Source organism: Cupriavidus pauculus (genome assembly GCF_003854935.1).
GTDB lineage: Bacteria > Pseudomonadota > Gammaproteobacteria > Burkholderiales > Burkholderiaceae > Cupriavidus > Cupriavidus pauculus_C.
Genome location: NZ_CP033970.1, coordinates 1,704,145 through 1,817,159, shown reverse-complemented (window position 1 = coordinate 1,817,159; position 113,015 = coordinate 1,704,145). Strand labels below are relative to the sequence as shown.

Genomic DNA, 113,015 nt, shown 5'->3' with positions numbered 1-113,015 from the left:
TGGGCCATCTTGAAAGGGACGACGCGGTCGGCTTGCGCCGCTTGCAGGGTGGTCATGTCAGGTCTCCTGATGATGTAGTCGGAACGCCGTCAAAGCAGCACGCGGCGGAAGTCGGCAATCAAGCCGGCCAGGTGGGCAAGGAAGCGGCCGGCCTCGGCACCATCGACGGCGCGATGGTCCCAGGACAGCGACATCGGCAATTGCAGGCGCGGCTGGAATGCGCTGCCATCCCAGCACGGCTGCATGCTTGCTTTGCCGACGCCAAGGATCGCCACCTCGGGGGCGTTGATGATGGGCGTGAAATGCGAGCCGCCAATGCCGCCGAGGGACGAGATCGAGAAGCAGCCGCCCTGCATCTGGTCGGGCTTCAACTTCCCCGCGCGCGCGGTGGCCGCGAGGTCCGCCATTTCGGCGGCGATGGCGAGCACGCCTTTCGTGTCGGCGTCGCGGATCACCGGCACCACAAGGCCGCTGGGCGTGTCGGCCGCGAAGCCGATATGGACGTAGTGCTTGCGTATGACGTCGGTGCCTTCGAGGCTGACGTTGAACTGCGGAAACGTCCGCAGCGCGGCAGCGGCAGCGCGTACCAGGAAGGCGAGCAACGTAACCCGCGCGGCCTCGGGCTTCGCCTTCTCGTTCAGGGCCACGCGGAATGCTTCGAGCGCCGAGATGTCGGCCTGGTCGAAGTTGGTCACGTGCGGGATGCTGACCCAGTTGCGATGCAGGTTTGCGCCCGATATGCGGCGCACGCGGCTCAGCGGCTCCCGTTCGATCGCGCCGAAACGCGCGAAATCGACCTTCGGCCAAGGCAGCAGGTCAAGGTCCCCTCCCCTTGCCGGCGCCGCGGTGTCCGGCCGGGTCAGCAGCGACTTTGCATGGGCCAGCACATCGGCACGCAGCGCACGTCCTTTCGGGCCTGACGGCCGTACGTCAGTGAGCGACACGCCCAGTTCACGCGCGAGCTTGCGCACGGAAGGGCCGGCGTGGCCGGTGTCATCGCGCACAGCCGACGTGAGGGGCGCAGCCGGTGCCACGCGATCTGACGACGGCACCGGCGGTGCCGCCACGCGTGGGACGGCCGGCTTGGCGACTTCCGGCGCGGCGGCTCCGGCGACCGGCACCTCACCGAACTCGATCCGCGCGATGGGGGTGCCCTTCGACACCAGGTCGCCCGGCTTCAGCAACACCTCGCGGATGGTGCCTGCACGGTCGCTGGGCACATCCATCGTGGCCTTGTCGGATTCGAGCGTGACGACGGGCTGCTCGGCCGCCACGGCATCGCCGGCGCGGATCAGCACTTCGATGACGGGGATCTGACTGTAGTCCCCGATGTCGGGGATCGTAATCGTCTGCATGACTATCTCGGTCTATGGAATCAGCAATGCCACGGCGCGGGCTTCGGATCGGTGGCACCGTCGCACGCCAGGGCGGCCCGATGCTTCTCCGCGTCGACGGCGGCCAGCGCCGCCAGCACGATATGGCGCTGGTCCACCTCGAAGAAGCTGCGCAGGGCCGCCCGCGTGTCGCTACGGCCGAATCCATCGGTACCCAGCGCGGTGTACGGCGCCCGGACGTAGGGCGCGATCAGGTTGGCGTAGGCGCGTACGTAGTCGGTGGCGGCCACTACCGGCGTGTCGCCTGCCAGGCAGGTCTCCAGATGGCTGGGTGTCACGGTGCCGGCCGAGAACACGCGCAGACGCTGCGCCTCCTGCGTCGCGCGGGCGAGTTCGGAGAAGCTCGTCACGCTCCAGACTTCGGCGGCAATGCCCCAGTCGTCGGCCAGCGTATGGGCGGCGGCGATGACCTCGCGCAGGATCGCCCCCGAGCCCAGCAGCCGCACTTGGGGCTGGCCGCTGCCCGTTGTCGCATGCAGGCGCATGCCGCGCAGGATGTCGGCGTGCTGCGCCGGATCGATGGGCGCCTGCGCGTAGTTCTCGTTGGTGACGGTCAGGTAGTGAAACTCGTCCTGCTGCTGTTCGAGCATGCGGCGCGCACCGTGATCGATGATGACGGCGGCCTCGCCTGCAAAGGCGGGGTCCCAGGCGCGGCAGTTAGGAATGGTCGACGCAATCAGGTGGCTGGTGCCGTCCTGATGCTGCAGGCCCTCACCCGACAGCGTCGTGCGCCCGGCGGTGGCACCGATCAGGAAGCCGCGCGCACGCTGGTCGGCCGCGGCCCAGATCAGGTCGCCGATGCGCTGGAAGCCGAACATCGAGTAATAGATGTAGAACGGCAGCATCGCCACGCCGTTGACGCTGTACGACGTGGCGGCCGCCGTCCACGATGACACCGCGCCCGCCTCGGTAATGCCTTCCTCCAGCAGTTGCCCGTCGCGGGATTCCTTGTAGTAGAGCATCGAGCCCGCGTCCTCGGGCTCGTAGAGCTGGCCATGCGGCGAATAGATGCCGACCTGCCGGAACAGGTTGGCCATGCCGAACGTGCGCGCCTCGTCCGCAACGATGGGCACGATGCGCGGGCCCAGCGTCTTGTCCTTCAGCAGGTTGGTGAACAGGCGCACTACGGCGGTGGTGGTGGACACCTCGCGGCCATCGGGCTGCAGCGCGAATTGCGCGTAGCTCTCCAGCCCCGGCACCGGCACCGCGGGCGCCGTCGTTACCCGGCGTGGCAGATAGCCGCCAAGCGCTGCGCGGCGCGCCTGCAGGTAGCGCAGTTCCGGGCTGTCGTCGCCCGGCTTCAGGAACTGCATGGTCTCGACGGCCTCGTCGCTCAGCGGCAACTGAAAGCGGTCGCGGTACGCGCGCAGCGCATCCACGTCGAGCTTCTTCTGCTGGTGCGAAGTGTTGCGCGACTCGCCCGCCTGCCCCATGCCGTAGCCCTTCTTGGTCTTGGCCAGGATCACGGTCGGCCGGCCGGCGTGGCGCCGGGCGGCATCGAAGGCTGCGTACAGCTTGCGGAAGTCATGGCCGCCGCGGCGCAGGCCGTCGATCTCCTCTGGCGTCATGTGCGACACCAGCGCCCGCAGTTCCGGATCGAGGTCGAAGAAATGCGCGCGGTTGTAGGCGCCATCGTTGGCACCCAGCGTCTGGTACTGACCGTCGACCGTTTCGGCAAAGCGGCGCAGCAGCGCGTGGTGATGGTCGCGCGCGAACAGCGCGTCCCAGTCCGATCCCCAGACCACCTTGATGACGTTCCAGCCCGCGCCGGCGAACAGCGATTCCAGCTCCTGGATGATCTGGCCATTGCCTCGCACCGGCCCGTCCAGCCGCTGCAGGTTGCAGTTGATGACGAACGTCAGGTTGTCCAGCTTCTCGCGCGCGGCAAGCGACAGCGCGGCGATCGACTCGGGTTCGTCCATCTCGCCATCCCCGAACACGCCCCACACGCGGCGCCCGGCCGTGGGCGCGATGCCACGATGTTCCAGGTAGCGCAGGAACCGCGCCTGGTAGATCGCGCTGATCGGGCCGATGCCCATCGAACCGGTGGGAAACTGCCAGAACTCCGGCATCAGCCACGGGTGCGGGTACGAACACAATCCGCCGCCATTGACCTCTTGCCGATAGCGGCCCAGTTGCGCCTCGTCCAGACGCCCCTCAAGGAAGGCGCGCGCGTAGACGCCGGGCGCGGAATGCGGCTGGAAGTAGACGAGGTCGCCCTTGCCCGCTTCGCTGTCGGCGCGGAAGAAGTGGTTGAAGCCGATCTCGAAGATTTCGGCTGCCGACGCGTAGCTGGCGATATGTCCGCCCAGTTCGCCATACGCCTTGTTGGCGCGCGCGACCATCGCCAGCGCGTTCCATCGCAGGATGGACGTGATGCGCTCCTCCATCGCCAGGTCGCCCGGATAGGCCGGCTGCTCTTCCAGCGCAATCGTGTTCTGGTAGAGCTGGTACGGATGGGCTGATGGTGCCATGCCCAGATGGCTGGCGTGCTCGGCAAGCCGGCGCAGCAGAAAGCCCACGCGTTCGGCGCCGCCCTGGCGGGCCACGCCAGCCAGGGCGTCGAGCCATTCGCCGGTTTCCTGGCGGTCGGCGTCGTCGGGGTGGTGGCCGCTCGAAGGGATCAAGTCGGTCGGATCGATGGGTTGGGCTTGCATGGCGGGATGGGAACGTTGGAATGAATGCGGGTTCAGCAGCAGTCGGCCGCGTCGCGGTGATCGATTACCGGGTGCCGTGTCGGCATGTGGTGGTACCTGCCGCCGTAGAACAGCAGTGGACCGCGCGGCGAGCCGAAGCGGATGTCCTCGACCTGCGCGATGTAGAGCAGGTGGTCGCCGGCCGGGTGCACGTCGACGGTGCGCGCCACCAGGTGCACCAGGCTGCCGTCCAGCAGCGGGGTCCCGTTGCGGTGGATGAATGGCGGCTCGATGCCGTCCACGGGCCGGCCGCCGAAATGGCCACTCAGGTGGCGCTGGTCGTCCGCCAGGAAATTGACGCCGTAGCAGACGCCAGCCTGCATATGCTGGTGGAACCGCGACGCCGCCCGCACCGACACCAGCACCAGCGGCGGCTCCAGCGATACCGACATGAAAGCGTTGGCCGTCATGCCGGCGGGCGCGCCATCGGCCAGGTAGGAAATGACCGTCACGCCGGTGGCGAACTGCGCCATCGTCGCGCGCAGCAGGCGGGCGTCGAGCGTGGCGGCGGATGGATGGGAGCGGGCGGCGTCATGCATGGCTACGTCTCCGTCAGACCAGCCGCGTCACGGTGTTTTCCACACCGAGCAGCGCCTTGCCGTAGACCTCGAAACCCACTGCCGGCAACGCCACCGCGTGGCGGGCGGCCGTGTTGGCGTCGCGCCACCACCGCTGCATCGGGCTGGCCTCGGCAAAGCTGCCAGCGCCATGCGCGGACAGCAGCACGTTCAGCGCATCGGTGACATGGGTGATGACCTGGCCGGTGTGGGCGCGGATGCGCGCCTTGGTCAGGTAGTCGAGCTCGCGGTTCTCTTGCGCGGCACGATCGATCTCGTCGGCGGCCGCGAAGGCCAGCACGTGGGCGGTATCGATCCGCACGGCGGCATCGGCAATCTGCCCCTGGAACAGCGTGGAATGGCTCTGCTTGTCGTACGACGTATAGGCGATGGCGCGCTGCGGGGCCTTCTCGATCACGTACTTGAGCGCGGCGCGGCCCATGCCGAGCTGCGCGCCGGCCAGGATCAGCGCCGCCACCGGCACGAAGGCGGCCCGGTAGGCGGCCTCGTCCTTGAATTCGGTGGGATAGACGCCGTCCACGGCGTCCAGGATGTTCATCAGCCGGTGCTCAGGCACGAAGACGTCATTGCCCACGATGCAGTTGCTGCCCGACGCGCGCATGCCGGCCGTGTACCACGTGTCCTCGATGGTCACGTCCTCCATCGGCACCAGCGCCAGGTGCTGCGCCTTGAACGCGCCATTGGCGTCCGACTCGATCACGCCCACCATGGCCCAGTCCGCATGGAGCGACCCGGACGAGAAGTACCACTTGCCGGAGATCCGCAGGCCGCCTTCCACGCGGCGGCACTGGGTCGACGGCGTGAACACCCCCGAGACACGCGCGTCGGGATTGGCGCCGAACACGTCGTCCTGCGCCTGCCGAGGGAACAGGCCGGTGAACCACGCGCAGACATTGGTCAGCGCCACCACCCACGCGGTGCCGCCACATGCCTCGGCCAGCGCGGCGGTGACTTCCAGATGGGCGCGCGTCGTGCCTTCAAAGCCGCCGTAGCGCTTGGGCACCATCAGGCGGAACAGCCCCGCGTCGGCGATGGCTTCGATGTTCTGCTCGGCGGCGCGGCGGTTCTGCTCGGAGGCGACGGCATTTTCGCGCAGCAGCGGTTGCAACGCTTCGGCGCGGCGCACCAGTTCCTCCAGCGAGGGCGTGGCATGCGAGGGGTAGAACGCTTCGATGACGGCGGCGGATTGGGACATGGCTAATCTCGGCTGTAAATGGGTGTGATGGCTTGGGAAGCAAAAACGCAGGCGTGCGCGTCTCCCCCGGCCCGGGTCACACCGGGCCGAACGTCATAGGCTCAGGGAAGAGGCGCCGGCGGTTAGCGGGCGGTGTGGCGCCGTCGGCGCGGCGGGATGCGGGGCATGTGGTCTCCAGTTCTTGTACGAATATGTCAGAACGACATTGATGTCTAATGTAGATCGGCAGTGGTTGTGGGACAAGATCAATCTCCTCGGGAATTGCCCGCATCCGGGCGCTGACCGCCGTCACTCTGACAATCTGTCAGTGGCGCGAGGGCAGAAAGTGACACAGGCGACTGCGGGACCAGTCGCCTGTGTGCGGATTAAACGGGCTTGCGGACGATCACGGCGGCCGCGACAACTTCGCCTTAGAACACGTGCCGGACGCCGACCATCGCGCCCAGTTGCGATGCGCCCGGCGTGGGGTTGGCCCCGGGCGAGCCGCTGCTGACCGACAGTGCGAGCTGGCCATCGTTGTTGATGTAGCCCGCCGTGGCGTAGATCGCCGTGCGCTTGGAGAAGCTGTACGTCCCGCGCAGCGCGTAGAGCATCGCCTTGTTGTCGCTGCCGTGGTAGCGCAGGTAGTAGAGCTGTCCCGCCACGTTGAACGCGGGCGTCAGGTCGTACGATGCGCCGGCATACCAGAGGTCGCTCAGCCGGGTCAGGCTGCCGTCGTTGTCGCGCCGCAGCCAGCCCGCGCCCAGCTTGGTGCGGTCGAACAGCGCGTAGGCGTTCAGCGACAGCCGGTCGTCGGACTTGCCGCCCGAGTTCAGCCCGGCAAACGCGCCCGGCCCGCCGCGCAGCGAGTCGTAGGCAGCCGCCACGCCAAAGCGCGGTGTTTCGTACTGGATCATGGCCGACCATTCGCGGCAGTCGGACCGCGCGGCGGGGTTCTCGCCGGCGCAGTTCGTGCCGGCCGGGCCAGGGCCTGCGTTGGCCACGTCGCGCCCAAGGCTGTAGGTGGCGCCCAGTGTCAGGCCGCCGAACTTTCCCTTGTAGGCGATCGCGTTATCGGCCCGGGCGTTCGGTATGTAGCTGTCGATCGATGCCGAGCCGAACGTGTTGGGCCCGAGAATGTCGGGGTCGAGCATGGCCCAGAACAGCATCGTGTACTGGCGGCCCAGCGAAACCTGCCCCCAGTTGCCCGAGAGGCCGACCCATGCCTGCCGGCCGAACAGCCGGCCGCCCTGGTTCATGACGCCCGAGTCCGACGCAAAGCCCGATTCGAGCACGAAGTTCGCCTTCGTCCCGCCGCCCAGGTCTTCGGTGCCGCGCAGGCCCCAGCGCGACGGGACCATGCCGGAAAGCGAGTTCATGCGCACCACGCTGTTCCCCGCGGCCCCCACGTGATTGACGTACTCGATGCCGGTATCGACCACCCCATACAGCGTGACCGACGACGGCGATGCCTGCGCGCACGCGAGTGCGGGCATGGCGCTGGCACAGGCCAGCACCAGATTGCGGAACTTCATGGGTCTCCTCCTTCGTCTTTTAGTGTGCCGGCGTCAAGGCCGGGTACCGCTGGAAGTCAGGCGGGGCGCGCACCTCCGGTGGCCTTCGCCAGCACCGCGGCGGCGTCGGTGGCGCCATTGCCGCGCCAGGCGATGTGGTGGTCGGGACGAATCAGCACCGTGGGCGCGCCATAGAGCGCCTGGACGTCGGCATCGCTCACTTGCAGCACGTCGAGCTGGATGCCGAGCGCGTGCGCGGCCTGCCACCACGCCGTGGTGTCGTGGCCATCGAACGACAGCAGCGTGAAGTCGCGCCCGAAGCGGTCGAACAGCGGGATGCCGTCGACCATCGCGTGCGGCGCCCGCGAGCCGGGCCAGCCGCTGGCCACGTAGTGATTGGGATCGTCTGGCGGCGGCGTGCCCGGTTCTTGCGCGACGATGGGGCTGTCGAGGTATCGCACGCCCAGTTGCAGGCCCGGGATATTGATCTCGGTCGCGACATGCACGGCCAGCGCGCGCCCCAGTTCGGCACGCGCCGCGTCGCCCGGCGCGCCTGCCAGTTCCAGGCTCGGGGCAATCGGCACGTTGCCGATGCTGTCGGCCATGCGGCGCGCGAACGCGGTGTTGCGCACCGCCATGGGCCGGCGTTCCAGGTCGTAGCTGTCGAGCAGCGCCGGCGGCGCGCTACCCTGCAGCACAGCAGCCAGCTTCCACCCCAGGTTCACGGCGTCGTCGATCGACGTGTTGTAGCCCATGCCGCCCGTCGGCGTGAACAGGTGCGCGGCATCGCCGGCCAGGAAGCAGCGGCCCGCGCTCAGGCGGGTGGCCACGAGCGTATAGCCGGCCACCCACGGCATCATGCCGATCAGCCTGAAATCGTGCGGCGCGCCCACGACGGCCAGCGCCGTGGCGCGCGGGTCGATATCGCTGGGCTGCTGGCCGTCTTTCAACTGCACGGCCAGCAGGAACGTGTCGACTCCATCGATGGCGATCAGCAAGCCGCGCTGGCTGGCGTTCACGGCCCAGTACTGCCACGCCCGCTCCTTGCCGAGCACGTCGTACAGGTCGCTGGAGCGAAAGTAGATCGACAACATCTGCCCGCCGAAGAAATCGCGCTTCTCGCCGCCCTGCCCTTCGTACTGGATGCCGAGCGTCTTGCGCACCAGGCTGCGCGGGCCGTCGCACCCGACCACGTAGCGGGCCGTCACGCGCCACGGCGCTCCGCCGTCATGCGGGGCGGCGTCCACCTCCACACCCTCTCCCAGGTCGGCCACCCGGACGGCCCGATGTCCGAAGCGCAGGTCGACGCTCGGATACCTGGCGGCCTCGCGGCGCAGGATGGGCTCGATATACATCTGCTGGGCGCGGTGCGGCAGCTCGGGCGTGGGCCAGGCGGACGCGCCATAGTCGCCAAACACCGCGCGGCTGGCCGCCTGCGCCCGGCTGGGCACGCGGAAGCGCGACAACTCGGCATGGGCCAGGCGCGTGCAGTAGACCAGGTCCTGCGGATAGTCGGGCGGCAGGCCCAGCGCGCGCACATCCGCCGAAAAGCCACGGCGGCGGTAGTGTTCCATCGTGCGGGCGGATGTCGCGTTGGCCTTCGGGAAATCCGGCGGATCGACATCCTCTTCCAGCACCAGGCATCGCACGCCGCGACAGCCCAGTTCGATGGCCAGCATCAATCCGGCCGGACCACCCCCGACGATCACGACGTCGGTATCCACGGTGTTTGCAACTGACGTGTTCACAACTGATCTTCCTGTCTGCTTCGGATTAATTGACCGTGGCACCGGTGCGCTTGATCAGCTCTGCATAGCGCTGGCTGTCGCGTGCGACCCACTCGGCAACCTCGTCGCTGCTGCCGGCTGCTGGCGCAAAGCCGAAGGTGGCCAGCTTTGCCTTGACGTCCGGGTCGCCCAGCGCCGTGCGCACGGCCTTGCCGATGGCGTTGACCGTCGCCGGCGGCGTGCCGGCCGGCGCCAGCAGTGCCACCCAGCTCGATGCTTCCAGCCCTGCCGGGCCACCCGCCTCGGCCAGCGTCGGCACATTGGGCAGCACCGGCGACCGCGCGCTGTCGGCCACGGCCAGCACGCGCAGCTTGCCCGCCTGGATCAGCGGGCCCGCCGTGGCATAGGTGCCCAGCGCCCACGTGACTTCGCCGTTGGCCACGGCGGTGTAGAGCTGCGCCGTGTCCTTGTACGGGGCGTGCAGCATCTGCGTGGCCGTGGCCGCCTCAAGCTGCGCCGCGCCCAGATGGCCGGTACTGCCAACCGCCCACGAGCCGTACGTCACCGCATCGGGTGCCTTCCTGGCCGCAGCGATCAGTTCGGGCACCGTGCGAATCGGGCTTTGCTGCGAGACCACGATGAAGAAGGCTGTGCGGTACAGGCCAGTGACCGGCACAAAGTCGCGGCGCGGGTCATAGGGCAGCCGCTTGAACAGGCCGGGATTGATGGCAAGGTGCCCCACATCCGCCACGACCAGTTCGTGCCCGGTAGCCGGCGCACGCTTGCCCGCCTCCATCGCGATGAAGCCGTTGCCGCCCGGGCGGGAATCGACGATGACGGGCTGGTTCCAGACCTTGCCGAGCTGTTCGCCGAGCAGGCGCGATACGGCGTCGGGGCCGCTGCCGGCCGGGAAGGGGCTGATCAGCCGGACCGCGCGGGACGGAAATGCCTGCGCGTGTGCCGACGGCGCCGCCAGCAGCGCTAGCGCCGCGCCAGCGGAGACGGCCGCAAGCGTCAGCAAGGCGCGGGGTAAGTACGTGGTGGGCGCGGGGGCGCCGGCCGGCACGATGCGGCCAGCGTGGGGGCGAGTCATGAATTGTCTCCGTGTGGTTCTTATGTATGTGTACGCCATCGTAGGAAGCCCTACTGACAACCAACAGATGGCAGAATTGCCCCATCGATGCCTGGTTGGCATCAGTCCGCGCGAATCCAAGGCCATCCTATGAAACTGCATCACCTGCGCGACTTTGTTGCGATTGCCGAGACACGGAGCATCCGGGGCGCCTCGCGCCAGCTTGGCCTGACCCAGCCGGCCCTGACGCGCAGCCTGCGCGAACTGGAGACCGAACTGGGCGCGCCGCTGCTGGAGCGGCACGCGCGCGGCGTGGTGCCGACGCCCATCGGGCAGGCGTTCCTGCGCCGCGCCCATGCCGCGATGGAAGAGATTCGGCGCGCACAAGAGGAAGTGGCCCAGATGCGTGGCACGCAGACGGGCACCGTGGCGGTGGGTCTGTCCGGCGCCACCTGGCTGGGGCTGGTGCCCGAGGTGTTTCCGGCCTTCCGCAAATCGCATCCGGCCGTCCGGCTGCGCATGGTGGAAGGCTTCTTCCCGGCGTTGGAAGGCCGCCTGTCGGACGGCACCCTCGATTTCTACATCGGCCCCCGGCCCGAGCGCATCGACGCCGACCGCTACAGCGTGGACCTGCTGTTCCAGAACGATCGGGTGGTCGCCGGGCGTCGCGGCCACCCGCTGCGCCAGGCCCGGCAACTGGCGGAGCTGGTCGACGCGGAATGGATCCTGACGGGCGCGCGCGAGCCGCTGGAGCGTGAGTTTGCCGAGGTGTTCGCCGGCTACGGCCTGAATCCGCCGGTGGCCATGGTGCAGGCCGAATCGATGATCGGCGTGGCGGCGCTGCTGTCGATGACCGACGCGCTGGCGCTGCTGCCCCGCCAGTGGATCGACTCGCCGCTGTTCGCCGGCGTGGTGGAGATGATCGCCATCGAGGAACGGATGGACAGCGCCGATATCGTGCGCATCGCCCGTGCCGGGCTGCCGCTGACGCCGGCGGCATCGCATCTGGCCACGCTGTTCGAGCGCGAGGCCGGCCACTACGCCCGCCAGCGCGCGGCGCGGCACGCCCTGCCCGGCTAGCCGCGACGCTCAGTCCGCGGCTGGCGGATTCGCGGCAATCCGCTCGAAGATCACGCCCTGCGGCGGCTGCGTGTCAGGCAACGGCGCATAGGCAAACGCCGTGGCCTCCGTTTCCGGCAATCCCAGCGCCCGGAGAATGGCCAGGATCACCTGCTCGGGATAGTCGGCGGCCGCGCCGGGCCGCAGCATCGTGCCGATGCCATACACCAGCGCACCCAGCGACAGGTCGCGCGCCACGTCCACCTGCGCGATCGGAAAACGGCCGCTCTCGATGCCGATCTCCAGGTCGCGCGTCATGTAGGCGTCCAGCAGGCGCCCCCGCGAACCCCGCCGCGTGCCCACGCGCGTGATGAACGCGCCCCACAGCGGGTAGCGGATCGCCATATGCATGTAGAGCCGGCAGCCCACTGCCATGCGCATCGCCGGGTCGTCGAACCGCCGCACGACGGGGTCGATGACGGCCAGCACCTCGTCGCTCACCTCGCCCGCCACCGCTGACAGCAACTCGCCCGTGGTACGGAAATAGTTGTAGAACGTGCCACGCGCTACCCCGGCGGCGGCGATGAAGTCGTCGATCATCGCGCCATCGGGGCCCTTTTCGGCAAAGACGGCCAGGGCCGACTCCATCAGCCGGTTGCGGGTGTTCTCCCGCCGGATGGCCGCCACCCGGGTGCGGTGGTCTTCGGTGGGCGACTCGGGTACGTCGATCTCGCTTTTAGCTGACATATCTGTCATTCCATGGATGGCGCTCGATTCTAGCAGCGCGACCGTCGCGGGTTTCCCCTAGTCAATTCCATATTGATGAATTCGTCAACTTGACTAGAATTCTACCTGACAAGTTCGTCAAGATGAAAACCGGAGACTCCAGGATGCGTTTCGTCAGTGTTGAATTTCAGGGCAAGCATGCGGTGGGCGTGCGGGAAGGCGGCAGGATCCGCGTGCTGGGCGACGAATCGCTGGAGTCGCTGCTGGCGCGCGGCGTGGACCTGGTGGCCCATGCCGCGCAGGCCAGTGGCGGGGAATGGCTGGACATTGGCGAGGTCAAGCTGCTGCCGCCGCTGTCGCGCCCGCCCAAGATCATCTGCGTGGGGCTCAACTACGCCGACCACACGAAGGAAAGCCCGTACGAGCAGCCCGATTACCCGACGCTGTTCTTCCGCGTCCACACGAGCCTGGTGGCACACGGGCAGCCGCTGGTGCGGCCCGCCGTGGAAGACTGCGCCGGGCTGGACTTCGAGGGCGAAGTGGCCGTGGTGCTGGGCAAGGGCGGCCGCCATATCCGCAAGCAGGACGCGCTGTCGCACGTGGCGGGCTATTCGCTGTTCAATGATGGCTCGGTGCGCGAGTACCAGTTCAAGGCCCCGCAGTGGACGGTGGGCAAGAACTTCGACGGTACCGGCGCTTTCGGGCCGGACCTCGTGACCGCCGACGAACTGCCGCCCGGTGCGCGCGGCCTGCAGTTGCAGACGAAGCTGAACGGCCAGGTGGTGCAGTCGGCCAGTACCGACGACATGATCTTCGACGTCGAGACGCTGATTTCCATCATCTCGCAAGCCATCACGCTGGAAGCGGGCGACGTGATCGTCTCCGGCACGCCGGCAGGCATTGGCTGGGCCCGCGAGCCCAAGCTGCTGATGAAACAGGGCGACGTGTGCGAGGTGATCGTGGAAAAGATCGGCACGCTGTCGAATCCGATCGTCGACGAAGCAAAGTAACCCGCCGCCAGCGCATGTAGAACAGGCCGCCAGCGTACGCGCCGGCGGCCAATCCCGGAGACAGTCATGCCCGATACACAGGTGGCGGGGGCCCGCGCGGCCGTCCATTCGATCGACCATTTCGCGCTGAACGTGCCCTCCCTTGCCGACGCCGCCCGCTTCTACCGCGCGTTCGGGCTCGACGTCAGGGAGCCCGCCGGTGGCGCCGAGCTGGCCCTGCACGCGGCCGACGGACACCGCTGGGCGCGCATCCTGCCGGCTTCCACCAAGTCCCTCGCCTACCTGAGCTTCAATGGCTACGCGCGCGATATCGACACGCTGGCGCGCCAGGTCCACGCATCCGGCGCCACGCTCGCCAGCCCCCCGCCCGGTGCGGACCCGGAAGGTCTGTGGTTCCACGATCCGGACGGCAATCTGCTGCAGGTGCGGGTGGGTCCCAAGACCAGCCCCAGCGCCAAAGCGCCGCACGTGACCGTGGGCGCTGGCGCCAATGCGCGTGGCGCCGTGGTGCGCTCGCAGGTGCAGACCGTCCATCCGGAGCGGCTGTCACACGTGCTGCTGTTCACGCCCGATGTGCTGCGGGCGGTCGATTTCTACGCACGCGCCATCGGGTTGCGGCTGTCCGATAAGTCGCTGGACATCATCGCATTCACGCACGCCCCGCACGGCAGCGACCATCACCTGGTGGCGTTCGCCAAAAGCACCGCCCGCGGCTGGCACCACGCCGCGTGGGATGTCCGCGACCTCGACATGGTGGGGCAAGGCGCGGCGCAAATGGCGGCCGCCGGGTACACGCGGGGCTGGGGGACGGGCCGCCACGTGCTCGGCTCGAACTATTTCCACTACGTGCAGGACCCGTGGGGATCGTTCAACGAGTACTCGGCCGACATCGATTTCGTCGCCGCCGACCACCCCTGGCCGGCCGGCGATTTCGCGCCCGAGGACTCGCTCTACCAGTGGGGCCCGGACGTGCCGGCGGACTTCATCCGCAACACCGAAGCACCGGACGACGCCGCGCAGTGACTACACCGCCGACAGCGGACGCAACACCGGTGGCCGCTGCAGGTCCGGAGACGCCGCCGCGAGAATGTCGGCACGCACGCCATTGCGGGGCGGATAGATGCGTTCGCGGTTGATGACCTGCTTGGTCTGCTTGGCCTGCTCGCCCACGGCAACCACTTCGCGGTTCCAGCCCTGGGCGTAGACGGCACCAGCCGGGCCGAGGTCGATGATGTTGGTGTACCAGTCGATGTTCAGCGCCAAAAGGTCCTTGCCGAACAGTTCGCACACCGCGTTGTGGCCCGCGTAGCGACCCATCGGCCGGGCATGCTGGCAAGACATGACGGACGGATGCACGCCGTCTATCAGCGCGTGCGCGACGTCGCCCGCCGCGTACACGTCGTCCACGCCCTGCACGCGCATGTAGGCGTCGACCATCAGCCGGCCCTGCGCGTCGCGCTCGGCACCGAAACACGCGGTCAGCTCGCTTGCACGCATGCCGGCGCACCAGACCACGGTGGACGTGTCCAGATGCCGGCCATCGGACAGTGTCAGGCCTTGCGCGTCCAGCGACTTGACCGTTGTGCCCGGCAGCAGTTCGATGCCCAGTTGCCGGCAGGTCTGCTCGATCACGGGCTGGGCGCCGCCAAGGTGGCCGGCGATCCGGGCGCCACTGTCGACCAGGATCACGCGCACTTGCCGGGCCGCATCGGGCTGGCCGGCAGCCACGGCCACGGCCCGCAGGCGCGCCGGCAGCTCGCAGGCCAGTTCCACGCCCGTGGCGCCGGAACCAACCACCACGGCCGTCCACTGGCCGGGAGACGGTGCACGGCCCGTCAGCGCGGCGATGTGGTCCTGCAGGCGGCGGGCCTCCGCGTAGGTGTCGACGTCGAACGAACAGACATCCACGGCCGCGATCTGCGGGCGGACGAGCTTGCTGCCGCTTGCCAGGATCAGCTTGTCATAGTGCTTCAAGATCGTCCGGCCATCGCGCTCGATGGCCACGGACCGCGCCCTGGGATCGATATCGGCCACGATGCCCACCTGCAGCGCCACGCCGATCGGGTCCAGCACGTCGTGCAGCGGCACCAGCGTGGCAGCCAGGTCATCCTCATAGTTGCGCACGCGGATGCTGTGCTGATCGTCCCGATTGACCAGCGTGATCTGGACGGCCTTGTCCAGTTCTTGCGCCATGCGCGCCGCCGCCGCAGCCGCCCACAGCCCGGCAAAGCCCCCACCGATGACTACGATTTCCTTCACGTGAGTTTCCTCGCTGTTTGGGGCCATGCCCCGTGTTTGACTGTGCCGATCGACATGGGAATATATCGCTCTACCAGTACTTTCCCAACAAGGCGTCGCTGCTGGCCGCGCTGCACCAGCGGCACGCCACCGAGATGGCCGAGTCGATCGAAGCCGTGCTGGCCGCGCCCCATGGAGAGGGCCTGCCGGGGGCGGTTGCCAGCCTGATCCGCGCCACCATGGCCGCGCATGAGGTGGAGCCCGAACTGCATCGTCTGCTGGAAAGGGAACGGCCGCTGCTGGAGGCCAACATGGGCGCGGCCGGGGATCGCATCCATCGCCACGTGGTCGAGCTGCTGCACCGGCATCGTGCCGCGTTGCGCCACGACGACCTGGACATGGCAGCCTGGATGACGATCAAGATGACGGAGGCGCTGGTGCACGCCGCCGTGCTGGAAACCGTGGACGGCAAGGACGCCCGAAACGTCGAGGGCGCCATCGTCGACGGCATTCTGGGGTTTCTGTCGGCGGCGCCGGCCCGCCGGAACTGAAGCGGGCTGGCGTCCCTGGGCGCTCAGCGCAGGGCAGCCTGCGGCACGACCGACGCGTCGGCGATCAGCACCGGCCAGTCTGCAACCGGCACGGAGAACGTCACGGTGTTCGGACTGTTGGCGGCGATGCCACCAGCCGGCACTGCATAGACCCTGCCGTCCATCATGTCGACATAGCGCGGCTGGCTGCCGGCAGCGGCCATTTCGGTGAAGCCGATCTTGCTGCAGGTAACCTGCACCACGGCACGCGGCTCCGCGTCGTCGGCCACAGGCAACTTCGTCATCTTCCAGACGCCGATGACCGTGGAGGCCGCGCCGTTCCTGGTCTGCTTCCAGGCGTGGGCGGTATAGCCGGCCGGCGCCACGCAGCCGTGATCCGGTACGGGCTGCATGCGGTTGTCGAACAGGGCCGTGACGTTCTGGAACGCGCCGTAGGCGATCTTCTTGCCGTGGACGCGCTGGTCGCCATTCAGGAACGGCGAATCGTTGTTCGGGTCCCAGACGCCGGTGGTAAGCAGCCCCTTGGTGTTCTTGGCGTCGTTGTAGTGCAGGTCGGTGATCGTGAACATGCTGGTCTCGATGCCGCGGGCCAGGTCGCCCAGCACCCGGCGCAAGTTGTACTTCGCCTGGTTCTTCTCGGTCCAGACCAGCGCGCCCTGGTTGCACATCGCGTAGGTGTTGCACGGGGTGGACGGGGCGCCGTTCTCGTCCATGCGCACGCGGAAGCCGTAGCCCGCCACCAGTGCCAGGAAGTTGTCCATGCTCTGCTTGTCCCAGGCCGAGTGGTCGTAATCCACGGCGGTCGTGTAGGGGTGGAACGCCACGTAGACGTCCCCGCTCGGCACGCTCGGCCCCTTGTTGTCGTAGAAGTACTTCAGCGACGTCAGGATGTAGTTGCGCGCCTCCTGGTTCGCGGCGCTGTCATTGCAGTTTTCCAGGCAGCCCAGCACGTAGTGCACCGTGTACCACGACCCGATCGTCAGCTTGGCCTCGGGCTGGATGCGCTTGATCAGCCTGGCGGTCTCGACGATGAGCGTCTTGTAGGTGTCCAGGTCCTTGGTGGGCTCGTTCCAGATCTGCCAGTCGTTCACCTTGTCCTTGTAGCGCATGACCGTGGCGGCCACGAAGTTCAGGAAGCGCTCCTTGCCTTCGCCGGTCGGAAACGCGCCGCCCAGGCTTGCGGTGCCGCAGTCGGTGCAGCCGGGACGCACGTTGCCATAGCCCAGGAAGACCAGCGGCGCCTGCCCCTGCGCGATGGCGCCGTCGACGATTTCGTCGAGTTTGGCGAAGTTGTAGGTGGCGGGCGTGGTGATGGTTTGTTCGATGTCGTTCCAGCCCGACTGGACGCGCACCTTTGTCGTCCCGAGCGGATTCAGGTACTCGCGCCAGTTCGAGAACACGCTGAAGTCGCGGTCGGTGGTCTCGCCGCCGATCATCAGCGTGCTGCTCAGGCCCTGGGCCTTGAGTTCCATCGTGGTACGCGGCTTGATGCGGCCAAGCTGCGTGTAGCCGCTGGCGGCCACCGGCTGCAAGGCGGCGTAGCTGGCCGGGTCCGCATCGAGAATGGCGCGGGTTTCGGCGCTGACCGGCGGATTGATGGACGGCGTCGGGCCGGGCTGGGTGGGTGAATTGGCCGGCGGTGGCGCCGTGGGGGAACTGGTTGGCGGTGTGCCAGCCGATGCCGGGGAGTCGTCGCCCCCGCAGCCGGCCATGACGGCGGTCAGCGCTGCCACTGCGACAAGGCTGGCGAGTTGGGTCAAGTTTCGTTGGTACATGTGTCTCCTCTTTGGGTTTGTTCAACGTGACCTGCTGCGGCATGAATTTTGGATAATCCATAATTCATGCACGCGTGCCTGGGATAGCTGGGCGATAAAAGCTCCTAGAGAATGGAAAGGCGGGGCGACGGCCGTGCGCCGGTGTGCAGCACGTCCATCAGTTGGAACAGTTGGCCATCTTCGGGACGGATGTCATCGGGCTGCCATTGCGGGCGGACCAGCGATGTCACGAACACCGAGCCGTCCGGCCCCGGGCACGGCATGCTGGGCGCCTGGCATGGCAGCGCCACGGTGAAGCGCCGCGCCCCATCGCCAGGCGCATAGACGTTGAGGCGCCCGGCCGACACGCCTGCCGACCAGTAGTTGCCGGCGTCGTCCACAAAGGCGCCATCGGGCCGCCCTTCCTGCTCGCCGGCCTTGATCCACGGCGCGATGGCGTCGAGCGTCCCCGTATCGGCCTGCCATCGCGCCCGATAGACCACGCCGGCGAGGCTGTCGGAGAAGTAGAACGTTTGCGCGTCGGCCGCCCATGCGAAGCCGTTGGCGATGTATAGGCCATCGTGCACGACATGGCAGCGGCCGGACGCATGCAGCGCATGGATGCGACCCGTGGGCTGGCGCGCCCCGGTGTCGTCCATCGAGCCGAACAGGAACCAGTTGCCACAGGGCGATACCCGCCCCTCGTTCAGGCGGTTGCCCGGCCGGTCCGGCTCGGGATGCGCCACGGTGCGGAGCTTGCCGGTGACCGGGTCCAGCACGGCCAGTTCGTCGCTGAGCGCCAGCACGATGCGGCCGTCAACGCGCCGGCAGTGCGCGCCGACGGGTTTGTCGAGATGCCAGGTGGTCATCAGCCGCGTGCGCGGGTCCAGCACATGGAAGGCTGGCGCGCGCACATCGATCCACGCGAGCTGACCGGCATCCCACACCGGACACTCGCCAACGCGGTTGCCCACGCGGAATTCCCGCAGGTGCAGCCCGTCGGCGGTACGCCGTTCGCGGACTTCAACGAGGCGCGTCGAATGCCGAACGATCACCGTCGTACTCCTCCGCGGCAAAGCTGCCGCCCTGGTAGAACTCCGCCACCGGGTCCTGGGATGTCTTGCCGCGCAGCGCCTCGGCATAGGCATCGGCCGAGTCCTGCGGCGCATAGCCCAGCGCGTAGGCACGCGAGTTGTCCCACCACGTCAGCGAATTGTGGGACGCGCCGTAGACCAGGGCCTCATCGAACGCCGCCGTCAGGCCGACGCGCACCAGTTGCGCCAGATCGCGCGGGCTGATCCAGTGCGACAGCATGCGGGCATCCAGCGGCGCATCGGAGCAATGGCCGATACGCATGCCGAAGGCCCTGATGCCGAATTTCTGCGCATAGAGGCTGGCCACGGCCTCCATGAACACCTTCGACACGCCATAACGCGAGTCCGGACGCGCCGCATCGTTGCTCCCGATGATGACCGAGCGGGGATACATGCCGACCGCATGGTTGGAACTCGCATAGACGATGCGGCGCACGCCGGCCGCGCGGGCCGCTTCCCAAAGGTTCGCCACGCCCGCCACGTTGGCCGGCAGAATTACGTCCCACGCGGCTTCACGCGGATAGCCCGCAAAATGCACGATGGCGTCAGCGCCTTGCAGCATCGGCCCCAAGGCATCGGCGTCTTCCAGCGAGCACTGCCACGCCGTCTCGTTCGGATGCAGCGTGGCAACGGCACGCTGGTCGCACAGCCGCACTTCACCGGCCATTTGCGCCAGCAGCGGCCGCACGTGCTGCGCCAGGCGCCCCGCCGCGCCGGTCAGCACCACGACTGGCAAGGTTTGCTCAGGCATAGCGATGACGCTCCCGCGACTGCCAATCGGCGTATTCGGCCTGCAGCGCCGGGTTCAGCAGCGGATACAGGCCCGGCAGCGCGCTGCCCGCCAGGATCTTCTCGTTGACCCAGTCCTCGTACATCGTCTGGCCGATCGACTCCTGCGCCACTTCCTCGGCCAGGTGCTGCGGGATGCAGACGATGCCTTCCTCGTCCGCCACCATGATGTCGCCGGGATAGACGCTGACGCCCGCACAGGCGATGGGCAGTTGCAGGTCGACCGCATGGTGGCGAATCAGGTTGGTCGGCGCCGACGGGCGCGTGTGCCAGGCCGGGAACGCCATGTCCGCGATTTCAGGGCTGTCGCGGAAGCCGCCGTCCGTGACTACCGCGGCGCCGCCCCGCTTCCACAGGCGGGTCACCAGCAGGTTGCCCGACGACGCCGCGCTGGCGTCGCCCCGGCTGTCCATCACGAGCACGTGGCCGGCCGGGCATTCCTCGATGGCCACGCGCTGCGGGTGGCGCGGGTCCTCGAAGGCGCTCATCGGGTCCAGGTCTTCGCGCGCGGGGATGTAGCGCAGCGTGAACGCCGGCCCCACAAACCGGCACGCCTGCGGGTTCAGCGGCTTCAACCCCTGCAGGAAGACGTTGCGAAAGCCGCGCTTGAACATGATGGTGGTCAGCGTGGCAGTGGAGACCCGCATCAGGATCTCGCGCGATTTTTCGGACAAAGGCATGGTCGTCTCCATGGTTCTGTGATCTTGAGGTTATCAGTCGGTCAGGCGGGCCCGGCTGCGCCGCGCCTGCAGATACGGGATTTCGTGCTCGGTGCCGGGCTCCCAGCCGCCCGCTGGCAGCGCGATGTTGCGCTCGCTGGGATGCGCGGCGACGAAGGCGTGATCGAGCGAGGTGCCAAGGCCCGGTTCGGCGGGCACGTCGATATATCCATCGCTGGCCTGCAACGACCGCGTCACGGCGGCCTGCTTGCCATCCCAGTCCGGCTCCAGCCGCTCCAGGATCAGCCCCGTGGGCGACGCGGCCATCCAGTGGACCGCCGCGAACTCGGCCACCGGCCCGAGCGACCCGGAATGCGGCGCCACCAGCAGCGCCCTGGCCTCGGCCAGCGCCGCGATCTTCTTGAGCTGCGTCGGGCCGCCGGTGCGTCCGGTGTCAGGCTGCACCACATCGACAAGACCGCTGCCGATAAGCTGGTCGAACTCGGCCAGCGTCCCCAGCCGCTCGCCAGATGCCAGCGGCAGCGCCACGCTGTCGCGCACACGGCGCCAGCCGAGCGCATCGTCGGGCGCCACCGGCTCTTCCAGGAACAGCAGGTTCGTCCCTTCCAGCGCGCGGCCCACCGCCACAGCGTCGGCACCCGTGAGCCACGCCGGGCCGTGCAGGTCGACGATGAGGTCGACATCCGGCCCGATGGCTTCCCGAATCGCCCAGGCACGTTCCACGATCTGCCGGGTGCCGCCCACCTTCAGCGCCCGCACGCCGCGTGCCACGGCGGCACGGGCGGTGTCCGCGTCCTTGACGTGCGCGTAGTAGGGAACCCGGTCCCGCACGCGGCCGCCCAGCAAGTCGCAGAGCGGGCGCCCCAGTGCCTGGGCCTTGAGGTCCCACAGCGCAGTGTCGATGGCGGCCAGCGCCCCGCCACCGACGACGCCCAGATGGCCGTGGCCCATCGTCGCCACGCGCAGCTTCTGGTGCAGCCGTTCGGTCTGAAACGCATCTTCGCCCACCAGCAGCGGTGCCAGGTCAGGCAGCGCGGCGGCCACCACGCGTGGCCAGCCGGAGCCTTCGCCCAGGCCGACCAGTCCCTCTTCCGTATGGATCTCCGCGAACAACCAGTTGCGGCCCGATGCCAGTGCGCTTTTGCCCGCCCCGCCCCATGCGGTATGCGTGGGCGCGCCTGCCTGCATCAGATGAACGTTGACCCGAGTGATTTTCATGGTTGCCAATGCGCTTACTGCGGCTTGATGTTGGCCGACCTGATCAGCGCGGACCAGCGGTCCAGTTCGTCGACATAGAGTTTCTGGAAATCGGCCGGGGCCGCGCTGGGCTTGACCTCCATGCCAAGCGCCTGCACCCGCGCGCGAACGGCCGGCTGCTGCAGGGCCTGGTTCAGCGCGTCGTGCAGCCGGGCGATGACCTGCGGCGGCGTGCCGGCCTTGACGGCCAGGCCTTGCCAGCTACGGATAAAGGTCTCCTTGGGCAGCTCGGCCTGCGGTGCCGTGGGCGCGGCAATGCTGGCCACCGGTTCGGCCTGCATGACCGCCAGCGGGCGCACCTTGCCGGCTTCGATATACGACTTGAGGGTGCCGGACCCCAGGTCGAACATCACGTCGACCTCGCCCGACATCAGCCCCTGCAGCGCGGGCGTGCCGCCGCGGTAAGGCACGTGCAGCGCCGGCACGTGTTCCGCCCGCTTGAACAGTTCCAGCGCCAGGTGCGACGACGTGCCGATGCCGCCGCTGCCCACGCGCAGCCCGCCATCGGTGCGGCGCGAAGCCGTGACCACGTCGGCCGCCGTCTTGTACGGCGACGACGCCGCAGCCAGCATCAGCACCGGCACGCTGGTCATCTGGCCCACCATCGCAATATCGGTGCGCGGGTTGTAGGGCACGCCGATCATCGACGGATTGGTGGCCAGGTGGATCGCGGCGAAGATGACCGAATAGCCGTCGGCCGGCGCGGCCAGTGCGGTCTGGGTGGCGATGTTGCCGGACGCGCCGCTGCGGTTGTCGATCACCACGGGCTGCCCGAGCGACTTGGCCATCTGCTCGGCCACGGCACGCGCCACCGTGTCGGCGGCACCGCCGGGCGCGAAGCCCACGATGAGCTGGATGGGGCGGGACGGATAGGGTGCGGGCGCCGCGGCGCCGCTTTCGGCCAGCCCAAGGCTGGCGGTCATCAAAAACGCAAGGCGCAGGACGCCCTTACCGAATGTCATTTCGGCTGTCTCCTTGTTGATTGGAAATTTTCTCGTGGCGCCCGGGCGGGCGCGCACGGCTAGTGCGGCTTGTCGATCATGCGCAGCAGGTCGTCCCGGGCGGACTCGGCGTGTTCCAGGGCAACCTTCGCGGCCAGCGCCGCATCGCCCTTGCGCACGGCGGCTACCAGCTTCCGGTGCTGCGCGATCACGGCGTCCTTGCGCTGCGCGCCGTAGCCCAGCGATCGCCGCAGCGCATCCACCAGGCTAGACCGGGACCCCAGCACGTCCACGGCCGGCTGGTTGCCCGCCACGCCGTTGAAGACGCGGTGGAATTCGCGGTTGGCCGCCACGCACGCGCCGATGTCGGTGCCCGTCACCAGTTCCTCGTGCCGCAGCCGCGCGGCGTCGATGGCCTGCAGGTCCTCGGGCGTCGCCAGCGTGGCTACCTTGGCGGCCAGCATTTGCTCGATGGCGCCGCGCATGTCGTAGATGTTGGCGATGTAGGTGGCGTCGACCGTGGGAATCACGGCGCCACGGTGCATCTGCATGTCGATGATCCCCTCGCCCTGCAAGTGCAGCAGCGCTTCGCGAACCGGATTGAGGCTCACCTCGTACCGGTCGACCATCTGCGCGAGCGTGATATGCGCGCCGAGCGGCCAGACGCCAGCCGCGATATCGGCCCGGATCTGCTCGCGGAGCCGGACGTACGTGGGGGTGTTGATACGTTGCATGGTCGTGGAAACCCGGTTGCGTTTGGTGGAACGTGACCTTACTATACATTGGATTTTCCAAAATCCAAAATCCAATGAGATACGAGAACCTGATCGACGGGCAATGGATCGGCGCCGAGCGGTGGGCGCCGAACATCAATCCTTCGGAAACCACGGAGGTCGTCGGCTACGCGGCCCTGGCCACGCCGGACATGGCCGAACAGGCGATTGCCGCCGCGTCCAGTGCCTTTCCCATGTGGTCCCAGAGCCCCGTCCAGCAGCGCGCCGACGTACTGGAGCGCGTGGGCCTGGAAATCCTCGCCCGCAAGGACGAGCTGGGCCGGCTGCTGGCCCGTGAAGAAGGCAAGACGCTGCGCGAGGCGATTGGCGAAGTCACGCGCGCCGGCCACATCTTCAAGTACTACGCGCAGGAAGCGCTGCGCCCCCATGGTCAGCACCTGCCCTCCACCCGGCCCGGCATCGAGGTAGAAGTCACGGCCGAGCCTGTCGGCGTCATCAGCATCATCACGCCTTGGAACTTCCCGATCGCGATTCCCGCCTGGAAGATCGCCCCTGCCCTCGCCTTCGGCAATTGCGTGGTGTTCAAGCCGGCCGAGCTGGTGCCCGGCTGCGCCTGGGCGTTGGCCGACATCCTGTCGCGCAGCGGCCTGCCGCACGGCGTGTTCAACCTCGTGATGGGCCACGGCGCGGAACTGGGCGCCACGTTGACCACCGATCCGCGCGTGACGGCCATCTCCTTCACGGGATCGGAGGCGACCGGACGACGCATTGCAGTCGCCGCGGCAGCGGCCGGCAAGCGGCTGCAACTGGAGTTGGGGGGCAAGAATCCCCTTGTGGTGCTGGACGATGCCGCGCTGGACGTGGCCGTCGACGCCGCGGTACAGGGCGCCTTCTACTCCACCGGTCAGCGCTGCACGGCAGCGTCCCGGATCATCGTCGCCGACGCCATCCACGACCGCTTTCTTTCCGCCTTCGTGGCAGCGACAAGCCAGTTGCGGGTGGGCCATGCGCTGGAGGACCGCACCGATATCGGCCCCGTCGTCGATGCGGTGCAGCTCGACAAGAACCTGCGGTATGTCTCGATCGGGCAGGTCGAAGGGGCGCGGCTCGTGGTCGGCGGCGAGCGGCTCCGTACCGATACCGAGGGATTCTTCTTCTCGCCAGCCATCTTTGCCGATTGCCACCCGGACATGCGCATCGCGCGGGACGAAATCTTCGGCCCCATCGCGGCCGTGCTGCGCGCCCGCGACGACGACCATGCGCTGGCGCTGGCCAATGACTCCAGCTTCGGCCTGTCGGCCGGGGTGTGCACGCAATCGCTGGCGCGGGCCACGCGCTTTCGCCGCGGGCTTCAGGCCGGGATGGTGATGGTCAACGCGCCCACGGCGGGCGTCGACTACCACGTGCCGTTCGGCGGCACCAAAGGTTCCTCATCGGGCCCCCACGAACAAGGCTGGGCAGCGCGGGAGTTCTTCACAACGAGCAAGACCGCATACATCCGGGCCTGACACCGGCGCGCCAACACACGTTTTCGCAGTCCCACGGTGGCGCGCCGCAATCGGCCGCCGCCTTACATCCATCCAAAAAATCACGGAGACAACATGAGGAAGATCATCCTGCCGCTATGCGTGGCCTGCGGCGGTGCGAGCCCGACACTGGCCCTGGCGCAGTCAAGCGTCACGCTGTACGGCCTGGTCGATACCACCATCCGCTACACCACGCACGAGAATGCGAACGGCAGCGGCAAGGTCCAGATGGGCGACGGCGTGCTGACCGGCACGCGCTGGGGCCTGGCCGGCACGGAAGACCTGGGCGGTGGCTACCAGGCGTTGTTCGTGCTGGAAAACGGCTTCCTGCCCGACACGGGCATGGCCTCGCAGGGCGGGCGCCTGTTCGGCCGCAAGGCTTTCGTCGGCCTGTCAGGCGACTTCGGCACGCTGAAGCTGGGCCGCGACTTTACCGTGATCCACGAAGTCATCGCCAGTTACGACACCATGGCGCTGCCCAACCTGGGCCTGGTCGCCTTCCAGAGCGGCAACTACACCGGCGGCGTGCGGCAGGACAACATGCTGAAGTACGCGGGCACGTTCGGCCCCGTGACGCTGGCCGCGCAACATGCCTTCGGCGAAGTCGCCGGCAGCTTCAAGACATCCTCGTCCACCGGGGCCAGCGTGACGTACGCCAGCGGCCCGCTCAAGCTGGCCGGCGGCTACCAGGTCATGCGCGACACCAGCACCTACTTCGGCACGGTCGTGCCCCGGAGCGACCAGCAGGTCTGGTCCGTCGGCGGCACGTACAAGCTGGGCAGGACGCAGTTCAACGCCGGCTTCACCCGGAGCACGTACAACAACGCGGGCTATCGCGACAACGCGTTCTACGCGGGCGCCAAACACTCGTTCAGCGACGCATGGATGCTGCTGGTCACCGGCACCTACGACCGCATGAAGATCAACGGCGACAGCGGCAACCGCTTCACCGGTGCGGTCATGCTGGACTACAACTTCAGCAAGCGCACCGACGTCTACATCGAAGCCGACTACACGACCCTCAACGGCACATGGCGCACGCTGGCCGCGCAGCCCACCTTCGTCACGCCGTTCTACGGCCATGGCACGCGGATTGGCGTGACGACCGGCATTCGCCACAAGTTCTGAATCGGGGTGCGTGCCAGCCGGGCGGCGGTGAGGGGTCCGGCTGGCACGAGGCTAGAGGAGCCGATTTCGTGCAGAGGCTATTGCAGCCACTGCCCCATCATGCGCAGGATCTCCGCCTTCACCTCTGCGGGATTCATCGACGCCTTGTTCAGCCCCCCTACCCCCCAAAACACTCCGCCCCGATCTTGTAGCCCGCGGCGGATTCCACCGCCTGCGTCACGAACGGCAACGTCATCGGATTGCCGATTTCCTTGTGGAAGGCGACCCAGAGTTCCAGCGCGGGAACGTCCCGATCCGCCAGGCGGCGATAGACCACCCCCTTGATGGGCTGCGCGGCGGCGGACGCCGGCACCAGCGACACCGCGATGCCGGCCGCCACCATGGACATCATCGCGTGATGGCGCGCGGCGTCGTGCATGCGCAGCGGCACCACGTTGTGCTCGGCCAGCCAGGTCATCATCAGGTCGTGCGCGTACTGCCCGAATCGCCGTTCCAGCGTGGCCAGGCTCTGGCCGTCGAGGTCGCGGGCGTGGACCTTGCGCTGCGTGGCCAATGGATGATCGACCGGCACGGCCAGCACGTAGGGCTCTGACATCAGCCGCCGCGCCTGCAGGCGCGGATCGGTAACCGGCGGCCGCAGGATGGCGACGTCGAGTTCGTTGCGCAGCAGGGCCTGCAGCATGGCCTCGGAGCTGATCTCGCGCAGCGAGTACAGGACGCCGGGCACGCGCGCGGAAAACCGGCGCAGGATGTTTGGCACGAGTTCCACAGCGGAGATTGCCGTCAGGCCGATGCTGAGATGGCCGACGTCCTCGCCCCGGTTGGCCTGCGTCACCATCTGGCGGGCGCGATGCTCGATATCGAACAGCTTCTCGGCCTCGGCGCGCAAGACCTGCCCTGCCGGCGTCAGCCGCACGCTGCGCTTGGTGCGCTCGAACAACTGCGCGCCGATCTGGGCTTCGAGCTGTTTGATCTGCAGGCTCAGCGGCGGCTGCGTCATGTTCAGCCGGCGCGCGGCGCGCGTGAAATTCAGTTCGTCGGCCAGCACCAGGAACGAGGTCAGCACACGGAGTTCGAGCGGGTTGTACATATACAGGCGCTGTATAAATGAGATACAGAAGTAATATTGGAAATATAACTCGCCTGGTCGCAGAATGTCTTCACCCGGCCGCCCCATGCGCCGTGACAACGACAAGATGCGAGACATGACCATCCAGCACCCCATCGACGACCGCCTGCCGGCGCTGCTGCGCGGCGACCAGCCCCTGCGCGGCATCTTCACGGCAATGCCCAGCCCGGCCCTCGTGGAAATGTGCGCCTATGCCGGCTTCACATTCGTCATCATCGACAACGAACACGGCGCCGCGGATTTCGAAACCACCGAGCATATGCTGCGCGCGGCGCGGGCCAGCGGCATTATTCCCGTGGTGCGCTGCTTCATGGAAGACATCCCCCGCGTGCTGGACATGGGTGCCAGCGGCGTGCAGGTGCCGATGATCGAGACCGCCGACGATGCGCGCGAGCTGGTACAGCGCGTGCGCTACCCGTCCATCGGCCGGCGCGGCAGCGCTTTCAGCGGGCGGGCCGCCGGCTACGGCGCGTTTCCCGGCGCGGCGCATACGGCGCGCAGCAATGCGGGCGTGGCGCTCATCGCGATGATCGAAACGCCCACGGGCGTGGCCAATGCCGAGGCCATTGCCGCCGTGGATGGCATCGACGCGGTGTTCGTCGGCCCCAACGACCTTGCCCACGCGATGGGCTATGGCAACGACTGGAAGACGCCCGCCGTGGCCGCGGCCATCGAGCAGGCGCTGCGTGCGGTCCAGTCGCAGGGCAAGTGCGCCGGCATCATCGCGCTCAGCCCCGATGACGAGCGACGCTATGGCGCGTTCGGTGCCCGCTACTTCGCCACGGTCGCCACCAGCCTGATCACCCAGGCGTTCCGTCAGGCCGCCCAGGGCGGGCAGGACGTCGTCTCACCCGCGTTGCGCTACTAGCGCGTCGCGCCGGCCCGCGCGCGTTCTGGTGCGCCCGCCGGCATCCAACCATTTCAAGACATCGCAGGATCGCAGCCGCGACCGGGCGCAGTGCGTCCCGGCGTCGTGCGCGCCTGGCACTCATCCAAGGAGATACAGCATGGCCCAATACTTGAAGACGTCGAAGCCGCAGGCAGTGAAGACCGAAATCCAGGCGCAGGTGCGCGACACCGTCGCCGGCATCCTGGCGCAGATCGCCAGCCGGGGCGACGCTGCGGTGCGCGAGTACTCCGCGCAGTTCGACAAGTGGGAACCGAAGCAATTCCGCCTGTCGCAGGCGGAAATCGAAGCGTGCGTGGCGTCGCTGTCGCCCGATGTGCTGGCCGATATCCGCTTCGCGCAGGACCAGATTCGACGCTTCGCGCAGATCCAGAAGGATTCGATGCGCGATGTCGAGGTGGAGACGCTGCCGGGCGTGGTGCTGGGCCACAAGAACCTGCCCGTCAACAGCGTCGGCTGCTACATCCCCGGTGGCAAGTATCCGCTGGTGGCATCGGCCCACATGAGCGTGCTGACCGCAAAGGTGGCCGGCGTGAAGCGGGTGATTGCCGCCGCCCCGCCGTTCGATGGCAAGCCGTCGCCGGCCATCGTGGCCGCCATGCATCTGGCCGGCGCCGACGAGATCTATTGCATGGGTGGCGTGCAGGCCATCGCCGCGATGGCGCTGGGGACGGAACACATCGAACCCGTCGACATGATCGTGGGCCCCGGCAATGCCTATGTGGCCGAAGCCAAGCGCCAACTGTTCGGCCGCGTGGGCATCGACCTGCTGGCCGGCCCGACGGAGACGCTGATCATCGCCGACGATACCTGCGATGCCGAACTCGCCGTGGCCGACCTGCTGGGCCAGGCCGAGCACGGCCCCAACTCTCCCGCCATCCTGCTGACCAACTCGCGCGCGCTTGCCGAAGCCGTGCCGGCCGAGATCGCGCGCCAGCTGGCCATCCTGCCGACGGCGCCGATCGCCCGCGTGGCGTGGGAGGAATACGGCGAGATCATCCTGTGCGATTCGTACGAGGAGATGGTGGCCGAGGCAGACCGCATCGCGTCGGAGCATGTGCAGGTCATGACCCGCGATCCGGACTACTTCCTGCAGCACATGACGAACTACGGCGCGCTGTTCCTGGGCGCCCGCACCAACGTGTCCTACGGCGACAAGGTCATCGGCACCAATCACACGCTGCCGACCACGCGCGCCGCGCGCTACACGGGCGGGCTGTGGGTGGGCAAGTTCATCAAGACCTGCACGTACCAGCGCGTGACGACCGACGAGGCGTCGGCCATGATCGGCGAGTACTGCTCGCGGCTGTGTGCGCTCGAAGGCTTTGCCGGGCACAAGGAACAGGCCGACATTCGCGTGCGCCGCTACGGCAAGCCGCGCCACGCAGCATGAGCAACGCCGCGCGCACGGCCATGAGCGGGCAGATCGATTTCACGGGCAAGGTGGTCGTCGTGACCGGCGCCACCGGCGGACTCGGTTCCGCCATCTGCCGCGCATTCGCCGAGATGGGCGCGTCGGTGGTGGCCGGGTACAACCGCTCGGCCGACGACGCCCTGGCGTTGGCGCGCGCCCTGCCCGTGCCCGGCCCCGGCCAGGTCAGCCAGATCGGCCATGTGGCCGTGCCGTTGCCAGTGACCGACAGCGCCGCGCTGGCGCGCAGCGCCGCCCAAGTAGCCGAAGCGTTCGGCCGTGTGGATGTGCTGGTCAATTGCGCGGGCACCACGCGGTATGTGCGGCACGATGACCTCGACGGGCTCGACGATGCGCTCATCGACATGGTGCTGGCCACCAACGTGCGCGGGCCGATCGCGATGGTGCGGGCATTCCGCACGCTGCTGGAGGCGGCGGACAGCCCGGTCATCATCAACATCTCGTCCGTCGCGGCGCGGACGGCCATGGGCAGCAACATCGCCTACTGTGCGTCCAAGGCGGCGCTGGACAACGTGACGGCGTCGCTGGCCCGCGCACTGGCGCCACGCATCCGCGTGCTGTCGGTCTCGCCCGGGCTCGTCGACACCGATTTCGTGCGGGCGATGGACCCGGCCTGGCGCGACATGCAGGCGCGGCTGACACCGCTCGGCCGGCTTGCCGACCCCGCTGAAGTGGCCACGGCGGTACTCGTGGCCGCTGGCGCGATGCCGTTCACCACTGGCGTGGCAATTCCCGTCGACGGCGGGCGGCCCTTGTACTGACGCCCTGCCTCGCCTTACCTTCCCAGAACAACATGGAGACTGATCATGAAAGCCCTAGCCCACCGTGCCGCGTGCATCGCGCTTGCCATTGCCGGACTGTCGCTAGCCAGTGTCGCCACCGGCGTGCGGGCCGATACGTGGCCTAGCAAGCCGATCAAGCTTGTGGTGCCCTTCTCGCCCGGCGGCGTCACCGATGCCACCGCGCGCATCGTGGCCGAAGGCTTGTCGAAGCGGCTGGGACAGCCGGTCGTCATCGACAACAGGCCCGGCGTCTCGGGCATCCTGGGCACGCAACTGGTGGCGCGTGCCGACGCCGATGGCTACACGATCATGGAAGGGACCATCACGACGCACGCCGTGAACCCGTTCTTCTACAAGAAGCTCAACTACGACCCGTTGAAGGACTTTGTGGCGGTGAACCTCGTGGGCACGGTCAGCAACGTGCTCGTCGTGGCGAATGACAGCCCCTACAAGTCGGTGGACCAGATTGTCGCGGCGCTGAAGGCCAAGCCCGGTTCGCTGACCTTCGGCACGGCCGGGCCCGGCAGTTCGCAGCAGTTGTCGGGGCAGCTGTTCCAGAGCATCACCGGCACGCAGTTGCAGCAGATCTCCTACAAGGGTGGCGCCGCCGCGATGACGGACCTGATCGGCGGGCAGATCGACCTGGTGTTCGAGACGGTGGCGGCGGCCAAGCCGATGCTCGATGGCAAGCGCGTTCGCGCACTGGGGGTGTCGTCCAGCCATGCGCTGGCGAGCCTGCCCGGCGTGCTGCCGCTGGCTGACCAGGGCCTGAAGGGCTTCGAGATGCAGTCGTGGCAAGGCATCTTCGCGCCGGCCGGCACGCCGAAGCCGATCGTCGACCGGCTGTCGAGCGAGATCTCGGCGGTCGTCAATACGCCGGCGGTGCTGCAGCGGCTGCGTGCGCTTGGCGTCGAGCCGCAGCCGATGACGCCCTCCACGTTTGCCGCATTCCAGAAAGCGGAAATTGCAAAGTGGGGCAAGGTCACGCGCGACACGGGCGTGCAGCCTGAGTAACGCGGGGCGGCCGTGGTCGCGGCCGACGCTGGATTCCGGATTCAGCGGAGGGCCGACCAGATCGCATAGATCACGGCCGCCCAGACGCCGGCCACCAGCGCGATCCCCCAGTAGGAGGTCGGCTTGTCGCGCCGAGCTTCGAACCAGCGGTCAGCCTGTGTGCGGCAGTCCGCCAGCACGTGGTCAGGCATCAGTTTGACCGCCAGCCAGATCAGGCCGGGCAGCAGCAGGACGTCGTCGACGTAGCCCAGCACCGGCATGAAATCGGGCACCAGGTCGATCGGGCTGAGCGCGTACGCGACCACGAAGACGCACAGCGCCTTGGCCAGCACGGGCGTCCCCGGATGCCGACAGGCGAACCAGAGCGTCACGCCGTCGCGCTTGATGCGTCGCGCCCAGGCGCGCAGGTTGGTAAGGATGGCCATCTTCAAGGGGGCGTGGGACGCACGGCGCATGCCGTGCCAAGGGTGCCGGAAAGTTGCTTATTTTGCAGGAACGCGGAACAAGCGCAGGTCGAAGGCGCGTTGCCGGGGTAGCGTCAGTCCAGCGGCAGCGCAATCCCGCTTTTGGCAAAGACCTCGCGCACCACGGAGAGCCCGTTCAAGGCGGCAGGAAACCCCGCGTACACCGCCATCTGCATGACGACTTCCACCACCTCGCGCGGCAGACAGCCGACGTGCAAGGCCGCATGCACGTGTACGCGGAGCTGCGGCGAGGCATTGCCGAGCGCGCACAACGCCGCAACGGTCGCCAGTTCGCGCTCGCGCAGGCCCAGTCCATCGCGGGCGTAGATATCGCCAAACGGAAACTCGACGATGTAGCGGGCGAAGTCGGGGAACGACCGGGCGAGGTTCTTGACCACTTCCTGACCGGTGGCGCCATCGACGGCTTCCAGCATGCGCATTCCGCGTGCGTAACGATCGGCGTTCATCGGGCATCTCCCCGGCAATCAAGGGCGACGCTCGCCCGGACAGTACGGTGGAACAGGTGCATGACGTTCTCCAGAGGGTTGATGTGGCCACTCTATGGCACACGCCGGCGGAACGGAATGACCGAGTTCGTGATACCTTTTTGGTATGTCCGAGCGCCTTGATTCCCGATCCCTGACGTTGTTCCTTGCCGTAGCCGATGCGCTGAGCTTCCGGCAGGCGGCAGAGACGTTGCATCTGTCACAGCCGCCCCTGAGCCGGGCGATCCGAGAGCTAGAAGCGCGACTTGGCGTGCGACTGTTCGACCGGAACACGAAAGGCGTGACGCTCACCGCTGCCGGGGAAAAGCTGCTGCCGTATGCGCGAAACATCGCGCGAATGCTGCGCGAAGCGGAGGCAGCGCTGGCCACGAAGGGCCTTCCGTCGAATCTCCGGGTCGGCCTGACCAGCGCGGTGGAACCGGCTTGGTTTCGCGGCCTGGCTCAGCGCATGCAAGCCAGCCATCCCGAAACCATGGTGTCCACCGCTTCCGACACGTCGCCACGGCTGATCAGGCAGCTCCGCGCCGGCAAGCTCGACGCGGCGTTTATCGCACTGCCTACGGAAGTGCACGGGCTGGACGTGCTGGAACTGGACCGCCTGCCAATGATTGCCGCGATCCCGTCGAGCCATGCACTGGCGAAGCGCCGGACCGTCGGCCTTGCGGATCTGGCGCGGCAGCCCGTCTTCTGGTTCGAACGCGCGCGGCAGCCTGCCTTCTACGACCACTGCCAGACAGTCTTCGTCCGTCACGGCTTTGCGCCGTCAAAACTGAAAGAGCCGGCGGACCATCACGTCCTGCTTGCCGACGTTGCGAATGGCCGGGGCATCGCCCTGCTCCCGAAATCGTTCACCGCGTTCCGGCGCGCGGGGGTCGTGTACCGCCCGCTAGCCGAAGGCGAAGAACTTTCGGTCGGCATCGGCCTGGCCTTGCCGAGCGATCGGACAGACATCCGCGATGTCCTCGTCGCAGCGGCCAGGCCGAAGCGGCCCGCCTAGACTGGCGCCACCTATTGGCGTGTCAGCATGAGGTCGAGGTTCTGCACCGCGGCACCGGAAGCGCCTTTGCCCAGGTTGTCGAACACCGCCGAGAGCAGGATGTGGCCGTGCTCGGCGTTGGCCGACACGCGCAACTGCATGTCGTTCGTACCGTTCATCACCTGCGGATCGAGGTACTCGGCACCGTCATTCATCGGCATGACGTGGACGTGCCGGGACTCTGCATAGTGCTGCGCCAGGCAGGCGTGCAGCGTCGCGCCATCCACGCCGTGCGGCAGCAACCGCGCGTCGAACGGCACCGTCAGGACGATGCCCTGCCGGAACGCGCCGTAGGCCGGCACGAAGATGGGACGCTGCGCAAGCCCCGCGTGCTGCTGGATCTCCGGCGGATGCTTGTGCGCAAGCGCCAGGCCGTACACCTGAAACGGCGGCGCGCCCACGGCATCCCCGCCTTCGTACGCCTCCACCCCTGCCCGTCCGCGCCCCGAGTAGCCCGATACGGCATGGATGCTGAGCGGATAGCTGGCGGGCACCAGGCCCGCCTGCACCAGCGGCCTTAGCAAGCCAATTGCGCCAGTCGGATAGCAGCCGGGATTGGTAACCCGCTGCGCGGTGGCGATGTGCGCAGCCTGATCTGGTGCCATCTCCGGAAAGCCATAGGTCCAGTCGGCGTGCGTCCGGTGCGCGGAACTGGCGTCGATCACGCGAACCGCAGGATTGACGATGGCGCCGACTGCGTCGCGCGCGGCTGCGTCGGGCAGGCACAGGATGGCGATGTCGCAGCCGTTGATCGCTTCCGCACGCCGCCGCAGGTCCTTGCGTTCCGTTGCCGCCAGCGTCATCACGCGAAGGTCGGTGCGGCCGCGCAGCCGCTCGTGGATCTGCAACCCGGTCGTACCTTGGTCGCCGTCGATGAAAACAAGGGGAGCGCTCATGCGGAATCTCCAGTGGCTGCTGCAGCATTGAGGTCGAAGGAGTCCTATCTTGCAGTGGCGGCTAGAATAGGAAAAGTTGAATTTCACAACCGTGACATTCATCCTTCCTGAATTCAGCATTGGAGCCGCCATGCGCGAAATCAGCCTGGACCGCCTGCGTACGCTGGTCGCCATTGCCGACCATGGCTCGTTCGCCGAGGCGGCGCGCGCCTTGCATCTGGCGCCGCCCACGGTCAGCCTGCACATCGCCGAACTGGAACAGCGGGTCGGCGCACCACTCCTTTCGCGCAAGCGTGGACAGGTCAGGCCATCTGCCATTGGCGAGGTGCTGGTGGAAAGGGGTCGTCGGCTGCTGGCCGATGCCGAGCAGGCGTTCGACGACATACGGCGCCAGGTGGAAGGGCTTGCCGGCCGCGCGCGCCTGGGTGCGTCGACCGGCGCCATCGCGCATCTGCTGCCGCAGGCGCTGGAGGTACTGCGCCAGCAGCATCCCGCCATCGACGTTCAGATCGCAGTGCTGACCTCGCAGGAAACGTTGTCCCGACTGGCGAACGGCACGCTGGATATCGGGCTGGTCGCCCTGCCGCAACCGCCAGTAGCCGGTCTGGTGATCAAACCATGGCGTCGGGACCCTGTGATGGCCTTCCTCCCGGCGCACTGGCAGTGCCCGGAACGCGTCACGCCCGATTGGCTGGCCACCCAGCCGCTGATCCTGAATGACGCCACCACCCGGCTATCGCGCCAGACCGCGGAGTGGTTTGCTGCAGCGGGACACCAGCCTGTGCCACGCATCCAGCTTAACTACAACGATGCCATCAAGAGCCTGGTCGCTTCCGGCTACGGCGCGGCGCTGCTGCCCCACGAGGCCACGACGCCCGTGCCCGACCCGCGTATCGTCATGCGCCCACTGCGCCCGGCTTTATGGCGACGCCTCGGCATCGCGCATCGCGCCGGCCCCGTCGAACGCGCCACGCAGCACGTGCTGGACGCGCTGTGGGACCTCCGGCTCGCATAGCCAGTAGTGGCAGGTGCACCTGGGTCATTGCCGGCGGATAGCCGCCCTACTTCCGGTCCGTCTCCGAGTACCAGTAGATCCGCTTGCGCTTGCCCACGCCGGTCAGCGTCACCTTCTGCACGCCGAGCGCGGACTTGTCGTCGCCGCCGGCGTTGCCGGTCTGGTTGCCGGCGCCGAACAGCACCGGGACCACGGTGGGCTGGCCGTCCTTGTCGACGTTGATCACGCCGAAGACCGACGATGGCGGGAAGCCGCCGCCGTCGAGGATGATCGAGCGGTCGGCGTTCTGGCCGGCGCTGGTCAGGAAGCTGTACGAATAGCTGCGCGCGATGCCGAGGTTGGGGTAGCAGACGCCGGGCTTGGGCACCGACGGCGTGTTGGTGCCGACGCTGGTGTAGCCGGCCACGGTCAGCGGCGCGTTCACCGCCTTTTCCCCCGGGTTCACCAGCGTGATGAAGAAGCCGGAGCGCGAGCCGTCGTAGGGGGTGCTGGTAGCGTCCACGAGGTTGGCTTCGGTCAGGGGCGTCCATGTGGCCGGCAGGTTCATCGTGTTGACGTCGCGGATCATGTAGAGCCGGTTCACCACGTTGTAGGCCGTGCCCGGTGTGGCCGACGCCGAATACAGCGGATGCTCGCGGTCGCCCGAGCCGATCGACACGGCGTCGTAGCCGCGCGTGGAGATGACGTCGGGCGCGTAGAAGAACTTGCGCGCGTTGTTGGTGTTGGCGGCGCCGCCCAGCGCGGCCAGCCTGGCCATCGCCCAGTTGGCGGGGGCGTTGCCGGCCGTGGTTTCGAAGTCGGCGCGCCAGAGGTTGCCGCCCACGTCGCCCACGTAGATGCGCTCGACGTAGCCGTCGCTGTTGCGGTCCACCGTGGTCACGTCGGACGGGATGGCGCGCGTCATCGCCGGCACCTCGGTGCAGGTGCCGCTTGCGCCGGCGCAAGACGGCTGGGCCGACCACACGACGTTGCCGGTGTACGCGTCCAGCACGATCACGCCGCGGCCCATCGTGTTGACGCCCGGCGACGGGTCGCTGTCCTCGGCGGGGTCGTAGCCGGCGCCCATGATGATGACCGGATTGGCGTAGCCGCGCACGCGGGCGACCTTGGGCTGCGACCACGTCTGGCCCAGCTCCGCGATGTCGTCGCTGGACCGCTTCCAGGCAAAGCGCGGCACGGCCGGGTTGCTGACGTCGAGCGCATAGACCAGCCGCCCGCCGCGCCGGGCGGTCAGGTACAGCATCACGCGCGGATTGGCGGCGTCGCGCATGTCCTGCATGACCGTGGTGCTGCCGTCGAAGAAGTAGTCGCGTGGCTTGGGGGTTGGCGTGATGCCGTCCGGCGTGGTCGACAGCTTGATCTCCGGCGAGTTGGTGTAGAGGCGGCTCAGCTTGCCCAGGAACTCGGGCGCGACAAAGCCCCACATCTCGCCGCCAGGCCGCACGGTGCCCATGCCGGCCTTCTGGTTGCCGTTGACTGCGTGGAACACGCCGTCGTTGGTGCCGTAAAACACCACGACGCCAGTGGTGCCGCCGTAGTTGACCACGGCCGGACGCGAATGCAGCACGTCGGCATGGATCGACGGGCGGACCGTCACCGGCGATCCCGGCCCCGGCTCGCCTTCGGCGCCAGCCATGCTCTTGCTGGTCTTGGTGTCGGCCGCGCTGACGTCCTGGCCGCGCACCCATGCGATCAGCTTGGGCATCTCGGACGCCGGGATCGCGGCCGCGCCGCTGGTGCCGCTATTGGCCGCCGCCACGCCGCTGGTGCCAGTCAGCCACGTGTTGGACGTATCGAAGCTCGGCAGCGCGCCACCTACCGGGCAATTGCCGATGCCGTTGCAGGTGAGCAGCGTGCGCGAGCCCTGGCTGGTCAGCCACTGCGCGCGCATCATCTCCCCAACGCCGCCCTTCTCGACGACTTCGCCATCGGGCGAATCGAGGTTCCAGCCGGCACCGGAGGGGCTGTTCTGCCAGTAGCCCTTGGCCGGCCAGTCCTTGACCGTGGCACCGTACGCCCCGCCCGCATACGACAGCGGTGCCTCGGCCGTCCAGTAGCTGACCGCGTTGGGCGAGATGAAGCCGGTCTGGGCGTTGCTGATGGCCGACTCGCCCACGGCATCCTGCAGCACCAGCTTGCCGGTCTTGTCGTAGCCCACCTTGTACTGCTTGAGGTTGCCCATCCAGCGGGGGCCAGCGGTGGCGTCGGGCCGGAACATGCCGATGTACACCTGGTTCAGGAACTGGCCCTGCGCATTGACCGACGCCGGCAGGCTGACCGACGCGAACACGCTGTTGACCGCCTGCACCTCGTTGAAGATCGACACCAGTGCCGACGCCAGGTCATTCACGGCGCCCAGCTTGACCGTGTACGACTTGCCGCCGCCATTGGTGCCCATGCTGACGGCAAGCTGCACATAGTCGGGGTTCTTGTCGTCGGTAACGGCGATCGTGTACGTGGTGACGTTCTGGCGGTTGTCCATGTTGCCGCGCACGTCGGTCTGGTACAGGAAGCGCGCCCATTCGTCGCCCCAGCTGCTCTGGTACTTGGCGTTCATCGGCAGCACGATCTCCTGCTGCTGCGCCGTGCTGGCGCCGGCCTTGACCAGCGAATCGAACGCGTTCTGCCCCGTGTCCTGCGGCTTGCCGTTGTTCACGGCGTTGCCGATGTAGATGATGAAGTTGCGCTGGCACGGGTTGTCGATCGGCGACGTGTACTTGGTGCCGGACAGCCCCGTGTTGCCCGAGAAGAACGCCCAGGCTTCCTGCATCCCGCCGCCGACCTGCGAGTTGTTGGCGTTGTCGGCCTGGCGGTCGATGGTCTTCAGGTAGGTCAGGAAGCCGTCCACGCCGCTGCCGTCCATCAGCGGCAGCTTGTACGGCGCGGCCGCCGGGTAGCGCATCCGCCCGCCGACGTTGCTGCCGCTGCCGAACATCATCAGGCCCACGTTGATGTTGCCGAACAGCGTCTTGGAATCCCGTATCGAACTGATGGCGTTGTAGAGCGCGCATTGCAGCGCGCCCACGTCCTTGCCGGCGTTGTTGCTGCTGACCACCCCGGCGGTGGAACACGTGAAGTTGGCGTCGGCATCCCACGTGGACGCATTGTCCAGCAGGATCAGCACGTTGGGCTTGCCCGCTTCAGGCTGCAGCCCCGTGTAGAGATCGATGTCCTCGGCCAGGCTGGGAGACGCTGCCGTGGCCATGCAGAGGGCGAACGCGAGGCTGAGAGCGGATGTGCGCATGGGGGCTTTGTTGGGTTGGCGCGAAGGGTTCGGTACGTTTGTCGGGTCAGGACGGACAGGCCGTGCCGTAGGGCACGCGGACCGCAATGCCCTGGTGCAGCGTGGCGCGGGCGGACGTCGTGGCGGTGTCGTTGACCGTGGCGGCCACGTCCCACTGGGTGGCGTTGCACAGCGAATTGCCACCGCCCCCGCTGCCGCCGCCGGCGGCGGGCAGGATGCCAGTGTTGTTGTTGCCGTTGCCGACGAAGCACGACACGTCGTCCGCGTTGGTTTCGTCGAGTTCGACGTTCTTGACAGGCTTGCTGGTCTGGCACACCGGCGCGGACACCTGCGCGATGTAGTCGGCCTTGCCGTCGCCGGTCACGTCGACGCTGACGGCCTGCGCGGCCGGTGCCGCCGTGAAGTCCTGGCTGATGGCCTTTTCGATGCCCTGCTGGGCGGCGTGGCGGGCTTCCACCGAATACTGCTGGTTCGCGGTCACCTTCGTGTTGACCACGCCGGAGCCGACCAATGAAATCGTCAGCATCAGGAAAACGACCAGGAACACCAGCGTGATCAGCAGCGTGGCGCCTTGCTGGCGGCGGCGGAATGGTTTCATTGGGATTCCCGGGAAGCCGCGACGTTGATCACGCGCGCGAGCTGTGCGTAGACATGGCGCTTGTAGCCGTCGCGGAAAGGGCCGCTGGGCTCGGCGCGGCCCAGGTCGTAGCGGCGTTGATCGGTCCAGCCGCCGGTCACGCTGGCGGTGCGGGCCAGCAGCTGGGTACGCACGGCCGTGACGTTGCGCCAGTTCGTCAGCGGCACGGACCAGTCGTAGGTGGGCACGTTCGGACAGGCGGCGGCATTGTTGGCGCCCGGATCGTCGACGTAGCAGTCGGGCGCGCCGTTGCCGTCCAGGTCCACCCCGTAGGCCAGGTGCATGTCCTCGATGCCATTGGCCACCGCGTGCACCTGGAACGCGCCGTTGACCAGTTCGGCCATCTTGAGCGTGGGCCGGCCGTCGCCATTGCCGCTGCACTGGTCGCAGCCGGCCAGATAGAAGATGCGTACCACGGCGGCGCGCAGTTCGGCCGGGGCCGTGCTGTCGCACGCCTTGGTGCGCAGCGTGAAGGCCGGCGCGCTGGCGCCGAACACCACCGGCTGCGCGTCGTCTGCGCAGTACGACGCCTGCAGGTAAGGCGTGCCGACCGTGGCCGCGCCAGCGGCCGTGGTACTGACGCGCCGCACCGCCACGATCTCGGAGCCCGGCAACAGGTTCGGCAGGCAAGGCGCCACGGTGCCCGGCGCAAAGCCCTGCACGCCCAGCGGCACGGTGACCGGCGATGCGGAAAAGCCCAGCGCGGCGGGGTCGGCGGCGCACAGGTCCGGCGATGCGACCACGGCGCCGCGCGCCACGCTGGACGGCCCGAAGAAGCCGGCCAGCTCGATCTCGCGGCTCATGATGTCTAGCGCGTACCGGCCGTTTTCCATCTGCTCGCCGCTTTCCACAAAGGCGTTGCGGGTGCGGCTGGTCTGGAAATACAGCGCCGCCATGGCCGTGAGCAGCAGCAGCGTCAGCGTCATCGCCACCATCAGTTCGACCAGCGACAGCCCGCGCTGGCGGGCGAGCGGCCGGCCGCGTGTCACCCTCTGGCGGGCCATCATGACAGCACCCCGATCCGCACCTGCACGCTGACCACGCGGCGGTGGGCGTCGTTGCCGAAGCGGTTCAGCCCGCACGGCAGTGCTGGCGCGGCGGTCTTGGCAAGGCCCTGCCAGGCCACGGTGACGCGGTAGGTCTGGGTGGCCGCGTCGATGGCCTCGATGCAGCCCACGGCGCCGATCATCGCGCCAACCTTGTTGCTGCCGTCGGTCTCGGCGCTGCCCAGCAGCGCGGCGTTCCATGCAGCCAGGTCCGCCACGGCCATCGCGCGCTGCGCGTCGCTGCCGCCCGTGCAGGCGGCCGGCGGCACCGTGGCCGTGCCCATGACCGTGGCGCTGGCGCCGCTCGCGTAGCAGCCGATGGCCTGGCGATTGGCATTGAGCCGGCTCACCATGTCCTGCAGCAGCGTCAGCGCCTGCCCGCGCTGGTAAGACTCCATCTCCGACTGGCCGGACCGGGCGATCAGCCCGGCGGTGCCCAGCAAGGCCACGAGTACCAGCACGATCGAGATCAGCACCTCGATCAGCGTGCCGCCGCGCTGCGCGGCCAGCCGGCGCCGGCTCCGGTGGAAGCGATGCTGGACGCTCATGAGCAGGCTCCCGCGATGGCCGCGACGCGGCCCGTGCCGCTGATCTGCACGCAGACCGCGTTGGCGGTGCTGCCGTCAGCCATCGCCACCTGGAACGTCTGGCTGCCGTTGCCGGGCCGGCCGTCGTTGCCGACCGACAGCGTGTTGCCGCCGCTGGTGGTAATGGTGATGCCGGCGTACGGGCCGTAGCCGCGCAGCCGCTCGGTGCCGGCGCTGATGACCCAGCCGGCCGACCAGGTGGATCCATCCGGGGCCAGCGTGGTGGACGTGTTGCGCTTGACGGCCTCGCTGCGCATCAGCGTGAAGGCCGACGCAAGGTCGCTGGCCGCACTGCGCACGCGCTGGCTGGCGATGAACTGCGAGAACGAGGGCAGCGCCGCCGTGGCCACGATGGCCAGCACGGACATCGTCACCAGCAGCTCGGTCAGCGTGAAGCCGCCTGCGCGGCGGTGCTGGGCCACGTGGATGCGATGGAGGGCCATGGTCTTACTTCCAGCAGCCGGTCGGCGCGGTACCGCTGGCGGTCTTGGCGCCGGCCTGGTTGAGGGTCAGCGTGCCGCAGCCGGTATCGCGCGACGCCTGGGCGTTGATCGGCGTGGCCGTGATCGTGTAGGCGGGCGGCGTGGCCGTGGCCGCCATCGTGATCTGGTAGTGCGGGGATACGCTGTCCGGCGCGGTGGGCGCGTTCAGCGCGGTCAGGTCGGTGGCATAGGCGCGGCGGTCCACCATGAACCGTTCCTGCAGGCTGGACAGCTCCAGCATGTACGATTCGGCGGCCGTGCGGTTGCTGCGGACGATGTACTGGGTATAGCTGGGCAGCGCAATGGCCGCGATGATGCCAATGATGGCGACCGTCACCATCAGCTCGATGAGCGTGAATCCTGCCCCGGCGCGATGCACTGGCGTGCCGCCCCGGTGTACCCCCTGCTTCCCGAATGACGCGGACGCGCGCGTGCCTGCGCGGCCCACCTGCGCCGTGGGGCGATGCTTGCCCATGTTCTTGCTCCCTTTCTTTCCGGCCGACCCTGTGCCGCAAGGAACTGTTGTGCCGACGAGTCTAGAAGTGGCGCCCCCGTCAGGTCAACGCTCTACACGTATCGGGAATGTACCTGTCGCCAAAACGCAAAAAACCGGCAGGTTGATCCGGCAACACGCAATCCGCCAGCCTTCGTTAATCTGGCATTAAGGCTTTGCCGCTAGCATCGCCCGCCCCCAGGCGGTGGCGCCGGCGACGCCCCGGTCGGGCAGCGGCGGCCAATTCCCGTATATTTCGGGATTCCCTTCTGCGTCCGTGCCCGCGTCGACCCCGACCGATGAAAACCCGCCTCGATTCCACCACGCTGTTGCTTTTGACATTTCCGCCGCTGGCGTGGGCTGGCAATGCCATCGTCGGCCGGCTGGCCGCCGGCACCGTGCCGCCGATCACGCTGAACCTCGTGCGCTGGCTGATCGCCGGCGCCCTGCTGGCGCCCTATGCCTGGCGCGGCATCGTGGCCCACCGGGCGGCAATCAGGCGGCACTTCGGCATGCTGTGCGCCATGGGCGTGCTGTCCATCGCCAGCTACAACGCGTTCCAGTACCTGGCGCTGACCACGTCCACGCCCATCAACGTCACGCTGATCGGCGCGTCGACCCCGCTGTTCCTGCTGATCATCGGCGCCTGCTTCTTCCGGGAGCGGTTCAAGCCGTGGCATATCGGCGGCGCCCTGCTCTGCCTGTTGGGCGTGGGCTTTGTGCTGATGCGCGGCGACCCCGGCCGGCTCGCCCAGCTTGCCTTCGTGCCGGGCGACCTGTACATGCTGGCCGCCACGGTGGCGTGGAGCTTCTATACGTGGCTGCTGCGCAAGAGCCGGCCTGACCTGCCGCTGCCGGTGCTGCTGTTCGCGCAGATCTTCACGGGGGTGGTGGCCAGCCTGCCGATGGCGGCCTGGGAGATCAGCGCGCTGGACGCGCCGCTGCAATGGAGCGGCAAGGTGGGGTGGATTCTGCTCTACGTGGGCACGGTGCCGTCGTTGCTTGCGTACTTTGCGTGGGACCGCGCCATTTCGCGCGCCGGGGCCCAGTTGCCGGTGTTCTTCATCACGCTGACGCCGCTGTTCGCGGCCATGCTGTCGACGGTGCTGCTTGGGGATTCGCCGCACTGGTACCACGGCGTGGGGCTGCTGTGCATCGGCGCTGGCATCTGGCTGGCGCAGCGACGCTAGCGCGGCGCCAAAAAAAACGGCCCAGCCGCGCAGGCTGGGCCCAAGGGCGGGCCGGGGGAGGGACCGGGGCCGCCCTACCGCACCACAAAACGGCACCCCAGGACAATCAGTTCATCGCACGGACTTGAAGGCCGCGCGCATTTCCTCGGCAAAGAGCTGCGGCTGCTCCCAGGCGGCAAAATGCCCGCCCTTGGCCACGGTCCGGTACGAGTACAGCGACGGGTACGCCTGCTTGCTCCAGCTTTCCGGCGCCTGGTAGATCTCGTGCGGGAACACCGTGATGGCCACCGGCACCTTGATGTCGCGCGTCTTCTGGGCGTCAGCGCTGAAGTTGTTGTTGTTGTTCTCCCAGTAGAACCGCGACGACGACGCGCCCGTATTGGTCAGCCAGTACAGCGTGATGTCGTTCAGGATGGCGTCGCGGGACAGCACGCGCTCCGGCTCGCCGTTGCTGTCGCTCCACGCCGCGATCTTCTCGTACGTGAACGACGCCAGCCCGGCCGGCGAATCGGCCAGCGAATAGCCGATGGTCTGCGGCCGCGTGACCATCATCGCGCCATAGGCGGCATTGCGGCCGAAGAACGTGCTCAGCGACTGGTAGGCCTTGCGCTCGGGATCGGTCAGCTCGGCGGGCGGGGCGTCGCCGGCCAGGATCGACTTCATCAGCGGCCCCGGCACCGTGGCCGGCATGTTCAGGTGGATGGCCTTGAGCCCCGGCGGCGCCTGGCGCGCCAGCGCATCGGAGATGACCGAGCCGTGGTCGCCGCCCTGCGACACGTATTGCGTGTAGCCAAGCCGCTTCATCAGCACGTCCCACGCCCGCGCCGTGCGGTCCGGCCCCCAGCCCAGGTCCTTGGGACGCCCCGAGAAGCCATAGCCGGGAATCGACGGGATCACCACGTCGAACGCATCCTCGGCGCGGCCGCCGTAGGCCGTGGGGTCGGTCAGCGGGCCGATCGTCTTGATGAACTCGAAGATCGAGCCCGGCCAGCCATGGGTCAGGATGATCGGCAACGCATTGGGATGGCGCGAACGGACGTGGATGAACTGGATGTCGACGCCGTCGATCTTCGTCACGAACTGCGGCAGCGCGTTGAGCTGCGCCTCGGCCTTGCGCCAGTCGTATTGCGTGCCCCAGTACTTGACCAGCGCCTGCACGCGGGCAAGCTGGATGCCCTGGCTGTCGTCGGCCACGGTTTCCTTGTCGGGCCAGCGCGTGGCCGCGATGCGCTTGCGCAGGTCGTCGAGCTGGGCCTGCGGCACGTGCACGCGGAACGGGCGGATGCTCTCGTCCGCCTTGGCGGGTGCGGCGGCCTGGGCCTTGGGCGCGGCGTCGGCGGCATGGGCGGCCGGGCTATGGCCGGACAGGGCCAGCGCGGCCAGCGCCGAAGCGGCGGCGATGGCGCGGGCGGCGGATGGGAATGGCGAGATGCTGCGGGCGATGCCGAAAGACATGAGAAGGCTCCTGGTTGGCGCTGCTGACGGGCAGAAACGAGCGCGGGCTGAATGGACCCTCGCAGTCTAGGCATCGAGTACGAGCGCCAAGTGTCGGCCCCGGCCCCTTTTTGGATCGGTGTGTATCGCGCATGCGCGCCGATACAAACTCGTACATTTCAGGCCCGCCGAGCCAGGTCTGTAACAGGTTGTACCGGTGAAGCGGGCGGATACATTGCGATACAGAGCCCGGTGGTTGGCCCGGCGAGCGGCTGCTATAACTCTCCGCGAAAGCCCGCCGCGGGCTTTTCGTTTTCCGCAGGCCGATTTAGGTTTCCCCTCGCCATAACAAGAACACCCCGTGATGAAATTCGAGTCCTTTGCCACCCCCGCCTTCTTCGAAAACCCCTACCCGCTTTACGAACAGATCCGCGCCGCCGGGCCGCTGCTGCCGCTGGGCCCCAACGTCTGGGTGACCGGCCGGTTCCACGTGATCGACGCCCTGCTGCGCGACCGCCGCATGGGCAAGACCTACCTGCAGAGCGTGCAGGCCCGCTACGGCGAGGCCGCCACGCAGGCACCGGTGTTCCAAGCGATCAGCCGCACCTTCCTGATGATCAATCCGCCGGCCCACACCCGGCTGCGGGCGCTGCTGATGCAGGCGTTCAACCGCCGGCAGGTGGAAGGGCTGGCGCGCATCGTCGACACCACCACGCGCAGCCTGCTGGACCGGGTGGGCCATCGCACCGAGTTCGACGTCGTCGCCGACTTTGCGCTGCCGCTGCCCGTAGAGATCATCTGCCGCCTGCTCGATATCCCCGTCGAGGACGGCGTGCGGTTGGGCTCCGCCGCCAGCCGGATGGCCACCGCGCTCGATCTGGCGCCGCTGGACGAGCGCCAGCTAGCCGATGCCAACGACGCCGCGCTGACGCTGGAGGCGTACTTCCGCGACGTGGTGGCGCGCCGCCGCACGCAGCCGGGCGACGACCTGATTTCGAGCCTGATCGGCGTGGAACAGGACGGCGCGACGCTGACCGAGGCGGAAATCATCTCGAACGTGATCCTGCTGTTCGTGGCGGGGCACGAGACCACGTCGAACATGATCGGCAATACGCTGATCGGGCTGTTCCGCGCGCCGGAAGCGCTGCAGCAGCTCAAGGCCGGCCTGTCCGACCCGGCGATGGTGTCCCGCGCCGTGGCCGAGTGCCTGCGCCACGACGGCGCGGTGCAGATGGTGGTGCGCACCGCGTTCGAGGACATCGCGCTGGACGACGTGGTGGTGCCGCGCGGCAGCATCGTCTTCATGCTGCTGGGCGCCGCCAACCGCGATCCGGCGGTGTTCCCCCAACCCGACCAGCTCGACCTGTCGCGCGCCGACGCGCCGTCGCTATCGTTCGGCGGCGGCATCCACTATTGCCTGGGTGCCCGGCTGGCCACGCTGGAGCTGGAATCGGCCATCACGGGGCTGCTGACCCGCTTTCCCAACCTGCAACCGGTGGACCTGGCCGGCCTGTCCTGGCACCGGCGCAACAACCTCCGGGGCGTGCAGGCGCTGCCGGTCCGTACCGGCGCCTGAGCGGTCCCGCAGCAGGTCATGCCGCAGGATCGGCATAGCGCCACACGGCGTGCTGCAGATCCGGCGTCGACCGGCGCAATCCGACATTTCCGGCCTGCGGGTGCGGCCTAGAATCGTAGGCACGACAACCGCATCAGGAGACCGGCCATGGGGCGCGCCGAACCGCTGACACCGCTGCAGATCGACGGCGATATCGATCCACTCGAAACCCGCGAATGGCTGGACGCGCTGAGCGGCGTCGTGGACTGCGCGGGCCCGCAGCGCGCCGGCTTCCTGCTGGAGCAGCTGGGCCAGCATGCCGGCCACCTGGGGCTGGACCACCGCGCCCACCCGTACTCCGCCTACCAGAACACGATTCCCGCGCACGCCCAGCCGCCCTACCCCGGCGACCTTGCCATCGAGCAACGGCTGACGGCCATCCTGCGCTGGAACGCGCTGGCGATGGTGGTGCGCGCCAACAAGGCGTATGGCGAACTGGGCGGCCATCTGGCCAGCTACGCGTCGGCCGCCGAGATCTTCGAAGTCGGCTTCCAGCACTTCTTTCGCGCCGATACGGCCGAGCGCCGGGGCGACCTGGTCTTCTTCCAGCCGCACTCGGCGCCGGGCGTGTACGCGCGCGCCTTCCTGGAGGGCCGGCTGTCGGAGGACCAGTTGGCGCGCTACCGGCAGGAGGTGGACGGTGGCGGCCTGTGTTCCTACCCCCATCCGTGGCTGATGCCCGATTTCTGGCAGTTCCCGACCGGCTCGATGGGCATTGGCCCGATCAGCGCGATCTACCAGGCGCGCTTTCTGCGCTACCTGGAGCACCGCGGCATCGCGCCAACGGCCGGACGCCGCGTCTGGGGCGTGTTCGGCGACGGCGAGATGGACGAGCCCGAATCGCTGGCCGCGCTGTCGCTGGCCGCGCGCGAGCGGCTGGACAACCTGACGTTCGTCATCAACTGCAATCTACAGCGGCTGGACGGCCCGGTGCGCGGCAACGGGCAGGTCATCAACGAGCTGGAGGCGCTGTTCAGCGGCGCGGGCTGGAATGTCATCAAGGTGGTCTGGGGTTCCGAATGGGACGCCCTGTTCGCGCGCGATACCCAGCACGCGCTGCTCAAGCGCTTTGCGGCCATGGTCGATGGCGAATACCAGAACCTGGGCGCCAAGGACGGCGACTACAACCTGTCCCACTTCTTCCACCAGGACCCCGAGCTGAAGGCGCTGGTGGCCGGCATGAGCGCCGCCGACATCGACGGCCTGCGGCGCGGCGGCCACGACCTGCGCAAGCTGCACGCGGCCTATGACGCGGCCGTGCGGCATACGGGCCGGCCGACCGTGATCCTGGCCAAGACCAAGAAGGGCTTTGGCATGGGCAACGCCGGGGAGTCGCGCATGACGGCCCACCAGCAGAAGAAGCTCGATACCGACGCGCTGCACGCGTTCCGCCAGCGGTTCCAGCTGCCCATCGACGATGCCGCGCTGGAATCGATGCAGTTCTACAAGCCGGCCGAGAACAGCCCCGAGATGCGCTACCTGCGCGAGCGCCGCGCCGCGCTGGGCGGCTTCCTGCCGCGCCGAAGCACGCAGGCGCCGGCCCTGCCCGTGCCACCGCTGCAAGCCTACGCCGGCTTTGCGCTGGCGCCGGACGGCCGCGAGGTGTCGACCACCACGGGCGTCGTGCGGCTGTTCACGAACCTGATCAAGGACCGCGCCATCGGCCCGCGCGTGGTGCCGATCGTGGCCGACGAGGCGCGCACGTTCGGCATGGCCAACCTGTTCCGCCAGATCGGCATCTATTCGCCGGTGGGCCAGCTCTACGAGCCGGAGGACGCCGGCTCGATGCTCTATTACAAGGAAAGCCGCGACGGCCAGCTTCTGGAGGAAGGCATCACCGAGGCCGGCGCGATGGCGTCGTGGACGGCGGCCGCCACGTCCTACAGCGTCAACGGCGAGCCGATGCTGCCGTTCTACATCTATTACTCGATGTTCGGCTTCCAGCGCGTGGGCGACATGATCTGGGCCGCCGCCGACCAGCGCGCTCGCGGCTTCCTGATCGGCGCCACGGCCGGGCGCACCACGCTGTCCGGCGAGGGGCTGCAGCACCAGGACGGCAGCAGCCAGCTTGTGGCCGCCACGGTGCCCAACTGCCGCGCCTACGACCCGGCCTTCATCGGCGAGGCCGCCGTGATCATCGACCACGGCGCGCGGGCGATGCTCGAACAGCAACGCGACGAGTTCTACTACATCACCGTCAACAACGAGAACTACGCCCATCCGCCGCTGCCCGAATCGGCCCACGCCGATGTGGTGCGCGGCATGTACCGCTTCGGCACGCAGGGCGACGGCGCGCCACGGGTGCGCTTGCTGGGCTCCGGCCCGATCCTGCGCGAGGTGATTGCCGCCGCCGAGCTGCTGGCGCAGGACTGGCAGGTGCCCAGCGAGATATGGAGCGTGACGAGCTTCCCGGAACTGGCCCGCGATGCGCGGGAATGCGAGCGGCAGCAGATGTTCGGCGGCGATGCCGACGCCACCAGCCACGTGGCCCGCTGCCTGGCCGGCTCCACGCCGGTCGTGGCCGCCACCGACTACGTGCGCGCCTACGCGCAGCTCATCGCGCCGTACGTGCCGGCCCGCTACATCGCACTGGGGACTGACGGGTTCGGCCGCAGCGACACACGCGGCGCGCTGCGCCGCTTCTTCGGTATCGACCGCCACCACATCGTGGCTGCCGCGCTGCATGCCGTGGATGCCACGCGCCATGCCGAGGCGGTGGCGCGCTACGGCCTGCAGGCGACGGCCGAGGCACCCTGGGCGCGCTGACGGCCGCTCAGGGCTGGATGGCCCGCTGGGCCGTGCAGCATTCGCGCGGCAGCGTCATGGTGAAGGTGGTGGTGCGCTGCTCGGGCGACGAATCGGCCACCACGGTGCCGCCGTGCAGCATCACCAGCTCGCGCGCGATGTAAAGGCCCAGGCCGAGCCCTTCCGGGGTGCCGCCGCCCGCCGGCGCGTCCGCGCCGGATCGGAACGCCTCGAAGATATGGGGCAGCGCGCGGGCGTCGATCACGCCGCCGTTCGACACCGACATCACCAGCGTATCGGCCGCCGTGCCGTCCAGCGTGACGACCACAGGGCTGGCCGGATCGCCGTGCTGGAGCGCGTTGCCAATCAGGTTCTGCACTACCTGCGCGATCAGGTCCGGGTCGATCGTCGCGCGCGTGTCGCCGCGCTGTTCCAGCGTCACCGCCGCCGCGCCCCGCGACACCTGGCATTCGTCGACGATGGCCGCGCAGATCGCGCCCAGGTCAGACGCCTGCGGCATCAGGCTCACGCGGCCGCCGTGCAGCCGCGCCACGTGCAGCAGCTGGTCCACCATGCGCGCCATGCGCTGGCTGCTGCGGGCGATGCGGTCGGTGGCCGGCTTCAGCTTCTCTTCCCCGCCAAAACGGCCCAGGAACGACGCCGACGCGATAATGGCCGACAGCGGCGTGCGCAGGTCGTGCGCCAGCACCGCCATCAGCATCTCGTTGGTCTTCAGCAGTTGCTGGGCGGTTTCGAGCTGCTCGGCCAGCAGCTGCTTCTGCTGGGCCAACTGCACGAACACGTCGACCTTGGCGGACAGCACGCGCGCATCAACCGGCTTGAACAGGAAGTCGACCGCCCCGGTGGCGTAGCCCCGGAACGCGCGCTGGCTGTCGTGGCCGGCCGCGGTCAGGAACAGGATCGGGATCTGGCTCGTGCGCTTGCTGCCGCGCATCAGCTCGGCCAGCTCGAAGCCGTCCATCTCGGGCATGTGCACGTCAAGAATGGCCAGGCCGAACTCGTGCTCCAGCAGCAGTTCCAGCGCCTGGGCGCCGGAATTGGCGTGGACGATCTCGACGCCCGGCCGGGCCAGCACGGCGTCCAGCGCGGTCAGGTTCGAGGCGATATCGTCGACCGCGAGGATCTTGACGGGAGGTTGCATGGTAGGGGTCATTCAGTCAGGCGGGCCAGCCCGTGGCCAATCGCTTCCAGGGTCAGGACGCGGTCTGCCGCGCCGCGCGTGATCGCTTCCTGCGGCATGGTGTCGACCAGCGCACTCTCGGGCGTCTGCACCCAGGCTTGCCCGCCGGCCGCGCGGATGGCCGCCAGCCCGCGCGCGCCGTCGTCGTTGGCGCCGGAAAGCAGGATGCCCAGCGCCCGTCGTTGCCAGGCATAGGCGGCCGATTCGAACAGCACGTCGATCGACGGCCGCGAGAAGCGCACGGGAGGATCGACCGACAGCGCCAGCCGCACGGCGTCCGGCGCGTCGGGATCACGTTCCACGAGCAGGTGATAGTCGGGCGGGGCCACGTACAGGTGGCCCGGCTGCACGGCCAGCTTGTCCTCGGCCTCCAGCACGGGCAGCACGCAGCGCGACGTGAAGATCTCGGGCAGCAGGCTCGGGCCCGACGGCATCTGGTGCATGACCACCACCACGGGCGGCACCATGTGCGCCGGCAGCATCGGCAACAGCGCGTTCAGCGCCTCCAGCGCGCCGGCCGAGCCGCCGATCACCACCCCGCCATACGTCCGCGTCGTGCTGTCCATGTCGGTCCTCAGAGCTTGCGGTAGAGCCGCTCGTGCGACGCCACCGTCTCGAAATCCTGCGCATGCGCGCTGAAATGCAGGCTCTCCTTGCTGCCCAGGCCCAGGAAGCCGCGGCGCGCCAGCGCGTCGCGGAACAGGCCGATGGCGCGGTCCTGCAGCGGGCGGTCGAAATAGATCAGCACGTTGCGGCACGAGACCAGCTGGGCCTCCTGGAACACGCTGTCGGTGGCCAGGCTGTGGTCGGCAAACACCGACTGGCGGATCAGCTGGGCGTTGAACTTGGCCTTGCCGTACGCCGCGTGATAGTAGTCCGACAGCGAGCGCCGGCCGCCGGCCGCCAGGTAGTTTTCGCCAAAGCCGCGCAGCCGCCCGGCGTCGTAGACCCCGGTGCGGGCGATGGCCAGCGCTTCCGGGTTGATGTCGGTGGCATAGAACACGGTGCGCGCCGCCAGCCCTTCCTCCTCGAACAGGATGGCCAGCGACCACAGTTCCTCGCCGCTGCTGCAGCCGGCCACCCAGACGTTGACCGACGGATAGGTCTGCAGCACCGGCACCACGTGCTCGCGGATGGCCAGGAAATAGGCCGGGTCGCGGAACATCTCGCTGACCTGCACCGTCAGGTACTGGAGCAGCCGGCCGAACACGGCCGCATCGCGCAGCATGCGGTCCTGCAGTTGCGACAGCGTGGGCACCTGCATGTCCTGCAGCGCCTGCTGCAGCCGCCGGCGCATCGACGCGCGCGAGTACCGCCGGAAGTCGTGCTGGTACTTCAGGAAGATGGCCTGCAGCAGCAGTTCCAGCTCGATGTCAAAGTTGGCGTCGGGCAGCACCACGCCGCCGTCCAGCCCCGGCACGGCCACCTGGGCGCGGGGGCCCTGCGGTTTCAGTTTGCGTGAAGCCATACGCGGCACAGGGAAAGCAGCTTGTCGACGTCGATCGGCTTGGCGATGTAGTCGTTGGCGCCGGCGCGCAGGCACGCCTCGCGGTCGGACTGCATGGCCTTGGCCGTCAGCGCGATGATCGGCAGGCGCGCAAAGCGCGGCATCTCGCGGATATGGCGCATGGCGGTGATGCCGTCCATCTCCGGCATCATGATGTCCATCAGCACCAGGTCCACGTCGTCCATGCGGTTCAGCATGTCCAGCGCCTCACGTCCGCTGCGGGCAATCTCCACGGTGGCGCCCAGCGGCTCGATGACCTTCGACAGCGCGAAGATGTTGCGCGCATCATCCTCCACCAGCAGCAGCTTGCGGCCGTCGAACGTGTCGTCGCGGTTGCGCGCGGCGCGCAGCATGCGCTGGTGCTCCGGCGGCAGCGACGACTCCACGCTGTGCAGGAACAGCGTCACTTCGTCCAGCAGGCGGTCCGGCGAGCGCGCGCCCTTGATGATGATCGACTTCGAATACTTGCGCAGCCGGCGCTCGTCCTCGGCCGAGAGCTGGCGGCCCGTGTAGATGATGACCGGCGGCATCGGGTTGGCATCGGCCAGCGCCGTGTTGGCCATGTGCGCCAGCAGGTCGTGGCCGGTGCCGTCGGGCAGCACCATGTCCATCACCACGCAGTCGAACGGCGTGCCGTTCAGCGTGGCGGTGGCGGCAGCCACGCTGTCGGCCGTGACGATCTCGGCGTCCAGCGATTTCAGCAGCGCGCGGATGCTCTCGCGCAGCGCCGGATCGTCCTCGATCACCAGCACGCGGCGCTGGCCCGGCGTCATGCGGGCCTCCAGTCCGCGGATGGCGGCGGCCAGCTTCTCACGCTCGCTGGGCTTGAACGTGTAGCCCACCGCGCCCAGGTGCAGCGCCGCCTCGGCGTGGTCGCTGACCGACACCAGGTGCGTGGGGATGTGCCGCGTGGAGGGGTCGCGCTTGAGCCAGTCCAGCAGCGTCAGGCCCGACTGGTCGGGCAGCGCCACGTCCAGCAGGATGCCGCACGGCTGGTGCTGGCGCGCCAGTTCCAGGCCCTGCGCCGACGTGGTGGCGTGGATGCAGTCGAAATCGAGTTCGTGGGCCAGGTCGTAGAGGATGCCGGCGAAGTCGATGTCGTCCTCGACCACCAGGATCAGCCGGTTGCCGCGCGTGCGATGGTCGCGGTCGTCGGGAATCGGCGCCGGAAAGCCGGGCTGCACGCGCTCGGGCGGGGCCGACGCGGGCGCCGGAGCCGGCGGCACCGCACGCGACGGCGGCGCCATGATCGGGGCCGCGGCGGGCGGCTGGGTCAGCAGCCCGGCCTGCGAGGCGGCATCGGTCGACAGCACGCGCGGCACGGTCAGCGCGAAAACGCTGCCCTGCCCCGGCTCGCTGGCCACCGAGATTGCGCCACCGAGCAGCCGGCCCAGCTCGCGCGAGATCGACAGCCCCAGCCCCGTGCCGCCATAGCGGCGGCTCGTGGTGCCATCGGCCTGCTGGAATGCCTCGAAGATGACCTGCTGCTTATCCTTCGGGATGCCGATGCCGGTGTCGCGCACTTCAAAGCGCACCGCATCGTCGCCATGGGCGGCCAGCGCCAGCGTGACCGAGCCGGTTTCCGTGAACTTGAACGCGTTGGACAGCAGGTTCTTGAGCACCTGTTGCAGGCGCTGGCTGTCGGACACGATCGATTCGGGCACGCCGGGCATGAACTCCACGCGGAACGGCACGCCCTTGCCCTCGCCGATCGGGCCGAACAGGTTCTGCAGCGTGCTGCTCAGCGATTTCAGCTCCACCGTCTCTGGCTCGATGACCAGGTGCCCGGCCTCGATCTTGGACAGGTCCAGGATGTCGTTGATCAGGTTCAGCAGGTCGGTGTTGGCCGCGTGGATCGTGGCCGCGTAGCGCACCTGTTCGTCGGTCAGCGTGCCTTCCTTGTTCTCCTGCAGCAGCTTGGCCAGGATCAGTGCGCTGTTCAGCGGCGTGCGCAGTTCGTGCGACATATTGGCCAGGAACTCGCTCTTGTACTGGTTGGAGCGTTCCAGCGCGCGCGAATTGGCCGCCAGTTCGGCCTGGAAGGCGAGCATTTCGCGCTTCTGGCCTTCCAGCCGCTGGGCGTGTTCCTCTAGCTGGACGTTGGTCTGCTCCAGCTCGGCCTGCTGGGCTTCGAGCCGCGCCTGCGAATCCATCAGCGCGCGGCCACGCTCTTCCAGTTCCTCGTTCGACACGCGCAGCTCTTCCTGCTGCACCTGCAGTTCCTCGCTCTGGCGCTGCGTCTCGGCCAGCAGCTTTTCCAGCCGGCCGCGGTAGACGGCGGCGCGCACGGTCATGCCGATCGACTCGCCCAGCCGCTCCAGCAGTTCCACCACGTCGGCCGTGTCGCGCTGCGCCTTGATGAAGCCCAGTTCCACCACGCCGACCACGTCGCCCTCCGCCGTCAGCGGCGCGGCGATGATCTCGGTCGGTGCCGAGCGGCCCAGCGCCGACGACACCTGCAGGTAATCCGCCGGCAGCCCGCCCACGGCCATCACGCGGTTCTCGGCGGCCGCCTGGCCGGCCAGGGTCTGGCCCTTGGCCAGCGTCTGCGGCAGGCGGTCGGCATCGGCCAGCGCCCAGGTGGCCAGGCGCTGCAACTGCGCGCCGTCCACCTGGTAGACCACGCCGACGTGCGCCTGCAGCACGTCCGCCAGCGCGCGGACCAGCGCGTCGCCGACATTGCCGGCCGACTGTGCGTTGCGCACCGCCTGGTGGATCCTGACCTGCGACTGCTGCAGCCAACTCGCGCGCTGCATGGCCTGCTGCGCCACGATGTAGCGGTAGACCACCACCGCCAGGAACCACGCCATGATCACGCCGGCTGACCGGTTGATGATCGCGAACAGGACGTTGGCGCCGCCGGAGGGCGACAGCGCGTAGCCGATACCGATCAGCACCGTGGCGGCGGCCGCCGTGATCAGGGGTAGCCGGGCGTCGTTGCCGTAGAGCGACAGGCAGACCGGCACGAGGTAGAACAGCCAGACGGCCAGGCCGAGCGGCGTCATCGCGTCGACGCCAAAGACGACGACGAGCGAGACCGGGACGATGATGACGCCGAACAGGAAGCGTTGCAGGGAGGACGGGTGCATACCGATGGATGTCGAAAAGGTCACGGCAACGCCCCGGATTGCCGGACGGCCAGATCGCCAACGCAAAGCGACTCATGCTACCCCGCGCCGACCGAAATGGCTGTCGGTGTTGCACCGACATTTGCTGCGCCGCAGCACGCCGCCGATCGGCAACCGTTACACCGGATCGGTTCGAAAACTGCAATCCCGCGCCCCGTTCCGGCCGGCCGCGCCGGGCGTGGCGCCGGGGACGGCACGGGTACGACAATTGCGCGCCTGCTGGCACTGCAACGACCCCCAGGAGCCCGCCATGGCATCGCAGAACAACCCCGGCGCCCCCACGCCGCCCGCCGCTGACCCGTCCGCGAAGCCGCGCGACCCCGCCGACAAGGCGCCCGCCGACGCCGGCAAGGCGGCCCCGACGCCCAACGAGATCATGCGCGAGGACCAGTCTCCGCGCGACGAGCAGGGCAACCGCCCGCAGAGCGACAAGCCGGACATTTCAGGCTGACGACGATGGATGCCCCCGTCCACCTCCCCGACAGCGTCCAGGCGCCCCAGCGGCGCCGGACCCACCTGCGCATCAACGGGCAGGACTATCGGCTCGACCTGCCCGTCTGGACCACGCTGCTCGACCTGCTGCGCGACCAGCTGGACCTGACCGGCACCAAGAAAGGCTGCGACCACGGTCAGTGCGGCGCCTGCACCGTGATTGTCGATGGCCGGCGCATCAATAGCTGCCTGGCGCTGGCCGTGGCGTACGACGACGCCGACATCACGACCATCGAGGGCGTGGCCGACCTGCATCCCGGCCCCGACCTGCACCCCGTCCAGCGCGCGTTCATGGCCTGCGACGCGTTCCAGTGCGGCTATTGCACGCCCGGGCAGATCTGCTCGGCCGTGGCGCTGCAGCGCGAGACGCCCCCGCGCAACCGCGCCGAAATCCGCGAGCGGATGAGCGGCAACCTGTGCCGCTGCGGCGCCTATCCGCAGATCGTGGAGGCCGTGGCGCAGGCGCTGGGCGTGGACGCGCCGCCCCAGTCCACCCCACCCGCAGAGGGATAAGCCATGCACCCGTTTCGCTATATCCGCGTGGAATCCGTGCCCGAGGCGCTGGCGGTCATCGCCGGGCAGCTCGGCAATGCCCCGGACGGCGCCCACCCGGCCGCCCTGCCGCGCCTGTTCGCAGGCGGCACAAACCTGCTGGACCTGATGAAGGAAAACGTCATGCGCCCCGGCGCGCTGGTCGATATCGGCCGGCTGCCGCTCGACGAGATCGAGCTATGGGACGACGGCACGCTGCACCTGGGCGCGATGGCGCGCAATGCGGACACGGCCGAGCATCCGCTGGTGCGCGAGCGTTTTCCGCTGCTGCGCGCGGCCATCCTGGCCGGCGCCTCGGGCCAGATCCGCAACGTTGCCACCAACGGCGGCAACCTGCTGCAGCGCACCCGCTGCTACTACTTCTACGACGCGGGCGTGCCGTGCAACAAGCGCGACCCCGGCAGCGGCTGTCCGGCCGCGCACGGGCTGGCGCGCCAGCACGCCATCCTGGGCGCCAGCGAGGCGTGCATCGCCACGCATCCGTCCGACATGTGCGTGGCGCTGGCGGCGCTGGACGCCGTGGTCCACGTGGAATCGGTGCGCGGGCCGCGCGAGATTCCATTCCAGGAATTTCACCGGCTGCCCGGCGACCATCCCGAGCACGACACCACGCTGGCGCCCGACGAGCTGATTACCCATATCAGCGTGCCGCCCAACGCGTTCGCGGGCCACAGTACCTACCTGAAGGTGCGCGAGCGGGCGTCCTATGCATTCGCGCTGGTGTCGGTGGCGGCCGCGCTGGCGCTTGAGCCCGACCAGACCATCCGCGACGCGCGGCTGGCGCTGGGGGGCGTGGCACACAAGCCCTGGCGCGACCGGGACGCCGAAGCGATGCTGGCCGGGCGCCCGGCCACGGCCCAGACGTTCGCCGACGTGGCCGCCTTCGTGCTGCGCGACGCCCGCGCCTGGGGCGGCCCCGCCTTGCCGGAAAGCACGCCCGGCAACGCGTTCAAGATTCCGCTGGCGCACCGCGCCATCGTGCGGGCCCTGGAAATGGCCACGGCCGGCGTGCTCACCAACACCGGGCAGGACGCCTGCCGCGAGGAGGGCTGGCAATGAGCGAAACCACGCTGCCGCCGCTGGAAGCCGACCAGCAGCCGATGGCCCCCGGCAACGCCGGCCCGGCCGGCATCGGCACCCCGCTGCCGCGCATCGACGGCCTGGCCAAGGTCACCGGCACCGCCCGCTACGCGGCCGAGCACCAGTCGCCCGACCTCTGCTACGGCGTGGCGGTCAACAGCACGATCGCGCGCGGCCGGATTGCGCGGATCGACACCGACGCGGCCCGCGCCTTTCCCGGCGTGCTGGACGTACTGACGCACGACCATCGCCCGCCGATGCGGTCGATGCGCTTCTTCTACAAGGACATGACCGCTCCGGCCGGCAAGCCGTTCCGGCCGCTGCACGACGACGAGATCCACTACAGCGGCCAGCCCGTGGCGTTAGTGGTGGCCACGTCGTTCGAGGCCGCCCGACACGCGGCCACGCTGGTGCGTGTGGAATACGCGCCGGCGCCCCACGAGACCAACCTGCTGGCCCGGCGCGACGCCGCGCACGAGCCCAGCCCGCTGAAGGTGGGCTTTTCCAAGCCGCCCAAGCCCAAGGGCAATCCCGACGCGGCGTTCGCGGGCGCCGAGGTCAAGGTGGACGCCCAGTTCTACGCCGGCGTGGAGCACCACAATCCGATGGAGATGCACGCCAGCACCGTGATCCGGGACAGCCGCGGCCATCTGCTCATCTATGACAAGACGCAGGGCTCGCAGAATTCGCGCTGGATGGTGTCCCGCGTGTTCGGTCTGCCCGGCCGCAAGGTCACGGTGCGCAACCCGTTTGTCGGCGGCGCGTTCGGGTCCGGGCTGCGGCCGCAGTACCAGTTGCTGCTGGCCGTGATGGCGTCGCTGCATCTGAAGCGGTCCGTCCGCGTGGTGCTGACGCGCCAGCAGATGTTCACGTTCGGCCATCGGCCGGAGACCTGGCAGCGCGTGCGGCTGGGCGCCACGCGCGACGGCCGGCTCACGTCGATCATCCACGAAGCCATCGCCGAGACGTCGCGGCAGGAAGACTACGTCGAGGTGGTGGTCAACTGGTCCGGGCAGCTCTACGCCTGCGACAACATCCGCTACGTGTACAAGCTGGTGGCGCTGGACCAGTACACGCCGATGGACATGCGCGCGCCCGGCGCCGCGCATGGCGTACACGCGATCGAAGTGGCCATGGACGAGTTGTCGTACGCGGCCGGCATCGATCCGCTGGCGCTGCGCCGCATCAACTACGCCACGCGCGACGGCAACCAGGGGCTGCCGTTCTCGACGAAGCAGCTGATGGACTGCTACGAGCAGGGCGCGCGCGCGTTCGGCTGGGATCAGCGGCCGCTGGCACCGCGCGCGATGCGCGACGGCAACGAACTGGTCGGCTGGGGCATGGCGACGGGCACCTGGGACGCGCTGCAGATGGCCGCCCGCGCCAGCGCCACACTGCTGGCCGACGGCCGGCTGGAAATCACCTGCGCGGCCAGCGACATCGGCACCGGCACCTATACGGCCATCAGCCAGATTGCCGCCGATGCGATGGGCATCGCCGTGGAACGGGTGATCTTCCGGCTGGGCGACTCGGACCTGCCGTTCGCGCCGATCGAGGGCGGGTCGTCGCATATCGCCACGGTGGGCTCGGCCGTCGACGGTGCCTGCGAGAAGCTGCGCCGCCAGCTCTGGCGGCTGGCCCGCACGGTCAAGGGGCGCGGCTTTGAACAGTGCGCGTTTGACGACGTCGAGTTCGCCGACGGCGCCATGCGGCTGCGGCAGCAGCCCGATACCAGCATCCCGCTCGATTCGCTGCTGCTGGCGTGCGGCAAGACCCAGCTTGGCGTGCGGCACCTGCTGCTGCCCGACGTGCGCAAGCAGAAGCAGACCGTGCGGGCGGTGCATTCGGCCGTGTTCTGCGAGGTACGCGTGGACGAGGCGCTGGGCGCGGTGCGCGTGACGCGCGTGGTCAGCGCCGTGGCGGCCGGCCGGATCGTGAATCCGCTGACGGCCCGCAGCCAGATATCGGGCGGCGTGGTCTGGGGCATCAGCCAGGCGCTGTTCGAGGAAACGCTGAGCGACCACCGCCTGGGCCGCTTCATGAATCACAATCTCGCCGAATATCACATTGCCGCCAATGCCGACATCCGCGACATCGACGTCATCTTCGTCGAGGAAGACGACCGGATCGTCAGCCGGATTGGCGCCAAGGGCGTGGGCGAGATCGGCATCGTCGGCGTGGCGGCGGCCATCAGCAACGCGATCTACCACGCCACCGGCAAGCGGCTGCGCACCACGCCGATGACGCCGGACAAGCTTGTCGCCGGCTGAAGCCCTAGGCGCGGGCCCTGGCCTTGGCGGCCGGGGCCGGCTTCGGGCGCGCCTTGGCTGTCGTACGGGCCTTGACCGTGGCCTGGTTGGCGGCCACGGCCGCGCGGATCAGGGCCTTGAGCGCCGGGCGGTCGATCCGGCCGCCTTCAGGAAAGTCGATGGCCCGGCGCACGTTGCCTTCCAGGCTGGCATTGAACAGGCCCTTGGGATCGGGCAGCGACGCGCCTTTCGGGAAGGTCATCTTGACGGCGGCCTTGTAGACCTCGCCCGTGCACAGGATGCCGTCGTGCGACCACACCGGCACGCTCCACTTCCATTCCTCGACGACATCGGGGTCGGCCTCGCGGACCAGCGCTCGCAGTTGCGCCAGCAGCTCGCCGCGCCAGTCGCCCAGCTCGGCAATCCTGGCGTCGATCAGCTCGGCTGCCGGAATGCCATCTGCCGCTGCGTCTTTTTTCATCATTTGTCTCCCGTTCTGGTGTTCCTGACACATCACTATAGGACACGTGCCGCCCTGCCCGCCGGGGTTGACAATCGATTCTCCAAACACAATACTTCGATCAACTTTAATCCCTATTCGAGAACGACACCCTGGTGTCGTCGATACAGCGTGGAACTGGCCGAACTCGAAATCTTCCGGGCCGTGGCGCGTGAGCAGAGCGTCACGCGCGCGGCCAAGGCGCTGGAACGCGTGCAATCCAACGTCACCACCCGCGTCAAGCAGCTTGAGGAAAGCCTGGGCGTGACGCTGTTCCAGCGCGCGAACCGGCAGATGATCCTGACGCCGGCCGGGCAGCGGCTGCTGGGCTACGCCGACCAGTTGCTGGCGCTGGCCGAGGAAGCGCGCCAGTCCATGCGCGCGGACGCCCCGAGCGGCCGGCTGCGCGTGGGATCGATGGAAAGCACGGCGGCCACGCTGCTGCCGGGGCCGCTGGGCCGCTTCCATGCCGCGTGGCCCGACGTCGACGTGGAACTGACCACCGGTACGTCGCAGGCGCTGGCCGACGCGGTACTGGAACGGCGGCTCGATTGCGCGGTGGTGGCGCACCCGGGCGCCGGCGCCCACAAGGACATCGACCTGGCGGAACTGGGCGACGGCCTGGACGGCACGTTTCTCAAGACCGAGGAACTGGTGCTGGTGCTGCCGGCCACCCATCCCAAGGTGCGCCGCCCCGTGGACGTGACGCTGCGGCAGCTGGCCGCCTTTGCCCGGGGCTGCACCTATCGGCGCTGTGCCGAAGACTGGCTCGAACAGGCCGGCGACGGCGTGCGCCGCCGCCTGACCGTCATCGAACTGCCCTCCTATCACGCGATCCTGGCCCAGGTGACGGCCGGGTCGGCGGTCGCGATCGTGCCGCGGTCCCTGCTGGCGATGCACGACGACGGCGCCGCGTGGCAGACCGTGCCCGTGCGCAAGGTCCACACGTTCCTGATCCAGCGGGCCGGCTTTACCACGTCGGCCTTCGAAGCATTCCAGCAGGCGCTGCGCCGTAGCTAGCGCCCTGCCCTATTTCGCCCGTTTTCCAAGGATTCTCGCCATGAACACCGCCTTCCCGCAGCACACTTCCCACCCTCTGCTGGCCCGTCTGGGCCTCCGGCTGCCGATCATCCAGGCGCCGATGGCCGGCGTCAGCACGCCCGCCATGGCGGCGGCGGTATCCGAGGCCGGCGGCCTGGGCTCGCTCGGCGTCGGCGCCATGGACGCCGAAGGCGCGCGCCAGGTCATCCGCGAGACGCGCGCGCTAACCGCCCGCCCGTTCAATATCAACCTGTTCTGCCACGCGCCGGCCCAGCCCGACGCCGAGCGCGAGTCTGGGTGGCTGGCCTACCTGGCGTCCGCGTTTGCCGAATTCGGCGCCACGCCGCCCGCCAACCTGCGCGAGATCTACAAGAGCTTCGTGGTCGACGACGAGATGTACCAGATGCTGCTGGAAGAGAAGCCGGCCGTGGTCAGCTTCCATTTCGGGCTGCCGCCGCAGGATCGCATCGACGCGCTGCGCGCCGCCGGCATCGTGCTGCTGGCCAGCGCCACGTCGCTGCAGGAAGCGCGGCTGATCGAGGCGGCCGGCATCGACGCCGTGGTGGCCCAGGGTATCGAGGCCGGCGGGCACCGTGGGGTATTCGACACCGCGGCCGAGGACGAAGGGCTGGGCACGTTTGCGCTGGTGCGCCTGCTGGTAGCGCGCACACGGCTGCCGGTGATCGCCGCTGGCGGCATCATGGACGGCGCGGGGATCGCGGCGGCACTGGCGCTGGGCGCGGTTGCCGCGCAACTGGGCACGGCGTTCGTGGCCACCGACGAATCGGCCGCCGACGCGGCCTACCGCAGCGCGCTAACGGCGGCCGAAACCCGCCCGACCACGCTGACGCGCGCCATCTCCGGCCGCGCCGCACGCGGCTTCACCAGCCATTTCACCCGGCTGGGCACCGCCGCCGGCGCGCCTGCGATTCCGGACTACCCGGTCACCTACGACGCCGGCAAGGCGCTGCACGCGGCGGCCAAGGCCAAGGGCGTCAGCGACTACGCGGCGCAATGGGCCGGCCAGGCCGTGCCGCTGGCGCGCGCGATGCCGGCCGGCGAGATGGTCTTCGTGCTGGAACAGGAACTGAAGGCCGCGCTCGACCAACTGGCCGGGCTGCGGGCCACGCTGGCCTGAACCGGGGCAGGCTTCAGGCCAGCAACGGGCTGCGGGCAAACTCGCCAGCCGCCCAGTCCAGGAACGCCCGCACGCGCGGCGAAAGCTGCCGCGAGCGGGGATAGAGCAGCGACACGGGCTGGGACGGCGGCGGCGTGTCGCGCAGGATTTCGACCAGCGAGCCGCGCCGAAGCTGGTCGATCACGTGAAAGCGCGGCACCTGCGCCATCCCGAGCCCGAGTTCGATGCCGGTGAGATAGCTCTCCGTGCCGGTCACTGCGAGCGGGCACGGCAGCGACACGGTCTTCAGGTCATCACCGACGGTGAATTCCAGCGGCGTGACATTGCCGGTGCTCATCTGGCGGATGGCGACCATGCGGTGGCCGTCCAGCGCGTCAAAGCTGGCCGGCGTGCCGAACCGCGCCAGATAGGCGGGCGTGGCGCAGGTCAGCCGGTCCAGCATCGCCACCTGCCGCGCCACCAGTTCGCTGTCGGGCAGCCGCCCGTAGCGCAGCACGCAGTCGACGCCTTCCTGCACAAGGTCCACCCACCGGTCCCCTTCGCTCATCGTGATCTGCAACTGCGGGTAGCGCGCCAGGAAATCGGGAAAGCCGGGCATCAGGAAATGGCGCGCCAGCGTGCCCTGCACCTCGATCCGCAGCATCCCGCGCGGCTCGGCCCCGCTGAAACCGCCCTCGGCGTCCTCGATATCGTCGAGGATGCGCAGGCAGCGGCGGTAATACGCTTCGCCGTCCAGCGTCGGGCGGACCACGCGGGTGGTGCGCTGGAGCAGCCGAACCCCTAGCCGTTTCTCCAGATCGGCAATGACCTTGGTCACCGTCGACCGGGGCACGTCCATGTCGCCGGCAGCCAGCGTGAAGCTGCGGCGCTCCACCACGCGGGTGTAGAGCCGCATCGCATCGAATCGGTCCAATTTGGCCTCTATATGGCGCATACGCCATATTTAACGGCGTATTGTTTCCCTGGCAGAACAAGTGATGGCAATTCTAGGCCGATTATCCAGTGCCGACTATCGCCGATAGTGCAGTCACACCGCGCCGACGCGGTTCGACCAACGATCCACACTGGAGCCCGACATGACCACTTTCTCGTCCACTTCCGCCCCGACTGGCCAGCGCGTTGCCATCGTCACGGGCGCCTCGCGCGGCATCGGCGCCGCCATCGCCCGCCGGCTGGGCGCCGATGGGTTTACCGTCGTCGTCAACTATGCCGGCAGTGCCAGCGATGCCGAGGCCGTCGCCGCCAACATCGAGGCCGCGGGTGGCCGCGCGCTGACCCACCAGGCCGACGTCGGCGACGCCGCCGCCGTCGCGCGCATGTTTGCCGCCGCCGAAGCCGCGTTTGGCGGGGTGGACGTGCTGGTCAACAACGCCGGCATCATGAAACTGGCGACCGTGGCGGAAAGCGACGACGCCCTGTTCGACAGCATCATGCGCATCAACGTCAAGGGCAGCTTCAACACGATGCGCGAAGCCGCCCGCCGGCTGCGCGACGGCGGCCGGATCATCAACCTGTCGTCGAGCCTGGTGGGACTGCTGATGCCGACCTACGGCGTCTACGCGGCGTCCAAGGCGGCCGTCGAAGCCATGACCCACGTGCTGATGAAGGAAGTGCGCGGCCGCAATATCACCGTGAACGCCGTGGCTCCCGGCCCGACCGCCACCGAACTGTTCCTCGACGGCAAATCGCCGGAACTGATCGACAAGATGGCAAAAATGGCACCGCTGGAACGCCTGGGCAAGCCGGAGGACATCGCCAATGCCGTGGCCTTCCTGGCCGGCGCGGACGGGTCGTGGATCAACGGCCAGACACTGCGGGCCAACGGCGGAATTATCTGAGACGCGGGCGGTGGGTCAGCGGCCGTCGACCTGATCGAACGCCGTGGAGGTCTGCCGCTGGTGGACGATGCTCATCCCCACCTGCGCGGCCGTCAGCCCGAGCCAGATCAGCGGATAGGCCCACACGGGCAGGACGGCGTCGCGGGCATCGTCCTTCCCGGGCAGATCGAGACAGAGCAGCAGCGCCGTGAAGCCCGCCGCGCCCATCGTCCAGAACAGCGACAGCGGCAGCGGGCCGTAGTCAGTCGGGCGAACGGCCGCTACCGGCGCCGGGCCGACCACATTGAGCGCCACACCCGCGCTGCAGGGCGTAGCCACCAGTTGCGCGCCCTGCCCGTGCCCGATCATGCTGGCCGCCAGCGCCTGGGCCAGCCAGGCATGCGCGGGACCTGGGCGACCGAGCGCGCGGTCGATGTCGTGGCTGGCGACGGTCAGCGCCGAGTCCCCGACAGCAGTCGTGACCGCATGCCGCAGCCCCTTGCTGAGGTCCGTGTACCAGAATTGCTTGATCCGCTTGGCCGGCACCTGCCCGGCATCGACCAGCTTCGCCAGCGCCGCCTCGACGCCATCCGCCTCGGCGGTGATGGCGCGGCACAGGTTGCCCTGCGGCCTGATCGGCGGTCGGGCGCCCGCCAGCGTTTGCGGCGCCGCCAGCAGCACGGCGACGGCGATTTCGGAAATTTCCGGCGCCTCCTGCCCATCGTGCAACTGACACGCCAGCACGAGCCGCGACCCGGCCAGTGGCGGCGCGGCGCCCCACAGGGTATCCATGCACGCCGCCTTGCTGCCCGGCGTCCACCTTGCGGACACGCGGTCCGGCACCCTGAGCTGGCGCATCAGGCGTAGCAATTCCTTTAGATCTCCTTCGTCGGCGGTCTGCAGGACGATTTCGAGGGGCCCCAACCGGACCAATCGTGTCAAGACGGGCAACAGCGGCGACAGCAAGGATTCGAGCGCACAGACCAGACGGGAGCTGCCCGCCGGCGCATCGAGGTCGAGCGCCAGCACCTTGTCGGGATTGACCGGCGGCGCCCCTTCGAGCCCCAGCAGCCGCTCGGCCAGATCGTTCTCGGGCGTCAGCACCACGCTGTCGACAATCGCCACATGGCCGCGCGCCCAGTTCAACCAGTAATAGGCGCGCCATTGCCGCCGCACGTTCCAGAGCCAAGCGCTGTCAGCCGGCAACTCATAGCCGGCGTACAGGCATCCACCCAGCAGCGCCGTGCATATCGTCAACGGTATATACAGCGCCTGATAAACGAACGCGTTGGACCACACCGTCTCGCCTTTGGGCCATCCGGCAAAAACAACCAGCACACCAACCGCTTCAAATGCGACCAGCACCGCCAGCAACAACCAGCCCGACGGCGCCCGCGGCTCCTGACGCGCCGGAATTTCTTCCATGTCCCAACCCGAACTCATGCGAACCTGGCTCCAGACGGCGCGGCCAGCACGACACTGCCGCATTGCGATCGACACCCATGCACCACCAGCCGTCGGCCCTGCTCGCTATACCCCTCGCCGCCCTCGACAATAGGATTATCTCCATGCCTGGGACAGGACACGATATCCCCCACCAGCGCCACGCGCCGGCCGCCAATGACAAACGTCGACGATGCGGTCCTCACAACACCTTGATGGCTGGTGGCATCGCCTAGCAGCACGGGATCTTTCATGGGGTAGGTTTCGGGAAATTGGACGGGCGGATGGAGTCGTCGCAGGAAATGTATTCCTGGCCGGAGGGGGTGTGGAGGCCGTTTAGGTAGTTGGGGCGCCGCGATGCGCGGAAGTAATCGCCCTTGATGCCTGGAGGCAGAGGCTGACGAAGGTCAATGCCCGAAACAAGGGGATACTGCTCGACCCAATAGTCATCAATATCGCGGGCAATCTTCTCTGCGATGTAGATTCGGTCTGCTGTGGCAGCCACGATGTATTGGGCCGAGTCCTCAAAAGGACTACGCGAATTTTTCATATAGTAGCCGCCACTTCTGAAAGAACGTCCGCCATCCGTCGAATAGATGAATGCAATATTGCAGCCCTTGTCCGGGCACACCCCCATAGGTGGGTACGAGGAGGGAACGACAATATTTCGGCCCGTTGGGTCGGCATTGATCAGTCTTCCCCTGTAGCTCGCTATGCCGCCACCCCTGCCAAACTTGGTACGGATACCCAGACGCGTGTCGTTGTAGTACGTAGTTCCAAAGTAGCAGTGCTTATAGTCCTCCAGCGAGATATAGCGATGATCGTCGATGCGATAGATAACTTGCGGTGGCACTTCGACATTCCGCATTTCCTCCGAACGATTCGACGACGGATTTGCGCAGCCGGTGGTGAGGATGGCTGCGATGGCGAAAACGCCCAGAATGTGGCGATATGCAATCAATCGGCTCTCCTCACTTGCTCAAATTGGCCGGACGAATCGAGTCGTCGCAGCTGACATATTCCTGGCCGGAGGGGGTGCGGAGGCCGTCGAGGTAGTTGGGGCGCCGCGATGCGGAAAACCTCTCACCTCGGACTGTCGTCTTGACTTCAGGTCGCGGCGGTTCGCCATGACGGTATGGTCGAAGGTCAATGCCGGGAGCCAATGGATACTGGGTGACGTAGTAGTCATCCGTTCTCCATTTCCTAGCAATATAAATTCGATCTGTGGTGGCGGCGACGATGTAGTCCTTAGAATCCCTAAATGGATTCGGGGAATCTCGCATGTAATAACCGCCACTAAGAAAGGTTCTGCCGGCATCTGTCGAATAAATGAAAGCTATATTGCACCCCTTGTCTGGACATGCAGCATTGGGAGGATAAGACGACGGAATAACGATGTTCTGTCCTGTCGGGTCTGCGTTGATGAGCCGCCCTCTATAGCTGGCTATGCCGCCGCCTCTACCGAACTTGGTGCGAATGCCCTGACGTGTGTCGTTGTAGTACGTTGTACCGAAGTAACAGTGCTTGTAGTCCTCAAGGGAGACGAAACGATGATCATCGATGCGGTATATCACCTGGGGTGGCACGATCGGATTAACGTTTTCGACCTGAGCGCTGGGCGGCGCGTAGACACATCCTGCGAGCCCAAAAATAGCAACACTACAAAAACTTAGGCGTAGCATCAGCCTCTCCTTACGTTCTGATTATGGATTCGAGCCTCTTCGATAGCATCCGAAACCTTTTCCTGGTCAATATATGCGGACGGCATCATTGGTCTTAATAGGCTTCCCTTATCAAAATAATCATCTGTCATTTGCGTCCAGTCAGCATCCAGCATTAATTCGCGCCAGAACTTACGATCATCAAACGCCTCACAGAAACCTACGGGCAAATCGTAGGCGGCGACGCGCCTCATGAACTCGCTGTTCAGAGGCAGCGTGCTATGGTCGGGTGGCTCCGGCTTGTAGTCCTTTAACCATTCACGCACTTCAGCGTGCGTTTCCTTCGTCCGAATGCGTTGATTTCCGTTGTAGATATCTTCGCCACGATCCTTGTATTTCTCCGGCTCGTAGATGGATTCGAAGTAGGGATACCCGCGATCCAAATAATCGCCGCTCTCTGGTTCCCGCGCGCCTAATGGCTGCACACTCTCATCCGTGATACTGACGTCGAAGTTCTTCGTTTCTTCCGCCGTTAGCGGTCGGGGCACTGTCTCGGCATTGATGCTGACTGTCTGGCCAGTGGCCGGCACGGTCCATACCTTGATACTGTTGAAAATCGGCCCGCGATTGCCATCCCAGAATTCCTTGGGAGACTTTGGATCGGCCAGTTCACCGCCCTTCATGTCGGGCAGCGTGCCGAAGCGCTTGATGCCGGGCGCATCTCCGCAAGGGGTGAGCCGGGCCAGCATCCGCTGCTTGACCGTTTCGCCCAGTTCCTCCAGCAGCCGGCTGCTGACACCCTGCCAGCCGATACTCTCCAAAGCGGACATGCCCATCACCCGATCGTGCGGACTGAAATAAACGTACAACCGCCCATGGTTATCCCGTTCGGCGAGTTCCAGAGTCAGTTGGGCGTCGGGGCGCCAGGGCTTGCCGTCGGGGGTCTTGCCAACCTGGAGCAGCCCTTTGAGGCGGTCATCGAGCATGCGCCTGTCGGCGCGGATGCGATTAGCGATATTTCGGAAGGTCTTTTCACGCGCCGCTGCAGTCGGGCGGTCATTACCGCTTGTCGCGAAATCCGTGATCTTGTCGTCGAGGGCAAACGGCGAATTCATCAGGAACAGCGCGTCTGGCGCCCGGGTGCTGCACAGTGCCGCAGCCGCCATGGCGATCATGGTGCCCTGGCTATGCGACATGACGGTAATCGTGTCGTGCGGATATCGGGCGCGTATCTTGTCGATCAGATTGGCCAGCCGTTGAGCGGCGTGGGGGTAATAGTCTCGCGCCGGCGCGTCCTGCAGTTGGCGCTCCGGCTCGGTATTCAGCAGTTGGAGATTGACGACGCCGAACAGGTGGCGGCTGAAACCCTTGCCACTCCACATCTGTTGCAGGTTGTTGGTGCCATTCTGGAACGGCCCGCCGCCCCAGAACCACGGTCCCTGGTCATCTTTCGAGCGCTTGGCGAAATCCACTCCGCTGATGTTTCGAAGTGGCACTTTGTACTTCCCTTGCGCTGCGACGGCTTCTGGTTCACGGTAGCCCCAAAAAAAACGAATCACCGGGGACCTGCCTGGGTCGTGGAAGTCGTACCGGCGTTCGTGCATACGGTGAGGCGCCTCTACCTCCCGATCGATATAGCTATTCTCTTCGAGCCGAAACTCGCTCCCTCCCAGCCCCAACCTCTCATTCAACCCCTCACACAACGCCTTCTCGGCCGCGTCATACCACTCCCCCTCCGAATTCACCCCGTGCACAAAAATAATCACGCCGGGCAGATGCGGCGGGATCTGGGCTTCGGCCCGGACGCCAAAACTGTCGGGGGTCATGTACGACTCCCAGTACGGGTTGCCGTGGGCGTCCCGCTGGGTCGGTACGACGCGGGTGGCTTCCTTGGGTCGAGCCTGCTGCGGCGACGCCTTGGCCTGGGGAGCCACAGCGTCCATCGTTGTTTCGCCAGTTTGATCGGCCATGTCAGAGCTTCAGTTTGACGCGCAGCAGTTGCATGCCCTGTGCGACGTCCTTGGTGAGCAGCGAGGTTTCGCCATCTTCGTTGGTGACGCCCTCGGTGATTTCGCCGTTGGCGAGCCGGATCCGATAGGCGCGATTGGGCAGCGGTTGGCCGGTCACGACGTCGGTCAGCACGAACCGTTCGTTGTTGATGGTGTCGGTCTGGGCGAACGTCGGGCGTGGCAGCGAAAGCGAGCCGGGGCCTGACTTCTGGATCTCGACCATCTTCAGGATGAGATGCCCGGCCCCGCCGATTCCCACGTTGTCGCCTTGCACCTTGATATAGGCGCTGCCCCCGCCGCTCAGGACGATGCCGTTCCGGGCGTTGGCGATCAGCGACCCGCTGGCGCTGGTCAGTTGCATGTTCTTCTCGGCCACCAGTTCCATGGCGTCGGACTGCGCCTGGATCAGCACCTTGCCCCGCGCGGCGAACAGCTTGACGCCCAGCTTGTGGGCGAACAACGACAGTGCGTCGCCGGCGGCGATGGCGACGCTGCGCAGCGCGTTGACGTGGAACGCCGCGCCCGTCTTGATGCCGACGCCGTTGCCCGCCGACAGGGCGATGCGCTGCGGCGTGGCCGCCGCGATGCCGGCCGGCGCGGACAGCGCCAGGACGGCCTGCTTCAGATCGGTGACGCTGTCCTTGAGCCACTGGTTCTCGGCCCTCAGGTCGGCCACCTCGGCGACGGCGGCCCGGGCCGCTTCGGCCAGCCCCTCGGCGCCGGCCATTGACAGCTCCAGTTGCCGCATGGCGCCAGCCGTGTCGGTCTGCTGGCCGATGGCATTGGCCTGCCTGTCCGCGGTGACCAGCAAGCCACCGCCCGCGCGCACGACGCCGTGGCGGTCGGTGCGGAGTTCGAAGCCTTCGCCGCGCTTCTTGCGATGGCTATCGACCAGGTGTCCGAGGTTCAACTGCGTCTTGCCGCCGTAGTCGGTGGACAGCTTGACGCCCTCCTCGCCCTCCCAGTCCTCGAACCGCAGCTTGTTGTTGCTCTGCGTGCGGATGACGTTGCGCGACAGCCAGCGGTCGTGGCAGGTCACCAGGTCCTCGTGCTGGCTGTGGTGAAGGGCGTGGGCGATATAGGGCTTGTTGGGATCGCCGTCGCGGAACGCGATGGCCACCTCGGTGCCGTCGATCAGCGGGAAATGGAAGCCGGTCTGGCGCGCCCCGGCGAACGGCTTGGCCAGCCGCAGCGGCACGCTCTCGCTGCCCCTGGGCCAGGCGTCGAAATCGAGGTCGAACCGCACCACATAGAGACCCTGCTGCGTCAGGTAGGCGTACTTGTAGTCGCCCGGCGACGTTACCCGCGCGCTCAGCGTGCCGGCGATGCGCGGCCACCGGCTGTCATCGACGGGCAGGCGGAAGCGCCGGTCCGCCGGTATCGCCTTGTACGTGTTGCTATAGGCGCGGTCCCGGGCGCCGGTGTGGGTGACCTCGGTAACCACCTGCCCGTTCGGCGCGTCGGGCAGCAACAGGTCCATGCGCAGCACGCGGGCCGGCCGAAGTTCCAGGATGTTGCTCCGGCCCTCGTAGACGATCTGCCCCGCCAGTGCCGCCTCGTGACGCAACTGCGCGGCCCAGCGGGCGCCGGCCATGTCGAGGTGGTGCGTGCCGTAGACGTAGGGCTGTCCGTAGTTGCCGGTTTCCTTGCGGGCGACGTTCGCCTCGGCCATCAGGCGCTCGTAGGATTGGTCCGGGTTGTAGTCAGCCGTCAGGAACGATTCGGGCACGGTCCGGACATCGGTCCGGATCTCGGAGACCGACTCCACGCCGGACTCCAGCCCCGCCGTTTCCCGGTACGGCACGCGCAAGGCCGGCTGGTAGATGTAGTGGTCGATGTCGTCGGAGAACTGCAGCACATCGCCGAACGCCGTGCCGAACCGGCCGGGCAGGAAGTAGCAGTACAACCCTTCCTGCTCCATCAGCAGCCGGATGTAGTCCCAGTCGGACATCTGGTACTGGAGCCGGAACCGGTGCTCCGGATACTGGCGGCGGGTCTTGAAGGCGAACTGGTGGCCTTCCAGCCCGTGCCGGCGCAGGATGGCCTCGATGATCTGCGGCGCCGTCTGGTGCTGGTAGACACGGCTGGCTTTTGTCAGCGCCAGCAGCGCGACCTTCGGCTGCACCACCATCTCGTACGCGCAGAAGTCGCGGCTTTGTCCCGTCTTCGAAAACTGGACGATGCAGCCCGAGAACCGCCTGGACTCGGTGCCATCGGCCGGGGCGATCGAGAACGTCGCGTCCTTGCGCAGGTAGTCCAGCCGCGCCAGTTCGGCCGCGTGGGTCAGCCGTATGGTGACGCGATACGGTTCGCCCAGCCGCTCGACGGCGTCGAAGGAGACCACGGACAGCCCACCGGCGCTTGGCGCCCCGGGCACTTCCAGGCGATATGCCTGACGCCCCACCAGGGCCTGACGCGGCCCCGCCGCGATATCGTTCTGTCCGTCCACCGTGCCCGCCATCGATTCGAATGGCGTCAGATTTTGATGGACGACTGGCGGCTCCACGTTGACGCAGGTCGGGTAACCCTGCAGTTCACCATGAGACTTGCACGCCGCACGGCCTGCGCTGTCGCCGAAACGTTGCGGGCGTCAGAAACGCTTGGCGGTTAATGGCATTTTAAGAGTCCGAAGCGGGGTCAGACATCGCCCCGCCCCTCGCCGTGTTCGCGTTCAGCCCACCCGAAGCTGGTTCTGGACGTCCTTCACGCCCATCACATGCCCGGCGATGTTCTCGATGCGGTGCTTTTCCCCGCGATCCCGGGCGCTGCCTTTCAGCGTGACCACGCCGGCCTCGACATCGACTTCGACCTCGCGCAGGTCCACCCGGCCGTCATGGGCCAGCCGCTCGCAGACATCGTCGCGGATGCGCTCGTCGGACCGGGTGTAGCCCTTCGGCCAGACCGGCTGCGAGCGCCGCTCGACCCATTCGCCGTATCCGCGCGACTGTTCGTGCGGCATGCCGGCCGGGCGTCCGCCGCTGCCCGGACGATGGCGCAGCGCGCCGTCCTCGTGGCGGTCCTGCCAGTTCACGTCGGCGGCGCGGTGCCAGCTTGCGCGGCCGGGCGCCGTGCGCAGGCCGTCGTCCTCAGCGATGCCATAGGCGGCGGGGTCGACGCGCGACTGGTCGTACACGCGCGTGTCGGCCTCGCGCCCGCGCGCCCACGGCCGGGGATACGCCTCCGGGCCGCCAAAGTCCTCGGTCTGGTCATGGACGGCCCAGTCGCTACCGGCGTCGGACACACCGGGCTGGAACCAGCGATTGTGCTTCGTCATATCGGTCTCCCGTAGTGGTGGCGATGGGAAAGACACGATGCAAAATCCGTTCCGACGAAAAACCCCCACAGCCAGCCTCCGTAGCAGTGCCTGCCCAGGCGCCCGCGTGTAGCCCGCCCCATCCGTTGGAAGATTTACCGCCACCCCGGCCGCCCGCGCCGGCACATTAGAATGATGCGCCGCCCGCCTCCGGGCCCAGCCTGCCCCCGACCATGATTCCGTCCGTCTCCGCCCTGCACAACCGCCTGAAGATGCAGCACCTGCGCCTGCTGGTGGCCATCGAGGCGCGCGGATCGCTGCGGCAGGCGGCCGAGGCGCTCACGCTCTCGCAGCCCGCCGTCAGCAAGATGCTGCAGGACATGGAAGACCTGCTCGGCGTGGCCCTGTTCGAACGCCACGCGCGCGGCCTGCGGGCAACGCGCTTCGGCCATGCCGCCACGCGCTACGCCAAGCTGGTGTTTGCCGACATGGCCGGCCTGCGCGATGAGCTGGTGGCGCTGGCGTCCGGCAAGATCGGCCGCGTGCGCGTCGGCGCGGTCATGGCGCCGGCCCCGGGGCTGTTGGCCGATGCCATCCGCGACCTCAACCGCGACCATCCCCAACTCGAAATCGCTGTCCAGGTCGATACCAGCGACGTGCTGATGCCGCTGCTGGAGCGCGACCAGCTCGACGTCGTGCTCGGCCGCGTGCCCGAAGGCTGGGACGCCGGCGGCGTCGATTTCGAGCAGTTGGGCGACGAGGGGCTGGCGATCGTGGTCGGCCCCCAGCACCCGCTGGCACGCAAGCGCCGCCTGGCGTTTGCCGAGCTGACGCGCTACCCGTGGATCATGCAGCCGCGCCCCAGCCCCATGCGCGCGCTGATCGACCGCTCGTTCGAGGACGCCGGCGTCGCCCCGCCCCCGTCGACCATCGAGACCGCCGCCGTGCTGATGACCACGTCGCTGCTGGCCGACAGCGAACTGGTGGCCGTGCTGCCCGAATCGGTGGCCGCGTACTACGCGCGGCTCGGCGCGCTGGCCGTGCTGCCGCTGCCGTTGCCGATCCAGCTCGGGCCGTACGGCATCGTCACGCGGCGCGGCCGGCCCGCCACGGCGTCGATGAGCCTGCTGATCGACGCCCTGCGCGCCCGCGCGGCCTAGCGCCCGGTTGCAACCCGCTCAGCGCCCCCAGCGCAGCACCAGCGGGTCCAGCCGCCGCGCCACCCGGAGCAGCCCCTCGCGCGTGGCCGGGTGCATGTGCTGGAGCGGATGCCGCACCGCATCGCAGCGGATCACGCCGCCTTCCTGCATCAGCACCTTGGCCGTCGCCAGCCACCCCTGGCGGTTCTCGTAGTTGATCAACGGCAGCCACTGCTGGTAGCGGGCAGCGGCGCCCTCGGCGTCGCCGGCCTGCCAGGCGTCCAGGATCTGGCGGATGCCGTCCGGATAGCCCGCGCCGGTCATCGCGCCCGTGGCACCCGCTTCCAGGTCGGCCATCAGCGTGATGGCTTCCTCGCCGTCCCAGGGCCCGACAATCGCGTCGCCGCCCAGCGCAATCAGCTCGCGCAGCTTGGCCGCCGCCTGCGGCACCTCGATCTTGAAATAGGAAACGTTCGGCAGCGCCTGCGCCATGCGGGCCAGGAACGGCGCCGACAGCGTGGTGCCGCTGACCGGTGCGTCCTGGATCATGATCGGGATGTCGATGGCCGCCGAGACCGCCGCGAAGAAGTCGAAGATGGCCGGCTCGGGCACGCGGATCGTGGCGCCGTGGTACGGCGGCATGACCATCACCATGGCGGCGCCGGCGTCCTGCGCGGCGCGGCTGCGCTCGGCGCAGATCCGCGAGCTGAAATGCGTCGTCGTCACGATCACCGGCACCCGCCCGGCCACGTGGTCCAGCACCGTGGTCATCAGCCGTGCCCGCTCGTCGTCGGTCAGCACGAACTGCTCGGAGAAGTTGGCCAGGATGCAGAGCCCGTCCGATCCGGCGTCGATCATGAAGTCGATGCAGCGGCGCTGGCCGTCCAGGTCCAGCCCGCCCTGGGCGTCGAAGATGGTCGGGGCCACGGGGAACACTCCGCGATACACGGGGGTCGTCATGCGCTGTCTCCTGGGTCTGATGTTGTGCCGCCCAATATACGGGCCGGCCCGCGCGCTGCCTAATGAAACCTGCCGATACCGTGATCGCCTGCGGTGATCGCTCGGCGCCCGGCCGGCGCCGCGCCAGCCGCCGCCCCGGGGCCCGCCCGCGTTAACCCGGATATCAGCACTGCTTATCGCCGCTTCAGAAATGCTCAGTTTTCGGCGCCCGCCGCGCTCCGTATAGTGGGTCTCACGCAGCGCAGACTGCGTGCCACGGAGACAGACATGAAGACTTGGATGGCCGGCGCACTGGCCGGCATCGTCGGGTTCGGCCTGGCAGCCCCCGCCGCCTGGGCGGACGACGCCCGCCCGGTACGCATGATGGTAGGCGCGGCCCCCGGCGGCGGCACGGACATCATGGCGCGCATCGTCGCGGACAAGCTGGCCGCGATCCTCAAGCAGCCGGTGGTGGTGGACAACCGCCCGGGCGCGTCGAACACCATCGCCGCGGACCTGACCGCCAAGGCGCCGCCCGACGGCAACACGCTGCTGATGGGCGTGTCGACGTCGCAGGCCATCGCGCCGCACCTGCTCAAGCTCCAGTTCAACCCGCTGAAGGACCTGGCGCCGGTGGCGCTGGTGGCACAGGTGCCCAACGTGCTGGTCGTCAACAACCAGTTGCCGGTGCAGGACGCGCGCTCGCTCGTGGCCCAGATCCAGGCCCATCCGGACAAGTACCGCTACAGCTCGTCCGGCGTCGGCAGCACGCAGCACCTGGCGGCGGCGGCCTTTGCGCACCAGATCCGCGGCCGGATGCTGCACGTGCCGTACAAGAGCAGCGCCAGTGGGCTGGTCGACCTGATGGGCGGCCAGGTGGACATGAGCTTCGAGACCATGCCGTCGGTCATCAACCATATCAAGGCCGGCAAGCTGCGTGCGCTGGCGGTGACATCGGACACGCGCTCGGCGCTGCTGCCGAACGTGCCGACGCTGAAGGAAGCCGGCGTGCCCGAGATCCAGGCCAACACCTGGTACGGCGTCTACGCCACCGGCGGCACGCCGCCCGCCACGCTGCAGAAGCTGGGCGCCGCCATGGCACAGGTCATGAAGGACCCCGACACGCTGCGCCGGCTGGGCGACGTTGGCGCGGTGCCCGGCACGATGGACGCCGCCCGCTTCGACGCCTTCTCGCGCAGCGAATACGCGCGCTACGGCAAGCTGATCGCCGAACTGGGCGTGAAGCTCGACTGACCCCAAACCCTATCCCGACCATGACGCCACGTCCCCGTATCGCAATGGTGCTCGGCGACCCCGCCGGCATCGGCCCTGAACTGATTGCCCGGCTGCTGGCCGACCCCGTGGCCGCGCAGGCCCGCATCCTGCTGATCGCCGACCGCGAGGAATGGCGCCGCGCCATGCAGGTGGCCGGCGTCTCGCTGACGCTGCCCGAAGTGGACCGGCCCGACTTCCAGGGCACCGAGCAGGGCCCGCGGCTCCATCACTGGGCGCTCGACGGCAACCCCACCTATCCGCGCGGCGCCGCCAGCGCCGAGGGTGGCCGCTACTGCCTGGGCACGCTGCAGGTGGCGCTGAACCTGGCGCAGGCCGGCCAGGCCGACGCCATCCTGTTCGGCCCGCTCAACAAGAGTTCGATGCACGCGGCCGGCATGGGCCACAACGACGAGCTGCACTGGTTTGCCGAGCGGCTGGGCTACCGGGGCCCGTTCTGCGAGTTCAACGTGCTCGACGGGCTGTGGACGTCGCGCGTCACGTCGCACGTGGCCATTCGCGACGTGCCCGCGCTGATCACGCCGGAGCGCGTGCGCGACGCCATCGACCTGATCGACCACGCGCTGCGCCGGTCCGGCGTGGCCGCCCCGCGCATCGCCGTCTGCGGCCTGAACCCGCACAACGGCGACAACGGCGCCTTCGGCCGCGAGGAAATCGACGTGATCGGCCCGGCCGTGGCCGCCGCCCAGGCACGCGGCGTGGCCGCGCAGGGGCCCTTTCCGGCCGACACGATCTTCCTGAAGGTGCAGGGCGGGCCCGACGAACGCCAGTTCGACGCCATCGTCACGATGTACCACGACCAGGGCCAGATCGGCATCAAGCTGATGGGCTTCTCGCGCGGCGTGACCGTGCAGGGCGGCCTGCCCGTGCCAATCACCACGCCGGCGCACGGCACCGCGTTCGACATCGCGCAACAGGGCCGCGCCAACCCGGGCGCCACGCTGCAGGCGTTCCACCTGGCCTGCCAGATGGGCGCGCGCCGGCTGGCCGACGCCCGCGCCGCCTGACCCCGTCCCGCTCAAAGGAATCGACCATGAAGATCACCAACGTCCGCGCCCGCGTTTTCGAATGGAAGGGCAAGACCGTGCCGCCGCAGGCGCACTTCTGCACCAACGCCACCGACATCCTGTTCGACCGCGGCGACGCGATGGGGTCGTTCCGCTTTCACGGCTGGCTGGTGGTGGAGGTGGAAACCGACGACGGGCACGTCGGCATCGGCAACTGCGCGCTGGCGCCGCGCGTGGCCAAGCAGATCGTCGACCAGTACCTGGCGCCGATCGTGATCGGCCAGGACCCGTTCGACAACGAATACCTGTGGCAGAAGATGTACCGCCGCACCCACGCCTGGGGCCGCAAGGGCATCGGCATGGCCGCCATCTCGGCGGTGGACATCGCGCTGTGGGACCTCATGGGCAAGGCCACCGGCCGGCCCGTGTTCAAGCTGCTGGGCGGCCGCACCAAGGAAAAGATCTGGTGCTATGCGTCCAAGCTCTACAACAACGACGACCGCGACGCCTTCCTGGGCGAGGCGCAGCGCTACCTGGACCAGGGCTTCACGGCGATGAAGATGCGCTTCGGCTACGGCCCGCGCGACGGCGCCGCCGGCATGCAGAAGAACCTGGAACAGGTGCGGCTGCTGCGCGAGCTGGTGGGCGACGGCGTGGACATCATGCTGGAGTGCTACATGGGCTGGACGCTCGAATACGCCCGCCGCATGGTGCCGCGGCTGGCCGAGTTCAACCCGCGCTGGCTGGAGGAGCCGGTCATCGCCGACGACATCGAGGGCTACGCCGAACTGAAGAAGATGAGCCCGTTCCCGATCTCGGGCGGCGAGCACGAGTTCACGTCGTACGGATTCAAGGACCTGCTGGAACGCCGCGCGGTGGACGTGATCCAGTACGACACCAACCGCGTGGGCGGCATCACCGCCGCGCAGAAGATCAACGCCATGGCCGAGGCGTGGTCGGTGCCCGTGATCCCCCACGCCGGCCAGATGCACAACTACCACCTGACGATGGCGTCCACGGCGTCGCCAATGGCCGAGTTCTTCCCCGTGCACGACGTGGAGGTCGGCAACGAACTGTTCTACTACATCTTCAACGGGGAACCGGCGCCCGACAACGGCTTCCTGCAACTGGACGACAACGTCCCGGGCCTGGGGCTGACGCTGAACGACACGTACCTGGACGCGTTCGAGATCGTGGAGTAGCGGGCGGGGGCTGGCTAGCGGTCGCCGTAGTGGTAGCGGCAGCTAACGATCGAGACGGCCACGTCGTCGGCCTTGTAGACCAGCCGATTGGTATCGTCGATGCGGCGCGACCAGAAGCCGGTCAGGTTGCCCTTCAGCGGCTCCGGCTTGCCGATTCCCTCGAACGGGGACCGCCGCGCATCCTCGACAAGCTGGTTGATGCGCTTCAGGGTCTTCCGGTCCTGCCCCTGCCAGAACAGGTATTGCGCCCACGCATCCGCGGTGAACAGGATGTTGCGCGTCATTCGGTCGGGGTATCGGGGTCCAGAAGGGTGCGCGCTTTGGCCTCGCCGGCGCGCAACTGTTCGAGCGAACGCGACAGATGGGCGGCGTTGGCAGGGGAATTGAGCAGGTAGATGGTTTCGGCCCAGCTATCGTACTGGGCCTGCGACATGATTACCGCGTTGGGCGCGTCGCGGCGCGTGATCAGAACCGCCTCGTGGTCATCGATGGCCTGGTCGATCACGCCCTTGAGGTTGTTGCGGGCATCCGAGAAGTGGACGGTGCGCATCATTCAACTCCGGTACTTGTCCAATTAACTGTACAAGTATAGCGGCTATGGCGCGCCGGTCAAACGGCGGCGCGTCGGCCCGTTTGCGGGGCCGACGCGTTTTGCATCAGGCCGACTGCACCCGATACCGTTCGAGCCAGTGCGCGTACGGCGCCGGCAGGACCCACGACGGACGCTCCAGGCCCAGCTTCATGGCGGTCTGGTACGGCCAGTGCGGGTTGGACAGCATCGCGCGGCCCACCATCACGAGGTCCATCTGGCCCGCTTCGACCACGCGATTGGCCACCACGGGGTCGTCGATGCCCCACGACGACGCCACCGGCAGGCCCGCCTCGCGGTGCACGCGTTCGGCAATCGGGGCCAGGAATGCCGGGCCCCACGGGATCTGGGCGTCCGGCGTGGAAAAGCCCACGCTGACGTTGAGCATGTCCAGCCCGCCCTCGCGCATGGCGCGCACCAGTTCGATCGATTCGCGCAGCGTCTGCTCGTCGTTGCCGTCGTACTCGATGACGCCAAAGCGGGCGGTCAGCGGCAGGTTTTGCGGCCAGACTTCGCGCACGGCGGCCAGCGTTTCCAGCAGGAAGCGGCCCCGGCCGATGGCATCGTTGCCATAGGCGTCGGTGCGCGTATTGGCATGGACCGAGAAGAAGCTCTGCGCCAGATAGCCGTGCGCGAAGTGCAGTTCCAGCCACTGGAAGCCGGCGTCGCGGGCGCGCTTGGCGGCGGCCACGAAATCGGCCTGGACGCGCGCGATGTCTTCGGTCGTCATCGCCCTGGGTTCCTTGGGCAGATGGGCGCCAAACGGCTTGGCCGAAGGCGAGATGGTCTGCCAGCCGCGCGGGTCGCCTTCGGGGATATGGTCGTCGCCTTCCCACGGGCGGTTGGCGCTGGCCTTGCGGCCGGCATGGGCGATCTGGATGCCGGGCACGGCGCCGCCGGCCTTGATCGCCTCGGCGATGCGGGCCATGCCGACGGCCTGTTCGTCATTCCACAGCCCCGTGCATCCCGGCGAGATCCGGCCCTCCGGCGACACCGCCGTGGCCTCGACGATGACCAGCCCCGCGCCACCGCGCGCCAGTCCGGCGTAGTGCGACAGGTGCCAGTCGTTGGTGAAGCCGTCGATAGCGCTGTACTGGCACATCGGCGGCACCGCGATGCGGTTGCGCAGCGTGACGTCCTTGAGGGTAAACGGCGTGAAAAGTGCAGGCGTAGTCATGAAATTGTCGAGACGTGTTGCAATGCAGCGATAGTAGCGACGGGTCGCTATAATGAAAACCGTCTACGCCTTATCGCTTCAATAAGAGTTCATTATGCTTAACCCGCAATGGCTGCGTTCGTTTGCGATGCTGGCCCAGTCCGGCAGCTTCACCGGCGCCGCCGACGAACTGGGCCTGACACAGGCCGCCGTCAGCCAGCACATCCGCCATCTGGAAGAAGCGCTGGGCCCGCTGCTGATCCGCCGCCCGCGCGCGCTGGAACTGACGCCGGCCGGCAAGGCGCTGCTGGAATACTGCAGCGACATGGAGGTGGCCAACGACCGTCTGCGCGCCCGCCTCAGCGCCAATGCCGAAAGCGGCGTGGTCGGGCTGATCACGCCGGGCAGCATCGGCCTGTTCCTCTATCCGCGCCTGCTGGACCTGCAGGCGCGCACGCCGGGGCTGATCATCCGGCACCGCTTCGCGCCCGATGCCGAGGTGCTGGAAGGCGTGCTGCAGAACCGCTTCGACGTCGGGCTGGTATCGCTGAAGCCCGACGAGCCGCGTCTGGCGGCAAGCCCGTTCAGCGAGGAGCCGCTGGAGCTGGTCTACCCGGCCAGCGAACAGGTTGACGGCTGGGAGGATCTGCAGCGCATCGGTTTCGTCGACCATCCCGACGGCAAGACCATGGCCAACCGGCTGCTGAGCCGGCATTACCCCGGCAATCCGGGCGTCCATACGCTGCCGTGCCGGGGCTTCAGCAACCAGGTCAGCCTGATGCTGGAACCGGTGGCGCGCGGCTTTGGCTTTACCGTGATCCCGCGCTACGCACGCGAGGCGTTTGTGCAGCCGGACCGCATCCGCGTGCTGGACTGCCAGGCGCCCGTGATCGACAAGCTGTGGCTGATCCACCGCTCCGAGTGGTCGCTGCCGCCGCGCGTGGCGCGGGTGGTGGACTACCTGCGCACCCAGGTCAAGGCGGCGGCCTGAGGCTGTGCCGATGGCAGGCACCGGCTGCAGGATTTGCCAAGACACGCCGCCCGCGTTGCGATAGGCTGCGCGGCAGATTCCACCCCTGCCGTCCGCTTTTCGCCAACCGCCCCCACCCCACCATGCCGCGCCCCCTGCCCGCCTGGCTGCCCGCCATGGCCTTCGTCCTGATCTGGTCCACCGGCTTCATCGTCGGCAAGGCCGTGGTGCCGGTGGCCGATACCAGCCTGTTCCTGCTGGCCCGCTTTGCGCTGGCGACGCTGATGTTCGCGGCGGTGGCGGCGGCCGGCCGTGCCGCGTGGCCGCCGCTGGCGCAGGTGCCGCGCCATCTGCTGGCCGGCGCGCTGATGCAGGGCATCTACCTGTGCGCCGGCTATGGCGCCGTGGCGCACGGCCTGTCGCCGTCGATCATGGCGCTGCTGGGCGCGCTGCAGCCGCTGCTGACCGCGCTGCTTGCGATACCGCTGCTCAAGGAGCAGCCGACGTCGCGCACCTGGCTCGGGCTGGCGCTGGGCGCGCTGGGCGTGGGTCTGGTAGTCTTGCCCGCGATGCAGGCCGGTGCGCCGCACGCCGTCTCGCCGTGGATCGTGCTGGTGGGCGTGCTGGCGATCATTTCGATCACGATGGGAACGCTGCTCCAGAAAACCTCGATTGCCCGCGCGGATATCCGCGCCAGCTCGGCCTGGCAGAACGCCGGGGCGCTGCTGGTGGCCGCCGTCGTGGTGGCCGCGTCCGGCGGCATCGGCGGCCTGCGCTGGATGTCCGGCCCCACGCTGTGGGCCGCGCTGCTCTGGGCGGCCGTGGTGCTGTCCGGGCTGGGCACGTGGCTGCTGCTGGGCCTGGTACGGCGCGGACAGGCGGCCAACGCCGCCGCGCTGATGTTCCTGGCGCCGCCGCTGGCGGCCGTGCAGGCGGCGCTGCTGTTCGGCGACCGGCTGGGGCCGCTGCAGTGGTGCGGCATGGCCGTCGCCGGGGTCGGGGTCTGGCTGTGCCAGACACAGGGGAGGCAGCGCCATGCCGAAGCTCGTTGAGCATGCGTCTCCGCTGGTCGAGCCGCGCCGCTACCAGCGGCGGCCATTCGGCCATGCCCACGACTATCACCAACTCCTGTTCGGCGTCGATGGCGAGACCGAACTGGAAATCGACGGCCATGCGTACCGCGTCGACCGCACCCAGGGCCTCGTGATTCCCGCCGGGCATCACCACCTGTGCAGCGGCCTGCCCGACAACCTCCAGCTCGTGGCCGATTTCCCGTCCAGTTCGGTGGCCCTGCCAGCCCGTCTGATGGCCCGGCCGCGCATGTTCTCGATGGATGCCAGCTTTGCCGCGCAAGTGCGCCGGCTGGCGGCGGCGCCCGCTGGCAGCGGCATGGCCGCCCAGCACGCGTGGCAGCGCGCCGCCGCGCTGGCCGGCGGGCTGACGCGGATGCTCGGTCTCGATGACCGGCAGGCCGATGCCGCCGCGCGCTTTCCGGTGGCCGCCGTGGACCACTACCTGCGCGCCCACCTGGCCACGCCGCTGCGCGTCGACGCGCTGGCCGCGCGCATCGGCTGGGGTCCGCGCCGCTTCCACACGCTGTTCTGCGAAGCCTTTGGCGACACGCCGCACGGCTACCAGACACGGCTGCGGCTGGACCAGGCCGTGCAATGGCTGATGGCCGGCACGATGCCGCTGGCCGACATCGCGGCCGGCGTCGGCTATCCCGACCAGACCACCTTCACGCGCGCATTCGCGCGCCGCTTCGGCATGCCACCGGCCGCGTGGCGCAGCGCCGCCCTGCCCTCCGCTGCCTGACTGCAGTTTTTACAAAGGCAAGTAAGCCGCACACGACCGGCGCGCGCCACCCCACGGCGCCATGCGGCCGCCCGACCGGTACGAAACTTGCGCGGGCTACCGTTCGCCATGAGAAACGATGCCCCAGAATCCCTGCTGCGCCCGGGCCACAATTGCTGGCGCGTGGAGCCCAGCGCGCGCTTTGCGATGCTGGTGGACGCCGACGCCTACTTCCCCGCGCTGCGCGAGGCCCTGACGCGCGCCGAGCACAGCGTGTTCATCCTCGGATGGGACATCGACAGCCGCATGCGGCTGCTGCCCGACGCCCCCACCGACGGCCTGCCCGCCGAGCTGCGCGATTTCCTGAACGCGCTGTGCCGGCGCCGGCGCGGGCTGCGCATCTATGTGCTGAGCTGGGACTACGCGATGGTCTTCGCGCTGGAGCGCGAATTCCTGCCGTCGGCCAAGGAGCACTGGCAGACGCACCGCCGCCTGTCTTTCTGCCTGGACGGCAACCACCCGTCGGGCGCCTCGCACCACCAGAAGGTCGTCGTGATCGACCATCGCGTGGCGTTCGTGGGCGGCCTCGACCTGACCATCCGCCGCTGGGACACCCACCATCACCTGCCCGACGACCCGCGCCGCGTGGACCCCGACGGCAAGCCCTACCCGCCATTCCATGACGTGCAGTGCGTGGTCGATGGCCCGGCCGCGCGGGCGCTGGGCGACATGGCCGCGGAACGCTGGCTGCGCGCCACCGGGCGCCGCCCCCGCGTGCCGGCGCCGGATGCCCCCGTGGGCACCGATCCGTGGCCCGGGCAGGTCGTGCCCGACATCACCGACGTGCGCGTGGGCATCAGCCGCACCTATCCCGAACGGCCCGATTCGCCCGCCGTCAGCGAGATCCGCGCGCTGCACACCGACGCCATCGCCGCGGCGCGCGACAGCGTCTATCTCGAAAACCAGTACTTCAGCTCGGGGCTGATCGCCGACGCCTTCGAGGCAAGGCTGCGCGAGCCCGACGGGCCCGACATCGCGCTGGTATCGCGCCGAACCGAGAGCGGCTGGCTGGAAGAAGCGAGCATGGGCGTGCTGCGCGCGCGGCTCTATCGCGGCCTGCGCGAGGCGGACCCGGACGGCCGCTTCCAGCTCTATTGCCCGCACGTGCCGGACCTGGGCGATGCCTGCGTCAACGTGCACGCCAAGGTCATGGTGGTGGACGACCGCCTGCTGACCATCGGCTCCGCCAACCTCAGCAACCGCTCGTTCGGGCTCGATACCGAGTGCAACCTCGTCATCGAGTCCAACGGCGACGCCCGCATCGCGGCCGGCATCCGCGCCATGCGCGACCGCCTGCTGTGCGAGCACCTGGCCGTGACGCCCGAGGCGCTGGCGCAGGCGCTGGACACCCACGGCCGGCTGAACACCGCGCTGGCGGCGCTGTACCGGCCCGAGGGGCGCACGCTGCAGCCGTTCGTGCCGACCGTGCCCGAGAACATCGACGCCGCCCTGCCCGATGCGGGGCTGCTGGACCCGATGGAGCCGATCGACCCGGACGAGATCGTGTCCGAGTTCGTCGGCCAGGAAGGCCGGCCGCGCGTGGCCAACCGCGTGGTCATGCTGCTGGCGCTGGTGCTGTTCGTTGCCGGCGTGGTGTTCGCGTGGCGCTACACGCCGCTGCGCGAATGGACCGATTTTCGCCAGTTGCTGGCCACCGTCCAGCAGCTCGATGACCAGCCGTTTGCCCCGCTGGCGATGCTGGGCGCGTTCGTGGCCGGCGGGCTGGCGCTGTTCCCGGTGACCGTGCTGATCGTGGTCACGCTGGTGGTGTTCGGCCCGCTCTATGGCGCGGCCATCGCGCTGGGCGGCACGGTGCTGAGCACGGCCGCCACCTATACCGTGGGCCGCGTGATCGGCCGCAACGCCGTGCAGCGGTTTGGCGGCCGGCGGCTGAACCGGCTGACGCAGCAGGTGGGCAAGCACGGGCTGCTGGCGATGGTGGTGCTGCGGCTGGTGCCGGTGGCGCCGTTCACGCTGGTCAACCTCGTGGTGGGGGCGTCGCGCATCCGGCTGCGGGATTGCCTGCTGGGCACGGCCATCGGCATGTCGCCGGGCATCATCGTGTCGGCGTCGCTGGTGGACCGCATTGCCGCCGTCGCGCGCGATCCCGGCGCGGCCAGCTTTGCATGGCTGGGCGTGGTGCTGCTGATTCCGCTTGGCCTGTGGTGGGTGCTGCGGCGCCGGCGCCAGCGGCGCGCGCAGGCGTCGGAGGCGGCCCTGCGCAGTGGCGCGGGCGCGGCGCGGTGCTGCCCGCCGCCGTCTGGCCAGGGGGCGCGATGAACGCACCGGATACCCGGCCCATGACCCATCACGCCACGCCGCACGGCGCGCTCCACGCGGAGATCGCCGTGGCGAGCTACAACATCCACGGGGGCGTCGGCACCGACGGCCACTTCGTGCCCAAGCGCATCTGCGAGGTGCTGCACGAACTGCGCGCCGACCTGATCGCGCTGCAGGAGGTGGAAACGCGCGGCACCGGCTTCGACATGCTGCGCTTCCTGTCCCAGCACACGGGGCTGCACGCCATACCGGGGCCCACGCTGGTGCGCGACGACGGCGACTACGGCAACGCGCTGCTGACGCGCTACCGGCCGCTGGCCGTGCGGCACATCGACCTCAGCGTCAGGGGCTGCGAGCCGCGCGGCGCCATCGACGCCCAGCTTGAATGCAATGCCATCGAGTCCGGCACGTTCGCGCTGCGCGTGATCGCCACGCACCTGGGGCTGCGGCCCGGCGAGCGCCGCTGGCAGGTCAAGCGGCTGCTGACCGCACTGGCCGAGGCGCCCGAGCAGCCCACCATCCTGCTGGGCGACGTGAACGAGTGGTTCCTGTGGGGGCGCCCGCTGCGCTGGCTCCATGCTTACTTCGAGCGCACGCCGCACGTGTCGACGTTTCCGTCGCGCATGCCGTTCCTGGCGCTCGACCGCATCTGGACTTCGCCACGCGCGCACCTGGTGGCGGTGACCAGCCATCGCACGGCGCTGTCGCGCCTGGCGTCTGACCATCTGCCGCTGCTGGCGCGCATGCGGCTCACGTCGCGCTAGCCGCTGCATCGCAATATAGGCGGGCCTGCACGGCGGCCCGGCGCATGGCCTGCCTGCCTTGCCGCATGGCCGCAATACGGGTATTTCGCTAGGCCCCCGCGCTAGATTGGGGACATGGCGCTGCCTATACTGACTTGCGCAGCGTGCATGGTAACGAGCGTGGACGTGTGCTGCCGATAACAACGGGCAGGCGAAGGGTGGCCCCGGGAGGATGCCGCCGAAGGTCGAGTCGATACGGCCTGCCCATGAACAGGAAAAGTGGAGATGGGCATGCCCAGCGAACAGTTCCTTGCTACCCAGGAAACCCGCCGCTCGGGGCTGCGTGCCCTGCGGGCGGCATTGCTCCAGGTCCACAAGGAGGTCATCGGCTACGACCGGGGCCAGTACGAGAGACTGCATGGCCCGATTCCCGCCGGACAGTTTGTGCAGCTGGTGACCGAGGAATCGTTCTTCCGCTGGCTCGATCCGCTGTCGCGCCTGATCATCGAGATCGACGAGGAACTGGACGGCGACGAGCATCACGACGAAACCTGCCGCGCCGTGGCCGGCGCCACGCAGAAGCTGTTCAGCGAGCAGGGCGACGAACTGTTCCGCAAGCGCTACCAGGAAGCGCTGCAAGACGAGGCGTCGGTCACCGTGGCGCACGGCCGGCTGATGTCCGTCATCGGCCAGCTCCGCCAGCTACCGTAAGCCACCCAGGGCCGCGCTCAGCGGCCCCGTCCGCCTCCCCTGCCGCCGCCACGTCCGCCGTAGGCGCCGCCATATCCCCCGCCGCCATAGCCGCCACCCCGGTAGCCCCCGCCGCCGTGGTACCCCCCGCGATAGCCGCCGTGGTATCCCCCGTGGTATCCGCCGCGATAGCCGCCGCGATAACCGCCGTAATACCCGCCCCGATAGCCGTAGTACCCGCGATAGCCGTAGTAGCCCCGGTAGCCGCAGCAGCCATAGCCTAGCCAGATGCTGGTGGAATACGGCCAGCCGCCGTAGCTGTAGGGATAGCCGTAGGGGTAGCCGCCGTAATACCCGCCGTAGTAGGCCGGATAACCGGTGTAGGTGGTGTAGGACGATCCCGTGCCGGTGTAGCTGGCATAGCCGGTGTAGCCGCTGCCGTAATAGCTGGCGTAGCCCGCGTCGTAGCCGGGATAGGTCACGCAGCCGGACAGCATCAGGGCAAACCCGGCCAGGGCTCCGGCCAGCGTCTTGCGTTTGGCACCCATTCCCTTCTCCACTTGGGCAGGTCTGGCCGTCCTGCGTTGCCCGGCGTCCTGTCCCTTTGGATTCTATTGCTTATTCAGAGGCAGACAAGCTCGCCCGGCGCCGGGGCGCCTGCTACAGCGCCTGGCCCAGCGCGCCGCCAAACCGGTAGCGGCCGCCCGGGTGCCACAGCACCACCACCGACGCCACCGCGCCCTGCGAGAACGTGCGCCGGCGCAGCACCAGCGCCGGCTCCGTCTGCGCGATGGCCAGCATCTCGGCCACGTCGGCCGTGGGCAGCAGCGCCTCGATCTGGTACTCGGCCCGCTGCAGCGGCGCCACGCGCATCAGGTGCTCGTTCGGTGTGATGGCGCCAAAGTCGGCCTCCATGTAGTCCGGCGCCAGCGCCGGGTTGACCCAGCGGTCTTCCACCTGGATCGGCGCGTCGTTCTCGAAGTGGACGATGACCGAATGGAACAGCGTGCTGCGCTCCGCCACGCCGAACTGCGCGGCCAGGGCCCGCGTGGCGCGCTGCCGCTCCAGCCGGTACAGGCTGCTGCGGTGCCGATGGCCGCGCGCGCGGATTTCCTCGGCAATCGAGCGGATCTCCACCACGGTGGCCTGGTAGCGCTGCTGCGCCACGAACGTGCCGGCGCCCTTGCGCCGCACCAGGATCTGCTCGGCCTCCAGTTCGTTCAGCGCGCGGTTCACGGTCATGCGCGACACCGCGAACGTCTCGGCCAGCCGCAGCTCGGGCGGGATGGCGTCGCCCTCGCGCCAGACCCCGGCGGCAATCTGGTCCTGCACGTAGTCCTTGATGCGCTGGAACGCCGGCGCGGGCGGGTTGCTGGGTCGGACGGTCGGGCGTGTCGGCATGCAGGCTCCCGGCTGCGGGTGGGTGGACGATCGGATCAGGCGGCCGCGCGTGGGCCATGTCGGGGAAAAGCGCCGCGTGCCACGCATGGCCATGCACAGCGCCAGTGCCACGCGGCACCGCGCGCGTGCCGCCCCGCATCTTATGAGAAATCCGCTTTCCGATATGCGAAAAGTTGTCTATACAGTATCGGACGGCTTCCGTAAGATCAGTCTATACAAGTCGGCCGGCAGCACAAGGGCCGCACGGCGTCGCCGGGTCAACGATCGAAGTGCCATGACGGGGAGAATTGCGTGAACCGTTGCGTAAGAAGGCCGGCCATCGGATGGCGGCTGTGGATGGCCGTGCCGGCCGTGGCCTCCGTGCTCGCGGCGCTGCCGCGTCCCGCGTCGGCGCAGCCCGATGACTATCCGTCCCGCCCCGTGCGCGTGGTTGTGCCGTTCGCGGCCGGCGGCGTGGCCGATGCGCTGCCGCGGCTGATCGGGCAGAAGCTGTCGGAGCGCTGGGGCAAGCCCGTGGTGATCGACAACAAGCCCGGCGCGGCCGGCAACATCGGCATGGAAGCCGTGGCACGCGCCGCGCCCGATGGCTATACGCTGGGGCTGGCGCCGGCCGGCAACCTGACCGTCAACCCGATCCTGTTCCGCAAGCTCAGCTTCGAGACACGCGACTTCGTACCCGTGACGATGCTGGCGGCCTCGCCCAACGTGCTGGTCGTCAATCCGTCGGTGCCGGCGCGCTCGCTCAAGGACCTCGTGGCCTACGCCCGCACGCACCCGGGCGAGCTGAACTTTGCCTCGCCCGGCAACGGCAGCGGCGCGCATCTGGCCGGCGAACTGCTGAACCTCGAAGCGGGCGTCAAGACCGTGCACGTGCCGTACAACGGCATGGCGCCGGCGCTCAACGACGTGCTGGCCGGCCAGGTGCAGATGATGTTCGGCGGCATCTCCACCGTGCTCCAGCACATCCGCACCGGCAAGCTGGTGCCGCTGGCCGTGGCCGGGCCGCGCCGGCTGCCGCAGTTGCCCAACGTGCCGACCGTCGCCGAATCGGGCTATCCGGGCTTCGACGTGACGTCGTGGTACGGGCTGGTGGCGCCCAAGGGCACGCCGGAGGCCGTGGTACGCAAGTGGCAGGCCGACGTGGCCACCGTGCTGCGCGACCCCGACGTGCGCCAGAAGCTAGACGGCCTGGGCCTGGAGCCGGTGGGCAACACCAGCCAGGCGTTCGGCGACACCATCGCCACCGAGACCACGAAATGGCGCGCGATCGTGCATCGCGCCAACATTCCCCCGCTGCAGTAAGGAGACGCCCCGTGAACCCGTTGTACCTGACCTACCTGAACGGCCCCGACGTGGCCGAGCTGGCGCTGACCGACGCCGAGATCCTGGCCGCCGTGGAAGCGGCACTGGCCGCCCAGGGCCGCGGCGAGACCGTGATCGAGCCGCGCGTGCACCTGGTGCCGGAATCGTCGGACAAGGGCCACTTCAACGTGCTGCGCGGCTTTATCAAGCCGCTGCACGTGGCCGGGGTGAAGGTGGTGTCCGACTATGTCGACAACTACCGGCACGGGCTGCCGTCCGAGATGGCGCTGCTGAACCTGTTCGACCCCGACAACGGCGTGCCGCTGGCCGTGATCGACGCCACGGCCATCACCGACATGCGCACCGGCGCCGTGACCGCGCTGGGCGCCAGGCATCTGGCGCGCCGGGGCAGCAAGGTGCTGGGGCACATCGGCGCGCGCGGCACGTCGTACTGGAACGTGCGGCTGCTCGACTCGCTGTTCGATTTCGACGAGATCCGCGTCCATTCCCGCCGGCCCGAGAGCCGCGACGCGTTTGCCGCGCGGCTGACACGCGACCTCGGCAAGCCCGTGACGGTGACCGAGGACTGGGAATCGTGCGTGCGCGGCGCCGATATCGTGGTGGAGGCGTCGCGGCTGCCCAAGCCGCAGCCGATGCTGCTGACCGAGTGGATCCAGCCCGGCGCGCTGGTGATTCCGTACGGCACGATGAGCGCCGTGGAGCTGTCGCTGACCGACATCATGAGCAAGATGGTGGTGGACGACTGGGGCCAGTGCCGCAAGGGCCTGCCGTTCGGCGCGCTGCGCCAGCACGTGGACAGCGGCCGGCTGAACGAGGAAAACCTGCACGCCGAGCTGGGCCAGATCGTGGCCGGGCTGAAGCCGGGGCGCGAGCGCGACGACGAGACGATCCTGTTCTGGCACCGCGGGCTTTCCACCACCGACATCGCGCTGGGCCACGCCATGCTGACCAAGGCGCGCGCCAAGGGCCTGGGCCAGACGCTGCGCTTTGCCTGAGATGGCGGCCGGCATCGCGTCGTTCCGCATGTACAACGCCACGCCGGCCGTCGCGGCGGCGTGGCAGGCCCTGTTTGCGCGGGTGTTTGCCGACCTGTCCTGGCCGGTGGCGATCGTGCCGCACGCCTGGCCCGCGCCGCTGCCCGAGCTCTGGCAGCGGCCGGACCTCGTGTGCGGCTTCATGTGCGGGCTGCCTTTCGCGCAACGCGTGGCGCCCGTGGTGCCGCTGGTGGCGCCGGTGCCATCGCCGGCCGCATACGGCGGCCAGCCGCGCTACCGCAGCGAACTGCTGGTGCGGGCGGATGCAGGCTGGCAGCGCATCGACGACACGTTCGGCCACCGCATCGGCTGGATGGCGCGCCATTCGCAGTCGGGCTACCACGCGGCGCGCCATCTGCTGGCGCCCAGCGCCCAGACGCATGGCGCGCCGCTGTTCCGTGCCTCGGTCGGCCCGCTCGACACGCCGATGCGGGCGCTGACGGCCTTGCGCGACGGCGAGATCGACGTCACCGCGCTGGACAGCTATTTCCTCGATCTGCTGCGCCGGCACGCGCCCGACCGGCTCGACGGCCTGCACACCGTCGCCTGCACGCCGTGGACGCCCAATCCGCTGCTGGTGGCGTCCACCACGCTGGACGACGCCGCCCGCGCGACGCTGATCGACCGGCTCTGCGGCCTGCACGCCGACGCGGCCTATGCGCCGCTGCTCGACGCCGTGCTGGTGGCGCGCTTTGTGCGCCCCGACCCCGCCGCCTACGCGCCGCTGGCCGTGGCGGCAGCCAGCAACAACGGCGGCTATCCCGAACTGGCCTGACCCTGCGGCGGCCCGCGCCACGTTAGAATGGGCGCGACCGCCCCCAACCCGCCGAACGGACCGCCCCCCGCCATGTCGTCCACGCCGATGAGTTTCGAAGATGCCATCCGTACCGCCGGTGTCGGCAAGTTCCAGTACCGGCTGTTCGTGATTTTCGGGCTGGTGTGGATGGCCGACGCGATGCAGGTGCTGTCCATCGGCTTCAGCGCGCCATCGATTGCCGCCACCTTCGGCGTCACGGTGCCGCAGGCGCTGCAGACCGGCACCGCGTTCTTCGTCGGCATGCTGATGGGCGCCTTCTGCTTCGGCCGCATTGCCGACCGCATCGGCCGGCGCCCGGCGCTGATGCTGGCCGTCATCATCGACGCGGCCTGCGGCGTGGCCTCGGCATTCGCGCCCAGCCTGGGCTGGCTGATGGTGCTGCGGCTGCTGACCGGCATCGGCGTGGGCGGCACGCTGCCCGTGGACTACACGATGCTGGCCGAATTCCTGCCACGCGACCGCCGCGGCCGCTGGCTGGTGCTGCTGGAATCGTTCTGGGCGCTGGGCACCATCTGCCTGGCGATGCTGGCCCTGGCGGCCGGCGCCCACGGCAACGACGCCTGGCGCATCATCTTCTTCGTCACCGGCATTCCGGCGCTGGTTGGCCTGATCCCGCGCATGTACGTGCCCGAGTCGCCGCTGTTCCTGAACCGCAACGGCAAGTCGGAACAGGCGCGGCAGGTGCTGGAGCGCGTGGCGTCCACCAACGGCCGGCGGGTGTCCATTCCCCCGCTGCAGTCCGAAACCCCCGAGCGGGCGTCGATCTTCATGCTGTTCGGCGCCACGTTCCGCCGCCGCACCGTGGGGCTGGTGCTGGCCTGGCTGCTGATCTCGATTGCCTACTACGCGGTGTTCGTCTACCTGCCGATCCGGCTCAGCAGTTCCGGCTTTGGCTGGATGCGCGGGCAGGTGTTCCTGGTGGTGCTGGCGCTGGTGCAGCTACCCGGCTATGCGCTGGCGGCCTACGGCGTGGAGCGCTGGGGCCGCAAGCCGACGCTGATCGGCTTCCTGCTGCTCAGCGCGGCCGGCTGCATGCTCTACAGCCTGGGGACGTCGACCACGGTGGTGGTGGGCTCCACGCTGCTGATGAGCTTTGCGCTGCTGGGCACCTGGGGCGCGTTGTACGCGTTCACGCCCGAGGTCTACCCGACCAACCTGCGCGCCACCGGCATGGGCACGGCCGGCGCCGTGGCCCGCTTTGGCGGCCTGTTCGCGCCGGCCATCATCGCCCCGGTCATGGCCACGCACTTCACGCTGGCGCTGGCGATGATTTCCGCCATGCTGGCCGCGGCGGCGCTGGCGGTGGGGTCGGTCAACGTGGAATCGCGCAACCGGGCGCTCGACTGACGGTTTTGCCTTGCGCAGCAGGCCCCGGGCGCCTACCTTGGCTCAGGGGTCGCGGCATGCGGCGGCGGCCCCCGCCCCTGGGAGCCCACCAATGAGGAAACTGATCGTCTCCACCTTCGTCTCGCTCGACGGCGTCATGCAGGCGCCGGGCGGCCCCGAGGAAGACCCCGCCGGCGGCTTTGCGTTCGGCGGCTGGACGTTCCCGTTCTGGGACGACACCATGGGCCAGGACATGAAGGGGCTGGACGGCAAGGACCGTGAGCTGCTGCTGGGCCGCAGGACCTACGAGATTTTTGCCGCGTACTGGCCATACCAGCCGGCCGACGACCCCATCGCCAGCACCTTCAACGCCACGCGCAAGCACGTGGCGTCGCGCACGCTGACGTCGCTGGAGTGGGACAACGCGGCGCTGCTGCAGGGCGACGTGGCCGCCGCGGTGGCCGCGCTGAAGGCCGAAGCGGGCAAGGACCTGCAGGTCATCGGCAGCGGCAACCTGATCCAGACGCTGCGCGCCGCGTCCCTGGTCGACGAATACAACGTCTGGACCTTCCCGGTGGTGCTGGGCCACGGCAAGCGGCTGTTCGAGCCCGATACCCGGCCCGGAGCGCTCAAGCTGGTGGAATCGCGGACGTCCGGCTCGGGCGTGGTGATGAGCACCTACGTGCCGGCCGGCGACGTGCCGGCCGGGTCGTTCGCCCAGGCCACGCCCAGCGCGCGGGAGCTGGCGCGGCGCGAAAAATGGCAGCGCGAGGCCGGTTGAGCCCGCGCCGCGCGCTCGGTGCCCGGCTCAGTGCTCGGTGGTCCGCAGCAGCGACGTGTCGTAGCCCAGCGCGGCCACGCGCCTGACCAGGAAGTCGGCCAGTTCCGGCGACGGCCGGGCGTCGCGCGTGAGGATCCACAGGAAGCGGCCGGACGGCTCGCCGACGATGGACCACGCGTAGTCGTCGCAATGGTCGAGCACCCAGTAGTCGCCAAAGAAGAACGGGCCGAAGAACGACACTTCCAGCTTGGCGTTGCCGCTGCCCGGCACCACGCGGGCGCGGCCTTCCGAGACCCGCGCCTCGCCGCCGGCGCAGCCTTCATGGCACGTGTTGCGCACGCCGATCAGGCCGTCGTCGCGCAGCGTGTATTCGGCGGTCACGCCTTCGCAGCCACGCTCGAAGCCGTTCTCGTAGCGGGCGTACTCGTACCATTGGCCCAGGTAGCGGTCCAGGTCCACGGCCTTGGCCGGTTCGGGCACGGCCACGTTGCCGCGCTTGCCGCCCGAGAACTTGCCGTACGCCTTGGCCGCGAACGCGGCGCCCACCAGGGCCACGCCGGCTGCCGCCAGCGGCATCATTGACTTTCTCACGGTCCACCTCCGGGATCAGATCGTCGGAAATCTCGACATTCCCGTCGATTCTGCGGCGCGCGGCCGTTGCCGCTGCATCGGACGCCGGCCGGCACGGCGCGTCGGAGGATGCTGACTCGCTGCCCGCCGGACGCGCAAAAGTGCGCTGCGGCCCGCCTGCGGGCAACAAAAAAGGGCACATCCAGCGGACGTGCCCTTTTCCATCGCATGGCGCTGCGCGGCGTCAGAACTTGTGACGCACGCCCACCAGCACGCCGGTCTGGTTCTTGCCCGGCAGCGTGGTGCCAAAGCCGCCCGTGCCCAGATCCGAGCCGTCCTTGTTGCGCGTGTAGGCCAGGTTCAGGTACGCGTCGGTGCGCTTCGAGAACGCATAGTCAGCCGACACGACGAACAGCCACGGATCGGCGCCCGAGTTGCGGAAGTCCTGGTAGTAGGCCGCGCCGGTCAGCGACCACGCCGGCGTGATGTCCCACTGCGCGCCAGCCCAGTACAGGTTGGCGGTCTGCGACGCGGGCGCCGTCATGAAGCGCGCGTAGCGGTAGCCCAGGTACGGCTTGACCGGGCCAATCTTGTAGTTGGCGGCCACGGCCACCTTGCGGGTCTTGTCGTCGCCGGTGGCCACGGTGTTGCCGCGCAGCTCGTCATAGACCACGGCCACGGCCAGCGCGCCGCTCTCGTAGGCCAGGCTGCCGCCGAATTCGCGGCCGACCTTGTAGTTGCCCGGCACTTCGCCGTTGACGCCGGCGGCGCCGTCGTAGCCCGTGCTGTACATCAGCTTGGCCGCGATCGGGCCGAACTTGCCGGCGTACTTGACCGAGTTGTCGGCACGCGACTGGAACGACGGGTCCTGCACGCCGATCGAGTAGCGCGTGGAGATGCCCATCGGGTCGTACTGCACGCCAAAGTCATACATCGGCGTGTTGTGGCGGCCCAGCGACAGCGTGCCGTACGTGCTGCTCAGGCCCACCCAGGCCTGGCGGCCGAACAGGCGGTTGCCCTGGCCGCTGCGGCCGTCGTCGATGTTGAAGCCGCTTTCCAGCGCGAACACGGCGCTCAGGCCGCCGCCCAGGTTCTCGGTGCCACGCAGGCCCCAGCGCGAGCCCGACAGGTTGCCCGACTGCATGCGCACCGCGGTGTTGTCACCGGCGCCGGCATGGTTGACAAATTCCACGCCCACGTCGGCCACGCCGTACAGCGTGACGGAAGTCTGGGCAAACGCTCCCCCGGCGAACAGGCCGCTCACGGCCGCCGCCATCCACATCTCTCTCTTCTTCATGACTCTGGGGTCTCCCCTCGTTGAAAAAACACACTCGTCGGCCCGGCCGTGCCGGGCCTGCATGCTGCTGTCGCTGTGTACGTCCCCGTTCCGCGCGGCGGCCGATCGCATATTTCAATGCGTTACAGCCGTCGGTTCGGATGTATCAGGGATGCGACATTACATCATGTAGTGATGCATGGGGAGCCCGTTGCGGGAAATCCCTGAGAGGAAGGCCAAAGTTATACCGCGCGGTCAGGACGCGCTATCGGCCGTGGATGCCTTGCGGACGCTGCCCGCGCGCGTGGCGAACCAGCAGAGGATGGATCCGGCGCAGACCATTGCCGCGCCCTTCCAGAACGCCAGCGACAGCGGCGCCTGCAGCAGCGTGGCGGCCAGCGCCGCCGACACCACCGGGATGAAGTAGGACGCGCCTGCCAGCACGGTCACGTTGCCGTGCAGGATGCCCACGTTCCACGCGGCGTAGCCAAAGCCCATGGCGCAGGCGGCCAGCGCCAGGTACAGGCAGCCGGAGGCGCTGAACATCATGGTCTCGCCGCCGGTGAACAGGTACTTGCCCCACAGCACCAGCGCGGTCAGCATGAAGAACAGCGTGACGGCGTTCTTGCCCTGGGCGATGCGGGCCGTCACCGTGCAGTAGCCGGCCCAGATCATGGCGCCGCAGAACGACAGGCCGTAGCTGAGCGGATTGTCGCGGATATTGGCCGCCATGCCGGCCGGGTCCAGCCCCTGGTCGCCGCCCAGCACCCAAGCGATGCCCAGCAGCGCCACCGCAAAGCCGGGCACGATCAGCCAGTTGGCGCGCTGGCCGTTGAACAGGATCGCGGCCAGCATCGTGAAGCTCGGCCAGAGATAGTTGACCATGCCGACCTCGATGGCCTGCCGGGCGGTGTTGGCGTAGCCGATCGACAGCGACAGGCAGACCTCGTACGACACGAACAGCAGGCTGCCCCAGACCAGATAGGCGCGCGGCAGCGCGCGGACGCGGGCCGGGCCCACCGTGAGCCAGAGCAGCACCGACGCAACCGTGTACATCAGCGCCGCGCCGCCCGTGGCGCCAAAGCTCTGGCTGACGCCGCGGATCAGGCCGACGATGGCGCTCCAGAGCACGATCGCGACAAGGCCGATCAGCGTGGCCTGGGTTCTACCGGGAGTGACTGCCATGGGACAAAAAGCGTTGACGAGGGCGGAAGGAGCGGCATTTTACTTGGCTGGCCGGGTGCCATGTCGATACAAGTAAAATGCCGACCATCGATCGACAGGAGGTGTCCCCGGATGTCCCGCTTCAAGACCATGCCGCTGGCCGTAGCCGCCGGCATGGCCATCCTTGCGGCCACGGCCTGCTCCAACGAGGAGCCCGCCGCGCCCGCCACCCCCGCGCCGCCCGCCGCGCGCAGCGAACTGGAAGCGGCGGCCGCGCTCGTGCCGCATCTGGACGAAGCCGTGCTGCGCAACACGGCCGACTATTGCAGCCGCCACGCCCCGCGCACCCGCGCGGCGGTGGAAGCCGCCTGGGCCGGCTGGCAGGCCCGCAACGCGGCTCACATGGCCGTGTCGCGCCAGTACCGCGCGCGGCTGGAAGCCTCGGCCGCCCATGGCAGCACCGAGGAAGAACGCCGCGCCAGCCAGGAATTGCTGACCCAGAACGCGATGCTGATCGACAGCTTCACCAACCAGCAGCTCGACGTGATGCGCGTGGCGCTGGAACACGGCGAACGGCAGGTCATCGCCGAGCTTTGCACCGAGCAGTTTGCCAAGGTGGCGGCCGGGGAGTGGGATATCCGGCAGCGCGACCCGGAAATCGCCGCGCTGCTGGACGCCGGCGCGCCGGCCGACGCAACCCGGCCCTGACGGCACACGCTGCCATCCCCCGCGCGGCCAATCCGCCTCCCGGATCGTCGAATCGCCAGATTGCCCACCTCGATTTGATCGAGGACAAATGATGGCATGACCCGCTCTTGCACACTGGCGGGCATGCCATCGACACCCCCCACCCCCCGTCGCGCCAGCCTGGCGCCGCTGTCCGCGTCCGACCTCCCCCGCCAGACCCGCCACCCCACCCGCCGCCTGCCAGCGCTGACCGGCCTGTTCAGCGTGACCTTGCTGGTGGTCAATACGCTGCTCTGCTTTGTGCCGATCGTCCTGCTGGCGCTGGTCAAGCTGGCCGTGCCGACGCGCGCGGTGCGCCGGCGGCTGGACCCGGTGCTGAACGGCATCGCCACCTACTGGATCTCGTGCAATACGCGCTGGATCGCCCGGCTGCAACCGGGCATCTGGACGATTCACGGCAACAGCGGGCTGCGGCTCGACGACTGGTACCTGGTCAACTGCAACCACCAGACCTGGGTCGACATCTTCGTGCTGCAGGCCGCGCTGAACAAGCGCATTCCGCTGCTGAAGTTCTTCCTGAAGCAGCAGCTGCTGTACGTGCCGTTCATCGGCCTGGCGTGGTGGGCGCTCGATTTCCCGTTCATGAAGCGCTACAGCAAGGCGCAACTGCGCCGCAAGCCGCAGCGGGGCCGCCAGGACCAGGAAACGGCCCGGCGCGCGTGCCAGAAGTTCCGGCTCGTGCCGACCAGCGTGATGGTGTTTGCCGAGGGCACGCGGTTTTCCGAGGCCAAGCGGATCGCGCAGTCGTCGCCGTATCGCCATTTGCTGAAGCCACGAGCCGGCGCGCTGGCTACCACGCTCAGCGCCATGGGCGATCAGTTCCGCTCGATGATCGACGCGACGATCGTGTACCCCGACGGCGTGCCGAGCTTCTGGGACCTTGCCTGCGGCCGCGCCGGGCGCATCGTCGTCATGATTCGGCAGATTCCGATTCCGCAAAGCTTCTGCGGCGGCGACTACGGCGCCGATCCGGTCTTCCGCGCGGATTTCCACCATTGGCTGGCGCAGCAATGGGAAGAAAAGGATCGCGCGATGGCCGCGCTGGTCGACTCGGACGCTTCCGAACGAATTTAAGATTTTTCCGATTCCACGATGAGAATCGTCTCCCCTACACTGGGTTTGCCCGTGCAATGCGGGTGACCCAACGGAGTCCAGGGTTGACCCTCCCCTGCGCTCATCTTCGGTGCCACGCGGATCCCCGCCGCGTGGCATTTTTTTCGTCCCGGCCGTCAGCGCTGCGGATCAGAATCTTCCGACTCCAGCAGACAACGGCCGGCGCGGGCCCGCGCCATTTGCGGTACCCTCGCGGCCACTGGCGGGCCCTTGCCCGCCGCTTGTTTTGACGACTTGCAGACTCCATGGAACAGCCTTCGGCCGATCCCCACATTGACGCCGCCGAACGCGCGGCGCTGTACCGCATCCTGGCGCTGCGGCGCGACTGCCGCCATTTCACGCCCGGCCCGCTGCTGCCCGACGACCAGCTGGCGCGCCTGCTCGATGCAGCCAACCAGGCGCCATCGGTCGGCCTGATGCAGCCATGGCGCTTCATGCGCCTGAGCACGCCGGCATGGCGCGCGCGGCTGGCCCCGCTGGTGGAAGCCGAGCGGCAGGCCACGGCGCAGGCGCTGGGGCCGCGCGGCGACGAATTCCTGCGGCTCAAGGTCGAGGGCATCCGCGAGGCCGCCGAGCTGCTGGCCGTGATCCTGGCGCCCGACGACGGCACGGTCTTCGGCCGCCGCAACATGCCGGTGGAGATGGCCTGGGCGTCGGCCGCCTGCGCGGTCCAGAACCTGTGGCTCGCGGCGCGGGCCGAGAACCTGGGCCTCGGCTGGGTCTCGATGTTCGACCCCGACGCGCTCGCGCGCGAGCTGGGCCTGCCGCCCGGCGCCCGGCCGTTCGGGCTGCTGTGCCTGGGCCCGGTGCCGGCGTTCTATGCCGCGCCAATGCTGGAGCAGGAAGGCTGGCGCCAGCGCCAGCCGCTGGAACGGATTCTCTGGGGCGGATCGCTGGCGCCCTGCCCGGACGGCAAGTCCTGAGCCGCCATACCGATCCGGCTTCACGCAGGCCGCCCGCATACGGATCTGGTATACCATCGCGGCTGCGCCCCATCCCCCCAGCCCCCGCGATGAAATTCAAGGAAATCCAGGCATTCCAGGCCGTCATGCGGTCCGGATCGATGACCGCCGCCGCGGCGGAATTGCACACGTCGCAGCCGAACGTCAGCCGGCTGATCGCCCAGCTCGAATACGGCACGGGGCTCACGCTGTTCACGCGCACGGCCGGCCGGCTGGTGCCCACCGAGGAAGGGCTGGCCTTCGTGCGCGAGGTGGAGCGCGCGTTCGTGGGGCTGGACGCGCTCAAGGACGCCGCGCGCGACATCCGCCAGTTCGGCAAGGGCCGGCTGCGCATCGCGTCGGTGCCGTCGCTGGCCATGACCGTGCTGCCACTGGTGCTCCAGCGCTTTCATGCCGACTACCCCGACGTCCACGTGGCGATGGAAACCGGCAGCACCCAGCTGGTGGCGGACCGCGTCGGCGGCCGCTACTGCGACCTCGGGCTCGTCTCGTACCTGCCGCCGGCCGCCGTCACCGACGCGCAGCCCGTGGCAGACCTGTCCGGCTGCTGCGTGCTGCCGCCCGGCCACCGGCTGGCCAGCCACGACGTGATTACCCCGGCCGACCTTGCCGGGGAATCGTTCATCTCGATGAGCCATGGCGACGGCCTGCGCGCCGCCGTGGACGCCGCCTTTGCCGCCGACGACCGCCGCGTGCTGCACTTCGAGACCCCCTACGGCGCCACGATCTGCCGGATGGTGGGGCTGGGGCTCGGCGTCGGCATCGTCAATCCGCTGGTGGCCCGGCTGCACCTGAACGAGGTGGTGGTGCGCCCGTTCGCGCCGCGCATTCCGTTTGTCAGCTACCTGCTGCTGGCCCGCAACCGGCCCGCCAACGTGCTGGTGGACCGCTTTATCGCGGAGATGATCGCGGGCATCGCGGCCGAAACGGCATCGCTGCCGGCCGAGCTATCAGGTTTTGGTATGGACGCCTGACAGACTCGTATTTGCGCGGGGGCCACCCGCGTGCGCATACTCGCTCGCAGTGACACGCTTGCGAGTACGACATGAATTCCAGCAGGGCCCAGGGCCCGCAACATCCCCACCGGAGGCGCCGCTGATGGCTGCCGCCTCCCCCCGTTTCCCGGTCTTCGACGTGGCCGTCGTGGGCGGCGGCCTGGTCGGCTCGGCCGTGGCCTACGGCCTGCGCGACCACGCCGGCACCATCGCCGTGCTGGACGAAGGCGACATCGCGCTGCGCGCATCGCGCGGCAACTTTGGGTTGGTCTGGCTGCAGAGCAAGGGCTACGGCCTGGGCACCTACAGCCGCTGGACGCTGAACTCCACGCGCATGTGGGCGCGCCTGGCCGCGCGGCTGGCGCAGGAAACCGGCATCGACGTGGCGCTGGAACAGAAAGGCGGCCTGACCCCGCTGATGGGCGACTACGAAGTGGAAGCGCGGCTGGCGTGGGTGCAGACGCTGATGGCCCAGCCCGGCGTGGAACCGTACGAGTGGAAGCTGCTGGACCACCACCAGGCGGCCTCGCTGGTGCCGGGGCTGGGGCCCGACGTGACGGGCGCGATCTGGACGCCGCACGATGGCATCGTCAACCCGCTCAAGCTGCTGCGCGCGTTCCATACCGCGTTCAGCACCAGCGGCGTCGAATACCTGCCGCACCACGGCGTCACGGCCATCGCGCGGCAGCCCGGCGGCGAATTTGCGCTGACCACGCCGCAGGGCGACATCCGCGCGCGCAAGATCGTGCTGGCCGGCGGCTTGCGCAACGGCGACCTGGGCCGCATGGTCGGCATCGACCTGCCCATGGCGCCGCAACGCGGCCAGATCCTGGTGCTGGAGCGCACGCGCCGGCTGCTGGACACGCCGATGGTCACGCTGCGCCAGAACGACGAAGGTAGCTGGCTGGTTGGCGATTCTCAGGAAGACGCGGGCTATGCCGAGCAGGTCACCACGCTGCCGGTGCTGGCGACGCTGGCCGACCGCGCCGTGCGCACGCTGCCCGCGCTGCGCGATGTGCGCGCGGTGCGCGCGTGGTCGGCCCTGCGCGTGCGGGCCAAGGACGGCTTTCCGGTCTACGAGCAGTCGCCCACCCAGCCCGGCGCGTTCATCGTCACCTGCCATAGCGGCGTGACGCTGGCCGCCACGCACGCGCTGCACCTTGCCCCGATGATCGCCGCCGGCGCGCTGTCGCCGGACCTGGCCCCCTTCTCGACCCGGAGATTCCATGTTCAGACGCATTGACGCCGCCGAACCGGCCGGGCGCCCCGTACGGCTTACCGTGGACGGCGTGCCGCTGGCCTGCCGCGAGGGCGACAGCGTGGCGGCGGCCCTGTTCGCGGCCGGCGTGCTGGCGTGCCGCGACACCGCCGTGTCGGGCGCCGCGCGCGGGCCCTATTGCATGATGGGCGTCTGCTACGACTGCCTGGTCCGCATCGACGGCCGGCCGAACCAGCAGGCATGCATGACCCGCGTGCGCGACGGCATGCGCGTGGAACGCCAGATCGGCGCGCGCGAGGTGGCGGCATGAGCCTCGACGTGACCAACTGCGACGTGCTGGTGGTGGGCGCCGGCCCGGCCGGGCTGGCGGCCGCCACGCAGGCGGCGGCGCTGGGCCTGTCCACGGTGCTGGTCGACGAACAGCCAGCCCCGGGCGGCCAGATCTATCGCGCGATCACCAGCACGCCCGTGCAGGACCGCACGATCCTGGGCAAGGACTACTGGCATGGCGAGGCCCTGCTGGAACCGTTCGCCCGCAGCGGCGCGCGGCACATTGGCGCGGCCACGGTCTGGTCGATCAACGCCCGCGATCCGCAGCCGGACGACGCCGCGGCAGGCTTCGAGGTCGCGTACTCCGTGGCGGCGCCCGGCAACGACCCGCAGGCCGCGCTGCTGCACTGCCGCCACATCATCCTGGCCACCGGCGCGCAGGAGCGTCCCTTCCCGATCCCCGGCTGGACGCTGCCCGGCGTGATCACGGCCGGCGCGGCGCAGATCCTGCTCAAGACGTCCGGCGTGGTGCCCGATGGGCGCACCGTGCTGGCCGGCGGCGGGCCGCTGCTCTACCTGCTGGCGTACCAGTACCTGCAGGCCGGCGTCCGGCTGGAGGCCATCCTGGAGACGACCGACAACGGCCAGTGGCGCCGTGCGCTGCCGCACGCCTGGGGCTTCCTGCGCTCGCCGTACCTGCGCAAGGGCCTGACGATGCTGCGCGCGGTGCGCAAGGCCGTGCCGGTCGTCAGCAACGTGACCGCGCTGGAAGCCATGGCCGGCGACAGCGGGCTGGTGGCCGAACTGCGCTACGAAGCCGGCGGGCAGCGCCGCACGCTGGCCGTCGACCAGGTGCTGCTGCACCAGGGCGTGGTGCCGAATACGAACCTGTCGCGCGCCATTGGCGCCGAGCATGTCTGGAACGACCGGCAGGACTGCTGGGAGCCGCAGGTGGACGGCTGGGGCGCCACGTCGGTGCCGCATGTGAGCATCGCCGGTGACGGCGCCGGCATCGCGGGCGCCATGGCCGCCGAGCACCGGGGACGCATCGCCGCGTTCGGCGCCGCCGCCGCGCTGGGTGCCATCGGCACCGCCGCGCGCGACGCCAATGCCGCGCCGCATCAGGCCGCGCTGGCCCGCGCCACGCGGGGCCGGGAATTCTTCGAGGTGCTGTACCGCCCGCTGCCGCAGTTTCGCCGCCCGGTGGGCGACACCATCGTCTGCCGCTGCGAGGAAGCCACGGCCGAGCAGGTGCGCCACGCCGCGCGCATCGGCTGCCAGGGGCCGAACCAGCTCAAGGCGTTCCTGCGGTGCGGCATGGGCCCGTGCCAGGGCCGCTTCTGCGGGCTGACCGTGACCGAGCTGATTGCCGACGAGCAGCAGCGCCATCCGCGTGACGTGGGCTACTACCGGCTGCGGTTCCCGACCAAGCCGGTGACGCTGGGCGAGATCGCCACGCTGCCGCAGACGCAGGCATCGCGGGACGCCGTGGTGCGATTCAAGAAGTAACGCAGCACCCATACCTATCGAGCGGGACCGGCGCAGGCCGGATCCCGCCAGCCAGACCAGCACAGCGACGCGCACCCTGAGAGCCACCCCAACCTTCCAACGAGACTCAACATGGCGTTTACCAAGATCGTCCCCGCTCTCGCCCTTGCGCTGGCCGCTACGCACGGCCTGGCGCAGGAGCTGCCCCCCGGCCCCATCCGCATGCTCGTCGGCTTTGCGCCGGGCGGCGGCAACGACGTCATCGCGCGCACGGTGTCCACGCAGTTCCAGATCAACACCAAGACCACGATCGTCGTGGAGAACAAGCCCGGCGGCGGCAGCACGCTGGCCACGGCCGAGATGGCGCGCGCCCGGCCGGACGGCTCGGTGCTGCTGCTAGGCTCCGTGGGCGGGCAGGCCATCGCGCCGTCGATCTACAGCAAGCTGCCGTACGACCCGGTCAAGGGCGTGCAGCCCGTGTCGCTGGTGGCCCGGTCGGCCAATGCGCTGGTCGTCAACAACGACCTGCCCGTCAAGACCGTGCAGGAGTTGCTGGCGTACGCCCGCGCCAACCCCGGCAAGCTCAACGTCACGTCGCCCGGCAACGGCACGATCTCGCACCTGTCGGCCGAGCTGTTCAAGAGCATGGCGGGCGTGTCGATCACGCACATCCCGTATCGCGGCGATGCCCCGGCCATGCAGGACGTGATGGCTGGCCAGGCGCAGATGACGTTCGCCAGCCTGCCGTCGGCCAAGGCCGGCGCCGATACCGGCAAGGTGCGCATCATCGCCGTGACCGGCAGCAAGCGCGTAGAGACCATGCCGAACGTGCCGACCATCGCCGAATCGGGCGTGCCCGGCTACGAGGTGGTGTCGTGGTACGGCGTGTTCACCACCGGCGGCACGCCGATGCCCACCGTGAACCGCCTGGCGCAGGAGATTGCGGCCGTCGTGGCGCAGCCGGCCATCCGCGACACCATCGCCAAGCAGGGCATGGAGCCCAGCGCGCTGGGGCCGGTGGAATTCACGCAACTGGTGAACCGCGACACCCAGAAGTGGGAAAAGGTCGTCAAGGCCGTCGGCATCAAGCTGGACTGAGCGGCGGCCCGGTGGCGGGATAGAATCCAGCCTCCGATCCTCGTCGATCTCCCTCCACGGGCGCCCCCGCCGCACGCGATGTCGAACCAACGCTGGGCCTTGCACTGGCCCGTCGTCCTGGCCTGTACGCTGGGACTGGGCTGGCTGCTGCAGCCGGTGATCGCCGCGGCCAGCGTGCTCGTGGCGGCGATGGCCTGCGGCATGGCCGCCGGCTGCCTCGACGTCCGCCTGCGCATCGCGCCCCGGCTCACCGCCCTGGCGCAGGCGCTGACGGGCACGGCCATCGCCAGCACGCTGCATCTTTCCGAACTGCTGGAAGCGGCATCCGACGGACTGGTGGTGCTGGGCGTGGCGCTGACTATCGGCAGTGCCGCGCTGGTCGGCTGGCTGCTGGTGCGGTATTCGCGGCTGCCCGGCACGACCGGCGCGTGGGGCAGCCTGCCCGGCGCGGCGTCGATCATGGGCGCGCTGGCCACCGACAACGGCGGCGACGGCATCCTGGTCTCGCTGATGCAGTACCTGCGCGTGGTGCTGGTGGTGGTCACCGGGCCGCTGGTGGCCCATGCCATCGTCGATGCCCAGCCGCTGGCGCCGGCGGCGCTGACAGCGGCCACGCCGCTCGCCGGCACGCCCTGGCAGATCGGCACGCTGGCCGCCTTCGGCATCGCGGCGCTGGGCTGCTGGATCGGCACGCGCTTTCGCATCCTGGCCGGCGCCTTTCTGGTGCCGATGGCGCTCGGCGCCGCGTGGGTGACCGCCGTGCCGGTGCCGGTGGTGGTGCCCGCCCCGCTGCTGGCCGGCTGCTTCGCGGTGCTGGGCTGGACCATCGGCCTGCAGTTCCGGCGCGACCTGCTGCGGCCCCTGGTGGCATCGCTGCCGGTCATGCTGGCCGCCATCGTGGCGATGATGGCGCTCTGCGCCGCGGCCGCATGGCTGATCTCGGCCACCGGCGACGTCAGTTTCCTGACCGCCTACCTGGCTACGTCGCCCGGCGGCGTCGAATCGATCGTCGCCATCGCGCTGGGCACGCACGCCGACATGAACTTCGTCGTCGCCACGCAGACGCTGCGGCTGTTCTCGGTGGTCGTCTGCGGGCCGTGGATTGCGCGGCGCATTGCGCGCGGCATGGGCCGGGACATCGCCGGCACGCCGTGACGCGCCCGCACCCGGCTCACAGCCCCAGGCAGACGGCCCCGGCCGCCACCACCACGCAGGCCACCCAGCGCGCGGGGCTGACCGCCTCGCGCAGCCATACCCGGCCGATCAGCACCGCAAAGACCACGCTGGTTTCGCGCAGCGCCGACACCATGCCCATCGCCCCGGCCTGCAACGCCCAGATCACGATGCCGTAGGCGGCCACCGACACCAGCCCGCCGCCCATCGACGACACCGCCGACCACGGCGCCGTGCGGATCGGCGCCCAGAACGCCTCGCTGCCGCGCGCCGCGACGAACAGTACCGGCATCAGCCAGTAGAACAGGAACATCCACGCGGCGTAGCTCGCAGCCTGCCCGCCGGAGACCCGCACGCCGATGCCGTCGATCACGGTATAGAGCGCGATGATGGCCCCCGTGGCCAGCGCCGCCCACACGCCCGCGCCGGACACGCGGCGCCCCTGCAGCGCCAGCGCGATGATGCCGCCCGAGATCATGACGATGCCCAGCGCGTGCACGGGCCGGATCGCTTCCTGCGCGAACAGTGCCGCGCCCAGCGCGATCAGCAGCGGCGACGAGCCGCGCGCGACGGGATAGGCCACGGCCAGGTCGCTGCGGCGGTAGGACCGCACGAGGCTGACGTTGTAGACGATATGCACGAGCCCGGACGCGACGATGTACGGCCAAGCGGCCGGGTCCGGCAGCGGGGACGTCAGCACCACCGGCGTGGCCACGGCCGCCATCGCGACGCTCATCCACGTCATGGACCAGAAGCGGTCGCGATTGCCGTGCAGCATCGCGTTCCAGCTCGCGTGGAGCACCGCGGCCAGCAGGACGGCACCGCCGGACAGACTCAGCATGGGGATCCCCAGGGGCAACGAAGCGTGCAGGTTATCTATCTTGTAGCCGCGCGACAAACCAGATAAATTGGCTGCTCGCCCCAGAAAAACTCTCTCCAATGGACAAGCTGCCGCCCCTCAATGCCCTGCGCGCTTTCGAGGCAGCCGGCCGGCTCGGCAGTTTCAAAGAGGCCGCCGCCGCGCTGCACGTGACGCCGGGCGCCATCAGCCAGCACGTGCGGCTGCTGGAGGACTGGCTGGGCGCGCCGCTGTTCGAGCGGCACAACCGGCGCGTGCAATTGACGCCGGCCGCCCGCGTCTATCTGGACGACATCGGCCCGCTGTTCCAGCAGCTTTCGCAGGCCACGGCGCGCTATGGCGTGCCACGGCCCGTGTCCCGCACGTTGTCGGTCAATGCGCCGGCCACCTTCACGCTGCGCTGGCTGGTGCCACGGCTGGGCCGCTTTCGTGCCGGGCATCCAGACGTGGAGGTCAGCGTGGAGACGTCCAACGATCCGCTGGACAGCCTGCAGGCGCCGCACGACATCATCATCCGGGGCGGGCCGGACACGTTCTACGGCTTTGCGATGCGCCCGTTCCTGACCGAGGAACGGCTGCCCGTATGCAGCCCGGCGCTGCTGGACCGGCAGCCGCTGCGCGAACCGGACGACCTGCGGCACCACACGCTGCTGCATACGTCGAGCCTGCCACGGCTCTGGCCCGACTGGCTGGCCCGCGCCCGCGCGTCGGGCCTGACGCCGGCCGCCACGCTGACCTTCGACCACTTCTACCTGACGCTGCAGGCCGCCATCGACGGCATCGGCATCGCCATCGGCCCCACCGCGCTGGTGGCCGACGACCTGGCTGCCGGCCGGCTGGTCATGCCGTTCGACGCTCCCCGCCTGCCGTCGCGCACCTACTGCACCTACGTGCCGGACGCGCAGGCAGAAGACGCGCGCGTGGCGCAGTTCCGCACGTGGCTCGAACACGAAGGCGCGGCCGGCTGACGCGGCGCGGCCGTGGTCGGCTCGATATCGACCGGCTGCGACGTGACGCCCAGACCGCCCAAAACGCGCTGCGCGCCTGACGAATCACCCGCCGCGCGACGCCTGCTGCCTTTTTCGTCGCTGACGAAAATGCGAGATTGCGCAATTCCGGCGGTCGCGTAGAATACTGTACATCCATACAGTATCGCGTCATGGAACTGCTCAAGAAACTCGAAATCCTGGCCGATGCGGCGAAATACGACGCATCGTGCGCCGGCAGCGGCGCGCCCCGGCGCGACTCGCAAGGCCGGGCCGGGCTGGGCGCCACCACGGGCGCCGGCATCTGCCACAGCTTCACGCCGGACGGCCGCTGCGTGTCTCTGCTAAAAATCCTGCTGACCAATTTCTGCCAGTACGACTGCCAGTATTGCGTCAACCGGCGCTCCAGCAACGTGCCGCGCGCACGCTTCGTGCCGGCCGAAGTCGTCAACCTGACGCTGGAGTTCTACCGCCGCAACTACATCGACGGGCTGTTCCTGAGCTCGGGCATCATCCGCAGCGCCGACTACACGATGGAACAACTCGTGGCCGTGGCCCGCGCGCTGCGCGAGGAGCACCAGTTCCGCGGCTACATCCACCTGAAGACGATTCCCGACGCCGATCCGCGCCTGATCCGCGAGGCCGGCCAGTACGCCGACCGCCTGAGCGTCAATATCGAACTGCCCACCGACGGCGGCCTGCAACGGCTGGCGCCGGAAAAGAACGTCCACACGATCAAGCGCGCGATGGGATCGATCCGGCTGGCCCAGGAGGAAGCGGAGACCGAGAAGCGGCCACCGGCGGCCCGCGCGCCGGCTGGCCAGAGCACGCAGATGATCGTCGGCGCCGACGAGGCCGACGACCGCACGATCCTGCAGACCGCGCAGACGCTGTACGGCGCGTACAAGCTCAAGCGCGTCTACTACTCGGCGTTCAGCCCGATCCCCGACAGCCCGTCCGCGCTGCCGTCGCAGGCGCCGCCGCTGCTGCGCGAGCACCGGCTGTACCAGGCCGACTTCCTGCTGCGCGGCTACGGCTTTCGCGCCGATGAGCTGTTCCAGGCCGACGGCGCGCTGCCGCTCGACATCGACCCCAAGCTGGCCTGGGCGCTGGCGCATCGCGAGGCGTTCCCGGTAGACCTGAACCGCGCGCCGCAGCGGCTGATCGCGCGCGTGCCCGGCATCGGCATGCGCAACGCCAAGCGGCTGGCCGAGCTGCGCCGCACGCGGGCCATCCGCTACCAGGACCTGATCCGGCTGCGCTGCGCGATGGATACCGTCAAGGCGTTTGTCGTCACGCAGGACTACAAGCCGGCGCTGGCCGAGCCGACTTCCGACCAGTTGCGCCGCGCGCTGGCACCCGCGCCCCAGCAACTGGCGCTGCTATGAACAACGGCGTGGCGCCCGTGCTCGTCGTCGAAGGCGGCTACGCCGGCTGGCGCAAGCAGGCGCTGCATGCGCTGGCGCAGGGCTGGCCGCCAGAGGCGGTGGTGTGGGAAGGCGGCGGCGAGACCGCTGCTGGCGAGGCCGGCCAGTTGTCGCTGACGATGGATGCGGCGCCGGCGTCGTCTACTGTCGACGCCGGCGCCAGCACCCCCACCCTGCGGATTTCGAAAGCATTGGCCGACCTGCTGCGCGACGCCGCCGCGCACCGCTCGCCGCAGCGCTGGGCCTTTCTGTACCGCGTGCTGTGGCGCTGGGCGCAAGGCGACCGCTCGGTAGCGTCGGCAGCCGACGAGGACGGCGCGCGGCTCTACGCGATGGCCAAGGCCGTGCGGCGCGCGCAGCACGACATGATCGCCTACGTGCGTTTTCAGGAGCGCCGCCCCGACATGACCGTCGGCACCGGTGACGACCTGCCGCAGTACCTGGCCTGGTACGAGCCCGACCACGACGTGCTGCCCTACGCGGCCGAGCACTTTGCCCGGCGCATGGGCGGTGCCACGTGGTGGATCGGCACGCCGGACGGCGCCGCCACCTGGGACGGCCGGGCCATCCGCTACGCGGCCGCGCCGGCGGACCCGGCGGCTTTCCGCGCCGGCGCGGACCAGATCGAGCCGCTCTGGATGGCCTACTACAGGAACATCTTCAACCCGGCGCGGCTCAACGAAGCGGCGCTGCACCAGCACATGCCGGTGCGATTCTGGAAGGGGCTGCCCGAGGCGGCGCTGATTCCGGGCATGATCGCCGACGCCCGCAACGGCGCCCGGCGCGTCGGCCAGGCGGCGAACATCGGCGGCATGCGGGGCAAGCGCGTGGCGGTGGACGCCGAGCAGGCCCAGCCCGTGCGCGCCGCGCCGACATCGCTGGACCAGTGCCGCAACTGCGACCTGTGGCGCCACGCCACGCAGGCCGTGCCCGGGCGAGGGCCGGACACGGCGCGCATCATGGTCGTCGGCGAGCAGCCCGGCGATCAGGAGGACCTGTCGGGCGAGCCATTCGTCGGCCCGGCCGGACACGTGCTGGACGAGGCGCTGCGGCGCGCCGACGTGCGGCGCGACAGCGTCTACCTGACCAACGCGGTCAAGCACTTCAAGTGGTTCGCGCGCGGCAAGCGGCGCATGCACAAGACGCCGGGGCAGCTCGAAGTCGATGCCTGCGCGCACTGGCTGGACCAGGAGCGCGAACGGGTGCGGCCGAAGGTGATCGTCACGCTGGGCGCGACCGCGCTGGGCGCCGTGGTGCGCGAGAAGATCCGCCTGCGCCACGCGATGGCGGCACCGCTGCGGCAGGGCGATACGTGGATCGTGGCGACGTGGCATCCGTCGTACGCGCTGCGGGTAGATGGCCCCAGCGCGCGCGCCAATGTCGAAGCTGAAATCGAGGCCGCGCTGGCGCTGGCCCGGAAGCTGGCGGACGAGGCGCCGGCGCCGTGAGCGCGGCAGGCGTCAGCCGCCCTGCCCGTCCGCGTCGCGGCGCGCGCTGGCCAGGCTGCCCAGCGGCGTAACGCCCTGCCACGCCTGCGAGGCGATGGCGTCGACGATCAGCCGCAGCAAGGCATCCTCGACGGTCTTGCACGCCAGGCTCAGCCGCGCGGCGCCCGCCACGCACAGGAACACGCGCCGCACCAGCGACGAATCGGAGATCGGCACGCACGCGAACGCGCCCGGCGGCTCGGTGGCCAGCGCGCTCCACGGCAGGATGGTCCAGCCCATACCGGCGCTGACCGCCGACAGCAGCACCGACACGGCGCTGGTCTCCGCCACGAGCTTCAGTTCCAGCCCGGCGGCGACGAACGCGCGGTCCGTCAGCACACGTACCGAATTCGGAAAGCTCGGCAGCAGCAGCGGCAGCGTGGCCATCTCGGCCAGCGTCAGCGGCGTGTCGCGCTGGGCGCTGGCCGGGCCCACGGCCATCAGATCCTCGTCCAGCAGCGGCACGAGGTGCATGTTCGGGCGCTGCTGCGCGTCCATGGCGATGCACAGGTCGAGCTTCTGCGTGGTGACCAGCTCGGCCAGGTCGGCGCTGCTGCCTTCGACGATCTCGACCGTCACGTCCGGCACGTTGCGCGTGACGAACTGCAGCAGCGGCACGGCCAGCACGCGCGACGTACTGGTGGGCAGGCCCACGCGCACGTGGCCCGACGGCACGTCGCGGCCATGGCGCACCGCCGCGTGCGCCTCTTCCATCTGGCGCAGCACCATCTTGGCGTGGCGGTACAGGATCTGGCCCGTCTCGGTGGGCCGCGCGCCGAACGGCCCGCGCACCAGCAGCTTGGCGCCCAGTTCGGCTTCGAGGTTGACCACGTGCTGGCTCAGCGACGGCTGGGCGATGTGCAGCGCATCGGCCGCGGCGGTGATGCTTTCGAGCTCGACGATGCGCGCGAAGTAGCGAAGCTGCCGGAAATCCATGACGACGGGAATACTTGGGGGGCGGAAGCCCACTCTAGCACTTCACGTGCCGGGCGGGCATCGGCCCCGCCGTCAGCGCCCGCTTGCCGGCGCGGCCACGGGCACGTCGAGATGGCAGCCGTCAGGGCCCAGCGCCAGCGTCAGCACCGGCGGACGGCCATGGGGCACCTGCGGAAAGTGGCCCCGGTCGGCGCCGGCAATCGACACGCGCAACCGGCTGCCTGCCGCCAGCGTCCACGCCACGGGCAGCAGCGCGAAATCGAGCGCGACGGGCACGCCCGGCGTCAGCCGCTCGGCATCAGCACGGCGATGCGCGCGGTAGGGCCACGTCGTGCGATACGCGGGCGGGCACGGCTCGGTCTTGCTATGCGACGCGCGCAGCATGCCTTCGGTGATGTAGCGCACCGTGCCGTCGGCCTCCACCTCGGACAGGTAGACGAACACGGCCGCGTCCGGCTGCGACGACGCCACCTGCAGGTGGGCCACCACGTGCCCCGCGAGCGACAGCGGGGCCGCCAGCGGCGCCGTGTCGAAATGCGGCAGCGCCGCCTCATGCCGGCCCCAGTCCGCGTAGTAGTCCTCGATATTGGCCGCGCCCAGGCGCTCGTAGCGCGTCTGGCGGCCGGTGGTCCAGTCGAAGCTGACCTGGGTGGACACCGTGGCGGACACGGCCGGCGGCGTCCCGGTCAGCGCGCCGCCATCGGCCAGGTGCAGCCGCGTGGCGGCCGGAGCCGGCGGCCACGTGTCGGCCGGCTGCCACTGGTTGTCGTGGATGCTGTGGTAATGCACGCGCGCCTCGCGCTCCAGGCCCGTGGGCAGGCCCAGCAGGTGGTGATCGAAGAAGCGCAACACCTCGCCCAGCAGCGGAAAGCCCGACGCCGCGCTGTCGCGCCACGGCGAGACGTTCGTGCGGGCGCCGTGGTCCCAGGGCCCCAGCAGCAGGCGGCTGTCGTGCGACGGCAGTGACAGGAAGCGCGTGATGGCGCCGTTGGCGTAGCCGCCGCCGTCGTACCAGCCCGAGATCGAATAGACCGCCACGTCGGGCGCGATGCCGTCGAGGTAGCGGTACGGGCTGCAACTGCCGGAATCGAGCGCGGGATCGTGGAACGCTGCGCCATCGCGATAGGCGAACTCGGGGGCCAGGTCGGCCAGCGTGAAGTTGTTGCGGTGCTCGGCGACGGCGGCGGCCACCAGCGTGCCGTCGGCGTCCTCGTCGGTCCGCTCGGGGCCGGCGAAGCTCGGGTCATTGAAGTACGGGAAGCCGGCCACGAGGTCGCGGCGGTCCTGGTCCAGCGCAAGCATCAACTCGTCATACGCTTGCACCCACACCTTGGACAGCATGCCGCCCGGGTAAAGCTGCTCGCTGTAGATGTCGGACACCGAGAATAGCGGCGCGATGGCCTTGACGGCCGGATGGCCGGTACTGGCCAGGAAGCACGCGGCCGCGCCGAGATAGGAGATGCCGGTGGAGCCGATGCGGCCGTTCGACCACGGCTGGCTGGCGATCCATTCGGCCACTTCGTAGTAGTCGTCGCGCTCCGTGGGCGACCGCAGCGCGTCGCGCGTGCCGAAGCTGGCGCCGGTGCCGCGCACGTCCACCACGACCACGGCGTAGCCCTTGGGCACGAAGGCGTCGCGATACTTGGCGCCGTTGGGGCTGGGCTCCGCGCCCGGGTGCGACAGCCGGAAGCGCCGGTAGTACGGCGTGAAGATCACGACCGTCGGGAACGCATCGGGCGCCTGCGTGCCCGGCAGCGGCTGCGGCAGGTACACGTCGGCGGCAAGCCGGCAGCCATCGCGCATCGGCAGGTAGCACGACGCCGGACGGGCCGGCACAGAGAACGCGGAGGGGCGGCTGGCCAGGTAGGCGGACGGCGGGGTCAGCCAGGCATTGCCACGGGTGTCGATGTCGGACATGGGAGCTTGAGCGGTGGGGATCGGGTAACGCCGCCATGGTACGGAGCCGCCCGGGCCTTCCGGAAAGACGAAATTCCGATCCCGCCATAGCCCCGCCCTATGGCCGATGGCGCTGGGGCCGCGCTACGGGCCGGCTTTCGCGGCGGGCAGGCACAGGGCCGGTGCGCGGCGCGCGTCATGCTGCGCCGCAATAGTGCAGCCGCGCGCCAGGGCGAGGCATGGCGGTCAGGGTTTGCCCCGGGCATAGCCCCGGCCTATGTTGGCATCGACAATCCGTATTGGCCGCCGATGGCGCAGGTCCCTACCATCGTCATGAAAATTTCGTGACTGGCTTCGATTCGATTGGAGAGTATTGATGTACCGACGTTTGATGGCTTCCGCGTGCCTTGCCTCGACCATGCTGTGCCTGGGTGCCGCACAGGCCCAGGATGCGTATCCGAACCGGCCGGTGCGGCTGATCGTGCCGCAGTCGGCCGGATCGGGCGGCGACGTGGTGGCGCGGCTGCTGAGCGACCGGTTGGCGCAGGAGCTGGGACAGTCCATCGTCGTGGACAACCGCCCCGGCGCGAACGGCATCGTGGCGATGAGCACGGTGGCCAAGGCCGCGCCGGACGGCTACACGGTGCTGCTGACGGGCGTGTCGCAGATCAGCTTCAACCCGCACCTGTATGCGTCGCTGCCGTACAACCCGCAGAAGGACTACACGTTCATCGCGCCGGTGGTGGACACGCCGTTCGTGATCGTCGCCAGCAAGGCCAGCGGCATCACGTCGGTGCAGTCGTTCATCGACAAGGCGAAGAACAAGCCGGGCGGCCTGACGTTCAGCAGCGCGGGCGTGGGCAATTCCACCCACCTCGCCATGGAAGTCGTGGCCGACAAGCTCGGCGCCAAGATGACGCACGTGGCCTACAAGGGCTCGGGGCCGGCGCTGACCGGCGTGGTGGCCGGCGAAGTGGATACCATGGTGAGCGTGCTGGGCGCCGCGCTGCCGCAGGTCACGGGTGGCACGGTGGTGCCGGTGGCCATCGTCGGCGCGCAGCGCGTGAAGGAACTGCCGAACGTGCCGACGCTGAAGGAAGCGGGCGTGGACGTGCCAGTGATGCCTAGCTGGTACGCGCTGGTGGGCCCGGCCGGCCTGGACCCGAAGATCGTGGCCCGCCTGAACACGGCCGTGCAGACCGCGCTGGCCGACCCGCAGATCAAGGCCAGGCTGGCGTCGCTGTACCTGTTCCCGGTGGTGGGCAGCGCCGATGCGATCCGGCAGCGCGCGATGAGCGAGTCGAAGGTCTGGGGCGAGTTCATCCGCAAGCGCGGCATCCAGGGGCTGTAGCGCGCGCGGCGTCGGCAATCGACCGACACCGGGGTTCACCTGATGGACGACAAGGAGTTCGGACGGGCGCGGATGCGTGGGCCGCGAT

Annotated in this window: 104 protein-coding genes (1 of these 104 running past the window's edge); 51 read left to right on the top strand and 53 right to left on the bottom strand. The window is 68.8% G+C overall.

The annotated features are described in order from the left end of the window. From EHF44_RS26240 to EHF44_RS26205, 8 genes are all read right to left on the bottom strand, one after another. A protein-coding gene (locus EHF44_RS26240) for a VOC family protein (RefSeq protein ID WP_124686591.1) crosses the window boundary here: on the bottom strand, nt 1-56 show its beginning. Its footprint begins 523 nt before the window's first position; only the first 56 of its 579 coding nucleotides appear in the window; its start codon is at nt 54-56; the stop codon falls past the left edge of the window. 33 nt (nt 57-89) lie between these two features. Further along, a complete protein-coding gene (locus EHF44_RS26235) occupies nt 90-1,355 on the bottom strand; it encodes a 2-oxo acid dehydrogenase subunit E2 (protein ID WP_124686590.1) in 1,266 nt (421 codons plus the stop codon). A 20-nt stretch (nt 1,356-1,375) separates the two neighbouring features. Then, nucleotides 1,376-4,051, bottom strand: a complete 2,676-nt coding sequence (gene mdeB / locus EHF44_RS26230) for an alpha-ketoglutarate dehydrogenase (protein ID WP_124686589.1) — start codon at nt 4,049-4,051, stop codon at nt 1,376-1,378. Between the two features lie 32 nt (nt 4,052-4,083). Continuing rightward, complete coding sequence (locus tag EHF44_RS26225; RefSeq protein WP_216643999.1) at nt 4,084-4,629, bottom strand: flavin reductase family protein; 546 nt, start codon at nt 4,627-4,629, stop codon at nt 4,084-4,086. A gap of 13 nt (nt 4,630-4,642) precedes the next feature. Beyond that, nucleotides 4,643-5,863: an acyl-CoA dehydrogenase family protein gene (locus EHF44_RS26220; protein ID WP_124686588.1), complete on the bottom strand. Its 1,221-nt coding sequence runs from the start codon at nt 5,861-5,863 to the stop codon at nt 4,643-4,645. A gap of 410 nt (nt 5,864-6,273) precedes the next feature. Next, nucleotides 6,274-7,377, bottom strand: a complete 1,104-nt coding sequence (locus tag EHF44_RS26215) for a porin (protein ID WP_124686587.1) — start codon at nt 7,375-7,377, stop codon at nt 6,274-6,276. 56 nt (nt 7,378-7,433) lie between these two features. Further along, nucleotides 7,434-9,080 carry an FAD-dependent monooxygenase gene (locus tag EHF44_RS26210; RefSeq protein ID WP_124686586.1) on the bottom strand — a complete coding sequence of 549 codons (1,647 nt, stop codon included), beginning with the start codon at nt 9,078-9,080 and terminating at the stop codon, nt 7,434-7,436. Between the two features lie 49 nt (nt 9,081-9,129). Beyond that, nucleotides 9,130-10,176: a Bug family tripartite tricarboxylate transporter substrate binding protein gene (locus EHF44_RS26205; protein ID WP_124686585.1), complete on the bottom strand. Its 1,047-nt coding sequence runs from the start codon at nt 10,174-10,176 to the stop codon at nt 9,130-9,132. A gap of 129 nt (nt 10,177-10,305) precedes the next feature. Between EHF44_RS26205 and EHF44_RS26200 the strand changes: the two genes are divergently transcribed. Further along, a complete protein-coding gene (locus tag EHF44_RS26200; protein WP_124686584.1) occupies nt 10,306-11,235 on the top strand; it encodes a LysR substrate-binding domain-containing protein in 930 nt (309 codons plus the stop codon). Nucleotides 11,236-11,244: 9 nt separating this feature from the next. On the opposite strand, the gene EHF44_RS26195 is transcribed toward EHF44_RS26200, so the two are convergent. Further along, nucleotides 11,245-11,961, bottom strand: a complete 717-nt coding sequence (locus EHF44_RS26195) for a TetR/AcrR family transcriptional regulator (RefSeq protein ID WP_124686583.1) — start codon at nt 11,959-11,961, stop codon at nt 11,245-11,247. A gap of 143 nt (nt 11,962-12,104) precedes the next feature. Between EHF44_RS26195 and EHF44_RS26190 the strand changes: the two genes are divergently transcribed. Together EHF44_RS26190 and EHF44_RS26185 are read left to right on the top strand one after the other, a co-directional pair. Next, complete coding sequence (locus tag EHF44_RS26190; protein WP_124686582.1) at nt 12,105-12,950, top strand: fumarylacetoacetate hydrolase family protein; 846 nt, start codon at nt 12,105-12,107, stop codon at nt 12,948-12,950. Nucleotides 12,951-13,016: 66 nt separating this feature from the next. Further along, the gene (locus tag EHF44_RS26185) at nt 13,017-13,973 is read left to right on the top strand and encodes a VOC family protein (protein WP_124686581.1); all 957 of its coding nucleotides are present in this window, start codon (nt 13,017-13,019) and stop codon (nt 13,971-13,973) included. On the opposite strand, the gene EHF44_RS26180 is transcribed toward EHF44_RS26185, so the two are convergent. Then, complete coding sequence (locus EHF44_RS26180) at nt 13,974-15,209, bottom strand: NAD(P)/FAD-dependent oxidoreductase (protein ID WP_172966187.1); 1,236 nt, start codon at nt 15,207-15,209, stop codon at nt 13,974-13,976. Between the two features lie 32 nt (nt 15,210-15,241). Here EHF44_RS26180 and EHF44_RS26175 point away from each other — a divergent pair, with 32 nt between their 5' ends. After that, nucleotides 15,242-15,739, top strand: coding sequence for a TetR/AcrR family transcriptional regulator (locus EHF44_RS26175; RefSeq protein ID WP_124686579.1), 498 nt, complete (start codon nt 15,242-15,244; stop codon nt 15,737-15,739). Between the two features lie 23 nt (nt 15,740-15,762). Here EHF44_RS26175 and EHF44_RS26170 read toward each other — a convergent pair whose 3' ends face one another. From EHF44_RS26170 to EHF44_RS26140, 7 genes are all read right to left on the bottom strand, one after another. Then, the gene (locus EHF44_RS26170; protein ID WP_124686578.1) at nt 15,763-17,514 is read right to left on the bottom strand and encodes a hypothetical protein; all 1,752 of its coding nucleotides are present in this window, start codon (nt 17,512-17,514) and stop codon (nt 15,763-15,765) included. A gap of 104 nt (nt 17,515-17,618) precedes the next feature. Further along, entirely contained in the window at nt 17,619-18,548 is a 930-nt protein-coding gene (locus EHF44_RS26165; RefSeq protein WP_172966186.1) for an SMP-30/gluconolactonase/LRE family protein, read from the bottom strand. Continuing rightward, nucleotides 18,517-19,338, bottom strand: a complete 822-nt coding sequence (locus EHF44_RS26160) for an NAD-dependent epimerase/dehydratase family protein (protein ID WP_124686576.1) — start codon at nt 19,336-19,338, stop codon at nt 18,517-18,519. The genes EHF44_RS26165 and EHF44_RS26160 overlap by 32 nt, the downstream gene beginning before the upstream one ends. Next, entirely contained in the window at nt 19,331-20,056 is a 726-nt protein-coding gene (locus tag EHF44_RS26155) for a ribonuclease activity regulator RraA (RefSeq protein WP_124686575.1), read from the bottom strand. Before EHF44_RS26155 ends, EHF44_RS26160 begins: the two co-directional genes overlap by 8 nt. Nucleotides 20,057-20,089: 33 nt before the next feature. Further along, a complete protein-coding gene (locus EHF44_RS26150; RefSeq protein WP_124686574.1) occupies nt 20,090-21,274 on the bottom strand; it encodes a mandelate racemase/muconate lactonizing enzyme family protein in 1,185 nt (394 codons plus the stop codon). Between the two features lie 14 nt (nt 21,275-21,288). Next, complete coding sequence (locus EHF44_RS26145) at nt 21,289-22,275, bottom strand: Bug family tripartite tricarboxylate transporter substrate binding protein (protein ID WP_124686573.1); 987 nt, start codon at nt 22,273-22,275, stop codon at nt 21,289-21,291. Nucleotides 22,276-22,334: 59 nt separating this feature from the next. Then, nucleotides 22,335-22,988 carry a GntR family transcriptional regulator gene (locus tag EHF44_RS26140; RefSeq protein WP_124686572.1) on the bottom strand — a complete coding sequence of 218 codons (654 nt, stop codon included), beginning with the start codon at nt 22,986-22,988 and terminating at the stop codon, nt 22,335-22,337. 74 nt (nt 22,989-23,062) lie between these two features. On the opposite strand from EHF44_RS26140, the gene EHF44_RS26135 reads away from it, so the two are divergent. Both EHF44_RS26135 and EHF44_RS26130 read left to right on the top strand, forming a co-directional pair. Next, nucleotides 23,063-24,496: an aldehyde dehydrogenase family protein gene (locus EHF44_RS26135; protein WP_124686571.1), complete on the top strand. Its 1,434-nt coding sequence runs from the start codon at nt 23,063-23,065 to the stop codon at nt 24,494-24,496. A 93-nt stretch (nt 24,497-24,589) separates the two neighbouring features. Then, on the top strand, nt 24,590-25,642 hold the full coding sequence (locus tag EHF44_RS26130; protein WP_124686570.1) for a porin: 1,053 nt from the start codon (nt 24,590-24,592) through the stop codon (nt 25,640-25,642). Nucleotides 25,643-25,799: 157 nt separating this feature from the next. On the opposite strand, the gene EHF44_RS26125 is transcribed toward EHF44_RS26130, so the two are convergent. Then, nucleotides 25,800-26,732 (bottom strand): LysR substrate-binding domain-containing protein, encoded by a 933-nt coding sequence (locus EHF44_RS26125; RefSeq protein ID WP_172966185.1) that lies wholly within the window; start codon nt 26,730-26,732, stop codon nt 25,800-25,802. A 115-nt stretch (nt 26,733-26,847) separates the two neighbouring features. Between EHF44_RS26125 and EHF44_RS26120 the strand changes: the two genes are divergently transcribed. The 4 genes from EHF44_RS26120 to EHF44_RS26105 all read left to right on the top strand — a co-directional run bounded on the left by EHF44_RS26120 (nt 26,848) and on the right by EHF44_RS26105 (nt 30,906). After that, entirely contained in the window at nt 26,848-27,639 is a 792-nt protein-coding gene (locus EHF44_RS26120) for an HpcH/HpaI aldolase family protein (protein WP_124686568.1), read from the top strand. Between the two features lie 139 nt (nt 27,640-27,778). After that, a complete protein-coding gene (gene hisD, locus EHF44_RS26115) occupies nt 27,779-29,071 on the top strand; it encodes a histidinol dehydrogenase (RefSeq protein ID WP_124686567.1) in 1,293 nt (430 codons plus the stop codon). Continuing rightward, nucleotides 29,068-29,871, top strand: coding sequence for an SDR family NAD(P)-dependent oxidoreductase (locus EHF44_RS26110; RefSeq protein ID WP_253700229.1), 804 nt, complete (start codon nt 29,068-29,070; stop codon nt 29,869-29,871). The genes hisD and EHF44_RS26110 overlap by 4 nt, the downstream gene beginning before the upstream one ends. A 45-nt stretch (nt 29,872-29,916) precedes the next feature. Beyond that, complete coding sequence (locus EHF44_RS26105; protein WP_124686566.1) at nt 29,917-30,906, top strand: Bug family tripartite tricarboxylate transporter substrate binding protein; 990 nt, start codon at nt 29,917-29,919, stop codon at nt 30,904-30,906. Nucleotides 30,907-30,947: 41 nt separating this feature from the next. Here the strand turns inward: EHF44_RS26105 and EHF44_RS26100 are convergent, their stop codons facing one another. Together EHF44_RS26100 and EHF44_RS26095 are read right to left on the bottom strand one after the other, a co-directional pair. Then, a complete protein-coding gene (locus EHF44_RS26100; protein ID WP_124686565.1) occupies nt 30,948-31,331 on the bottom strand; it encodes a YkvA family protein in 384 nt (127 codons plus the stop codon). A gap of 113 nt (nt 31,332-31,444) precedes the next feature. Then, entirely contained in the window at nt 31,445-31,837 is a 393-nt protein-coding gene (locus EHF44_RS26095) for a carboxymuconolactone decarboxylase family protein (protein ID WP_124686564.1), read from the bottom strand. 145 nt (nt 31,838-31,982) lie between these two features. Between EHF44_RS26095 and EHF44_RS26090 the strand changes: the two genes are divergently transcribed. Further along, the gene (locus EHF44_RS26090) at nt 31,983-32,873 is read left to right on the top strand and encodes a LysR family transcriptional regulator (protein ID WP_124686563.1); all 891 of its coding nucleotides are present in this window, start codon (nt 31,983-31,985) and stop codon (nt 32,871-32,873) included. A gap of 11 nt (nt 32,874-32,884) precedes the next feature. Here the strand turns inward: EHF44_RS26090 and argC are convergent, their stop codons facing one another. Further along, complete coding sequence (gene argC, locus EHF44_RS26085) at nt 32,885-33,808, bottom strand: N-acetyl-gamma-glutamyl-phosphate reductase (protein ID WP_124686562.1); 924 nt, start codon at nt 33,806-33,808, stop codon at nt 32,885-32,887. Nucleotides 33,809-33,938: 130 nt separating this feature from the next. Here argC and EHF44_RS26080 point away from each other — a divergent pair, with 130 nt between their 5' ends. Continuing rightward, a complete protein-coding gene (locus tag EHF44_RS26080; RefSeq protein ID WP_124686786.1) occupies nt 33,939-34,823 on the top strand; it encodes a LysR family transcriptional regulator in 885 nt (294 codons plus the stop codon). Nucleotides 34,824-34,869: 46 nt separating this feature from the next. Here EHF44_RS26080 and EHF44_RS26075 read toward each other — a convergent pair whose 3' ends face one another. The 6 genes from EHF44_RS26075 to EHF44_RS26050 are packed head-to-tail and all read right to left on the bottom strand — an operon-like array spanning nt 34,870 to nt 41,294. Beyond that, nucleotides 34,870-38,067, bottom strand: coding sequence for a pilus assembly protein (locus EHF44_RS26075; RefSeq protein ID WP_124686561.1), 3,198 nt, complete (start codon nt 38,065-38,067; stop codon nt 34,870-34,872). Between the two features lie 46 nt (nt 38,068-38,113). After that, entirely contained in the window at nt 38,114-38,665 is a 552-nt protein-coding gene (locus EHF44_RS26070; protein ID WP_124686560.1) for a pilus assembly PilX family protein, read from the bottom strand. Continuing rightward, nucleotides 38,662-39,708, bottom strand: coding sequence for a PilW family protein (locus EHF44_RS26065; protein WP_124686785.1), 1,047 nt, complete (start codon nt 39,706-39,708; stop codon nt 38,662-38,664). The genes EHF44_RS26070 and EHF44_RS26065 overlap by 4 nt, the downstream gene beginning before the upstream one ends. Next, nucleotides 39,708-40,298 (bottom strand): type IV pilus modification PilV family protein, encoded by a 591-nt coding sequence (locus EHF44_RS26060; protein WP_124686559.1) that lies wholly within the window; start codon nt 40,296-40,298, stop codon nt 39,708-39,710. The genes EHF44_RS26065 and EHF44_RS26060 overlap by 1 nt, the downstream gene beginning before the upstream one ends. Continuing rightward, complete coding sequence (locus EHF44_RS26055) at nt 40,295-40,780, bottom strand: GspH/FimT family pseudopilin (RefSeq protein ID WP_124686558.1); 486 nt, start codon at nt 40,778-40,780, stop codon at nt 40,295-40,297. The genes EHF44_RS26060 and EHF44_RS26055 overlap by 4 nt, the downstream gene beginning before the upstream one ends. Nucleotides 40,781-40,784: 4 nt before the next feature. Next, a complete protein-coding gene (locus tag EHF44_RS26050) occupies nt 40,785-41,294 on the bottom strand; it encodes a type IV pilin protein (RefSeq protein ID WP_124686557.1) in 510 nt (169 codons plus the stop codon). Between the two features lie 317 nt (nt 41,295-41,611). Between EHF44_RS26050 and EHF44_RS26045 the strand changes: the two genes are divergently transcribed. Continuing rightward, nucleotides 41,612-42,502 (top strand): DMT family transporter, encoded by an 891-nt coding sequence (locus EHF44_RS26045; protein WP_124686556.1) that lies wholly within the window; start codon nt 41,612-41,614, stop codon nt 42,500-42,502. 111 nt (nt 42,503-42,613) lie between these two features. Here the strand turns inward: EHF44_RS26045 and EHF44_RS26040 are convergent, their stop codons facing one another. Next, on the bottom strand, nt 42,614-43,957 hold the full coding sequence (locus EHF44_RS26040) for an epoxide hydrolase family protein (RefSeq protein WP_124686555.1): 1,344 nt from the start codon (nt 43,955-43,957) through the stop codon (nt 42,614-42,616). 343 nt (nt 43,958-44,300) lie between these two features. Between EHF44_RS26040 and EHF44_RS26035 the strand changes: the two genes are divergently transcribed. Both EHF44_RS26035 and mdeB (EHF44_RS26030) read left to right on the top strand, forming a co-directional pair. Further along, nucleotides 44,301-45,512 (top strand): cytochrome P450, encoded by a 1,212-nt coding sequence (locus EHF44_RS26035; protein WP_124686554.1) that lies wholly within the window; start codon nt 44,301-44,303, stop codon nt 45,510-45,512. 147 nt (nt 45,513-45,659) lie between these two features. Further along, the gene (gene mdeB / locus EHF44_RS26030) at nt 45,660-48,317 is read left to right on the top strand and encodes an alpha-ketoglutarate dehydrogenase (protein WP_124686553.1); all 2,658 of its coding nucleotides are present in this window, start codon (nt 45,660-45,662) and stop codon (nt 48,315-48,317) included. Nucleotides 48,318-48,324: 7 nt separating this feature from the next. On the opposite strand, the gene EHF44_RS26025 is transcribed toward mdeB (EHF44_RS26030), so the two are convergent. From EHF44_RS26025 to EHF44_RS26010, 4 genes are read right to left on the bottom strand one after another with little or no spacing between them, the layout of a single operon-like run. Then, nucleotides 48,325-49,458, bottom strand: a complete 1,134-nt coding sequence (locus tag EHF44_RS26025; RefSeq protein ID WP_124686552.1) for a hybrid sensor histidine kinase/response regulator — start codon at nt 49,456-49,458, stop codon at nt 48,325-48,327. Between the two features lie 8 nt (nt 49,459-49,466). After that, nucleotides 49,467-50,063 carry a chemotaxis protein CheB gene (locus tag EHF44_RS26020; RefSeq protein WP_124686551.1) on the bottom strand — a complete coding sequence of 199 codons (597 nt, stop codon included), beginning with the start codon at nt 50,061-50,063 and terminating at the stop codon, nt 49,467-49,469. An 8-nt stretch (nt 50,064-50,071) separates the two neighbouring features. Continuing rightward, nucleotides 50,072-50,965, bottom strand: a complete 894-nt coding sequence (locus EHF44_RS26015) for a CheR family methyltransferase (protein ID WP_124686550.1) — start codon at nt 50,963-50,965, stop codon at nt 50,072-50,074. Next, nucleotides 50,947-54,093 carry a response regulator gene (locus EHF44_RS26010; RefSeq protein WP_124686549.1) on the bottom strand — a complete coding sequence of 1,049 codons (3,147 nt, stop codon included), beginning with the start codon at nt 54,091-54,093 and terminating at the stop codon, nt 50,947-50,949. The genes EHF44_RS26015 and EHF44_RS26010 overlap by 19 nt, the downstream gene beginning before the upstream one ends. 289 nt (nt 54,094-54,382) lie before the next feature. Between EHF44_RS26010 and EHF44_RS26005 the strand changes: the two genes are divergently transcribed. Genes EHF44_RS26005 through EHF44_RS25990 form a run of 4 tightly spaced genes read left to right on the top strand, consistent with a single transcriptional unit; the run spans nt 54,383 to nt 58,526 of the window. Beyond that, complete coding sequence (locus tag EHF44_RS26005; RefSeq protein WP_124686548.1) at nt 54,383-54,583, top strand: hypothetical protein; 201 nt, start codon at nt 54,383-54,385, stop codon at nt 54,581-54,583. Nucleotides 54,584-54,588: 5 nt separating this feature from the next. Beyond that, on the top strand, nt 54,589-55,137 hold the full coding sequence (locus EHF44_RS26000) for a (2Fe-2S)-binding protein (protein WP_124686547.1): 549 nt from the start codon (nt 54,589-54,591) through the stop codon (nt 55,135-55,137). A 3-nt stretch (nt 55,138-55,140) separates the two neighbouring features. Next, nucleotides 55,141-56,235: an FAD binding domain-containing protein gene (locus EHF44_RS25995; RefSeq protein WP_124686546.1), complete on the top strand. Its 1,095-nt coding sequence runs from the start codon at nt 55,141-55,143 to the stop codon at nt 56,233-56,235. Continuing rightward, nucleotides 56,232-58,526, top strand: coding sequence for a xanthine dehydrogenase family protein molybdopterin-binding subunit (locus EHF44_RS25990; protein WP_124686545.1), 2,295 nt, complete (start codon nt 56,232-56,234; stop codon nt 58,524-58,526). The genes EHF44_RS25995 and EHF44_RS25990 overlap by 4 nt, the downstream gene beginning before the upstream one ends. 4 nt (nt 58,527-58,530) lie before the next feature. Here the strand turns inward: EHF44_RS25990 and EHF44_RS25985 are convergent, their stop codons facing one another. Continuing rightward, nucleotides 58,531-58,986: a DUF1801 domain-containing protein gene (locus EHF44_RS25985; RefSeq protein WP_124686784.1), complete on the bottom strand. Its 456-nt coding sequence runs from the start codon at nt 58,984-58,986 to the stop codon at nt 58,531-58,533. Between the two features lie 150 nt (nt 58,987-59,136). Here EHF44_RS25985 and EHF44_RS25980 point away from each other — a divergent pair, with 150 nt between their 5' ends. After that, nucleotides 59,137-60,024: a LysR substrate-binding domain-containing protein gene (locus EHF44_RS25980; protein ID WP_124686544.1), complete on the top strand. Its 888-nt coding sequence runs from the start codon at nt 59,137-59,139 to the stop codon at nt 60,022-60,024. A gap of 40 nt (nt 60,025-60,064) precedes the next feature. Further along, nucleotides 60,065-61,183 carry an NAD(P)H-dependent flavin oxidoreductase gene (locus EHF44_RS25975; RefSeq protein ID WP_124686543.1) on the top strand — a complete coding sequence of 373 codons (1,119 nt, stop codon included), beginning with the start codon at nt 60,065-60,067 and terminating at the stop codon, nt 61,181-61,183. Between the two features lie 13 nt (nt 61,184-61,196). Here EHF44_RS25975 and EHF44_RS25970 read toward each other — a convergent pair whose 3' ends face one another. Beyond that, entirely contained in the window at nt 61,197-62,096 is a 900-nt protein-coding gene (locus EHF44_RS25970) for a LysR family transcriptional regulator (RefSeq protein WP_124686542.1), read from the bottom strand. Nucleotides 62,097-62,259: 163 nt separating this feature from the next. Here EHF44_RS25970 and EHF44_RS25965 point away from each other — a divergent pair, with 163 nt between their 5' ends. Continuing rightward, nucleotides 62,260-63,021, top strand: a complete 762-nt coding sequence (locus EHF44_RS25965) for an SDR family oxidoreductase (RefSeq protein WP_124686541.1) — start codon at nt 62,260-62,262, stop codon at nt 63,019-63,021. 15 nt (nt 63,022-63,036) lie between these two features. Here EHF44_RS25965 and EHF44_RS25960 read toward each other — a convergent pair whose 3' ends face one another. The 7 genes from EHF44_RS25960 to EHF44_RS25930 all read right to left on the bottom strand — a co-directional run bounded on the left by EHF44_RS25960 (nt 63,037) and on the right by EHF44_RS25930 (nt 71,387). Beyond that, a complete protein-coding gene (locus tag EHF44_RS25960) occupies nt 63,037-64,425 on the bottom strand; it encodes a hypothetical protein (RefSeq protein WP_124686540.1) in 1,389 nt (462 codons plus the stop codon). Nucleotides 64,426-64,439: 14 nt separating this feature from the next. Then, nucleotides 64,440-64,697, bottom strand: coding sequence for a PAAR domain-containing protein (locus EHF44_RS25955; protein ID WP_124686539.1), 258 nt, complete (start codon nt 64,695-64,697; stop codon nt 64,440-64,442). Then, nucleotides 64,694-65,404 (bottom strand): T6SS immunity protein Tli3 family protein, encoded by a 711-nt coding sequence (locus EHF44_RS25950; protein ID WP_124686538.1) that lies wholly within the window; start codon nt 65,402-65,404, stop codon nt 64,694-64,696. The genes EHF44_RS25955 and EHF44_RS25950 overlap by 4 nt, the downstream gene beginning before the upstream one ends. Nucleotides 65,405-65,414: 10 nt before the next feature. Further along, nucleotides 65,415-66,125 (bottom strand): T6SS immunity protein Tli3 family protein, encoded by a 711-nt coding sequence (locus tag EHF44_RS25945; protein WP_124686537.1) that lies wholly within the window; start codon nt 66,123-66,125, stop codon nt 65,415-65,417. Further along, nucleotides 66,125-68,074 (bottom strand): T6SS effector phospholipase Tle3 domain-containing protein, encoded by a 1,950-nt coding sequence (locus EHF44_RS25940; protein ID WP_124686536.1) that lies wholly within the window; start codon nt 68,072-68,074, stop codon nt 66,125-66,127. Before EHF44_RS25940 ends, EHF44_RS25945 begins: the two co-directional genes overlap by 1 nt. Before the next feature lies 1 nt (nt 68,075). After that, complete coding sequence (locus tag EHF44_RS25935; RefSeq protein ID WP_124686783.1) at nt 68,076-70,574, bottom strand: type VI secretion system Vgr family protein; 2,499 nt, start codon at nt 70,572-70,574, stop codon at nt 68,076-68,078. 210 nt (nt 70,575-70,784) lie between these two features. Beyond that, the gene (locus EHF44_RS25930) at nt 70,785-71,387 is read right to left on the bottom strand and encodes a BON domain-containing protein (protein WP_124686535.1); all 603 of its coding nucleotides are present in this window, start codon (nt 71,385-71,387) and stop codon (nt 70,785-70,787) included. 212 nt (nt 71,388-71,599) lie between these two features. Here EHF44_RS25930 and EHF44_RS25925 point away from each other — a divergent pair, with 212 nt between their 5' ends. Further along, nucleotides 71,600-72,526 (top strand): LysR family transcriptional regulator, encoded by a 927-nt coding sequence (locus tag EHF44_RS25925; protein WP_124686534.1) that lies wholly within the window; start codon nt 71,600-71,602, stop codon nt 72,524-72,526. Nucleotides 72,527-72,544: 18 nt separating this feature from the next. Here EHF44_RS25925 and EHF44_RS25920 read toward each other — a convergent pair whose 3' ends face one another. Next, entirely contained in the window at nt 72,545-73,465 is a 921-nt protein-coding gene (locus EHF44_RS25920; protein WP_124686533.1) for a dihydrodipicolinate synthase family protein, read from the bottom strand. A 267-nt stretch (nt 73,466-73,732) separates the two neighbouring features. Here EHF44_RS25920 and EHF44_RS25915 point away from each other — a divergent pair, with 267 nt between their 5' ends. From EHF44_RS25915 to EHF44_RS25905, 3 genes are read left to right on the top strand one after another with little or no spacing between them, the layout of a single operon-like run. Further along, on the top strand, nt 73,733-74,698 hold the full coding sequence (locus EHF44_RS25915; RefSeq protein ID WP_124686532.1) for a Bug family tripartite tricarboxylate transporter substrate binding protein: 966 nt from the start codon (nt 73,733-73,735) through the stop codon (nt 74,696-74,698). 20 nt (nt 74,699-74,718) lie between these two features. Continuing rightward, nucleotides 74,719-75,744, top strand: a complete 1,026-nt coding sequence (locus tag EHF44_RS25910) for a 4-hydroxythreonine-4-phosphate dehydrogenase PdxA (protein WP_124686531.1) — start codon at nt 74,719-74,721, stop codon at nt 75,742-75,744. Between the two features lie 26 nt (nt 75,745-75,770). Continuing rightward, nucleotides 75,771-76,946: an L-rhamnonate dehydratase gene (locus EHF44_RS25905; protein ID WP_124686530.1), complete on the top strand. Its 1,176-nt coding sequence runs from the start codon at nt 75,771-75,773 to the stop codon at nt 76,944-76,946. A gap of 14 nt (nt 76,947-76,960) precedes the next feature. Here the strand turns inward: EHF44_RS25905 and EHF44_RS25900 are convergent, their stop codons facing one another. The 3 genes from EHF44_RS25900 to EHF44_RS25890 form a co-directional block, all read right to left on the bottom strand. After that, nucleotides 76,961-77,230, bottom strand: a complete 270-nt coding sequence (locus EHF44_RS25900) for a Txe/YoeB family addiction module toxin (protein WP_124686529.1) — start codon at nt 77,228-77,230, stop codon at nt 76,961-76,963. Continuing rightward, nucleotides 77,227-77,496 carry a type II toxin-antitoxin system Phd/YefM family antitoxin gene (locus tag EHF44_RS25895; RefSeq protein ID WP_124686782.1) on the bottom strand — a complete coding sequence of 90 codons (270 nt, stop codon included), beginning with the start codon at nt 77,494-77,496 and terminating at the stop codon, nt 77,227-77,229. Before EHF44_RS25895 ends, EHF44_RS25900 begins: the two co-directional genes overlap by 4 nt. A 106-nt stretch (nt 77,497-77,602) precedes the next feature. Continuing rightward, nucleotides 77,603-78,712, bottom strand: coding sequence for an NADH:flavin oxidoreductase/NADH oxidase (locus tag EHF44_RS25890; RefSeq protein WP_124686528.1), 1,110 nt, complete (start codon nt 78,710-78,712; stop codon nt 77,603-77,605). A gap of 94 nt (nt 78,713-78,806) precedes the next feature. Here EHF44_RS25890 and EHF44_RS25885 point away from each other — a divergent pair, with 94 nt between their 5' ends. The 6 genes from EHF44_RS25885 (at nt 78,807) to EHF44_RS25860 (ending at nt 85,249) form a co-directional block, all read left to right on the top strand. Continuing rightward, the gene (locus EHF44_RS25885; RefSeq protein ID WP_124686527.1) at nt 78,807-79,682 is read left to right on the top strand and encodes a LysR family transcriptional regulator; all 876 of its coding nucleotides are present in this window, start codon (nt 78,807-78,809) and stop codon (nt 79,680-79,682) included. A 122-nt stretch (nt 79,683-79,804) separates the two neighbouring features. Further along, nucleotides 79,805-80,713: a DMT family transporter gene (locus tag EHF44_RS25880; protein ID WP_124686526.1), complete on the top strand. Its 909-nt coding sequence runs from the start codon at nt 79,805-79,807 to the stop codon at nt 80,711-80,713. Continuing rightward, nucleotides 80,697-81,476: an AraC family transcriptional regulator gene (locus EHF44_RS25875; protein WP_124686525.1), complete on the top strand. Its 780-nt coding sequence runs from the start codon at nt 80,697-80,699 to the stop codon at nt 81,474-81,476. Before EHF44_RS25880 ends, EHF44_RS25875 begins: the two co-directional genes overlap by 17 nt. A gap of 108 nt (nt 81,477-81,584) precedes the next feature. Next, the gene (locus tag EHF44_RS25870; RefSeq protein WP_124686524.1) at nt 81,585-83,795 is read left to right on the top strand and encodes a VTT domain-containing protein; all 2,211 of its coding nucleotides are present in this window, start codon (nt 81,585-81,587) and stop codon (nt 83,793-83,795) included. A 20-nt stretch (nt 83,796-83,815) separates the two neighbouring features. Beyond that, nucleotides 83,816-84,559, top strand: coding sequence for an endonuclease/exonuclease/phosphatase family protein (locus EHF44_RS25865; protein ID WP_253700226.1), 744 nt, complete (start codon nt 83,816-83,818; stop codon nt 84,557-84,559). Between the two features lie 264 nt (nt 84,560-84,823). After that, the gene (locus EHF44_RS25860) at nt 84,824-85,249 is read left to right on the top strand and encodes a hypothetical protein (RefSeq protein WP_124686522.1); all 426 of its coding nucleotides are present in this window, start codon (nt 84,824-84,826) and stop codon (nt 85,247-85,249) included. A gap of 17 nt (nt 85,250-85,266) precedes the next feature. Here the strand turns inward: EHF44_RS25860 and EHF44_RS25855 are convergent, their stop codons facing one another. Both EHF44_RS25855 and hutC read right to left on the bottom strand, forming a co-directional pair. Beyond that, on the bottom strand, nt 85,267-85,776 hold the full coding sequence (locus EHF44_RS25855) for a hypothetical protein (RefSeq protein WP_124686521.1): 510 nt from the start codon (nt 85,774-85,776) through the stop codon (nt 85,267-85,269). Nucleotides 85,777-85,888: 112 nt separating this feature from the next. Further along, entirely contained in the window at nt 85,889-86,629 is a 741-nt protein-coding gene (gene hutC / locus EHF44_RS25850; protein ID WP_124686520.1) for a histidine utilization repressor, read from the bottom strand. A 291-nt stretch (nt 86,630-86,920) separates the two neighbouring features. Between hutC and EHF44_RS25845 the strand changes: the two genes are divergently transcribed. The 5 genes from EHF44_RS25845 to EHF44_RS25825 all read left to right on the top strand — a co-directional run bounded on the left by EHF44_RS25845 (nt 86,921) and on the right by EHF44_RS25825 (nt 91,910). Continuing rightward, the gene (locus tag EHF44_RS25845) at nt 86,921-87,931 is read left to right on the top strand and encodes a Bug family tripartite tricarboxylate transporter substrate binding protein (protein ID WP_253700224.1); all 1,011 of its coding nucleotides are present in this window, start codon (nt 86,921-86,923) and stop codon (nt 87,929-87,931) included. A gap of 11 nt (nt 87,932-87,942) precedes the next feature. Then, nucleotides 87,943-88,947, top strand: a complete 1,005-nt coding sequence (locus tag EHF44_RS25840; protein ID WP_124686519.1) for an ornithine cyclodeaminase family protein — start codon at nt 87,943-87,945, stop codon at nt 88,945-88,947. Between the two features lies 1 nt (nt 88,948). Continuing rightward, entirely contained in the window at nt 88,949-89,761 is an 813-nt protein-coding gene (locus EHF44_RS25835) for a phosphate/phosphite/phosphonate ABC transporter substrate-binding protein (protein WP_124686780.1), read from the top strand. 72 nt (nt 89,762-89,833) lie between these two features. Beyond that, nucleotides 89,834-91,150, top strand: coding sequence for an MFS transporter (locus tag EHF44_RS25830; protein ID WP_124686518.1), 1,317 nt, complete (start codon nt 89,834-89,836; stop codon nt 91,148-91,150). A 91-nt stretch (nt 91,151-91,241) separates the two neighbouring features. After that, nucleotides 91,242-91,910, top strand: coding sequence for a dihydrofolate reductase family protein (locus EHF44_RS25825; RefSeq protein ID WP_124686517.1), 669 nt, complete (start codon nt 91,242-91,244; stop codon nt 91,908-91,910). Between the two features lie 27 nt (nt 91,911-91,937). Here EHF44_RS25825 and EHF44_RS25820 read toward each other — a convergent pair whose 3' ends face one another. From EHF44_RS25820 to yddG, 3 genes are all read right to left on the bottom strand, one after another. Beyond that, nucleotides 91,938-92,486 (bottom strand): lipocalin family protein, encoded by a 549-nt coding sequence (locus EHF44_RS25820; RefSeq protein ID WP_124686779.1) that lies wholly within the window; start codon nt 92,484-92,486, stop codon nt 91,938-91,940. A gap of 238 nt (nt 92,487-92,724) precedes the next feature. Beyond that, entirely contained in the window at nt 92,725-93,777 is a 1,053-nt protein-coding gene (locus tag EHF44_RS25815; protein WP_124686516.1) for a porin, read from the bottom strand. 234 nt (nt 93,778-94,011) lie between these two features. Further along, nucleotides 94,012-94,941: an aromatic amino acid DMT transporter YddG gene (yddG, locus tag EHF44_RS25810; RefSeq protein WP_124686515.1), complete on the bottom strand. Its 930-nt coding sequence runs from the start codon at nt 94,939-94,941 to the stop codon at nt 94,012-94,014. Nucleotides 94,942-95,052: 111 nt separating this feature from the next. Between yddG and EHF44_RS25805 the strand changes: the two genes are divergently transcribed. The 9 genes from EHF44_RS25805 to EHF44_RS25765 all read left to right on the top strand — a co-directional run bounded on the left by EHF44_RS25805 (nt 95,053) and on the right by EHF44_RS25765 (nt 103,967). Further along, nucleotides 95,053-95,628, top strand: a complete 576-nt coding sequence (locus EHF44_RS25805) for a hypothetical protein (RefSeq protein ID WP_124686514.1) — start codon at nt 95,053-95,055, stop codon at nt 95,626-95,628. Nucleotides 95,629-95,751: 123 nt separating this feature from the next. Next, complete coding sequence (locus EHF44_RS25800) at nt 95,752-96,741, top strand: acyltransferase (protein ID WP_124686513.1); 990 nt, start codon at nt 95,752-95,754, stop codon at nt 96,739-96,741. Nucleotides 96,742-97,025: 284 nt separating this feature from the next. Then, nucleotides 97,026-97,703 (top strand): 5,6-dimethylbenzimidazole synthase, encoded by a 678-nt coding sequence (bluB, locus tag EHF44_RS25795; RefSeq protein WP_124686512.1) that lies wholly within the window; start codon nt 97,026-97,028, stop codon nt 97,701-97,703. An 89-nt stretch (nt 97,704-97,792) separates the two neighbouring features. After that, nucleotides 97,793-98,716: a LysR substrate-binding domain-containing protein gene (locus EHF44_RS25790; RefSeq protein WP_124686511.1), complete on the top strand. Its 924-nt coding sequence runs from the start codon at nt 97,793-97,795 to the stop codon at nt 98,714-98,716. Nucleotides 98,717-98,840: 124 nt separating this feature from the next. Then, entirely contained in the window at nt 98,841-99,980 is a 1,140-nt protein-coding gene (locus EHF44_RS25785) for an NAD(P)/FAD-dependent oxidoreductase (protein WP_124686510.1), read from the top strand. Then, a complete protein-coding gene (locus EHF44_RS25780) occupies nt 99,964-100,266 on the top strand; it encodes a (2Fe-2S)-binding protein (RefSeq protein WP_124686509.1) in 303 nt (100 codons plus the stop codon). The genes EHF44_RS25785 and EHF44_RS25780 overlap by 17 nt, the downstream gene beginning before the upstream one ends. Continuing rightward, nucleotides 100,263-101,735 (top strand): NAD(P)/FAD-dependent oxidoreductase, encoded by a 1,473-nt coding sequence (locus EHF44_RS25775; RefSeq protein WP_124686508.1) that lies wholly within the window; start codon nt 100,263-100,265, stop codon nt 101,733-101,735. Before EHF44_RS25780 ends, EHF44_RS25775 begins: the two co-directional genes overlap by 4 nt. 111 nt (nt 101,736-101,846) lie before the next feature. Continuing rightward, the gene (locus EHF44_RS25770) at nt 101,847-102,812 is read left to right on the top strand and encodes a Bug family tripartite tricarboxylate transporter substrate binding protein (RefSeq protein ID WP_253700220.1); all 966 of its coding nucleotides are present in this window, start codon (nt 101,847-101,849) and stop codon (nt 102,810-102,812) included. A 78-nt stretch (nt 102,813-102,890) separates the two neighbouring features. Beyond that, the gene (locus EHF44_RS25765) at nt 102,891-103,967 is read left to right on the top strand and encodes an AbrB family transcriptional regulator (RefSeq protein ID WP_124686507.1); all 1,077 of its coding nucleotides are present in this window, start codon (nt 102,891-102,893) and stop codon (nt 103,965-103,967) included. Nucleotides 103,968-103,983: 16 nt separating this feature from the next. On the opposite strand, the gene EHF44_RS25760 is transcribed toward EHF44_RS25765, so the two are convergent. Continuing rightward, on the bottom strand, nt 103,984-104,826 hold the full coding sequence (locus EHF44_RS25760) for a DMT family transporter (RefSeq protein ID WP_124686506.1): 843 nt from the start codon (nt 104,824-104,826) through the stop codon (nt 103,984-103,986). A 98-nt stretch (nt 104,827-104,924) separates the two neighbouring features. Here EHF44_RS25760 and gcvA point away from each other — a divergent pair, with 98 nt between their 5' ends. The 3 genes from gcvA (at nt 104,925) to EHF44_RS25745 (ending at nt 108,705) form a co-directional block, all read left to right on the top strand. Then, complete coding sequence (gene gcvA / locus EHF44_RS25755; RefSeq protein ID WP_124686505.1) at nt 104,925-105,812, top strand: transcriptional regulator GcvA; 888 nt, start codon at nt 104,925-104,927, stop codon at nt 105,810-105,812. 191 nt (nt 105,813-106,003) lie between these two features. Further along, nucleotides 106,004-107,218, top strand: a complete 1,215-nt coding sequence (locus EHF44_RS25750) for a putative DNA modification/repair radical SAM protein (RefSeq protein ID WP_124686504.1) — start codon at nt 106,004-106,006, stop codon at nt 107,216-107,218. Next, nucleotides 107,215-108,705 (top strand): UdgX family uracil-DNA binding protein, encoded by a 1,491-nt coding sequence (locus tag EHF44_RS25745; protein ID WP_124686503.1) that lies wholly within the window; start codon nt 107,215-107,217, stop codon nt 108,703-108,705. The genes EHF44_RS25750 and EHF44_RS25745 overlap by 4 nt, the downstream gene beginning before the upstream one ends. A gap of 12 nt (nt 108,706-108,717) precedes the next feature. On the opposite strand, the gene EHF44_RS25740 is transcribed toward EHF44_RS25745, so the two are convergent. Both EHF44_RS25740 and EHF44_RS25735 read right to left on the bottom strand, forming a co-directional pair. Continuing rightward, a complete protein-coding gene (locus tag EHF44_RS25740; protein WP_124686502.1) occupies nt 108,718-109,680 on the bottom strand; it encodes a LysR substrate-binding domain-containing protein in 963 nt (320 codons plus the stop codon). 72 nt (nt 109,681-109,752) lie between these two features. Then, complete coding sequence (locus EHF44_RS25735) at nt 109,753-111,597, bottom strand: CocE/NonD family hydrolase (RefSeq protein ID WP_124686501.1); 1,845 nt, start codon at nt 111,595-111,597, stop codon at nt 109,753-109,755. A gap of 177 nt (nt 111,598-111,774) precedes the next feature. Here EHF44_RS25735 and EHF44_RS28505 point away from each other — a divergent pair, with 177 nt between their 5' ends. Beyond that, on the top strand, nt 111,775-111,924 hold the full coding sequence (locus EHF44_RS28505; protein WP_172966183.1) for a hypothetical protein: 150 nt from the start codon (nt 111,775-111,777) through the stop codon (nt 111,922-111,924). Nucleotides 111,925-111,952: 28 nt separating this feature from the next. Beyond that, nucleotides 111,953-112,927, top strand: coding sequence for a Bug family tripartite tricarboxylate transporter substrate binding protein (locus EHF44_RS25730; protein WP_253700218.1), 975 nt, complete (start codon nt 111,953-111,955; stop codon nt 112,925-112,927). Nucleotides 112,928-113,015: the final 88 nt, after the last annotated feature.

Bases quoted from the DNA above. Each gene is read 5' to 3' on its own strand.
- EHF44_RS26155 (WP_124686575.1), bottom strand. From the start codon at position 20,056: ATGCCTTTGTCCGAAAAATCGCGCGAGATCCTGATGCGGGTCTCCACT.
- EHF44_RS26055 (WP_124686558.1), bottom strand. From the start codon at position 40,780: ATGGCCCTCCATCGCATCCACGTGGCCCAGCACCGCCGCGCAGGCGGC.
- gcvA (WP_124686505.1), top strand. From the start codon at position 104,925: ATGGACAAGCTGCCGCCCCTCAATGCCCTGCGCGCTTTCGAGGCAGCC.
- EHF44_RS25905 (WP_124686530.1), top strand. From the start codon at position 75,771: ATGAAGATCACCAACGTCCGCGCCCGCGTTTTCGAATGGAAGGGCAAG.
- EHF44_RS26020 (WP_124686551.1), bottom strand. From the start codon at position 50,063: ATGGACAGCACGACGCGGACGTATGGCGGGGTGGTGATCGGCGGCTCG.
- EHF44_RS26005 (WP_124686548.1), top strand. From the start codon at position 54,383: ATGGCATCGCAGAACAACCCCGGCGCCCCCACGCCGCCCGCCGCTGAC.
- EHF44_RS25750 (WP_124686504.1), top strand. From the start codon at position 106,004: ATGGAACTGCTCAAGAAACTCGAAATCCTGGCCGATGCGGCGAAATAC.
- EHF44_RS26170 (WP_124686578.1), bottom strand. From the start codon at position 17,514: ATGTACCAACGAAACTTGACCCAACTCGCCAGCCTTGTCGCAGTGGCA.
- EHF44_RS25835 (WP_124686780.1), top strand. From the start codon at position 88,949: ATGGCGGCCGGCATCGCGTCGTTCCGCATGTACAACGCCACGCCGGCC.
- EHF44_RS26215 (WP_124686587.1), bottom strand. From the start codon at position 7,377: ATGAAGTTCCGCAATCTGGTGCTGGCCTGTGCCAGCGCCATGCCCGCA.
- hutC (WP_124686520.1), bottom strand. From the start codon at position 86,629: ATGCCGACACGCCCGACCGTCCGACCCAGCAACCCGCCCGCGCCGGCG.
- EHF44_RS26150 (WP_124686574.1), bottom strand. From the start codon at position 21,274: ATGAAAATCACTCGGGTCAACGTTCATCTGATGCAGGCAGGCGCGCCC.
- EHF44_RS26205 (WP_124686585.1), bottom strand. From the start codon at position 10,176: ATGACTCGCCCCCACGCTGGCCGCATCGTGCCGGCCGGCGCCCCCGCG.
- EHF44_RS25895 (WP_124686782.1), bottom strand. From the start codon at position 77,496: ATGCGCACCGTCCACTTCTCGGATGCCCGCAACAACCTCAAGGGCGTG.
- EHF44_RS25745 (WP_124686503.1), top strand. From the start codon at position 107,215: ATGAACAACGGCGTGGCGCCCGTGCTCGTCGTCGAAGGCGGCTACGCC.
- EHF44_RS28505 (WP_172966183.1), top strand. From the start codon at position 111,775: ATGCTGCGCCGCAATAGTGCAGCCGCGCGCCAGGGCGAGGCATGGCGG.
- EHF44_RS25900 (WP_124686529.1), bottom strand. From the start codon at position 77,230: ATGACGCGCAACATCCTGTTCACCGCGGATGCGTGGGCGCAATACCTG.
- hisD (WP_124686567.1), top strand. From the start codon at position 27,779: ATGGCCCAATACTTGAAGACGTCGAAGCCGCAGGCAGTGAAGACCGAA.
- bluB (WP_124686512.1), top strand. From the start codon at position 97,026: ATGGAACAGCCTTCGGCCGATCCCCACATTGACGCCGCCGAACGCGCG.
- yddG (WP_124686515.1), bottom strand. From the start codon at position 94,941: ATGGCAGTCACTCCCGGTAGAACCCAGGCCACGCTGATCGGCCTTGTC.
- EHF44_RS25730 (WP_253700218.1), top strand. From the start codon at position 111,953: ATGTACCGACGTTTGATGGCTTCCGCGTGCCTTGCCTCGACCATGCTG.
- EHF44_RS25830 (WP_124686518.1), top strand. From the start codon at position 89,834: ATGTCGTCCACGCCGATGAGTTTCGAAGATGCCATCCGTACCGCCGGT.
- EHF44_RS26185 (WP_124686581.1), top strand. From the start codon at position 13,017: ATGCCCGATACACAGGTGGCGGGGGCCCGCGCGGCCGTCCATTCGATC.
- EHF44_RS25870 (WP_124686524.1), top strand. From the start codon at position 81,585: ATGAGAAACGATGCCCCAGAATCCCTGCTGCGCCCGGGCCACAATTGC.
- EHF44_RS25925 (WP_124686534.1), top strand. From the start codon at position 71,600: ATGATTCCGTCCGTCTCCGCCCTGCACAACCGCCTGAAGATGCAGCAC.
- EHF44_RS25990 (WP_124686545.1), top strand. From the start codon at position 56,232: ATGAGCGAAACCACGCTGCCGCCGCTGGAAGCCGACCAGCAGCCGATG.
- EHF44_RS26000 (WP_124686547.1), top strand. From the start codon at position 54,589: ATGGATGCCCCCGTCCACCTCCCCGACAGCGTCCAGGCGCCCCAGCGG.
- EHF44_RS25910 (WP_124686531.1), top strand. From the start codon at position 74,719: ATGACGCCACGTCCCCGTATCGCAATGGTGCTCGGCGACCCCGCCGGC.
- EHF44_RS26035 (WP_124686554.1), top strand. From the start codon at position 44,301: ATGAAATTCGAGTCCTTTGCCACCCCCGCCTTCTTCGAAAACCCCTAC.
- EHF44_RS26095 (WP_124686564.1), bottom strand. From the start codon at position 31,837: ATGAACGCCGATCGTTACGCACGCGGAATGCGCATGCTGGAAGCCGTC.
- EHF44_RS25930 (WP_124686535.1), bottom strand. From the start codon at position 71,387: ATGACGAAGCACAATCGCTGGTTCCAGCCCGGTGTGTCCGACGCCGGT.
- EHF44_RS25800 (WP_124686513.1), top strand. From the start codon at position 95,752: ATGCCATCGACACCCCCCACCCCCCGTCGCGCCAGCCTGGCGCCGCTG.
- EHF44_RS26060 (WP_124686559.1), bottom strand. From the start codon at position 40,298: ATGAGCGTCCAGCATCGCTTCCACCGGAGCCGGCGCCGGCTGGCCGCG.
- EHF44_RS25775 (WP_124686508.1), top strand. From the start codon at position 100,263: ATGAGCCTCGACGTGACCAACTGCGACGTGCTGGTGGTGGGCGCCGGC.
- EHF44_RS25920 (WP_124686533.1), bottom strand. From the start codon at position 73,465: ATGACGACCCCCGTGTATCGCGGAGTGTTCCCCGTGGCCCCGACCATC.
- EHF44_RS25965 (WP_124686541.1), top strand. From the start codon at position 62,260: ATGACCACTTTCTCGTCCACTTCCGCCCCGACTGGCCAGCGCGTTGCC.
- EHF44_RS25765 (WP_124686507.1), top strand. From the start codon at position 102,891: ATGTCGAACCAACGCTGGGCCTTGCACTGGCCCGTCGTCCTGGCCTGT.
- EHF44_RS25985 (WP_124686784.1), bottom strand. From the start codon at position 58,986: ATGAAAAAAGACGCAGCGGCAGATGGCATTCCGGCAGCCGAGCTGATC.
- EHF44_RS25735 (WP_124686501.1), bottom strand. From the start codon at position 111,597: ATGTCCGACATCGACACCCGTGGCAATGCCTGGCTGACCCCGCCGTCC.
- EHF44_RS26105 (WP_124686566.1), top strand. From the start codon at position 29,917: ATGAAAGCCCTAGCCCACCGTGCCGCGTGCATCGCGCTTGCCATTGCC.
- EHF44_RS25935 (WP_124686783.1), bottom strand. From the start codon at position 70,574: ATGGCGGGCACGGTGGACGGACAGAACGATATCGCGGCGGGGCCGCGT.
- EHF44_RS25815 (WP_124686516.1), bottom strand. From the start codon at position 93,777: ATGAAGAAGAGAGAGATGTGGATGGCGGCGGCCGTGAGCGGCCTGTTC.
- EHF44_RS26050 (WP_124686557.1), bottom strand. From the start codon at position 41,294: ATGGGCAAGCATCGCCCCACGGCGCAGGTGGGCCGCGCAGGCACGCGC.
- EHF44_RS26080 (WP_124686786.1), top strand. From the start codon at position 33,939: ATGCGCGAAATCAGCCTGGACCGCCTGCGTACGCTGGTCGCCATTGCC.
- EHF44_RS25955 (WP_124686539.1), bottom strand. From the start codon at position 64,697: ATGAAAGATCCCGTGCTGCTAGGCGATGCCACCAGCCATCAAGGTGTT.
- EHF44_RS26235 (WP_124686590.1), bottom strand. From the start codon at position 1,355: ATGCAGACGATTACGATCCCCGACATCGGGGACTACAGTCAGATCCCC.
- EHF44_RS26025 (WP_124686552.1), bottom strand. From the start codon at position 49,458: ATGCAACCTCCCGTCAAGATCCTCGCGGTCGACGATATCGCCTCGAAC.
- EHF44_RS26070 (WP_124686560.1), bottom strand. From the start codon at position 38,665: ATGAAACCATTCCGCCGCCGCCAGCAAGGCGCCACGCTGCTGATCACG.
- EHF44_RS25780 (WP_124686509.1), top strand. From the start codon at position 99,964: ATGTTCAGACGCATTGACGCCGCCGAACCGGCCGGGCGCCCCGTACGG.
- EHF44_RS25890 (WP_124686528.1), bottom strand. From the start codon at position 78,712: ATGACTACGCCTGCACTTTTCACGCCGTTTACCCTCAAGGACGTCACG.
- EHF44_RS25785 (WP_124686510.1), top strand. From the start codon at position 98,841: ATGGCTGCCGCCTCCCCCCGTTTCCCGGTCTTCGACGTGGCCGTCGTG.
- EHF44_RS25855 (WP_124686521.1), bottom strand. From the start codon at position 85,776: ATGGGTGCCAAACGCAAGACGCTGGCCGGAGCCCTGGCCGGGTTTGCC.
- EHF44_RS26010 (WP_124686549.1), bottom strand. From the start codon at position 54,093: ATGCACCCGTCCTCCCTGCAACGCTTCCTGTTCGGCGTCATCATCGTC.
- EHF44_RS26045 (WP_124686556.1), top strand. From the start codon at position 41,612: ATGAAAACCCGCCTCGATTCCACCACGCTGTTGCTTTTGACATTTCCG.
- EHF44_RS25820 (WP_124686779.1), bottom strand. From the start codon at position 92,486: ATGCCGCTGGCGGCAGCCGGCGTGGCCCTGGTGGGCGCCGCGTTCGCG.
- EHF44_RS26160 (WP_124686576.1), bottom strand. From the start codon at position 19,338: ATGCCTGAGCAAACCTTGCCAGTCGTGGTGCTGACCGGCGCGGCGGGG.
- EHF44_RS26190 (WP_124686582.1), top strand. From the start codon at position 12,105: ATGCGTTTCGTCAGTGTTGAATTTCAGGGCAAGCATGCGGTGGGCGTG.
- EHF44_RS25760 (WP_124686506.1), bottom strand. From the start codon at position 104,826: ATGCTGAGTCTGTCCGGCGGTGCCGTCCTGCTGGCCGCGGTGCTCCAC.
- EHF44_RS26130 (WP_124686570.1), top strand. From the start codon at position 24,590: ATGAGGAAGATCATCCTGCCGCTATGCGTGGCCTGCGGCGGTGCGAGC.
- EHF44_RS26040 (WP_124686555.1), bottom strand. From the start codon at position 43,957: ATGTCTTTCGGCATCGCCCGCAGCATCTCGCCATTCCCATCCGCCGCC.
- EHF44_RS26125 (WP_172966185.1), bottom strand. From the start codon at position 26,732: ATGTACAACCCGCTCGAACTCCGTGTGCTGACCTCGTTCCTGGTGCTG.
- EHF44_RS26225 (WP_216643999.1), bottom strand. From the start codon at position 4,629: ATGCATGACGCCGCCCGCTCCCATCCATCCGCCGCCACGCTCGACGCC.
- EHF44_RS25875 (WP_124686525.1), top strand. From the start codon at position 80,697: ATGCCGAAGCTCGTTGAGCATGCGTCTCCGCTGGTCGAGCCGCGCCGC.
- EHF44_RS25995 (WP_124686546.1), top strand. From the start codon at position 55,141: ATGCACCCGTTTCGCTATATCCGCGTGGAATCCGTGCCCGAGGCGCTG.
- EHF44_RS25880 (WP_124686526.1), top strand. From the start codon at position 79,805: ATGCCGCGCCCCCTGCCCGCCTGGCTGCCCGCCATGGCCTTCGTCCTG.
- EHF44_RS25740 (WP_124686502.1), bottom strand. From the start codon at position 109,680: ATGGATTTCCGGCAGCTTCGCTACTTCGCGCGCATCGTCGAGCTCGAA.
- EHF44_RS25860 (WP_124686522.1), top strand. From the start codon at position 84,824: ATGGGCATGCCCAGCGAACAGTTCCTTGCTACCCAGGAAACCCGCCGC.
- EHF44_RS25960 (WP_124686540.1), bottom strand. From the start codon at position 64,425: ATGGAAGAAATTCCGGCGCGTCAGGAGCCGCGGGCGCCGTCGGGCTGG.
- EHF44_RS25790 (WP_124686511.1), top strand. From the start codon at position 97,793: ATGAAATTCAAGGAAATCCAGGCATTCCAGGCCGTCATGCGGTCCGGA.
- mdeB (WP_124686553.1), top strand. From the start codon at position 45,660: ATGGGGCGCGCCGAACCGCTGACACCGCTGCAGATCGACGGCGATATC.
- EHF44_RS26195 (WP_124686583.1), bottom strand. From the start codon at position 11,961: ATGTCAGCTAAAAGCGAGATCGACGTACCCGAGTCGCCCACCGAAGAC.
- EHF44_RS26075 (WP_124686561.1), bottom strand. From the start codon at position 38,067: ATGCGCACATCCGCTCTCAGCCTCGCGTTCGCCCTCTGCATGGCCACG.
- EHF44_RS26100 (WP_124686565.1), bottom strand. From the start codon at position 31,331: ATGGCCATCCTTACCAACCTGCGCGCCTGGGCGCGACGCATCAAGCGC.
- EHF44_RS26135 (WP_124686571.1), top strand. From the start codon at position 23,063: ATGAGATACGAGAACCTGATCGACGGGCAATGGATCGGCGCCGAGCGG.
- EHF44_RS26090 (WP_124686563.1), top strand. From the start codon at position 31,983: ATGTCCGAGCGCCTTGATTCCCGATCCCTGACGTTGTTCCTTGCCGTA.
- EHF44_RS25825 (WP_124686517.1), top strand. From the start codon at position 91,242: ATGAGGAAACTGATCGTCTCCACCTTCGTCTCGCTCGACGGCGTCATG.
- EHF44_RS26145 (WP_124686573.1), bottom strand. From the start codon at position 22,275: ATGACATTCGGTAAGGGCGTCCTGCGCCTTGCGTTTTTGATGACCGCC.
- EHF44_RS25805 (WP_124686514.1), top strand. From the start codon at position 95,053: ATGTCCCGCTTCAAGACCATGCCGCTGGCCGTAGCCGCCGGCATGGCC.
- EHF44_RS25865 (WP_253700226.1), top strand. From the start codon at position 83,816: ATGACCCATCACGCCACGCCGCACGGCGCGCTCCACGCGGAGATCGCC.
- EHF44_RS25770 (WP_253700220.1), top strand. From the start codon at position 101,847: ATGGCGTTTACCAAGATCGTCCCCGCTCTCGCCCTTGCGCTGGCCGCT.
- mdeB (WP_124686589.1), bottom strand. From the start codon at position 4,051: ATGCAAGCCCAACCCATCGATCCGACCGACTTGATCCCTTCGAGCGGC.
- EHF44_RS26220 (WP_124686588.1), bottom strand. From the start codon at position 5,863: ATGTCCCAATCCGCCGCCGTCATCGAAGCGTTCTACCCCTCGCATGCC.
- EHF44_RS25975 (WP_124686543.1), top strand. From the start codon at position 60,065: ATGAACACCGCCTTCCCGCAGCACACTTCCCACCCTCTGCTGGCCCGT.
- EHF44_RS26110 (WP_253700229.1), top strand. From the start codon at position 29,068: ATGAGCAACGCCGCGCGCACGGCCATGAGCGGGCAGATCGATTTCACG.
- argC (WP_124686562.1), bottom strand. From the start codon at position 33,808: ATGAGCGCTCCCCTTGTTTTCATCGACGGCGACCAAGGTACGACCGGG.
- EHF44_RS26140 (WP_124686572.1), bottom strand. From the start codon at position 22,988: ATGCAACGTATCAACACCCCCACGTACGTCCGGCTCCGCGAGCAGATC.
- EHF44_RS25945 (WP_124686537.1), bottom strand. From the start codon at position 66,125: ATGCTACGCCTAAGTTTTTGTAGTGTTGCTATTTTTGGGCTCGCAGGA.
- EHF44_RS26065 (WP_124686785.1), bottom strand. From the start codon at position 39,708: ATGGCCCGCCAGAGGGTGACACGCGGCCGGCCGCTCGCCCGCCAGCGC.
- EHF44_RS26015 (WP_124686550.1), bottom strand. From the start codon at position 50,965: ATGGCTTCACGCAAACTGAAACCGCAGGGCCCCCGCGCCCAGGTGGCC.
- EHF44_RS26120 (WP_124686568.1), top strand. From the start codon at position 26,848: ATGACCATCCAGCACCCCATCGACGACCGCCTGCCGGCGCTGCTGCGC.
- EHF44_RS25885 (WP_124686527.1), top strand. From the start codon at position 78,807: ATGCTTAACCCGCAATGGCTGCGTTCGTTTGCGATGCTGGCCCAGTCC.
- EHF44_RS26200 (WP_124686584.1), top strand. From the start codon at position 10,306: ATGAAACTGCATCACCTGCGCGACTTTGTTGCGATTGCCGAGACACGG.
- EHF44_RS25940 (WP_124686536.1), bottom strand. From the start codon at position 68,074: ATGGCCGATCAAACTGGCGAAACAACGATGGACGCTGTGGCTCCCCAG.
- EHF44_RS25915 (WP_124686532.1), top strand. From the start codon at position 73,733: ATGAAGACTTGGATGGCCGGCGCACTGGCCGGCATCGTCGGGTTCGGC.